We start from the raw sequence: 111,529 nt of genomic DNA, 5'->3' as shown, positions 1-111,529 counted from the left end.
CGCACCTCGGGATGGGAGAGGCGCGATTCGCTCTTGATGAAGTCCAGCACCCCGGCGCCCTTGGGGCAGAGGGAACCGCGACTGACCGGATGATCCGGATCGCCTTCGACGTGGTAGATGTCGCTGACGGTGTTGATGCCGCCATCGCCCCGGCTGTAGAGCAGCATGCCGCAACCCACCGAGCAGTAGGTGCAGGTGTTGCGCGTCACCTTGGCGGCGGCGAGCTTGTAGTAGCGGATGGACGCCAGTGCCGGTTCCGGGGCGAAGCCGAGCAAGGCCATGCTCGAGGTGGCGACCCCCGCCGTACTGAGTTTGAGAAAGTTGCGGCGCGATACCTTGATCGACATTTCGTGGGTAACTCCAGGCACATCACGGTAGGACTTCGTCCTGACCTGGGCGTGGCAGTTCGAGCGAAGCGTCGCCTTTCTTCGTTGAATATTCATTCAAAATCAGTGTTTTAGCGAAGCGGCTGGAAGGCTTCGCAGGGTCTGCGGCAGGCGTTGGCGGCGGCTGCGACCTTTCGTCCGATGGCCGCCCCGGCTGACCGCCGCGCGCCGCTGGAGTAAGGTGGCGGCCTTCATCGCATCTTCGAGAGAGTCTGTCCCATGTCGCTGGAAATCGTCGACCATCCCGCCCTGGAAGTGACCGGTCTGCTGTTCGAGCCTGGCCTGGGCGAAGACATCGCCGCCCTCTGGCGGCGCTTCGCCGACCGCGCCGGGGAAATCACCGGCCGCGAAGGCGACGCCGAATGGTATGGCCTGAGCTGGCGTCAGGCCGGCGCCATGCACTACCTGGCCGCGGTGGCCACGGCACCGGGCGCCCCGCTGCCCACCGGCATGGTGCGCCAGGAACTGCCGGAAGGCCGCTACGCCCGCTACGTGCACCTGGGCACCGCGCCCAGCGTGGCCAAGAGCCTGGGCCGGCTGTTCGCCGAGCTGCTGCCGGCGCGCGGCCTGCAAGCCCGTCCGGGCGCCTGTTTCGAGCACTACACCGAGGCCTTCACCGGGGTGGATGCCCAGGATTCGCAGATCTACATCTACGTGCCGGTGTACTAAGAAGCTATCCACGATCTGCTGCGCGTCGGCCAAACTGCGTTGAAAATGCCTGGAAGGCCAGCCCCGTCGGAATGCTCATTTACCACTCGTAAACTCGGGCCCGAGTCCGATCCGCTTCCGCAGGCCTTTTCGCCTGGTTTGTCTCCAGCCCGCGAGATCGTCAACAGCTTCTGAGAAAGTGGATGCCGCGCGACGGACAGGACGTTCGTCAGCTGCGGCTTGCCTCCCGGCATAACCCTTTCCAAGCTGGGGATATCGCCCGCAACCCCAGGTGCACGATGTCCCTGCCCGAACTCCAGTCCTTCATCGCCCGGCACGAGCGGATCTTCCTGCTCACCGGTGCCGGTTGCAGCACCGATTCCGGCATTCCCGACTACCGCGACCGCGACGGCGCCTGGAAGCGCCCGCAACCGGTCACCCTGCAGGCCTTCGTCGGTGACGAGCTCTTGCGCCGCCGGTACTGGGCACGCAGCCTGATCGGCTGGCCGCGCTTCTGCCAGGCACGGCCCAACGCCACCCACCAGGCCCTGGCGGCCCTGGAGCGGCGCGGCCAGGTGGAGATGCTGCTGACCCAGAACGTCGATCGGCTGCACCAGGCCGCCGGCAGCGAGGCGGTGATCGACCTGCACGGGCGCCTAGACCAGATCCGCTGCCTGGGTTGCGAGCTGCGCCTGCCACGCCAGGAATTCCAGCAGTGGCTGGGCGAACTCAATGGCGACTGGCTGCACTTGGACGCGGCTACCGCGCCGGATGGCGACGCCGATCTGGAAGGCGTGGATTTCATGAGCTTCCGCGTGCCGGACTGCCCGCGCTGCGGCGCCCTGCTCAAGCCGGACGTGGTGTTCTTTGGCGAACACGTGCCCGGTGCACGGGTGGAGCGCGCCTTCGCCCACCTGGGCCGCGCCGATGCGCTGCTGGTGGTGGGCTCGTCGCTGATGGTCTATTCGGGCTTTCGCTTCGCCCAGGCCGCAGCCCGCGCCGGTCTGCCCATCGCCGCCCTGGGCTATGGCCGGACCCGCGCGGACGACCTGCTCTCGCTCAAGGTGGAAGTCTCCTGCGCCCAGGCACTGGCCTTTCTGCTGGAGCATCCCGGGGCAGCGCCGGCGCTTACGCCGGCACTTGCTGACGCCGTGGCGCCCTGCCCAGGTGCATCAGCGGACGCTCGATCCAGCGGTAGCTGAGCATCGACAGCAGGCAGGCGAGCACCAGCACCGGCGGCAGCAGCGCCATGAAGCCGACCGTGCCCAGGACCTCGACCGAACCCAGATCGAGCAGGGTGAAGAGTCCGTAGAGCAGCAGGCCGTGGGTGAGATAGAGGCTGTAGCTGATCTCGCCCAGCACCTTGAGACCGCGACTGCGCAGGAGGCCGAAGAGGTCGTTGCCGGCGGCCATGGCGGCGAAGGGCAACGCCAGCGCCAGCATCTGCTTGAGGTTGTAGTCCGGCTGGGTCATGGCGTAAGCCACCAGCGCCAGCGACAGCACGGCCACCAGGGGCGTGCGCAGCCAGGCCAGCAGCGCCGGCCGATGGACCTTGACGAACACCGGCAGGAAACCCAGCAGGAACAGCAGGCCGAAGCGCGCGCCCAGCACGTGATAGTGATAGCCGGCGGCGACCAGGCCGCCCACCAGCAGCGCCGAGACCAGCAGCGGCAGCCCGAAGCCACGGCGATTGAACAGCGCGGCGATGATCGGCAGGGCCAGATAGAACAGCGCCTCGTAGCGCAGCGTCCAGTGGGCGCCGGCGGTCATCCAGCCGCTCTCCTCCAGGCCGTTGAGACTGAAGCCGGAAAACAGCTCCCAGCTGAGCAGTTCGAGCATGAAGCGCTGGCCGTCGGCGATGACGAAGTGGGTGCGGATCAGGGTGAAGAGCACTACCACGGCCACTACGCAGAGATACAGCGGCATCACCCGCAGCACCCGCGATCTCAGCAGCTCGCCCCAGTCCGGCGTGCGGCGATAGACCTTTCCGAAGAACAGGTAGCCGGTGATCATGAAGAACAGCGAGACCGGTACCACACCCATGTTGTAGAGCAGGTCGCTATCGGGTTCGCGCCACTGGCCCTCGGCCTTGAGGTGATAGGTCAGCACGAAATGCAGGCAGACCACGGCGGTGGCGAGGATGCCGCGCAGGGCATCCAGCGGCGAGGAGCGCGCCAGGGTCTCCTCGGTGAGCAATGGGCTGCGGCGCAGGGCGAAAGCCAGCAGCACCAGGGTGCCCAGGTAGAGGGCGATGGGGAGAGCGACGTCAGTCATATCCGTGACCTTCTTGACAGGAACCGGCAAAGACCCGCCCCCAGACCGCCAAAGCGGTCGCCGGAGCGAGCGAGGGAAAGGCGCGACAGCCGGACACGCTACCGCGCGGTACGCGACCGAGGGCAGAGGGACCGGAAAGAGAGGAGAAAGCGGCGAGCGGAAGGATCCGCTGCCTCAGCAAAGCGCGAGAACGTCCATCAGACAAGTCTTGTTACAGGCGTTCCCTTGGGTCTGACGTTTCGCTGGTCGTCACCTGCTGCTCTGGCATGCAACTTCACGGCTGCATGCCGTTCGTCGGCATCCACGATCAAGAGCAGGCGATCCGATCTCGACGCAGGCCAAAGCTGCCTTTTCAGCTGCACTCGCTGCCGGAAAGGCAGCTTTGGCCACCTGGGTAGCTCTAGCGTCCAGGCTTATCTCAGGGCGCCAACGTCCGCGCCACCACCGGGTAGTGATCCCATACCTCACCGTCCGCCAGGGAGCGCAACAGCTTGACGTACTCGGCATGGGACCAGGCCAGCGGCGTCGCCGAATCGGTGCCCTGCCCCTGGGTGTAGCCGTGGCGCCGGTTGTCGCCCACGCCGTCCCAGACTTGCTCGGGCAGCATCAGGCCGGCGTTGGCGAACAGCTCCAGGCCGCGGACGTAGGTATCGCGAAGACGGGTGAGCGCCGCCGCATCCGGCTTGCCCTGCAGGACCAGGCGCGCCAGCTCGTAATGGCCGCGCTCGCCGGTAAAGATCGGCCAGACCCGGCCACGCAGCCCCGAGTTGGGCGCCGGCTGCTCGGTGGCCGGGAAGTTGATGCCGGAGCTTTCGCTCTCGCCATAGCCGTCGTTGCCGTAACGCCGCCAGCCAGGGAAGGTGCCCTTCACCCCAGGGTACTGGAAGCTGTACTTGACCCGCAGGTTCTCCGGCAGGCCTTCGTCGTCCAGCACCGCCAGGCTCTTCTGCACCAGCGGATCGCCTGCCGGCCGCACGCCATAGCGCACCAGTTCGAGGAAACCGGCGTCCAGCACCTGGTCTTCCGGCAGGCCCGGGCGGCTGTTGTTGTCCACCAGCTTGCCCTTGTCGTTGGGATCGTCGTTCTGGGTGATGCGCAGGTAGTAGTTGCCGGCACCCAGGCTGCCCTGGGTGGTGGCCATGGTCTTTTCCACCTGGCCGGAATAGCGCCGGGCGGTCTCGCGGTAACGGCTGGCATTGGCTTCGTCGCCGGCATGGCGCGCCAGTTCGCTGGCGGTGGCGAGACCGGCGATCACCGCCGCGGTGGTGGACGGCGAATAGCCCCACTGCTCTTCCCAGCGCTCCTGCTGGGTCTGCGGCGGCTTGACCTGCCAGGTGTTCCAGCCCAGGTTGACCTGGCTGTAGCGGGCGAGGAAGTCCGCCGCGGGCCTGAGCATGTCGCGGTACCAGCGGTCGATGTCAGCGTCGCCCAGCAGGCCGCCCTGCCAGAGGCGATAGCCGAGCATGATCGGCATGGCGGTCTGGTCCAATTGCACGCCGACCCACTCGATGGTGCCGTCGACGTGGGTCTTCTGCAGGAACCAGCCGGTGGCGCCCGGTGCCCGCACCTCGTCGCCCTGTTTCTGCTGATGGATGAAGGCCGAGCTGTCGGCCGGCTTGTGCGCGGTGTTGGCGTCCACCTGCACCTGCTTGAGGTAGCTGAAAGCGACCTTGGGCGTCTGCCGATCGCCCAGCGCCAGCAGCGCCATGGCGCACTGGTAGAAGTCCCGCGGCCAGACCGCCTTGTAGCCGGTGGTGCCCTTGGCCGCCGGCACCGTCTCGCCCCAGGGATTGGACAGCGAGGCGATCAGGGCGCCGGCGTGGGTCTTGTCCTCCTGGGCCTTGAGCACCAGGGCGCTGACGTTGACCAGCTTGCCGCCGTCGCCGGCCTGGGCCTGCAGGCGCGGCAGCTGGTCGAGGCTGGCCAGGTAGTCCTGCCAGCCGATGGCGTCGTCCTCGCCGTTGTAGTGGGCCAGCACCTTCCGATAGCCGCGGGCCAGGGTGGCATCCGCCGCCGCCTCGGCCTGGCGCGGATTGGCGCCGAAGCCCACCACCACGTCCAGGGTGGTCTCGGCACCCTTGAGCGGCAGCTTGGCCAGCATGGCGACATTGCCGGCCTGGTCGCCGGTGCTGCCGTAGAGTTGGGTCAGCTTGCCGTTGCGACGCAGGTCGTCGAGGCCGTCGGAGGCGCCGACGAAGCCCACGGTGGGCGTCTGCAGGGGCTGGCTGGCCTTCACCACCAGGGCGTGCTCGCCTTCGCTGGCGTAGAGCACCGCGCCCTTCACCGCCGCACGGTCGTGGCTGCCGCTGTTGGCCAGCGCCGGATCGACATAGAGATAGGGCTGGATGCGCGGGTCCTGGCTGCGAAAGATGACGCGCATGACCAGGGTGTCCTGGTCCGGGTCGGTGAAGACGTGCTTCTCGATCTCGTAGCGGCCCTGGCGGTCGCGATTGACGATCCGGTAGGCCAGGGAGGTGGGCCGGCCGGCGGCATCGGTGGCCAGGTATTCGATGCGGCTGTCGGTGTCGTCGCGCTCCAGGTGGGTGAAGTCGGGGCCGCGGATCACCAGTTGAATCTCGCGCAGCTGCGCCTCGTGGATGAGCCCCTGCATGGTTTCGGTGACCACGCCCTGGGCCAGGGAGAACCACACCCGCGAGACGCGCCCGGTGCTGGCCTGGTCGCTGTAGGCGCCGTCGCGATAGGCCTCGTAGCTGGTGCCGATGCCGGTCTTGCCGGAATAGGACCAGAAGGGCGTGGCACCGGGGGCGCCAGGAGCCTCCAGGGCAGACGCCAAGGGGGTCAGCAGAAAGCTGGCGGAACAGAGCAGCGGACGGACGAAGCGGACGGGCATGGGCGGGCGGGCCTTGTTCTGGTTGTGCCGAAAGGCGCATGACAGAGGGCCTGACGGCCCTCCCCGTCCGTAAGCCTAGTCGGATTTTGGCAGGCTGCCGCCTAGCCTTCGTCCCGCGCCGGTAGCCGGGCCTGCGGCAGGTACCCGGCCAGGGGCGAATCCGGCGCCAGCAGTGAGGTGCGGATGAAGTGCAGGTAGCTGGCGATACGGCGCAGCGGTGAGCGATCGAAGTCACCCGGATTGGGCTCCAGGTGGCGCTGGGCCTGGTGCGCCAGGGCGATGGCCTGGTCCACGGCCGCCAGGGCGCGCGCCAGGTTGGCGGCGTTGGGCTGGCGGAACAATCGCACCAGCGCCCGCCCCAGGGCGCGAATGGCCAGGCGCCAGGCGCGTTCTTCGCGATACCAGGGCAAGGGTGGCAGCGCGGCCTGCTCCAGGCGCAGCTCGATGAGGGCGTGGCCCAGCTCCAGACTGAGAAAGGTCCAGCGCAGCAGCCGGCGCTGCACCGCCGGCTGGCCGACGGTAAGCACCTGCACCTGGTTGAGCAGATCGCGCAGGCCGGAATCGAAGCGGCCACTGAGGCCGGCCAGGGGCGCCCCGATGGCGTGGACCAGTCGCTCGCGCAGGGCATCTTCCAGCCGGCGCCAGACCCAGGGCTGGCTAGGCGGCAGCAGGACGCTGACGGCCACCACCGCCACGCCGCAGGCCACCAGGTAGGCCAGGTAGGTGTTGCAGAAGAGGTCGGCGTCGTAGCGCGGCGGATTGCCCGGCAGCGCCGCCGAGCAGAACCAGACCATCAGCCCGGTGCCATAGCCGGCCAAGCGTGGCCGGGTGATCAACCAGGCGCCGGCGGTGAACACCGGCGCCAGCACCAGCAGCAACAGCGCGAAGCCATCGATCCAGGGCAGCACCTGGAATTGCAGCAGGCCACCGGCCAGGGCCCCGACCAGGGTGCCGCCGGCCAGTTGCAGGCAATAGCGGCGCGGATCGGCCGAGGTGGAGGCCAGCGCCGAGATCAGCGCCGCCGCCAGGGTGCAGGCCGCGCCGCTCGGCCAGGCGGTCTCGATCCAGAACAGTCCCACGCCCAGCACCACCAGGGCGCTGCGCAACCCGGCCATCCAGGCCACCGCCCGACTGGCCAGCGGCGTGAAGGTCTCCCGGGCGGTGGCCGGCAGGTGCGCAGGGGCCTCCAGCGCCAGCTGGGCGCCAAGCAGCAGGTGCAGGTCCTCGGCGAAGCGATAGAGCAGCTCGGCAGCGGTGTCGTAGTCGAGGCGATCGCCTGCGGCGCCGGACGCTGCCTGGCCGAGCTGCTGGCGACCGTTGCGGATCACCGCCATCAGCGTCTCGCGCTCGCCAGCCAGGCGCTCGCTCAGGCGGCGCAGATCGCGTTCCTCCGGCAGGCGGCCCAGCCCAGGTGCCAGGGCGGCCGCGATCAACGCTAGCGCGGGCACCAACGCCTCGCGTACCGCCGGTGGCCGACCGGCCAGACGATCGAGCAGTTGATGGAGCGCATGGAAGCGGGTGTTGAGCAGCATGAGGCGATTGCCCAGGGCCGCCAGGCGCCCGCTGCGCCGCAGCAGATAGGGCTCTTCGAAGACGCTGGCGCTGCGCAGGCTTTCGAAGCCCACGGAGTCGGCGGCGAAGCGGGCGCTGAGCGCGGCGAAGCGTTCGGCGTCGAGGCGACCCAGCAGGCCGTCATGGGCCATGGCGAGGAAGTCGCGCAGGCGCTGCGCCAGGGTACGGCGCAAGACGCCACGGGTGGTCTGCGGCAGGATCGCCACGCTCACCACCCCGGCGCAGCAGATGCCCAGGGCGATCTCCAGCAGGCGCCACACCGCCTGGAGAAAGGCGCCCTGGGGCTGGGCCACCGCCGGCAGCCCCACCAGGCAGGCGGTATAGCCGGCCAGCAGGAAGGCATAGCTGCGAAAGTCGCGATAGCGCGCCGCCCCCCGGGTGCAATAGCCGATCCACAGCACCAGGGCGCCGAGCAGCAGCACCCGCTCCTGGGCGAACAGGCCGATGGCGGCGACGGTGAAGGTGAGCCCGGCGAGACTGCCCAGGATCCGGTAGAAACTCTTGGCCAGCACCTGGCCGCTCTGCGGCTGCAGGACGATGAAGACGGTAACCAGCACGGTGCTCGGTTGCGGCAGCTCCAGGCGATAGGCCAGCCACAGCGCCAGGGCCGCAGCCAGCAGGGCCTTGGCGATGAAGGCCCAGGTCTGGCCATCGGTACGCGCCCATTCGCGACCGGCACGGCGCCAGGCGTTGCGGCTCGGCCAGCGGGTACGGGAGAAGGCAGCGGCGGACCGCGCGAGCGGCGGTGAGGCGAGAGGCATGCTGGGCAACGACGAGAGCGATCGGAAGGGGCGAGACGCAGCGTCTCGGTGGCCATTCTAGAAAGCCCCGCCCGCCTGGATTAAGCCGGGTATGGCAGCAAAGAGCCTTAACCAACGAGCGGGTAATGGCCCACAATGGCCCTTTGTCCGGCCCTGCCCCGTCCATGGATCATCTCTTCAACCTGCGCGCCTTCGCCTGCGTGGCCCAGACCGGCAGCTTCACCGCCGCCGCGCGCCAGCTGGAACTCACCACCGCCTATGTGTCCCGGGCGGTCAGCCAGCTGGAGCAGCACCTGCAGACCCGGCTGCTGCACCGCACCACCCGCCAGTTGCGCCTGACCGAGGCCGGCGAACGCTACCTGGTGCGCTGCCAGCGCATCCTCGCCGACCTCGACGAAGCCGATGCCGAGGCCCGCCACGCCCTGGCCGTGCCGCGCGGCCGGTTGCGCATCCACACCATGACCGGCCTCGGCCAGCACTATCTGATCCAGAGCCTGGCCAGCTACGGCGAGCGCTATCCCGAGGTCGACCTGGACCTGCAACTGACCAACACCTTCACCGACATCCTCAAGGAAGGCTACGACCTGTCGCTGATCCTGGCCGACGGCCTGCCGGACTCGGCCTTCCATTCGGCGCATCTGGGCAGCACCCACAGCGTGCTCTGTGCGGCGCCCGCCTACCTGGAACGCCAGGGCCGGCCGACCACCCCGGCGGAGCTGGCCGGACATCGCTGCCTGCGCCTGGTCAATCGCGCCATGGCGCCGGATCGCTGGTTGCTGGAAGGGCCGGAGGGCATAGCCGAGGTGGCGGTGGATCGACCGCCCTTCCAGGTCAACACCGCCGATGCCCTGGCCGAGGCCGTGGCCAGCGGCCTGGGCATCGGCGCCCTGCCGCTGTACGCCGCGGTCGCCGGCCTCGCCAGCGGTCGCCTGCAACGGGTGCTGCCCGGGCACCGGCTCTATGCCCTGGATATCCATGCGCTCTATCCTTCGCGGCGCTTTCTCGACGCCAAGATCCGCACCCTGGTGGACCATCTGCGTGAGACCCTGCCGGCGCTGCTGGAGCGTGACCGGCAGCGGGTGGAAGGCAGCGCCTAAAATCTTTGCTCGGGCAACATCCGCTCCAGGGTGCCATCGCGGCGGATCGCCACATGCCAGACCACCGCGGCCACGTGCAGGAGCACCAGGCCATAGACGGCGAACTGGCCGGCCACGTGGATGCGATTGGCGAGGATGCCGAGGGCTTCATGCCGGGGAAAACCCGGCAGGGAAAACAGCCCGAACACCGGTACCGGCTGGCCCTGGCCGGCCATCAGGTAACCGGTCACCGGCATCAGTAGCAGCACGGCATAGAGCAGGCCGTGATTGAGACTCGCGAGCAGCCGTAGCAGGCGCCCGTCGCGGGGATGAGCCGGCGGCGCCGGATGTCGCCAGCGCCAGGTCAGGCGGATCAGGAGCAGCAGGAACACCGAGATCCCGGTGGATTCGTGCAGCAGGTACCAGAGGGTCCGCACCGGCCCGGGCGGAAAGTTTTCCGCCACCCAGACGAAGGGCAGCAGCAGGCACAGCAGGGCGACGGTCAGCCAGTGCAGCGCCTGGGCGAAGCCGGTGTAGCGGGCGATGGCCATGGGCGGTGCTCCGTAGCAGAGGTATGCCGATAGTGCCCCAGGCAGAGGGCAAAAATCGCCTTGCCTGAGGATAAGCCGTGACCGTCCGTCAGAGATGGATCAAGGCAGCCAGCGCCAAAACCAGCGCCGGGATCATCACCACGGCGCCCAGCTTGAGGAATTGCCAGAAGCTCACCGAAAGCCCTTCGCGGCGCAGCGCGGCCAGCCACAGCAGGGTCGCCAGGGAGCCGGTGATGGACAGGTTGGGGCCGAGGTCGATGCCGATCAGCACGGCGCCGGCGATCTTTTCCGAGACATGGGCGGTCTGCACCGCCGCCCCGGCCAGCAGACCGGCCGGCAGGTTGTTGACCAGGTTGCTGCCAAAGGCCACCAGCAGCCCGGCGCCCCAGGCGGCGCGCTCCGGCGTCGCCTGGGCGGCGGCCTGCAGCTGATTGGCCAGCGCCTGCAGCACCCCGGTGGTCTCCAGGGCTTCCACCAGCACGAACAGCCCGGCCACCAGCGGCAGGACGCCCCAGGAAATGTGCTTGAGCAACTCCAGGCCGCCGCCACGCTTGCAGGCCACCACCACCAGGAAGGTGGCGAAGCCGGCGAGAAAGGTCGGCAGACCCAGCTCCAGATCCAGTGCCGAAGCGCCGAGCAAGACCAGGATGGTCAGGATCAGACCGCCGCCGGCGATGCGTCCGGTGGTGGGCAGCGCCTCCACCGCGCCCCCTTCGGACAGCCGCTCGGCGCGCAGGACCTTGGCCTGGCTCGCCCAGAGGGTGAGGAAGGTCGCGGCGATGGCCAGGATCGAGGGTACGGTGAACAGCGCCAGCCAGCGGCTCAGCTCGGGCATGTGCTCGGCGAAGACCACCAGGTTGGCCGGGTTGGAGATCGGCAGCACGAAGCTCGCCGCGTTGGCGATGAAGGCGCAGGAGAACAGATAGGGCAGCGGATTCTTCACCTTCGCCGCGCGGGTGGCGTAGTAGACCGCCGGGGTCAGCACCACGGCGCAGGCGTCGTTGGAAAGGAACACCGTGACCAGGATGCCGACGCCATAGACCAGCGCGAACAGCCGCAACGCCGAGCCCTTGGCCGCGCGCACCGCATGGCCGGCGACCCAGTCGAACAACCCTTCCTTACGGGCGATCTCGGCCAGCAGCATCATGCCGATGAGGAACAGATAGACGTCGGTACCCTTGGCGATGCCGTGCCAGACGCCGTCCAGCGGCAACAGGCCGAACAGCGCCAGCAGCGCGGCACCGGCGACGGCGAACAGGGCCTCCGGCAGACCGAAGGGCCGCGAGACCACCCCGAGGGTGGCCAGGGCGGCGATGACCCACGTCAGGACGTGGGGAGTGGTGATGATGGACCCCATGAAAGCGCTGTTCCTTCTAGTCGATTCGCGAGACCGGCCTGGCCGACCTCACCATTTGCGGCCATTGCGATTGGGCCCAGCTGGGTCCCCAGGACACCCCTGGCCCGCCATTCACCCAGCCGGGTGTGATCCGAACCCCAGTCGGCGGGCGCGGCGACGGGACGCAGATGACCGCTCAGCTCGACCTCGTCACGGTCTTCGCCGCCCTGCGCATCCCGGACCCGGACCTGCAACCGGCGGACGCCCTCCGGCACGGGTCGGTCACCCCGATAGCGGCCCTTGCCGAGCGGCTGCAGGGGCCACCAGGGACCGTCGTCGCACTGCCACTCGCAGACCCTGAGCTCGCTCGCGGCCAGCACCAGCACCCGGCACTCCCGGACCTCGGCCACGCCGGCGCCGTTGAGGCGGGCATCACCGGGCGCGGTGATCTGCACCCAGGGCCAGCCGTCGGGCAATTCGCGAAAGCGCCAGCTCACCGCCGGACCGTCCAGGGTGACCAGCGCGAATCCTACACCGCCTTCCTCGATCTGGCCGGTGGATCTGCAGGCGGCATAGAGCACGCCGCCGTCGTGGGCCAGTTCGTTGTAGTGGGTATGACCGATCTCCACCAGGCGCACCGGGCCCTCGTGCAGCAGCCGCGCCACCCGCTCGGCTTCGCCGGGGCCCTGCAGGTCCGCCGGATAGCTGTGCATGAAGACCACGCAGCGCTGCGCCAGCCGGGTCGCCTCGTGCAGCTCCTGCTCCAGCCACTGCAATTGCTCGCGGCCAAGGCGGAAATCCGGCCCGCCGGTGCCCGGTCCGCACATGTCCAGGAACAGGCAACGCACGCCGCCCACCTCTCTGGAATAAGGCAATTGGGGCACCTGCAACTCGGCATAGAAGGGTCCGAGATCACCGCCCTCCATGTCGTGGTCGCCGGTGATCACCGTTACCGGTAGCGGAAAGTCGTCCAGCAGCCGCCTGAGCAACAGATACTGCTCCGCGGTGCCTTTGTCGGCGTTGTCCCCGGGCAGATAGACGAAATCCAGTTCGCTGCGCCCGCGCAGGCGCTGCAGGAGGGTCTGCAGGTCCCGGGCATTGTCCGCTTCGGCGGTGGTCAGGTGCAGATCGCCGATATGGGCGAAGGCGAGGAACTCATCCTGGCGTGCCATTTCAGCCTCCCACCACCGAACCGCTCGAACGCGCCGCGTCCCCGGCGGCGTGCTCGTCGCGGGTCTCGGGCATCAGCAGCAGATAGAGCACGAAGCCCACCGCGGCGATGGCCGCCAGGGTGGTGAAGGCCGCCGCGTAGCCGAAGCGGACGATGATGATCCCGGCGATGGTGGCACTGATGGCCGCGCCCAGCCCCTGGGCGGTGGCGATGGCGCCCTGGCTGACGTTGAAGCGCCCGCTGCCGCGGGTCAGGTCGGCGACGATCACCGGCATCAGGGCGCCATAGATCCCGGCGCCGATGCCATCGAGCAGTTGCACCGCCACCAGGTAGTAGGGATTGTCGGAAAAGGTGTAGAGCACGCCGCGGATCGCCAGCACGGCGAAGGCGAAGAGAAAGATCGGCTTGCGCCCGAAGACGTCGGCCTTGCGCCCCACCAGGATGGCCACCGGCACCATCACGCACTGGGCGGCGACGATGCAGACGGCCACCAGCGAGGTGGCGCTGTCCTTGCCGACGATATGGGTCAGCTGCTGGCCGACCGAGGTCAGCATGGCGGCATTGGCCAGGTGGAAGATGGCGGCCAGCAGCGCCAGCAGTTGCAGCTTGCGATTGGCCAGCAGCGCCTGCCAGGCCGACACCGGCTTGGCATCGCGGGCACCGACTTCGTCACCCAGCCCCTGGGCCAGGTCATCGTCGATCTCGTCCTGGGGCACCCGGACGATGGCGACGATGGAGGCCGCCGCCAGCAGCGCCATCAGCCAGAACACCACGGTGGGACCGAAGAAATAGGCCAGGCCACCCGCCAGCGCCGCCGAGACGGCGTTGCCGGCGTGGTTGAAGCCCTCGTTGCGGCCGATGTGCTTGGTGAAGGCCTTCGGGCCGACGATCCCCAGGGTGATGGCCGCCAGCGCCGGGGCGAAGACGGCCGCCGCGGCGTGGGCCAGCGACTGGGTGGCCGCCACCACGTAGAAGTTGGAGACGAAGGGCAGCAGCACGCTGCAGAGGGTCACCACCAGGGCGGCGACGCCGACCATGAGGCGCTTGTGGCGGGTACGGTCGATCAGGGCGCCGGCGGGGGTCTGGGCGATCAGCCCGGCGATGCCGGCCAGGGTCATGATGAAGCCGGCGGTGGCTTCGTTCCAGCCCTCCCCCGGGCCGCGCACGGCGATCAGGTAGATGGCGAGATAGGGGCCTAAGCCGTCGCGGACGTCGGCCAGGGTGAAGTTCAGGGCATCCAGGGCATGGCGCGCGCGGCGAGAGGGTTCGGCGCTGGCCCCGGGGGTCGGAAGACGGGTTTCGGACATGAGCGGGCATCCGTAGCGAGACATAGGTCGCGGGGCGCAGGCCCCACTGCACCTCTCGCCCCGGCCCGCCAGCAACCCACGGCATGACCCGCTGGGCCCCAGCCAACCACCGCTGCCAGGGGAGATTGCAAAATGTGACCGGAGCGAAGCGGCGCTAGTGCCCTGTGCTCACGAAAGAAATACCTCTGGCGCGGGACTTTCCGCACGTTCTCCATCCTGGCGGCCCGATGTCTCCCAAGTAGCGCCGCCGGTCAGGCCACCCGTCGACTCGGCGCGACGTCGGCCTCGGGCTGGGCCAGGGCCACGGCGCTGCCCTCTTCGCTGCGCGGCCGTAGCATCGACAGCAGGTTGGCCTCGATGGTGGCGCACAGCTTGTCCATGGTGATCTGGTGCTGGCTGTCGGCGAAGGGCGCCTGCAGATCGCTGCCGATGCGCTCCAGCGCCAGCAGCATGAAGCCGACCACGGTGGATACCAGCGGGGTGAACCAGCCGAGGGTCGAGACCAGGCCCAGCGGCATGGCGATGCAGAACAGGAAGCTGAACAGCTGCGGAAAGCAGACATAGGGATAGGGCAAGGGGGTGTTGGCGATGCGCTCCATGCCGCCCTGCCAGTTGGACATGTCCACCAGGGTCTCTTCCAGCCGCGCCAGGCGGATGCTGTCCAGCCGGCCCTGGCGGTATTCGCTGGCGATCAGCTCGGCGGTACCGGCGAGGATGTCGTTGGCGAAGTTGAGGCTGCCTTCGGCCAGCGCCAGTTCGTGGCGGGCCAGATAGGGCGCGGCCGCCGCGGCCGGGTCCTGGCGCTTGAGCTGGGCGCGCAGGGCGTGCAGATAGCCCATGTGCCGACGCAGGAGCACCGCCTTGACCCGGTTCTGCGCCTTGCCCTGGTCGTCGATCAGGGTCAGCACCTGGCGGCCGAAGCTGCGCGAGCTGTTGACCATGGCGCCCCACAGGGTACGGGCCTCCCACCAGCGGGCATAGGCGCTGTTGTTGCGAAAGCTGATCAGCACCACCAGCGCCGAGCACAGCAGGGTCAGGGGCGTGAGCGGCAGGTCGAAGCGCTCGTCGACGAACAGCATGGCGTCCACCGTGACCGCCACGTCCCACAGCAGCAGACCGAACAGCGACCAGCCGACATAGCTGAAGGTGGTGCGCAGGAACTGGATCTTCTTCTGGATGGAACGGAGCTGGATCGGACTGGACATCTGCTACTCCCGGCGACGCGGATTCTCGATTCGCGGTTACCTGGCCGTCCTGTCGTCGCGCCGCGAGCCGCTGAGCCCGTCGCCGTCTCCCCTCCCTGAGAATGCAACCTGTTCACGAGACTAGTCGGCGGTCCTTAAGTCAAACTTAATCCCGAGCGACGGGCGGATCATGGCAAAGTGCCGCGTTAGAGCCTCTGCAACAGGCCGCGGCAGCTCTGGCCGGAGTCTTCATGGCCGCTCGACCGCCGATCGGCCACGTGCGCCTGCGGCCGCTGGAAGGTGCGCAGACCCGATCAGTCCTGCAGTCGGTTGGCGAGTCTGGAGAGATCCTGGGAGACACCCTGCAAGCGCCCGCTGGCGCTCTGGGTCCGCTGCAGATCCTCTTCGTTGTGACGGGCCACGGTGACGATCTCCGCCAGGTTGCGAGCGATGTCCTCGGCCACCGAGGTCTGCTCCTCGGCGGCGGTAGCGATCTGCCGATTCATGTCGCGGATGGCTTCCACCGCCAGGGTGATGCTGCGCAGCCGCTCGCCCGAGGCCACCACCTGATCGCGTCCGGCACTGCTTTCGGCGGTGCCCGCGCGCACCGCCTCGGCGGCTTCGTGAGCCGCGCCCTGCAGCGTCGCGATCAGTTGATGAATCTCGCTGATGGAACTGGAGGTGCGCACCGCCAGGCTGCGTACCTCGTCGGCAACCACGGCGAAGCCACGTCCGGCGTCCCCGGCCCGGGCGGCCTCGATGGCGGCGTTGAGCGCCAGTAGGTTGGTCTGGTCGGCGATGCCGCGGATCACCTCCAGCACGCTGCCGATGCGCTCGCTGTCGTTTTCCAGGCGGGCGATGACAGCGGCGGTGCGGGTGATTTCAGCATGCATCCGCTCGATGGTGGCAATGGTCTGGGTCATGCTCGTCTCGCCTTCCTGGGCCGCGCGATCCGCGTCATTGGCCGCCGTGGCGGCGCTGCCGGAATGGCGGGCCACCTCTTCCGCGGTGGCGCTCATCTCGTGCATGGCGGTCGCCACCTGATCGGTGCGCGAGAACTGGTCACGAATGCCCTCGCCGCTGCGCTGAGCGATGGCGCCCAGTTCCTGGGTGGTGGCGTCCAGCGCCCCCGTACCCTGGCGCAGCTGGCCGGCCAGGTCGGTGAAGAAGTCGCGCAGACGATTGGCGGCGCGGGACAGCCGGCCTACCTCGTCACGGCGCGCTTCGGCCAGCGGCTGACCGAAGCGGCCCTCGCTGAGGCGCACCAGTTGCTCGGTGACCTGGGCCAGCGGCCCGACGATGCGGCGATTGACCAGCCAGGCACTGAGCAGGGCGATCAGGGCGGCGAAGGCGAGCATGGCGCTCACTGCCAGCAGCACGGTGCGCCGCGCCTCGGCGCTCAGGACCGCGGCTTGACCGTTGGCGCGTTCGTGCAGCGCGATGACCAGGCCGGACAGCTGCTCGCTGGTCGCTCGGTCGATGCCCTTGACCGCGGCATCGCCCTGGGCGGCGGCATAGTCCGCTGCCACATAGGCTGCCAATCCACGCCGATAGGCTTCGCCCATCTCCCGATGACTCTGGGCCAGTTGCTGCAGACGCTGGCGCAGTTCGGACTCGTCGGCCCGGCGCTGCAACTGCTCCAATGCCGCCTGGACTCGCGCTTCCTCTTCCTGGAACTGCTTCCAGTAGCGCTCGCGCTCATCGGCGCCGCCGCCGCGCAGGAGTACGTTCTTCCATTCCTGCACCTGCGACTTGAAGGCCAGGTTGGTGGCGTCCACCAGCCGGGCCTCCTCCAATGGTCCATCAAGCAGTCTTTGATAGCCGTCCAGTTGACGGGAAAGCAGCCCGAAACCGGCCAGCGCGAGCGCGAGCAACAGGACCAGACCGCCACCGATGAGCAGCAGCAATTGAGCACGCAGAGAACGAGAAGGATTCATGAAAAAGGACCGAGATGATCGAGCGGGCGGCCACTTCACTACACTTTTATTGCAACAAGGTTTCAGGCAATTTAAAGACTGACTATTACCGCCATACGGTCATCGAGCACCTCCAGAAGGCTGGACCCCACCGCTTTTGGGACACTCACCGCCCTTGTCGCCGGGGGCGCCGTGCCATAATCCGGGCACCTTCGCCGTCCTAGATGCCTGCATGTCCAGAATTGTGAAAGCGAGCCTCGTGCTGCTCGTGCTCTTGGCCCTCTACAGTCTGCTCGGATTCCTGGTCGGACCGCGCCTCGCCCTGCACTACCTCAACCAGACGCTGGCCGAGCGCCTCACGCAGCCGGCCAGCCTGCAGGCCCTGAGCTTCAACCCCTTCACCCTGCAGCTGCACGCCGAAAAGCTGCTGATCGGCCCGGCGGAGCAGCCTGTGGTCGCCGCCGAAGGCTTCTCGGCCGACCTGCAGTGGGACAGCCTCTGGCGCCGCACCCTGCACCTGACCGAGGTGCGCCTCGACCAGCCACAGGTCGATCTGCGCATCGCCAAGGGTGGCCAGGTCAATCTGGCCCGGCTCTGGCGCAGCGAACCCGCCACGCCGGCCACGTCGACGCCAGCCACCACGGAGCCGGGCCAGCCCTTCCCGGTGCACATCGAGCGCATCGCCCTGGTCGGTGGCCGGCTGCATTTCCTCGATGCCCAGGGCGCCCAGCCGGTGGAAGCCACCTTCACGCCCCTGGATGCCACCCTGCAGGATTTCCGCACCCGTAGTGGCGACACCTCGGGCCAGCTGGCGTTGACCGCCACCACCGCCCAGGGCGGCCAACTCACCTGGAAGGGCAGCCTGGATCTCCTGCCGCTGCGCAGCGAAGGCGAGCTGACCCTCGAGGGCGTCAGCCTCGCGCCCTGGTGGCCCTATGTGCGCAACCAGCTGCCGCTGGCGCTGGGCAAGGGACGCCTGGAAGCCAGCACCCACTACCGCCTGGACCTGGCCAAGACCCTGCAGCTGCAGCTCAGCCAGGGTCGCCTGGCGCTGGACGACGTCGCCGTGCAGGCGGTCGGTGCCGAACCCAAGGCCAGCTTCAAGCGCCTGGCCGCCGAGGGCATCGCCCTGGATCTGCAGCAGCGCGAAGTCAGCATCGCCCGCCTGAGCGGCAACGGCCTGGATGCCTGGGGCAATCGCGAGCAGGACGGCAATCTCGACTGGCAGCAGCTGTTCCCTGCCAGCGACGCCCCCAGCAGCAGTGGCCCGGGCTGGCGCGTGCGCCTCGACGACGCCCAGCTCAGCGACAACCAGCTGCACCTGGTGGACCGGGTGCCCCAGGAGCCGGCCAGTCTGTATTTCAGCGGCCTGGACCTCGCCGTGAAAGGCTTCGACACCGCCAGCAGCAAGCCCTTCGGCCTGGAGCTCAAGACCACCCTGGGTGATCGTGGGCGCATCACCGCCAGCGGCCAGCTGGCGCTGACACCGCTGCAGGGCAGCTTCGACGTCGGCATCGACGAACTCAACCTGCGCCAGGCCCAGCCCTATCTCAGCCCCTATGTGCGCCTGGAGATCCGCAGCGGCCAGCTGGCCAGCCGGCTCAAGGTGGCCCTGGCCCCGGGCGAACCCCTGGGCCTCACCGTCAGCGGCGCGGCTCAGGTCACCCAGGTGCACGTGCTCGACACCCTGCACCAGCAGGACTTCATGCGTTGGCAGCGGCTGGACGTGCAGGGCATCGCCTTCGAGCTGGGCAAGCGGCTGGTGATCGACAAGATCGACCTGGAAAAGCCCTATGGCACCCTGGTGATCAACGAGGACCTCAGCAACAACTTCAGCGCCCTGCTGGTGCCCCAGCCGAAAACGGAATCGAAGGACAGCTCGCCACCGCTGCAGGTCCGCATCGGCGGGGTGAGCATCAAGGATGGCAGCGCCGACTTCGCCGACAACAGCTTGAAGCCCGGCTTCGCCACCAACATCCAGTCGCTGGAAGGCGGCATCGGCACCCTGGACACCGCCGCCTCCAAGCCGGCCGACATCCACCTAGCCGGCAAGGTCGATCGCTTCGCCCCGGTGGAAATCAAGGGCCGCCTCGACCCTCTCGATCCCTTGCAGCAGCTGGACGTGACCGCCTATTTCCGCCAGGTCGAACTCACCACCCTGTCGCCCTACACCGGCAAGTTCGCCGGCTACGCGGTGCGCAAGGGGCGCCTCGACCTGGACCTGCAATACCGCATCGACGACGGCCGGCTGCAGGCGCAGAACCACGTGGTGCTCGACCAGCTGGAACTCGGTGAGCGGGTGGACAGCAAGGACGCCGTGGACCTGCCGGTGCGCCTGGCGGTGGCCCTGCTCAAGGACAGCCACGGTCGGATCGACCTGCGCCTGCCGGTGGCGGGCAATCTCGCCGACCCCAACTTCAGCGTCATGCCGGTGGTCTGGCAGACCCTGCGCAATGTGCTCAGCCGCGCCGTCCAGGCGCCCTTCCGCATGCTGGCGGGACTGGTCGGCGGGCACGAGGCGGATCTCAGCGCCATCGACTTCGCCCCCGGCAGTACCAGCCTCTCGGCCCAGGCGCGCGGCGAACTGGACAAGCTGGCCGCGGCCCTGCGCCAGCGGCCGCAACTGACGGTGGAAGTCAAGGGCCATGCCGGCGCCGCCAGCGACGGTCGCGCGCTGGCCGCCAGCCAGCTGGAAAAGGACTTCCAGACCCAGTACTTCAACCTGCTGCAACGTCGTGGCGACAAGGTCCCGGCCGATCCCAGCCAGTTGCAGGTACCCGCCGACATGCGCGCCCCCCTGCTGGAAGGCCTGTACCGCCTGCGACTGCAGGCGCAACCGCCGCAGGAATGGGATAGTCTTGACGATGCCACCCGCACGGCGCGCCTGCGCCAGGCGGTGCTCGAAGCCTGGAGCGGCAACGACGGCCTCCTGCGCAGCCTGGCCCAGCAGCGCGCCGGTGCCATCAAGACCTATCTGGTGGACACGGCGAAACTGGATGCCCAGCGGGTCTATCTGCTGGACGTCAGCACTCAAGCCCAATCCGGTGAATCGCCCACGGCCGCGCAGTTGCAGCTCGGGGTGCTCTGACCGGTCAGGAGACCCCCATGCGTTGCCTGCTCGCCGCCCTCACCCTGCTGGTCGCCACCGGCGCCGCCGCCGATTCCATGAGGTGCGGCAACGCCCTGGTCAGCCGGGGCGATCGCGCCTTCGAAGTGCTGCAGAAATGCGGCGAACCCGCCCACCGCGACCTGGTGGGCTACGAACTGGGCCGCAACGAACGCCGTGAGGCGGTGATCGAGGAATGGGTCTACGGCCCAAGGAACGGCGCCAACTACATCCTCACCTTCGAAGCCAACCGCCTCACTCGCATCGAGCTCCAGCGCCAATGAGCCTGCGCACCCTGGCGTTGCTGCTCCTGCTCGCCACCGGCACCAGCCAGGCCGCGTCGCTGCGTTGCGGCAGCGCCCTGGTCTCCACCGGCTCCACCACCCACGAGGTCCGCGGCAAGTGCGGCGACCCGCTGAGCGTCACGCCCCAGGGCGAACGCCAGGTCACCGATGGCTACGGCTATCGCCAGGTGGAATTCGTCGAGGAATGGGCCTACGGCCCCTGGAACGGCATGCTGTATTTCCTCACCTTCCGCGGCGGCCGCCTGGACCAGGTGGACAGCAAGAGAGCCAACTGAGGCGTTTCGCAGGTTGGCCTGACTGCCGTAGGTCGGGTTGAGCGCCAGCGAAGCCCAACACCGCCCAAGGCCCAACTCCGCTGTTGGGCTTCGCGACGCTCAGCGCCAACCTACGGCGCTTGGCACGGCCATCCCGGGCTTCGACAGGCTGCTGCTGCTCTGGCCCGAACGCCTGTACCGCGATCCCGCCCATGCCTGGCTGCGCGAACGGATCGTCGCCAGCGTCGTGAGCTGAATGCCAGCCTGACCAATCGACTTTCTGCATGGAGGGCATACGGCGGCTTGGCTGTTCGTCCCCTGCCCTGGCCCGGCATCCTTGGTCACCTCGTACGAACGCGGCACGACTGCCCGCAGTCGCATGCTTCGTCATTGTCCCTTCCGGAGCCCCTCCATGGCCAAGCTACGCCTCTTCACCTCGCCGTCCGCCTTTCCCAATCCACAACGGCTGCGGCTGTTCATCCATGAAAAGGGCATCGCCGATCAGTTCGAGGAGGTCATCCTGAAGATGGCGCCGGAAGGCGAGCAACGCCAGTGGCAGCACCTCAAGCGCAATCCCTGGGGCGAGACCCCGACCCTGGAATTCGCCGAAGGCGGTTACCTGGCCGAGAGCGCGGCCATCGCCCGCTATCTGGACAATAGCTATCCCGGTCGCAAGGTGCTGGGCGAGACGCCGCTGGAGCAGGGCCAGGACGCCATGTGGAACGACCGCATCTTCGTCCATGTGCTCTATCGCATCGTGACCATGTTCCATGTGCAGCACGAAGGCCTCGGCCACAAACTGGAGCTGACCCACAATCCGCAATGGGGCGAGCATTGCCGCAAGGAAGCCCTGATGCACGCGGCGCTGGTGGATCGGCATCTGGCCGACGGTCGCGAGTGGCTGCTGGGCGGTGCGGCGCCGACCTTCGCCGACATCACCCTGTGCACCGCCATCGCCTTCTCCAAGTACCCCACCAACCAGACGCCACTGGACGAGCGCTTCGAGCACCTGGCGGCCTTCTGGGCGCGCTGGCAGCAGCGCGACAGCTTCCGGGCAGCCTATGCCGATGGCCACAGCGGACTGGATGAACTGGCGTCCCTGGCGCGCGGCTGACTCCGTGGCAACCGCCCTCCTCCCCGGTCAAGGCCCCGTAGCGTGGAAAACGGCCCAGCCTTTTCCACCGGGCTGATCGCAATCGACCCTGCTCCGATCACCCCTCTCCCCCGGGAGAGGGCCGGGGTGAGGGTCGCATGGCCCTGACCTGCTAGCGCAGCCGTTCGCGCAACACCGCCAGGGCGACCTCCGGCCCGCCGACGACGATGCTGGCCGGCACCGCCAACATCAGGTTGAGCGGCAGGCCGAATTCCTCCAGCGTCCAGCCATCGCGGTCCAGTAGACCCTTTCCCATCCACTCGGGATGCCGCGCGCGAATCCGCTCGGCCAGGCTGCCCTTCTCCGGGACATAGCCCACCACCGGCTTGCCCAGCGCCACCGCATAGCCCACCTCGAAACAGGTGCCGCTGTCGGGCTCGGCGCCGCGAAAGAAGTCCAGACTGGCCAGGACGCCATCGGCCTGCTCGATCAACGCCAGATTCGCCCGATAGATCCAGGCTGCCTGCTCGCGTGGCTCGGTCAGCTCCGAGGGGATGGCGTTGTCCAGTGGAAACAGGCCTACGCAGCCCTGGCTGGCGCAAAGCGCCTTGAGGGCCTCGCCATGGGCGACGGCATCAGGCCGAAACACCTCGGGGCCGGCCAGATAGAGACGGGGTGGCATAGGGAGTCCTCGCTCAAAACGGCCAGTGTAGAGGGCTGGCGAGACCTCGTCTCGGCGGCGAGGACTTCACCCTGTACGCCTGGGTCGGCTAGGCCAGTGCCGACTCCGACAGCGTGAGCGCCTCGCCCAGCAACCGGCACGCGGCCTCGCCCACGCGCCGCACGCCCTCCTCGATCCCCGGGCGCTGGGCCTGGGCATAGTTCAGGCGCAGGCAGTTGCGATACTTGCCCGAGGCGGAAAAGATGCTGCCGCAGGCGATCTGCACGCTCTGGGCGAGGAGTTCGCGATTGAGTCGATGGCTGTCGCAGGCCTCGGGCAACTCCACCCACAGCAGGAAACTGCCCTGGGGTTGGCTGACCCGGGTGCCGGCGGGAAAGTAGCGCTGCACCCAGGCACTCATCAGGTCGCGATTGCGCTGGTACTGGGCGCGCATGCGCCGGACGTGCACGGTGTAATGGCCGGCGGCGATGAATTCGGCGATGGCCAGTTGCGGCTGGGGTGCGGTGCAGCCGGTGCCTATGTACTTGAGGTGCAGGATGCGCTCGGCGTAACGCCCGGGTGCCACCCAGCCAACCCGGAGACCGGGCGCCAGGGTCTTGGAAAAGGAACTGCAGAGCACCACCCGGTCGTCTTCGTCGAAGGCCTTGAGCGCCCGCGCGCGTGGATAGCCATAGAGCAGATCGCCATAGACGTCGTCTTCGATCACCGCCAGGTCGTGCTTGCGCGCCAGGGCCACCAGCTGGCGCTTGTTGGCCTCGGGCATGCAGTAGCCCAGGGGATTGTTGCAACTGGGGGTGAGCTGGATGGCGCGCACCGGCCATTGCTCCAGCGCCAGTTCCAGCGCCGGCAGGCTGATGCCGGTGCGCGGATCGGTGGGGATTTCCAGTGCCTTGAGGCCCTGGCCCTTGAGGGTCTGCATCACCCCGTGAAAGGTCGGCGAGTCCACCGCGACGATGTCGCCTTCCTGGCAGGTGGCGCGCAAGGCCGTGGCCAGGGCCTCGTGGGCCCCGCTGGTGATGACGATGTCATCGGCGGTGAGCACGCAGCCGGCATCCAGCTGCAGCCGCGCCACCTGTTCGCGCAAGGCCGCCACGCCCTGGATGCTGTCGTAGGACAGCCCGGCATTGCCCGGCCGCCGCGCCAGCCGCGCCATGCCGGCCAGCAGGGGGGCCAGGGTCGGCGCCTCGGTATCCGGCAGGCCGCGGCCGAGTTGCACCCGTACCGAATCCGGGGTGGAGGTCATCAGCTCCCGTACCGGTTCCCAGCCAGAGACCTCCACCGGCCAGCGCGCCGGGCGGGTCACCCGTGGCAACGCGATGACGCGTCTCTCCAGGCGGACGAAATAGCCGGACTTGGGCCGTGGCTCCACCAGGCCACGGTCCTCCAGCAGCCGATAGGCCTGCTGCACCGTGGCCAGACTGACCCCGTGCTCCTGGGCCAGGGCGCGCACCGACGGCAGGCGTTCGCCCGGTCGATAGAGACCCTGTTCGATACGGCGGCCGAGGGCGTCGGCCAACAGCTGATAGCGATTCATGCCCGGACTATAGCGGCGTAGACAGGACACGCGCGCCATACAGATGGCCACGCCGTGCACCATACAGCCGAGCGCTGTAAGGCGGCTGTATGGCGGACAACCCACCGGCCTGGATCTGCCCCAGACCGTAGCGGCGGCGGAGCATGGAGACAGCCCAGGAGAGACGCCATGCCCAGAGACCCTAGCCTTCACGACCAGACCCGCGCCAGCGGCTGCTGGCTGCTGTTCCAGCGCCAGCTGACCACCCGCCGCAGCCTGCCGGAGCTTACCGACCGGGAACTGGCCGATATCGGCCTGGATCGCCATACCGCCCTGCGCGAGGCCCGGCGCCCCTGGTGGCGGCTGCTGCTGGAGGCCTGGCGTCAGTCCGGCAGGCGCGACAGCCGCGCCGCCCAGTCCGCCACCGGTGCCGGCGATTCCGGATGCCAGAGTCTGCGCCAGACCACTGCCAGCTGTTCGCGACCGCCGCGCTCGCGCGGCCACAGCGAGGGTTCGGCCACCAGTCGCCAACCGCTGGCCTCCCGCTGAGCCAGGGCGAAGCGGAAACTGTGGTAGCCGGTGGCGCCCAGGCGCAGATCGGTCACCACCAGGTCGTCGCCCAGGCGGTCGTAGCGCAGCCAGTCGTCGGTGAACCAGCGCAGCCGCTGCTCGGCCGACGAGTCGGCGAGGATCGGCGCCAGTTCGCCTCCGCGCGGCAGCGGGATCAAGGCTGGCGGACGGTCGTCGAACAACCCCACCCAGGTCTCCCGGTAGCGCTCGGGGCCGTCATCCACCATGACCCGCCAGAGCAGGCTGGTGAAGGGCAGCGGCGCGCTGAACAGGCGGGCATCCGCCTGCCCCTGGGCCGCCAGCACCTGGCGTACCTGACGCTCGGCGGAATATTTGGCCACCAGGGTCCAGCCCAGGTAGGTCGTGGACAGTAGCAACGCCGCGACGGCCAGCCGAGGGGTTCTGCCCCGGGGGCCAACCGCCAGGCCAGCGAGTACCGCCACCAGCAACGGCAGGGTATAGAGCGGATCGATGATGAAGACGCTGGACCAGGCCACCGGTGTGCTCGGCAGCGGCCAGAACAACTGGGTGCCATAGGTGGTGAAGGCATCCAGCACCGGATGGGTGACGAGCACCAGCCAGAGTGTCAGGAACAGGCGTCCCTGGCTGTAACCGGGATCGCGCCAGCGACCGCAGATCCAGGCCAGCAGCAGGGCCAAGCCGGTCAGCACGAACAGCGAATGGCTGAAGCCACGGTGGTAGGTCATTTCCTTGACCGCATCGCCGTAATCGATGATCACATCGAGATCCGGCAGGGTGGCCAGGGCGGCGCCATAGAGGATGGCGCGCCGACCCTGCCAGCGACCCAGCAGTGCGGTCTGGACGGTGGCGCCGAGCACGGCCTGGGTCAGCGAATCCACCGGTCAGAGCTCCCGGGCGAAGTCGAGCATCAGCCGCGCCAGGGCCTGGGGCGTCTGCAGCGGCATCAGGTGGCCGGCGCCGGGAATGACCTCCAGCCGGCTGTTGGGAAAGGCCGCCAGGGTGGTCCGGCGCTGTTCATCCGGACCCGGCACCTGCTGGTCGTCGGCGCCGCAGACCAGCAGCACCGGATAGTCCAGGGTGTCGATCCGATCGCTCCAGTCCTCGCGACTGCCGTGATCGACCCAAGCACGCCAGGCCGCCAGATTCAGCCGCTGGGCATCGGCGATCACCACCTCGCGGATGGCATCGGGCAGGCGATGCGCGCTGGACTCGTCGACGAAGGCCTCGGCCTCCGCCCGGCTCTTGCCATAGGCGCGCTGGGCAGCGCGATCCGCCTCGCTCATGGGCTGCGGTCCGGGCGGCGAAGGCGCCACCAGGATCAGACCGACCAGATATTCTGGCCGCCGCGCCGCCAGCACCACGGCCACCTTGCCGGTCATCGAATGGCCGACCAGGATGCAACGCTCCAGGCCCAGGGCGCGGATGCTGGCATCCACCTGGTCGGCCATCTCGGCCACGCTGTAGCCCTCGACCTCGGCGGCATCGCCGAAGCCCGGCGTATTGAGCGCCACGCAGCGATGTGCGCCATCCAGGTAGGGTACGGTGGGAAACCAGGTGCGGTGGGAGCCACCGAGAAAGTGCATGAGCACGAAGGTGGGCGAACCGCTGCCCTGCTGGCTGTGGGGAAGCATGGGAGGTCCTCGGTGCGGGGCTGAAGGCGGGTACGTCTCAGATGGAGGGGTAGGCATCGCGCTAAGTTCCGCTTCGCTGCAGGCCTGGCAACCCGGGCCGCGGTGGCCGGTCTCACCCAGGGTCGCCCCCTTTTCCAGGAGTCCAGCATGGCCGATCTGTCGCGCTTTCCCATCACCCACCGCTGGCCCGCCCGGCATCCCGAGCGCCTGCAACTCTATTCGCTGCCCACGCCCAATGGCGTCAAGGTCGCTATCCTGCTGGAAGAACTCGGCCTGCCCTACGAGGTGCATCGCATCGACTTCGGCCAGGACGACCAGCACACCGCGGAATTCCTCTCCCTGAGCCCCAACAACAAGATCCCCGCCCTCCTCGACCCCGACGGCCCCGGTGGCGAACCCCTGGGGCTGTTCGAATCCGGCGCCATCCTGCTCTACCTCGCGGAAAAGACCGGGCAATTGCTGCCCGAGGATCCGGCGCGGCGTTACCAGGCCATCCAGTGGCTGATGTTCCAGATGGGCGGCATCGGCCCGATGTTCGGCCAGCTCGGCTTCTTCACCAAATTCGCCGGCAAGGACATCGAAGACAAGCGCCCCCGCGACCGCTACGCGACCGAGACCCGGCGCCTGCTCGGCGTGCTGGAGGGTCAGCTCAGGGGCCGCGCCTGGATCCTGGGCGAGGACTACAGCCTCGTCGACATCGCCACCTTCCCCTGGATCCGCGCCCTGCTGGAGGTCTACCAGGTGGCCGACCTGATCGGCTTCCAGGACTTCCCCGAGGTCCGTCGCGCCCTCGACGCCTTCCTCGTCCGCCCGGCGGTGCAACGCGGCCTGCAGATCCCGGCAGCGCCCGATGCCGGCTGACGCCGAGCAGCGGCTGCCTCAGAGGGCGCTGGCGAAACGTCCGGCCTTCAGGTGCTCGCAGGCCGCCCCGGTCCTAGCGCAACTGACTGTCCTTGCTCGCCCGCCGGTTGTAGCCGCCGGCGCGCTGGTCCTCGGCGTCCTGCTCGGACTGGCAGCGGATGCACAAATGCACACCTGGGACCGCCTGGCGGCGCGCCTCGGGAATGGCGTCGCCGCACTCCTCACAATGGGTAAGGCTCGCGCCCCGATGCAGACGGCTGCGGGCGCGCTGCACCGCATCGTCCACCGTGCTGTCGATCTGTTCCTGAACCGCGCCGTCTCCGGCCCAACCATTGGCCATGGCTGATCTCCCACTGCGTTTCTCTGATAGCCATTGGAAGCGCCGCGCGCGCAGTTGTTCGCATCCGACCGGCGTCCGCTCGTCGTGGCGGCGCCTGCTGTGGCTGCTGATGCTGGGCGTGGCGCTGACGGGCTGTGCCAACCGCGACCTGCTGCGCCAGGTCACGGCCGGGCTGTGCGTGCCCAATGCCCGGCTCACCGGTCTGGCGACCCCCTGTCGCCAGGTGGTGCCGGATCCCGGCTTCGCCGTGCTGCGCGCGCCGGGTGAGCGACAGCATTTCATCCTGGTACCGCTGCGGCCCCTGCGCGGGCTGGAAAGTCCGGCCCTGTGGCGGCCCGGCCAACCCAACTGGTTCGGCCTGGCCTGGCGCCAGCGCTGGTACCTGAGCGCCTGGGGCCAGGCGCCGGTGGCGGACGAGCGGATCGCCCTGGCCCTCAACGCCCCCAGCGGGCGCAGCCAGGATCAGCTGCATGTGCACCTGGCCTGCCTGCGGCCCGAGGTGCGCGAGCAACTCGGGACGCAGGTGCCCGAGCTGGACGAACACTGGCGCGCGCTGCCAAGGGCGCTGGCGGGCAGTGGTTATCAGGCGCGGCGGCTGAGCGAAGCCCAGCTGCTGGCCGCGGATTTCTTCCAGGCCCTGGCCAGCCAGCCGCCCTACCCGCTGCCGGACCCACGCCTGTCACTGGCGGTGGTGGCGCTGCCGAGCCGGGACGCCAGCCGCCAGTTCCTGCTGCTGGCCGGCCGCGCAGGCAGCCAGCCGGGCGACCAGGGTTCGGCGGAGCGGCTGCTGGCGGCGGACTGCCAGGGAACGACCGGGGCCCCGGCGACTCAATAGCGCCAGCGCGCCAGGAGGCCCCATGCCGCAGGAATTCCAAGACCTCTTCGACTTCATCGATCAGCTGCTCGTCTGGTCCGACTTCTATCTCAAGTCCGGCCTCTTGCTCTGCGGAGTAGGCATGGTGGCCGGGGCGATCGCCTGGAAACGCTGGTGGGGCAAGGCGCTGGCCTTCGGCTGCGCCGGCCTGGGCGCGCTCGCGGCCCTGAGTCTGGATCTGTTGCACCGCCTCTGAAGCGCGGCCCGCAAGATCCTGACTGACCTTGCAACTTTCTTCTGCCGCCACATGGCGGCAAGATGACACTGGCCGTCGCTTTCCGCCGCCAAAGCTTGAACTGCTTCACCGTCTCGAACAGCGGGCGCTACGGGTTGGCGGATAGAGCGCGGCAGCTTGCTAGGGTACTGCCCCACAATAATCCGGCCTGTTCACCACGGCCTTCATCTTTTCAGCTCATGCATACAGACCCGATCATGCCCATGTCCCCATCTCGCCTGCTGTCCCGCCTACCGCATCTCGGCCTCTGCCTGGCCGCCTCCCTCGCTTCCCTGGCCGGCACCGCCGTCGCCCAGGAAGGCACTGCCCGCTGGGTCAGCGACAGCCTGACCACCTATGTCCGCAGTGGACCCACCGATGGCTATCGCATCGTCGGCACCCTCAAGTCCGGGCAGAAGGTCGAGCTGATCAGCACCCAGGGCGACTACAGCCAGGTGCGCGGCGAAGGCGGCAGCACCGTCTGGATTCCCAATGCCGACCTGCAGGCCAAGCCCGGCCAGGCCGAACGCCTGCCGCAGCTGGAACAGCAGGTGGCCGAGTTGAGCGGCCAGCTCAAGACCATCGACGACAGCTGGAAGAATCGCGTCCAGGGCATGCAGGAGACCCTGGATTCGCGCAAGAAGCAGATCGACGAACTGGAGAGCCGCCGCAAGGACCTCGACGCCCAGCTCACCCAGGCCCAGTCCGAATTGCGCAGCACCCAGGCCAAGCTCGGCAACGAGAACAAGCAGGCGCTGATGCAGTACATGGTCTATGGCGGCAGCATCGCCGGCGCCGGCCTGCTGGCCGGCCTGATCCTGCCGTCTATGACGCGGGGTCGCAAGAAGAACGACCGCTGGTTCTGAACGTCGGGGCCGGCCGTCCTCACGGCGGGGTGGAACCCGGGGTCGCGGCGCGTGCCTTAAAAAGGCAGCGCTTCTGCTACCGTGGTCCGACGCCTCCTGCCCAGACGAGCCCCCATGCCTGACACCTCCCGCATTCGCATCCAGCAGGTCGAGACCCTTTCCGCCGACTGGGGCCTGCTGAAGAAGACCACCTTCGACTACCTGCGCCGCGACGGCAGCTGGCAACGCCAGACCCGGGAGACCTACGACCGCGGCAACGGCGCCACCATCCTGCTGTACGACCGCGAGCGGCGCACCGTGCTGCTGATCCGTCAGTTCCGCCTGCCGACCCTGGGCAACGGCCTGGACGACGGTCTGCTGGTGGAGACTCCTGCCGGCCTGCTCGACGCGGCCGCTCCCGAAGCGCGCATCAAGGCCGAGGTCGAGGAAGAGACCGGTTACCGCCTGGACAACGTCCAGCACCTGTTCGACGCCTTCATGAGTCCCGGCTCGGTGACCGAGTTGCTGCATTTCTTCGCCGGTGAGTACCGGGCCGATCAGCGCATCGCCGACGGCGGCGGACTGCCCGAGGAAGGCGAGGACATCGAGCTGCTGGAACTGCCCTTCGACGAGGCGCTGGCCATGGCCCGCGATGGACGGCTGCTGGACGGCAAGACCATCATGCTGCTGCAGTACGCCGCCCTCTACCTGCTGCCGCGCTAACCCATGGAGTTGATCCGCAAGCATATCGAGCGGCAGGTGACGAGCCTCACCGGGCTGGCCCTGGGCGAGGTCGACTACGAGCAGCCGCCGGGCGACCCCGGGCTGTTCGGGCCTGGCAGCGTCCCCTGGCGGGTGCACAGCGACTTCACCTGCATGCTGATCGGCGGCATCGCCGCCCTGCTCATGCAGACCCTGCACCCGCTGGCCCTGGCCGGGGTCTGGGACCATTCGAAGTTTCGCGAAGACATGCTCGGCCGCCTGCGGCGTACCGGCCAGTTCATCGCCGCCACCACCTTTGGCAGCCGCGGCGACGCCGAGCGACTGATCGCCCGGGTCAAGGCCATCCACCGGCATATCCGGGGCCAGGCCGCCGATGGCCGTCCCTACAGCGCCGAAGACCCGGCGCTGCTGACCTGGGTCCATGTGGCCGAGGTCAGTCACTTCCTCGCGGCCTACCTGCGCTATTTCGATCCCCAGCTGCCGGGCGCGGAACAGGATCGCTACTACGCCGAGATCGCCCTGGTCGCCGAGCGCCTGGGCGCGACGGACGTGCCCCGCTCACGGGCGGAGATCGCCGCCTACTACCAGGCGATCCGCGCCCAGCTGATTTGCGATGACCGCAGTCGCGAGGTCTGCCGGGTGCTGCTGCAGGCACCCGCGCCCAGCGCCCTGGCCAAGCCCTTCGGGGCGCTGATGATGCAGGCCGGCATCGACCTGCTACCCGCCTGGGCCAGCGCGGAGCTGGGTTTCCACCAGGGTCCGCTGCAACGGCAGCTGATTCGCACCGGTATCGGCGCCACCGCCCCGGTACTGCGCTGGGCGGTGCGCAACGGCTCTTCCCATCGCGCCAGACGGCGGATGGTGATCGAGAGCTGAGATAGGTTGGGTTGCGACGGCTCCACCGTCGAAGCCCAACGGCAGGAGCTCGAGGTGGCGACAGAGAGTGTCCGCCCCGCCTACAGCATCCTGACCTTGATCGACCGGCCCTTGATCTTGCCCTCGCTCAACCGCTGCAGCGCCTGGCGGGCGATGTCTCTTTCCACGGCGACGAAGGCCTGGTTGTCGAACAGGGTGATCTTGCCGATCTTGGCACCGGGCAGGCCGGCGTCGCCGGTCAGGGCGCCGAGGATGTCGCCGGGGCGCAGCTTGTCCTTCTTGCCGGCCGCCAGGGCCAGGGTGTGCATGGTTGGCACCAGCGGCTCCGGGGTGTCGCGTAGGGCGCCGAGGGGCTGCCAGTCCAGCGGCGAACCCTGCTGCACCTCGATGGCCTGGGCGCGACTGGCCTCGGCCGGCGCCACCAGCGACAGTGCCAGGCCTTGCTCACCCGCGCGACCGCTGCGGCCGATGCGGTGCACGTGCACCGCCGGATCGCGGGACAGCTCCACGTTGATCACGGCCTCCAGGCCGGCCACGTCGATGCCGCGGGCCGCCACGTCGGTGGCCACCAGCACGCAGAGACTGCGGTTGGCGAACATCGCCAGCACCTGGTCGCGCTCGCGCTGTTCCAGATCGCCATGCAGGGCGGCCGCGGAGATGCGCTGGGCATGCAGCGCCTCGACCACTTCCTGGCATTGCTGGCGGGTCTGGCAGAAGGCCACGGCGCTGGCCGGGCGATGGTGCCGGAGCAGGCGCACCACAGCGGCCAGGCGATCCTGGGCGGCGATCTCGTAGAAGCGCTGACGGATCTGGGTCTCGCTGTGCTGACTCTCGACGCTGATGCGCAGCGGTGCGCGCAGATAGTCCTGGGCCAGGCGTTCGATGCCTTCCGGATAGGTCGCCGAGAACAGCAGCGTCTGCCGCCGTGCCGGCGTCTGGCTGAGGATGTCGGCGATGGCCTCGATGAAGCCCATGTCGAGCATGCGATCGGCTTCGTCGAGCACCGCGACATTGAGTCCGTCCAGCACCAGGGTGCCCTTGCGCAAGTGCTCCTGCACCCGGCCCGGCGTACCGACGATGACCTGGGCGCCATGCTCCAGGGAGGCGATCTGCGGCCCCAGCGGCATGCCGCCGCAGAGGGTCAGGATCTTCAGATTGGGCGTGGTGCGTGCCAGGCGACGCAGTTCGCGGGCCACCTGATCCGCCAGTTCGCGGGTCGGACAGAGGACCAGGGCCTGGCAGCCGAAATAGCGCGGATTGAGTCCCGTCAGCAAACCGATGCCAAAGGCTGCCGTCTTGCCCGAACCGGTCTTGGCCTGGGCGATGAGATCCTGGCCCTTGAGGATGATGGGCAGGCTGGCCGCCTGGATGGGCGTCATGCTCAGATAGCCGAGCTCGGCCAGATTGGCCTGCATGGCCTCGGCCAGCGGCAGGGAAGCGAAGGATGAGGGCACGGGAGTCCTGTGAAACGGCTGGTAAAGGTTTACCAGTCTAGCAGAAGGGTACCGGCTCTCCTGCGAATGGACGCTGGAGGAGGGCCTACCTATGCTAAGCGGTACGACAACTCAAGGAAGCTCCACCATGTTCGACCGGCCCGTGCTCTATACCCATCCCATGTCGCGCGGACGCATCGTGCGCTGGCTGCTGGAGGAGCTCGGACAGCCCTATGAAGTACAACGGGTCGACTACGGGCCGGCGATGAAATCCCCGGCCTATCGCGCCATCAACCCCATGGGCAAGGTGCCGGCGCTGCGCCATGGCGCCGCCGTGGTGACCGAGACCGCGGCCATCTGCGCCTATCTCGCCGACGCCTTTCCCGCCGCGGGGCTCGCGCCTCCGCTGAGCCATCCGGCGCGCGGTGCCTACTACCGCTGGCTGTTCTTTGCCGCCGGTCCGCTGGAGGCCGCCGCTACCAACCAGGCCCTGGGCGTGGTCCTGCCCGAGGATCCACGGCAGCGCAGCGCGGTGGGCTATGGCAGTCTCACCGAGGTGCTCGATACCCTCGACGCCGCCCTGGCCCCCGGTGAATACCTGGTGGACGACCGCTTCACCGCCGCCGACGTCTATGTGGGTTCCCATCTCGCCTGGGGCATGGCCTTCGGCACCCTCGAGAAGCGTCCGCACTTCGAGCGCTACGTGGCCGGGCTGGTAAGCCGTCCGGCTGCGGTACGCGCCCGTGAACTCGACGACGCCGAACTCGCCACGCTCAACTGATCCTTTACGACAGCTCCACCGGTCCGCGCGGATGGTGCAACGGGCAGCCGTTGCGCTCGCTGCGAAAGTGCGAAGACATCTCGTAGGCCGGTTGCCGCGACCTCATGATGCCGCCCAGCGGGCGGTGCGCGGCCAGGCCATGCCAGGGGCTGAACACCATGCCGTCGTCCACCTCGCGCGAGCGTGTCGCGTTCCAGGCCGGTTGCGGCCGGACCTCCAGGCGCGCCACCGTGACATAGGGGGTCAGGTCTTCCGGCCAGACCACCGAGGCGTCTTCGATGGGCGTCTGCTCGATGTCCACACCCAGCTGCACGCGGATCTCCCAGACACCGCCATGTTGGGCGAAATGGGCATTGACCGCCTCGCGCAGGCCGTCGGGCTTGCCATTGACCTCCACCGGGGCGTCGGTCAGGGCGGTCAGCTCGGGGGCCACCGGCGCGACGCTGAGCTTGGCGAAATAAGGGCCGTAGAGAAAGGGCACCATGGTGTAGAAGGTTTCGCCGAGCGGATGGGTTTCCGGATGGCCGCCGAGACTCTTGAGCGTCGGACTCTCGCCGCCGAAGGCTTCCACCACCTTCTCGGTGCCGCGCAGCACCGCCGAGGCCACCTTCTTCAGGCCCTCGCCACGGTCGGTGGTCTTGGCCAGTAGCTTCAACGTCTTGAGAAAGGTCTTGGGATCCGGCGCGGTAAAGGCCGGGGCGTTCTGCATGACGAAATCCTGGGTCACCTGACCTTCGCTGCCGGGCAGGCGCTCGCCCGTCACATCGATCAGCTTGAGCGCCAGGCCACGAGGGGTGGAGACGCTGTCGGCCAGGATGTCGCCGGGATTGGTCGAGAATCTCAGCACCGCGGCATAACTGCCCGGCGTGGCGAAGGCGCCCTGGGCATAAGCCGGCGGCAGACCATCCAGCACCGTCACCTGGCCGGTGAGCAGGCCATGACTCTTGGCGTGCACGCTGCGAATGGCATGGCCACCATTGGCATAGGTGGTCTCGGTGATGTCTCTCATGGCCGCGACCATCTCGCGAACGGTTTCGGCTTCGTCATCCGGCACCTGTTCGAAGGTGGGCTGGAACGGCAGCGGGTGGACAGCGTTGGGCGTGGTCATCACGGGACTCCTCGGGCGCCGTCAAGCGGGCGAGACGGTCACCCAATGGACCGCTATCGCGCTAACGACGTTCGGCCACTGGCCACTCGGCCGACACAAGGTCGCTCTCGACAGGCGCTCGGGAACGGCCCCGCCCAGAGGGGTTCGATATCTCTACCACCCACCCAGGAGCCCGCCATGAGCGACGCTGAGCAGAAGACCTACGACAATCCCAGCAATACCCCGCCGCCCGAAGAGCTGCCCTATGCGGACATGGAGCCGGAAGAGTTTCCGGACGACCCGGACGTGGCCGGCGAGACCGAATCGGGCACCCCTGGCTAGGTAACGCCCTGCCCCGCGGACGACAGCCTGAGCGGCGTCCGCGACACTTTGTGACCGGCTGGTTTGACGGGGGCCCGAGGCCCCGCGAAGATGGGCGGGCGTCTGCCGCATCGAGTCCCCCATGCTTTCCACCAAGGTTCCCTTGCTTCTGCGTAGCCTGATCGGCCGGCTGGTGCGTATCGCCATCGCCTCCGGCGTCACCTACCAGACCTTCGATCGCCTGCTGCGCCAGACCTACTTCGAGGTCGCCCAGGATTTCGAGCCGCTGCGCGACAAGCCCAATTCCGACAGTCGCATCTCGGTGCTGACCGGCCTGCCCCGTCGCGAGGTCCGCGCCCTGCGCGAGGCCAGCCCGGAACGCACGCCCTGCACACCCAGCCTGGAATGGCAGGTGCTCAGCGCCTGGACCTCACGGCTGGACCTGCTCGATGCCGAGGGCAATCTGCGTCCCCTGCCCCGCACCCAGCGCCGCGGCGGCGAACAGAGCTTCGACGCCCTGGTCGCCAGCGTCGGCAGCGATGTCCGCGCCCGCACCGTGCTGGATGAATGGCTGCGCAAGGGTTACGCCCGCCTCGACGAGGAAGACCGGGTGGTGCTCACTCCCCGCTCGCTGCTGCGCGGCACCGAGAGCCAGGAAGGCGCAGGGCGGCTGCTGGCCCATTTCACCGGCGACCTGCTGGCCGGCTTCGAGCGCCTCTACCTGCAGGACCGCGCCGCGCCGGACTTCACCTTTCACGTGGTCTACGGCCACAACCTGACCCAGGACTCGACCCTGAGTCTCTATCGCACCGCCTACGACGAATCCATGCAGCTGCTCAACCGCCTCAATCGCCTGGTGGTCGAACACGAAGCCCGCGACGCCGGCAAGGCCGAAGCCACCCAGCGGGTGACCCTGGGCTTCGGCGGCTATCGCGTGGAACAGGACAGGGATGCCGGCCTAGTGCAGGGGCGGGAGGATTAGCGCCAGCAGTCGGTGGCGCTGCCGGAACCCTTGACCCCTTTCACGCCCTGGGCGTTGAGGGTGAGATCGCCACACACCGTGTCGCGAGTCTGGGTACCACTGCGGGTAGCGGTCAGCAGATAGGGACCGTTGCTGGTGTAGTCCGCACTGTTGGCGGCATAGGTGGCGATGCTCAACTGGTAGTAGCCGCTGGTCGAGATCACCGTCTGGCTGCCCGCTGGCGTCCTGTTGTTGACGATGTTCAGATTGGCCACGCTGGTCGGATAGGTATTGTTCTGTGCATAGAAACGCTCCATCCGCGCCGCCGCTTCGTTGAGCAGGGCCTGCCCCTCGCTGCGATTGGAGCGCAGTACGTAGTTCTGATAACTCGGATAGGCGATGGCCGCCAGGATGCCGACGATCGCCACGACGACCATCAGCTCGATCAGGGTGAAGCCTCGTGCTCGCATCGTTACCTCAGGGGTCGGGATTCTGGTTGGAGAAGGTGCGCCAGGTCTGACGAACCGAGGCAGGCCGGAGTTTGACCCCTTCGTTCTGCCCCTGATTGGTAGTCGCTGAGTCGCTCCCGCCATTTTCCGTCGTGATGGTGGTTCCGCCAACGGTGATGAGACCATCGCTGTAAGAAAAGGCGGAAAGTCCGGGAAACAGGCCGGCCAATTTCAGACGGGAATAGTTGATCGTCGTGCCCAGTTGCAGATGATCGGTTCCGCCGCCGGTATAGGGATCCAAGGCATAAAGATAGGTGACAGCGCCCGAATCGCAAGGATCGTCATTGGGCACCAGGGATGCCGCCAAGAGCGTATCTGCCTGGTAGTCAGGATGGGTGATGATCATTTCACCCGTTGATGGCAGATTCAGATACCAACCGTATTTGCCAGTGCCCGTGTTCTCGTCGTACCAATCCACGGCATTGGTGCTCACCGTATTGGCGGTAGTGTTGACCGAGGCATTGGTCGCGCTGGCATAGGTGATCGCCGTATCTCCACCCAGCGTCTGTTGCTGGAGATTCGCGACGGTCAGCCTAGGTGTACTGGTCACCAGGGTACCTGCCGTCTGCCGGTCCCAGATGCCATAGAGACTCATGGCCTTACCGGAAACGGCCGTGGCATCACTGGTTTCCAGGTATTTACCGGTGCCGAACACCAGCAGAACACCGATCCCCGAAGGATGCCGGAGCAGTCGGGGTTCCGCCATGATGGCCTGGGGCTGATCGGCACCGCCGCCGCTATAGCGAGAGGCGCGCGCCCGATAGAGCGGCGCCCCGCCAAAGCCGACCCGGAAGTCACTGACGCCAGCAGTGGCCTTTAGGCTGCTGCCGATCAGGTCGAAACGCCAGAGATTGCCGTGCAGGTCGCCGGCATAGACGTAGTCGGTGATGAGATCGCCATCGACATCCAGCGGAGTCGGCGTGGCCAGGCCGTTGGGGGTGGTCACGCCGTCGTTGGGCTCCGGCGTGAGCGCGGCGACGCGCTTGCCGGTCTTGACGTCCAAGACATAGAGCACCGCCTTGTCATTGGCGCCGTTGTAGCCATTGGCCAGCAGCACTGCCCAATCGCCGGTATGCAACCGGGCGAACACGGGTTTGCTGTAGGTCAGGCCCAACTCGCTGAAATCCGGATCGCTGGCACTGCGCTCCCAGAGTACCTTGGGATCACTGGGATCGGTGATGTCCAGGGCGAACACCGCCCGGCCACCGCCTCTCAGGGTGCCGATCAATACGGTATGCCAGGCATTGTCGAAGTAGACGTCCTGCGTCACCGGCGTGCCATCCACCGAGAACTGGTGAGTACTGCTGGTATAGCTTGGATCGGTGAGCTTGTAGAGAGTGGGGATGACCGCACTGGGAACGAAGGCGAAGGCCTCGTCGCCGTTGTCGTCGAAGGCGTGCAGCATGCCGTCGTTGGCACCAACGTAGATCCGCGTGGCCCGCTTGGCCCACTGTTGCTGGAAGGCACTGTAGCTGCCGGCGGCGCCGAGCGCGTTCATCCTGGCCGCGGGGCTGCTGGGGGTGGTGACCAGCGCCGGCCTGGAATCGATGATATCGCCAAGCAGATGGTTACGGATGCGCAGGGCCGGCATGGCCGTCTGGCTTTCCTTGCTGCGATCGCCACGCAGATAGTTGAGCCGCGCCTCGCCATAGCTATCGCGGGTACCGCTGGCATTGCGATTCAGCGTCGCCTTCTGGTCGTCGCTCAGGTTGCTCCAGATAAACGGCTGACGCACGCCACCTACGCTCATGTACACCTTGCGCGTGGCAAAGCCGCCCGTGCCATAGCTCGCATCCAGGCGACCCTGGGCACTCCAGACCCGAGAGGTGCGGGTCGCGGTGCGCAGGTACTTGCTGAGGTCGCCACTCCAGTCGCTGCTGGAGAAGCTGGGCACATAGCTGTAGTTGGAGCTCTGGGTGCTGTCCAGCGGCGACGAGGCCTGGCCGGCGCTGGTCGACTGGGTCTGGGCAATGCGATTGACCACCTGATTCAGCGAGTCGACCAGGCCATTGGCATCGTCGGCGCTGAAGAAGTCGCCGCGAGAGTTGATCGCCGCGTGCCAGAGGTCATAGACGTTGTTGTCGCTGTCGCTGCTGGCGGCGGGCCAGCTCATGGTCGGGCTGTAGCCGCCGGCGAAGGTGCTGCCGCCCCAGGCCGGACTGGTCAGCGACGAACTCAGACCGAAACCGACGGTATAGGTGACCAGGTGCTGCCAGGTCGCCGGATCGTTCTTGGGATTCCAGTACTGGATGTCGGTGTTGCTGCTGGGATCGCGAACATAGGGCAAGAGCTTGTCCGAGATCCCCGGCTGGGCATCGGTCGCCCAATATTTGAACGCCAGGTCGGCCAGGGTATTGCTCGCGCTGTCGGTAAAGGGCGCCCGCGGTGAGTATTTCATGCCGTCTGGCAAGGTCTGGCCACTGCCATCCACGTTGCCAGCGCCGATGTTGTCCGAATTCCACTTACCATCGGTCATCATGATCTGATAACTCGGTCGGCAGGCGTATTCCGGACTCTGGGTCACCCCGGGATCCTTGGCGTAGGGGCCGTCCTTGCCACCGCTCTGCAGGAAACGCCCAGCGCGATCCAGGGCACTGCGCAGCGGCGTGCCGGTATTGAAGTTGAGATCGCCCAACCACCGGAAGAAATTGGCCCGCGCCTGGCCGTCGAAGCTGCGCAGCTGATTGCTGCCGCGATAGCTGATTCCTTCACAGTCGGTGCCGGAGTTCAGGGTGGTGCAGTTGCTCAGGTCCTGCCAGGTCAGCCTCACCGAGCTGGAAAACTGCGAAAAGGCCAGATTGGCCGACGACTGCATGCTCAGCGCGCGATTGCGATAGAAGGCATACCAGACGGCGAAGTTCTGCCGATCGGCCGCGGAAGTGGGACTCACCAGGGTGTAGCAGTCGTCATTCGAAGTCTGGCAGTTCGGGTTTTCCTTGTTGAATGCGTAGTAATAGGCTGGAACCCCTGCTTCGGTCCTATCGTTCCGCCAGGCATAGAAATCCGCTCTGGGATTTTCGGCCAGGTAGTAGATGGTGCCGGTAGCACCGCCATAGTTGGTCCCAGCGTTGTAGTTCGTATCCTGACCGCGAGCGGTGTCGTATTCCCAGGCCACGCGATAGTCCCGGCTCAGGTCCACCGTACCGGCGGCTGGCCGGAAGCCATTCACGTATACCCGGGTGAAATCGAAGCCGGTGCCGCTGCTGACCGGATAGTCCGCCACCGTCAGGGCACCGTTGCTGAAGGTGACCTTCTTCGGCACGGCATAGCTCACCGCCGGATTGTAGTAGAGCGCATTGAAGGCCGCCGACTTGACCCGCCGCGTGGTGCGCAGGCCATTGGCGCTGTACCCCAGCCAATCGGGGATGAAGCCCCACTTCATGCTGTTGGAGTTGTCCAGCGTGACAATGATGTTGGGATCGACACCGGTGCTGAGGAACAGCGGTTGCTGACTGATATTCAGGTTGCTCGCGCTGGCGCAGCTTGCGGCAAGAAGCGCAGCCAATGGCGCCAGACAGGACGAAAGCTTCATTGCACCTCCAGCTTGACGATGCTTTGCAGGATGACCGGGAAGCGCGCGCCACCGCTGCGCGCGACGGCGGTCACCCGGTAGTAGTAGGAGCCCTTGCCACTGAGGGCTTCGCTGGGGTTTGGACTGGCACTTCCCGCGATGAAGGTCACCACCCAGCGCGGCGCCAGGCGATAGCGGGATTGACCATCGAAGCCGCGGTAACCCACGGAATTCTCCGCAGGTGCATCGCTCAGGGTCTGCAGGGCGGTCTGGGCCCACGTCTGCACCTTGGCCTGGGTGTCCAGATCCTTGCTGTCGCTGAGGATGCACAGATTCTCGACGGTGGGCGCCAGGGCAGTCGCACTGGTCGTGCAGGAGTCGAAGCCACCGCTGGCATTGCCGAAGGCCTGGGTGCCCCGCAGGGTGCTGAGCCGCCGTTCGGCCTCCCGCAGCGCCGATTCGGCGGCGTTGTAGGCGCGTTTCTGTTCGGAGACATTGCCACCCACCCGGTTCTGCAGGGTGGTCTCGCGCATGCTGGTGACGGCCAGCAGGGTGAGCAGCAGGAGCATGACCAGGGCGATCAGCAGCACCGCGCCCCCCTGGTTCCGGGGTGAACGGGACTTCATGGCATCAGATTCCGCAAGGTGACGCTGCCCTGGACGATCTGCAGCACCTGGGTGCTGGCGCCCGCGGGCAGTTCGCGACCGGTCAGGGGCTTCCAGTTGGCGGCCATGGCATTGGCCATGCCCTCCGTGGGTACGGCGCGACTGGAAAACAGCGCGGCATAGCGCACGGCCTGGCTCGACTGCTCTTTCTTGGGCTGCGTGAACCAGACGAAATCCGCCAGGCCGGCGACGATGACCTGGGCCGGCTGGCCCTGGGCGCTGCATTGCAGGGTGCCACGGCCGAGGACGCCATTGGGGTCGGCGACATAGCTGATACGGGTCAGCACCTCGGTGCCATTACCGTTGGTATTTTCGGCGATCAGATTACCCAGGCAGTCGCTGTCCCTCCCCTTCGTCTCGCCCTGGTAGCGCAGGCACAGCCCGGTCTTGTCGTCGGTCAGGGCGATGGCCTGGCCGCTGCTCATCGCCGGACAGCCGTTGGCAGCGGGACGCGCGGCAAAGGCGGCCTCCAGGGTCGTCTGCAGGGCCGGATTGGCTCGGAAGCCCGCACGCGCCAGTTGCTGGTCGAGCAACAGCAGGGCGGTCCGGCCGTTTTCCTCGTTGCTGACCTGGCCTTCCTGGAACAGCGCGTGTCGCTTGTTGTTCAGGTACAGCTGGGTCACCGCCAGGATGAGAAAGCTGCTCAGGGTCAGGGCCACCATCAGCTCGATGATGGACAGGCCACGCTGCGCCCTCATAGCGCACCCCTCAGGGTATAGAAGCACAGCCCCCCACTGCAGCCGGCGCCGTTGCCGGTATTGTCCTGCCAGGCGATGACGATCATCACCATGGAGGCCGTGGGCGACACGCAGGCATCAGGGTCTGCATAGGGCGCGGCGCTGCCCACCTGGGGCGGCTGGCGCGTTGGGCATACCGCGAAATTGGCTTTGAGGATGGCATTGCTGACCGGCAGCAGTGTCCGGACCTGTTGCAGCCAGCAGGCGAGATCCTTGCCGGCGATGGTCTCCCCGCCCTGGCCGCGATCGAGGGTGGCACAGGAGCCATCGGCCGCCTCCAGGGCCTGGGTGGTGAAATCTTCACCGACCGGCTTGGCATAGGGACTATCAGCGAAGAAGCGGCCCTTGTCGTCCAGCGCGGCCCCGGCGTTGCTGCGCATCAGCTCCAGCAGGTCCCCGGCCAGCATGATGGCGTTGTTGCGCTGGATGGCGTCCTGGGATAGCACCAGGCTGCGCGACTGCAGTGCCACCAGTCCCAGCACGCCGATACAGATGATCACCAGGCTCACCAGCACCTCGATCAGGCTGAAGCCCGCCTGGGAAGACTCGCGGCTCAACTGCATCCGCTGCTCGCTGACGTCGGTGTGAAATCGGCCACTTCGGTATGGCCACCCTGGCTGACGGTAAGGACCTTGCCCGGGGTGCTCCTGTCGTTGCTGGCGCAGAGCCGGACGGTGAAGGCGCTCGCCAGGGTGCCGTTGGGCCGGAAGGTCAGGCGCGTGGCGGTCCCCGTGCTGTTGAGGCCGCTGGGCGCCAGCCCGGTGCCTTCGAAGGTCCTCAGGGTTTCCACGGCGCCGGTCACGGTGCTGCTTGCAGTGGTGACCTTGAGCGCCCCGGACCAGTTATTGATCCCGGGAGCCTCGACGCTGACGTTGAGGCCTCGGGTCAAGGCCTCGCTCCGGGCATAGGTGAGCAGATTAGTCAGCTCATTCGTGGCGACGAGGACGCGATTGGATCTCGTCAGGGCGCCGAATCCGGGTGTTGCGATAGAGACCAGGATCGCCACCAGCGCCATGACTATGAGCAATTCGGTAAGAGTGAAGCCCGCAGCCTTCTGCATGCCAGGTCTGCCTTGTGAGTGACGGAATGGTGAGGATGCTGCACTCAAGCAGGCTGAAAATCAGCAATAGCGGGATATTCGGCCATCCTGGCGGGATGACTGGACGGCACGAAGATGAGTGAAACGGGTAATTACCGCATGGCGGATTCCTTTGCAAAACGTAAATAACGCTAGCTATCAATTTGCCATCCAAGCACCTGCTCATAGCCCGCATGCTCTGAAATTGGGGGTCTTGATCGGCTGACGCCCTGGCAAAGGTCAGACTCTTGGATGAAAAGGCCCCAGCGGCTGCTGACCATTGCCTTCCCTACCCTGCCTGCCTCCCGCCGCTCCCGGCGTTGTGTGTGTTCTCTCCTGCCCGGCGCTGTGCCAGGAAGAGCGCCGCTGTATGTCTGATCAAAACCCATTAATTGAACGAACAAATAATAAAATGATATTTAAATTGAAAGAACGAACAATCAAAAACAATTAGAACCACCAACTTCTCATCCAGGCGAGATAACACCAGACATAACTAGCCAAACACCGTGCGATTGTTCTAAAACGGTAATGATCCTATCTGTAGCAGCCGTCACGCCTGGCTTGCAGCCCCTGGACACAAAAGCGAAAAAGCCACGTTCAATCCGCACGACGAAATAGCGAAGCGCCTGTATCCACCCACAGATCGCACTTTCCGCCCTCGGACGCCGCGCTGAATTCACTTCGTAACGCCGCTGCTTTCATCTACCGACAATGACAAGGCCGCTATGCACGACTCGAAGAAAATCGATTATTCGCTGAATACCGCCGACAGCGCCGCACCGCACTCCGCGCTGGACAATGCCGCCATCATTTCCGCCTACCGGCGCTGGGCCAATGTCTATGATCGGGTGTTCGGCGGTGTCTCGGCCCCTGGCCGCAAGCGCGCGGTGGCGGCGGTCAACGCCCTGGCGGGTACCCGGGTGCTGGAGGTAGGGGTAGGGACGGGATTGGCCCTGCCCCACTATGGCGCCGACAAGCGCGTCACCGGGATCGACCTTTCGCCCGACATGCTGGCCAAGGCCCGGGAACGGGTCGCGCGCGACGAGATCACCACGGTGGAAGCGCTGCTCGAGGCCAACGCCGAGGAAACCGGTCTGCCCACCGGCTCCTTCGATATCGCCGTGGCCATGTTCGTGGCCTCCGTGGTGCCCAACCCGCGCAAGCTGATGCAGGAGATGCGCCGGGTGGTGAAGCCGGGGGGGCACCTCCTGCTGGTCAATCACTTCCAGGCCGAGAGCGGCCTGCGCCTGCTGGCGGAAAAGGCCCTGGCGCCGGCCTCGCGCAAGCTCGGCTGGCACCCGGACTTCGCCATGGACTCCATCCTCTCCCGCGAAGACCTGCGCCGCGCCCGTCGCAGCAGCGTGCCGCCCTTCGGGCTGTTCACCCTGGTGCAGCTGACCAACGACTGATGGCTACTCCACCCGATAGCCACGCCCCGCCAGACAGGCCGCCAGCGCCTGGCGGAAGCGCTGGGTGAGGGAGGGATCGCCGACCGCACCGGGTCGTTCGGGATCGAAGCCCGACTCTCCGGCGGCGTAGCGCCGACAGTCGTAGCGATCCGTGGCGTAGCGCTGCGGCGACTGCCCCTGCAAGGGATAGGCGGTGACGTCATAGGCGTCGTAACCCGTTCCTGCAGGCGCTGCCGTCGTGGTCGGCACGGCCGCTACGCTGGGATCGGCGACGGTGACGAAGCCGCCGCCCGGATCGGTGCGGTAGTAGCTGCCCGCGGCGAAGTAGTAGGTGGTGCCGCCCATCCACAGGGTCTCGGCGAAGGCCGGCAGGACGCTGACCCGCACCCCGGTCGGCGGCAGGGTCACCACATAGCGCGGCCCCTGGGGTCGATACCAGTAGCCGTCGGCATAGTAATACTGGCTGTCCCGGTACCAGACGCGGGTGAAGCCGGCCGGCACGCCCGGCACCTCGAAACCCGGTCGCCACTGGGGATTGGCGCCCCAGCCAGGGCGCGGACCGCCCCAGTGGGGATCCCGCTCCGGACGCGGTGGCGGCGGGTAGTTCCGACCCGGCTGGTCGGGCGCCGGCATCATATAGCCGGGACGCGGCAAGGGGACGGGTCGATCCTGCCAGGCCGGCTGATAGCCTGGCCGTGGTGGAGGGGGGTCGTTGCGCTCCCAGCGCTCCAGGGCCGGACCATTGCCGCGCCCAGGACCGTCGCCACGCCCGGGCGGACCACCATTCCAGTCACCCTGGCCACCGCCCTGCCAGCGCCCGGCATTGCCTGGGGGCATGACCGGTGGCGGCTGGGCGCCCGCCGGGGGCGTGACATAGCCGCCGCCGAGGCGATAGTTGTTATCGGCCCAGGCGGGCGCGGCGCTCCACAGGGAAACACCGGAAAGGACAAGCGCACACAGCACGGCAGGCGATTTCATCGCACGGCTCCACGAGGGGATGGCCCAGAGTACCCCAAGGCTTGGACCCTGCCCCAGCCTGGCCGTTAGCCACGCGCCCCTCTGCCATCGAACGGCCCCCGAGGCGAGCCGGGAAACTCGGAGCCCGCAAGGACGGAGCGGACGCCCGTGCCTGCAACCACCCCGGGCTTCGCAGGCTTCCTGGGGTCGACCCCACAAGGCGGCGGGGAAGTTTCTGCCCGTCTGTCATCGCACTTCTAGCGGTCCGCTCGGGTCTATGGCCCCACGCAAGGAGGAAAACACATGTCGAAACACCATCATCACGTTGGCTGGTTCAAGCGCCGCCATGAGGTAAAACCGGACGACCTCACCATCGTCGACAATTCCCTGGTCAAGCGTGCCGTCGGCGCCGCCGCCCTCGGCAATGCCATGGAATGGTTCGACTTCGGCGTCTATGGCTACCAGGCCGTGACCCTGGGCAAGGTTTTCTTTCCCGACGGCGATGCCGCCGCCCAGCTGATCGCCACCTTCGCCACCTTTACCGTGGCCTTCCTGGTCCGCCCGATCGGCGGCATGGTCTTCGGCCCCCTGGGCGACAAGTACGGTCGCCAGAAGGTGCTGGCCCTGACCATGATCATGATGGCCCTGGGCACCTTCAGCATCGGCCTCATCCCCAGCTACCAGAGCATCGGCATCTGGGCGCCTGCGCTGCTGCTGCTGGCGCGTGTGGTCCAAGGCTTCTCCACCGGCGGTGAATACGGGGGTGCGGCGACCTTCATCGCCGAATACGCCACCGACAAGACCCGCGGGCGCATGGGTAGCTGGCTGGAGTTCGGCACCCTCGCCGGCTACATCGCCGGCGCCGGGACGGTCACGGCGCTCACCGCGGCCCTGACCCAGGAACAGCTGCTCGACTGGGGTTGGCGCGTGCCCTTCTTCATCGCCGGCCCGCTCGGCCTGCTCGGCCTCTATATGCGCCTCAAGCTGGAAGAGACCCCGGCATTCAAGGCCCATACCGAAGCCAACGAAGGCAAGGCGGCGGACGGTCCGGCGCACAGCCTGCGCGAGCTGTTCACCCTGCATCGCGTCGCCCTGCTCAAGTGTGTTGGCCTGGTGCTGGTGTTCAACGTCACCGACTACATGCTGCTGACCTACATGCCCAGCTACCTGGCCGTGACCATGGGCTACGCCGAGACCAAGGGGCTGCTGCTGATCCTCATCGTCATGGTGGTGATGATGCCGCTCAACATCCTGGGCGGCTTCTTCAGTGACCGTCTGGGCCGCAAGCCGATGATCATCGGCGCTTGCCTCGCGATCCTGGTCCTGGCGATTCCCTGCCTCAAGCTGATCGGCAGCGGCCACGACTGGCTGATCTTCCTCGGCCTGATGCTGCTGGGCATGGCCCTGGCCTGCTTTACCAGCACCATGCCGTCCACCCTGCCGGCGCTGTTCTACACCCCGATCCGCTACAGCGCCTTGTCCATCGCCTTCAACATCTCGGTGTCGCTGTTCGGTGGGACCACCCCGCTGGTCACCGCCTGGCTGGTGGAAAAGACCGGCGACCCCCTGGTGCCGGCCTACTACATGATGGCCGCGGCCGTGATCGGCATCCTGACCATGCTCACCGTGCGCGAGACCGCCGGCCAACCCCTGCGCGGCTCGCCGCCCTCGGTGGCCAGCGAAGAGGAGGCCAGGGAGTTCCTCGCCAGCGACGCGCCCCTCACCGTGGACAAGCAGCCGCCGGGGCAGGCGTAAGCGGTAACTCCCTTCACCCAACCTCCTCCAGACGCCCCCTCTCCCCCTGGGAGAGGGCCGCCCCTCCTTAAATCCCACCCAAAAGAAAAGGGGAGACCTCGCGGCCTCCCCTTGAATTCGTTGTCCTCTCGCACCGCTCGTGACGGTGGCTGCGATCGACCAGGAATGGTGACCTGGGCGGGCCCGGGCGCGGCGGACGGGATACCGTCGTTGGCGATGCGAAAGACCCTCCTGGGGCGCCTTCGTTGGACAGCTCTACCGGGCTATCGAAGTTGAGTTCAGCTTACGCCCCTGCTGCCGGCAGCGGCTTGCGTTGTACAGCTTCTTTCCTGGCTCTTGCGCAATCCCTGGCCATAAACCTAGGATTAGGCGCAATCGGCTAGCGCAAGGTACACAAAATGGACAAACTCGATCGCTTCGATCTGAAAATCTTGGCAGAACTGCAGCGCGATGCGCGCCTCTCCAACCAGGAATTGGCCGAACGCATCGGCCTGTCGCCCTCGCCCTGCTCGCGACGGGTCAAGCAACTGGAAGACAGTGGCTACATCACCCGCCAGGTCGCCCTGCTGGATCGCAAGAAGCTCGGGCTGACGCTGACCGCCTTCGTACTGATCGGCATGGACAGGCACACCCCCGAGCGTTTCGAGAACTTCCAGGCGATCATCGCCCAGTGCCCCGAGGTGCTGGAGTGCTGCCTAGTCACCGGCATGGATGCGGACTATCAGCTCAAGGTGGTGGTGCCCGACATGGAGCACTACCAGCAGCTGCTGCTGGGCACCCTGACACGCATCGAGGGGGTCTCCAGCGTGCGCTCGAGCTTCGTGCTCAACCAGATCCTGGCCAGCACCGAGCTACCGCTCAACCATCTGCGGCCCTGAGCGCGGTGCGGCCTCGGCAGCCGGGGCGAGAAAGCGCGGCAGCACCAGCATGTGCGGCACGGCGAAGGCGGCCAGCACGGCGAACAGAGCACGGATGCCGGTACGCTCCTGCAGCAGGAACACCAGGCCACCGGCCAGAGTAAACAGCGTAGCGCCCAGCAGGATCGGCCAGGTCAGGCGCAGATAGGCCTCGAAGGTAGGCGCGCCCAGTAATCGCTGACGCACCCCGGTCTGGGGCGCGGCGTGCAGCAGATAGAAGCCCAGGGCGAACCCCACCAAGGGCGGTGCCAGCACCACGGCCAGCAGTGTCACCGTCAACCTGGGGCAACGCTGCTGCCAGGCGGCCAGCAACAGCACTGGCAGCGCGAGCAACCCACCCATGGCGAGGACGCGGGCCAGCCAGTCTGCGAAGGCCAGAGAGGCAGCCGGTCCCATGGCCAGCGCCAGCAGCCGGGCGACGGCCGCCTCATGCAGCACGGCCGGACCACCCACGATGAACAGTCCCAGCGCCAGCGAGGTCAGCCGATTGGGAAACAGCTCGTCTTCATGGGCGAAATGCCAGGCCGAGAGCAGCAGAAACAGCGGCAGCGCCAGCGTCCCCGCCAGTTGCCAGCAGAGCAGGCACGCCAGGGCCGTGGCCAGGTAGCTGCCGAGGAAGGCGAGGCGCCGCGCGGGCGCGACCAGGCGCAGATCGCTGGCGCCATGCAAAAGCCCAAGCCCCAGGCCCACCAGCAGCGCGAAGGCCAGTTGCCCTGCCCCACCCGCCAGGCTGGCCAGCCCGGCGGCCGGCAGCAGCACCCGCCCGCCGCGCCCGGTGGCCGTCATGGTCAGACGCCCGGCCGCGCCAGGGCCGCCTTGAGATTGCGCTCGGAGGTGAAGGCGTAGACCACCTTGGCCAGTACGTCGAGAATCAGGAAGACCCAGACCGTGGCCGCATCACTCACCGCCCAGACACCCTCGGGCCCCACGGCGAAGACCACCGGATAGATCAGCCAGAGCACACTGAGAAAGCCGACGTTCTTGCGATAGGCCGCGCCGAGGGCGGCCTGCTGCCCGGCCAGGGTCGCCAGCGGCTGCCACAGCAGATAGAGCACCCCGGCGAAGGCCGCGCAGGACCAGGCGAAGAACACCCACTTGATCGTCCCATAGGGCGCCAGCGAGGCGACCAGGCCGGTCACGATCATCACCACGTCCAGGGTCACGATGGCCGCCACGAAACCCGCTTGGCCTTCCTGCTCGCGGGCCCCCAGGTAGGCCGAACTCACCACCCCGGCCAGCAGCAGCGGCGTGGTGAAGGTCCAGTCCAGGTAGCGGGCGACATAGGTGATGCTGCCATCCGGCTTGATCAGGTTGCCGACCCCCAGGTACATGGCCAGATAGGCCGTGGCGGCGATGAAGGGCACGGCGGCGTGGACCAGGGTGTGGCCGCGCAGCGGACCGCGGTGCTCACCCTTGGCATAGATGGCCAGGGAGGCGAGCGACATGATGACGAAGCCGAGTAACAGGGGTGTCTGACTCATGGGGTTCTCCAGGGGACATTAGGCGCGCCGCGACGGACCAGGCCCTCTGGAGTAGGGGTTTCTCGGCTATCGCTGCGCTTAGGGTAGAGAAGCGGCCATGTGAGTTGGTTCAAAATGTTTCAGAGCGGTCGATTGGCCGGCGCCTTGACCCGGATCAAGGCGATAGCCGCCGTGCTCAGGCAGGCTGCGCCGTTTCGTGCCTGCCCAGGAATCCGCATGCTGCCGGCCCAGAACGTGATGCTGAGCTATGGACGCTGCTGCGCCAGCCCTGCCTTCTTCGATGATTTCTACCAGCGCTTCCTGGCCAGCTCGCCGCGGGTACGGGAGAAGTTCGCCCACACCGACATGGCCGCGCAGCAGCTGCTGCTGCGCCACGGCATCATGAACCTGGTCCTGGTCGCCCGCGGCATGCCCGCCACCAAGCTGCGCCAGCTCGGCGAAAGCCACTGCCGGGCGCGGCTGGACATCGGCCCCGAACTCTACGAACTCTGGGTCGACTGCCTGCTCGCCACCCTGGCCCAGCACGATCCCGAATTCGCTCCCGCGCTGCGCCAGGAATGGCGGGAGGTGCTGGAGACCGGGATCGCGGTGATGCGCAGCCACTACTGAGCCGGCCTGGGCCCTGCTGGGCTTCGCTGCGCTCAACTGTCGAAGCCCAACGCCCCAAAGCAACGCCCCTGCCCGAACGCCTCCTCTCCCCCAGGGAGAGAGCCGAGGTGAGGGCAAACCAAACCTCTAACAAACGCCCATACCAACACCAAAAGATCCGAATACCGGCCACCTGCCAGCCACCATCGGTCGGCCAACAGCGCCAATCACTCCTGAAAAGCCCTGCCCTGCTTTACCCGCCGCCCCTTGCCTGGCTAACGTATGACGAAAGGATTTTTGTGCGCCAGGTCTCGCTTTACCGCGCCCTGCCGCCTCTCGGAATGGATGACCGATGGCCCGCTTTTTCCCCGCTCGCAGCCAGTGCCAGTTCGATACCCCCGGTGAGCGTCGCTTCGCCGAACGCCTGGAAAAACTGCTCGAAGACGACTACCTCTGCTGGAGCAACGTCCCGGTCGGCCCCAAGGCGCGCTACCCGGATTTCGTCGTACTGCATCCGCGCCGCGGCATCCTGGTGCTGGAGGTCAAGGACTGGAAGCTGGCCACCCTGGAATCCGTCACCCACGGCAAGGTCCGCCTGCATACCCAGGACGGCCTCAAGACCGTCGCCAATCCCCTGCTGCAAGCCCGCTCCTACATCCTCGAAGTCGACCTGCTGCTGAAAAAGGACCCGCTGCTGCGCCAGAGCGCCGGCTCGCCCCATCCGGGCCAGCTGATCATGCCCTGGGGCTGGGGCGTGGTGCTCACCGGCATCACCCGGCGCCAGTTCGAGCAGACCGACCTGGCCGACGTCCTCGATCCCCAGCGCGTGCTCTTCCAGGACGAGATGACCGAGTCCGCCGACCCGGAAGCCTTCCAGCAGCGCCTCTGGGACATGTTCCCCCATGTCTTTCCCTGCGCCCTCACCCTGCCGCAGATCGACCGGGTGCGTTATCACCTCTACCCCGAGGTGCGGGTCAACAGCCAGCCCGGCCAATTCGGCCTGTTCGACGCCGCCGAGGCACCGCTGCCCAGCCTGATCAAGGTCATGGACCTGCAGCAGGAACAGCTGGCCCGCTCCCTGGGCGACGGCCACCGCGTCATCCATGGCGCCGCCGGCAGCGGCAAGACCATGATCCTCGGCTATCGCTGCGCCCACCTGGCCAAGGTCTCGGTCAAACCCATCCTGGTGCTCTGCTACAACAAGTCCCTGGCCGGCCGGCTGCGCCAGGTGATCGAGCAGAAGGGCCTCGGCGAGCGGGTGGTGGTGCAGCACTTCCACGGCTGGTGCGCCGAGATGCTCACCGCCTACCAGGTGGACAAACCGGACCACCGCCTGCCGGTAGCGGCCAAGATGGAGCAGTACGTGCTGCGCACCATCGAGGGCGTCGACCGCGGCCAGATCCCCCGCGGCCAGTACAGCGCCGTCCTGATCGACGAAGGCCACGACTTCGCCCCCGAGTGGTTCCAGCTGGTGGTGCAGATGGTCGACCCCAGCACCCAGTCGCTGCTGGTGCTCTATGACGACGCCCAGGCCATCTACCGCGGCAAGGGCGGCAAGAAGGCGCTGGACTTCAGCTTCGCCAGCGTCGGCATCCAGGCCCAGGGCCGCACCACCATCCTCAAGCTCAACTACCGCAACACGGTGGAAATCCTCGCTGTCGCCCGCGCCTTCGCCACCGAGCTGCTGACCCGCCGCGACGCCAGCGAAGACGGCGTGCCCCTGATCGCCCCGGAAAGCGCCGGTCGCCGCGGCCCCTTCCCCGAACTCATCCAGTGCGGCAGCGACCGCGAGGAATGGGACCTGCTCATCGCCCGCATCCGCGACGAACAGGCAAACGGCCGCCTGCTCAGCGACATGGCCATCCTCTATCGCAGCAGCAGCCAGGCCTACCAGGCCGAATACGAACTCAAGAAGGTCGCCATCCCCTACCGCTCCGGCGCCAGCAACAAGGGCCGCGCCCAACTCTACGACGCCGAAGACAGCCTGAAGATCGTCAGCATGCACTCCAGCAAGGGGTTGGAGTTTGGCCTGGTGCTGATTCCAGGCCTAGGCGAAATGCCCAAGCAGGGCGAGCCGGAGGCGGATGAGGCGCGGTTGTTGTATGTGGCGATGACGCGGGCGATTGATCGGTTGGTGATGACATTTAAAACAGAATCTTCGTTTACAAAGAAATTAAAGACAACCATATACCAATCCCACAAGGAGCAAAAATGAACAAAGTCGAAAAAGTTAAAATTAAAAAGATAGAAATAAAGAATTATAGATCTTGCATAGATACTCAATTCGAGCCAAATTCTGGATTATCATCATTAATAGGACCAAATGGAAGCGGAAAAACAACAATACTAAGCGCCTTTCAGTTATTAAACTCACTATCGACATCAAGATACCAAAACCACAGGAAAAACAGCCCTGACTCATTCTCTTCAGACTGCTTACTAAAAGTAACTTTTGAATGGGAAACGTACAAAATCACTTATGAAGCCAAGGTAAACCTTGTTAACAACGAAAAAAATGAAGACGAAGTATTAAATAGCAGAGAAAGCTGGAGCTTTTATCAAATAACAAAAAGCCGGAAGAAAATCAATCTACCAATATCTATTATATTAGAAAACTACCGCTACAGTGGACACGACATAAGAAAAGAACTAGCTGAATTTCTTGGCAACTTCTATCGATCAGAGCAAGCCGGAAAACTTGCAACGGAAGCTCTACATGATATTGCTCATTTTGCCCAATCAATTAGTTACTATAGCGCATCAATCTTCACCAACCCCTCTAGCTGTCCAATATCCTTTGAGGTTGAAAGCGAGTCTGGTGCGCGCCGTGGAATTTCCATTACGGGGCATAAAAAATTTCTTTACGACCTATATGACGCTTACAAAAAAGACTCTGACGAGTACAACCATTTTATTGAACTGGTTGGACCAGAGGGGCTAAACCTAATTGACGGACTTTCATTCCAAGAAATTCAGACATCGGCTTCAACGTATAAAGTAACCGTTGGCGGACACATTACAACCAAAGAAAAGAAAAACAATTTAATAATTCCAAACTTTAAAATACTTGAAAACTCCCTATCGCCCAGCCAGTTATCTGAGGGAACGTTCCGGACTCTTGGAATACTGTTCTACCTAATAAAAGATCATAGCCCACTGATGCTCATTGAGGAGCCAGAAGTCTGCGTCCACCACGGACTACTATCAAGCATAATTCAACTAATAAAACTATACGCGCAAGAAAAACAAATAATAATATCGACTCACTCTGACCAATTACTGGATCATTTGGAAATTGAGAGCGTATTTAAAGTAGACAGAACCGAAGAAGGCACAAAGATTGAAAATATCAAGAAAAGACTAAGCAATGAAGAACTAAAAGCTCTAAGAGAATACCTCAGAAATGAGGGTGGCCTTGGTGAGTACTGGAAACACGGGGCGCTATAAAATGAGTATAAAAATAGGAATTATCGCCGAAGACCTAAGCGATATCCAGGTCATAACAGAACTCATATCAAAATACATGGAAAAGAATAAATTCTCAGTCAAACACTTTGTTGGCAAAGGTTGTGGAAAGCTAAAAACAAAATGCAGTGCGTGGGTTGACAACCTAAGCATGCAAGGATGTACGCATGTAATAATATTTCATGACCTAGACCGCAATAAAGAAGCGCTTCTAAGAAAAGAAATAGAACAAAGGATACTAAACTGCAACTTTAAAGAAACACATGTAGTTATACCAACAGAAGAGCTAGAAGCCTGGCTTTTATCAGACCCTAGCGCCATCAAGACAATATTTTCCATAAAGGGAGAAATGCGTATATCGAGCGATGTCGAGAGCATTAAATCACCAAAAGAGCATTTGCAAAAACTAATCAAAAAGCACAGCAATAAAACCTATATCAATACAATACACAATAAGAAAATTGCAGAGAAAATTGATATTTCAAAACTAGCAAACTGCCCATCCTATCGAGATTTTGAAAAGTACATCACAGAAAAAGTGGCCCGCTAGTCAAACGAAAACGATAAGGGCATACGGTTATCTATTTCGATAAAAGTAATCCCACAAACGCCTCCGCCTGCGGCGACACCTCATCCCTTCGCCTGAGCAACCACACCGCCGAGGTCGCCTCGGGATCGTCCAGCTCCCGATACACCAGCCCTTCCATCTGGGTGCGCTGGTAGGTGGCGGGCAGTACGGTGACGCCGAGGCCGGCGGCGACCAGGCCGAGGATGATGAGGACTTCGCTGGCCTCCTGGACGATGCGCGGGGTGAAGCCGGCGCGGGCGGCGAGGGTGTGGAGCTGTTGGTAGAGGCCGGTGCCGAAGCTGCGCGGGAAATAGACGAAGGGTTCCTCGGCGAGGGCGGCAAGCGGCAGCGGCGCGGTGCCCTGCTGCGCCAGCGGATGGTCGTGTCTCAGGGCGACCACCAGGGGTTCGCGAAAGAGTTCGACCGAGATCAGGCTCTCGGGCAGTTCGATGGGGCGGATCAGGCCGATCTGCAGGTTGCCGGCGAGCATGGCATCGATCTGTTCGCGGCTGCTCATCTCCTGCAGTTGCAGGCGCACCTCGGGATAGGCGCGGCGATAGGCGAACAGCGTCTTGGGGATGGTGGCGACGAAGGGTGAAGAGGCGCTGAAGCCCACCTGCAACTGCCCGGTCTCGCCACGGCCGGCGCGGCGGACCCGTTCGGCGGCGCGCTCGCTGGCCGCGAGGATCTGCCGGGCTTCGTCGAGGAACAGCCGGCCGGCCTCGGTGAGGGCGACACGTCGGTTGGTGCGTTCCAGCAGGCGGGTGCCCAGTTCGGTCTCCAGGGCCTGGATCTGCTGACTGAGCGGCGGCTGGGAGAGATTCAGACGCTGGGCGGCGCGCCCGAAGTGCAGCTCCTCGGCGACCGCCACGAAGTACCTCAGGTGGCGCAATTCCATGTCGTCTCCATTGAGTCGTAAAACCTATCAATCGAGACGGACAATATATTGGCCATATGAAGGCTATCAACCTAGGGTAGCGAGGTCAGACCTGTAATCCCGACTCGCCATCGAGGTACCCGTGAACACGTCCCGGTCATCCGCTACGCCACCTGCCTCCCCGCTGGACCCCCCCCCTGCCGCCAACGAGGCGCAGCACGTGCCGGACGCCTTCATCGAAAAGGGTACCCCGCAATTCCTGCGCACCGCCCTGGCGCTGTTCTGCGGCGGCTTCGCCACCTTCGCCCTGCTCTATTGCGTGCAGCCGCTGATGCCGATCTTTTCCCAGGCCTTCGGCCTCACCGCCGCGGCCAGCAGTCTGTCGCTGTCCCTGGCTACGGGGCTGATGGCGTGCGGACTGCTGGTGACCGGGCCGATTTCCGATGCCATCGGGCGCAAGTCGGTGATGGTCTATGCGCTGTTCGCCGCGGGCGGCTTCACCCTGCTCAGCGCCCTGATGCCGACCTGGGACGGCATCCTCGTGACCCGCGCCCTGGTCGGCTTGTCGCTGGCCGGGGTGGCTGCAGTTGCCATGACCTACCTGGCCGAAGAGGTGCATCCCGAGCACCTGGGCTATGCCATGGGCCTCTATATCAGTGGCAACGCCCTGGGCGGGATGTCCGGCCGGCTGATCAGCGGGGTGCTGGTGGACTTCGTCTCCTGGCGCATCGCCCTCGGCGCCCTGGGCGTGCTGGCCCTGGTGGCGGCGCTGCTGTTCAAGCGCAGCCTGCCGGCCTCGAAGCGCTTCCAGCCGCGGCCCCTGCGGCCACGCAGCCTGCTCGCCGGCTATGCCCTGCACTTCCGCGATGCCGGCCTGCCCTGGCTGTTCCTGGAGGCCTTCCTGCTGATGGGCGCCTTCGTCACCCTGTTCAACTACATCGCCTATCGCCTGCTGGCCGAGCCCTATCACCTGAGCCAGGCCTGGATCGGCGTGCTGTCGCTGGTCTACCTGGCGGGGATCTACAGCTCGGCCAAGTTCGGCAGCCTGGCCGATCGCTTCGGCCGGCGGCGGGTGTTCGCCGCGGCCATCGTGCTCAAGCTCTGTGGCCTGCTGCTGACCCTGTTCACCCCGCTGTGGCTGGTACTGCCGGGGATGCTGCTGTTCACCTTCGGCTTCTTCGGCGCCCACTCGGTGGCCAGCAGCTGGGTGGGTCGGCGGGCGCGCCAGGCGCGGGGCCAGGCGTCCTCGCTCTATCTGTTCAGCTACTACGCCGGCTCCAGCGTGGCCGGCACCCTGGGCGGTGTCTGCTGGCACCTGGGGGGTTGGACCGGCGTCGGCCTGTTCATCGGCGCCCTGTTGCTCGCGGCCCTGGCCGGGGCCGTCCGCCTGTCCAGGTTGCAGCCGCTGCCAGCGGCGTGACGACAGGTGTAGACCGCTCCCGTCGTGAAGACGACGGCCTTGGCGCGGCCCCTGCAGCCCTGATCGCGATAACCGTCAGCGACGATTTCGCCTTTACGTTCGTCCGCCCCCGCCAAATCGCGGCTTGCACTGCCGCTCGTCGCACGGAGCGGCGTTTCACGCCCTTGCCAGGGGCTCCAACCTCCCCGCCGCGCTAGCCTGTTCCTGGTTCAACGCGGGCGACCACTACCTCTTCGCAACGTTCATGCAAATGTTTGCCTAGGGTAGAAGGCGCTTGGATAATGCGCGCCGAACGCTGCAATACCCTGCTCATCAGGGATAGATGAAACGGCAAGCACGTAGGCTCCGGGGTAGATTCGGCTGTGAACATGCACTTCCAGATTAGCGATTGGCGCGCCTGGGCACCTGGTCTTGGCGACCAGGCCGCCTGGCGGCAGTGGTGCGCCGCGCCCTGGCGTCCGGCGGACGATGGCAGCCAACCCGATGCCAGCTTCCTGCCGGCCATGCAGCGGCGCCGCCTCAGCCGGCTGGCGCGCATGACCTTCCAGGTGGCCTGGCCGCTGGCCGATGCCCATGGCACGCCGCTGCCGCTGATCTTCGCCTCGCGCCACGGCGAGACCCCGCGCACCCTGGCCATCCTCCAGGAGCTGGCCCGCGGCGAGCCGCTCTCCCCGACCCAGTTCAGCCTCTCGGTGCACAACGCCATCATCGGCCAGTGGTCGATCCTGCGTGGCGACCACAGCGAGATGAACGCCCTGGCCACCGGTCGCGACGGCCTCGAACATGCCGTACTGGAAGCCTGCACCCTGCTCGCCGAAGGCGCCAGCGGGGTGCTGGTGGTGATCGCCGAAGAGGCGCCGCCCACCCTCTATGCGCCCCAGATCGACGACGTCCCCTTTCCCTATGCCGTGGGCCTGCTGCTCACGCCTGGCAGCAGCCATGGCCTGAGCGGCGAGCCGGCCCCGGCGGACGCCGGGACGAGCGCCTGGCCGCACGCACTGGAATTGCTGCGCCTGCTGGAAGCGCGCGGCGAGCGGCACCTCGCCTATGCCGGGCGTGCCTGGCACTGGCAGGCGGAGGCCTGCTGATGAGCGGCCGCCTGGACTACGGCTATCGCTTGCTGGCCACGGGTCTCAACTTTGTGGTGTTCGGCTGCGGCGCCCTGGTCTTTCGCTTGCTGATCCTGCCGGTGCTGCTGGTGCTGCCGGGCGATCCTCTGCGCCGCCGCCAGCGCGCGCGGCGCGCCAATGCCCGGCTGTTCCGCTTCTTCGTCGCCTTCATGGTACTGACCCGGGTGATGAACCTGCGCATCCAGGGCCGCGAGCGCCTGGGTCGTCAGGGGCAGCTGATCATCGCCAACCACCCCTCGCTGATCGACGTGGTGGTGCTCATCGGCCTGGTGCCCGACGCCAATTGCGTGGTCAAGCAGGGCCTCTGGCGGAATCCCTACCTCAAGCGGCAGATCCAGGCCGCCGGCTACATCAGCAACAACGGCAGCGCCGAGATGCTCGACGAAGCCGCCGACGCCCTGCGTGAGGGCCAGACGCTGATCATCTTTCCCGAGGGCACCCGCACCACCCCCGGCGAGTCGCCGCGCTTCCATCGCGGTGCCGCGGCCATCGCCCTGCGCGGCGCCCGCTGCATCACCCCGGTGATCATCCGCGTGGTGCCCAGCACCCTGACCAAGGCCACGCCCTGGTACCGCATTCCGTCCCGGCGTTTCGATTTCCAACTGGACGTCGGCGCCGACATAGACCCCTCCACCTTCGCCGGGCGGCCGCTGCCGCTGGCGTCGCGTGAACTCAACGACCAGCTGCACCAGCTCTATCTGAAGGAAACCGGCAACCATGACTGATCTCAACCTCGAGCTCAAAGGCCTGATCATCGAGGCGCTCGGCCTCGAGGACGTCACCGTCGACGACATCGGCGACGACCAGATCCTGTTCGGCGACGGCCTGGGCCTGGATTCGGTGGACGCCCTGGAGCTGGGCCTGGCGATCCAGAAGCGCTACGGCATCCGCATCGACGCCGAAGCCAAGGACACCCGCACCCATTTCGCCAACGTCAACGCCCTCGCGGCCTTCGTCGCCGCCCAGCGTGCCGCCTGAGGAGATCGCCATGCAAAGCCGTGAAGCCATCTTCGAGACCCTGCACAGCGCCCTGGTCGAGCTCTTCGAGCTGGAGCCCGAGCGGGTGACCCTGGAGGCCAACCTCTACGAGGAGCTGGAGATCGACAGCATCGACGCCGTCGACCTGATCGACCACCTACGCCGTCAGACCGGGCACAAGATCGCCGCCGAGCAATTCCGCCAGGTGCGCACCGTGGGTGACGTGGTCGAGGCCGTCCATCGCATCAGCCAGGCGGACGCCTGATCCGCCGCCTATGAGTGCCCTGCCTTCCCGCTCCCCCCTGGGCCTGGTCGCCAGTGCCCTGCTGCTCCTGCTCGGCCTGGCCTATCCCTTCGCCGTCTACTTCGGCCTGCAGCACCTGTCGCCACGGCTGTTCGCCGCCGGCCTCGGTGCCCTCTGGGGCCTGCGCCTGCTGCAACCCGGCCTCAATGGCCTGCAACGCGGCACCGCCCTGGTCGCCCTGGGCTTCTGCCTGCTGCTGGCCCTGAGCGACGCCGCCGTGCTCTTGCGCTGGTATCCGGTGCTGCTGAGCCTCTTCCTGCTGGCGGTATTCGGTCTGAGCCTGCTGCGCGGCCAGCCGCTGATCGAGCGCCTGGCACGGCTGCGCGAGCCCGAGCTGCCACCCCGTGCGGTGCGCTACACCCGGCGGGTGACCCAGGTCTGGTGCCTGTTCTTTCTGTTCAATGCGCTCACCGCCGCTGCCCTGGCGCTCTGGGCGCCCCTGGCCTGGTGGACGCTCTATACCGGCGTCATCGCCTATGGCCTGATGGGCCTGCTGTTCGCCGGTGAATGGCTGGTCCGCCAGCGCGTGCGGAGGCTGCCATGACGTTCACCCCTCTCGCCGCGCTGCTGGGCGCCACGAGCCCGCTGGATGCGGCCCTCAGGCAGCGCGCCCTGCACCTGGCGGCGGCCTTCCAGGCCGCTGGCCTCAAGCGTCTGGCGCTGCACCTGGACGATGCCGAAGACCTGGCCTGCGCCCTGCTCGGCGCCTGGCGCGCCGGGGTCGAGGTCGTCCTGCCGGCCGATGCCCAGCCCGCCACCCGCGCGCGCCTGGCGCCGACGCTCGACGCCTGGCTCGACGATCTTGCCGGCTGGACCGCTGCCGAGCCCCTGACACCCGCCGCGCTCGACCTCCAGGCGCCGCTGCTGACCCTGAGCACCTCGGGCTCCAGCGGCGCGCCCAAGCTGATCGCCAAGCAGCTGTTCCAGCTGGCCAACGAGGTCGCCGCCCTGGAGCGCCTCTGGGGCGCGTCCCTCGGCGAGGCGACCATTCTCGGCAGCGTTTCCACCCAGCACATCTATGGCCTGCTGTTCCGCGTGCTCTGGCCGCTCTGCGCCGGGCGCTCCTTCGCCCGCCAGGCACTGCCCTTCACCGAGGAACTGCAGCGCGATACCGCCGCCTTGCTGCGCGCGGGCCGCCGCGTGGTGTGGATCAGCAGCCCAGCGCTGCTCAAGCGCCTGGGCGAAAACCTCGACGACGCCATCCTCACTCAGGTGGTCCGCGTGTTTTCCTCTGGCGGCGTGCTGCCGGAGGCGGCGGCCACGGCCTGCCAGAGTCGTTTCGGCCAGTACCCTACCGAGGTCTATGGCAGCTCCGAGACCGGCGGCATCGCCTGGCGCCAGGGCCCGCAGTCCTGGCAGGCCTTTACCGACATCGAACTGGGCCAGGACGCTGACGGCGCCCTCTGGCTGACCTCGCCCTATCTGCCCCAGGGCCTGCGCGAGCAGACCATGGACGGCGTACGCCTGCTGGGTGATGGTCGCTTCGAACTGCTCGGGCGCCTGGATCGCATCGTCAAGCTGGAAGAGAAGCGCATCGCCCTGCCGGCCCTGGAAGAACGCCTGCTCGGCCACCCCGCCATCGCCGACGTCCGCCTGGGCGTGGTGCAGCAGGGTCGCGCCCTGCTCGGCGCCCTGGTCGCCCTGAGCGAAAGCGGCCTGCACCAGCTGCGCAATGGCGGTCGCCGCGCCCTGGTGGCCGAGTTGCGCGAACACCTGGTCGGCCACTGCGAGGCCATCGCCCTGCCGCGCCGCTGGCGCCTGCTGCTGGCGCTGCCCTACAGCGCCCAGGGCAAGCTGGCCCAGGCCGAGGTGGAGCGGTTGCTGGCCCAGCCACGGCCGGTGGACATCGAACCGCTGAGCGTCGAGCAGACCGCAGACGGCTGGCGGCTGGAGCTGCAAGTCGCCCCGGACCTGGCGTTCTTTTCCGGCCACTTCCCCTCGGCGCCGGTGGTGCCCGGCGTGGTGCAGGTCGGCTGGGCCCAGCGCCTGGCCCGCCAGCACCTGGATCTGCCAGCGGACTTCGCCGGCATGGAGGTGCTCAAGTTCCAACAGCTGCTGCGCCCCGGCGACCGGGTGACCCTGACCTTCCACTTCGACGCCACCCGCCGCAAGCTGCACTTCGCCTTTCGCCAGGGCACGGCGGCCTGCTCCTCCGGGCGCATCCTGCTCAAGGAGGCACAGCCATGAGCTTTCGTGCCTGCGCGGTGATCCCGGTGTTCGACCATGAGCATGCCCTGCCGCTGGTGGTCCAGGCGCTGCGCCAGCGCGTCCTGCCCTGCGTGCTGGTGGACGACGCCTCCAGCCCCGCCTGCGCCCGGGTGATGGACGAGCTGGCCACGCAACCCGATGTCCACCTGCTGCGGCTGCCGGTCAACCAGGGCAAGGGCGGCGCGGTGATGGCCGGTCTCGCCGAGGCGCAGCGCCTGGGCTTCACTCATGCCCTGCAGGTGGATGCCGACGGCCAGCACGACCTGGCCGACGTGGCCGCCTTTCTCGCCGAGGCCCAGGCCTATCCCGAGGCGCTGATCTGTGGCTACCCGCAATTCGACGACTCGGTGCCCAAGGGCCGGCTCTATGCCCGCTACCTCACCCATGTCTGGGTGTGGATCAACAGCCTGTCCCTGGCGATCCGCGACAGCATGTGCGGCTTTCGCGTCTATCCGCTGGCGCCGACCCTGGCGGTGATCCGCGCCGGCGGCCTGGGCAAGCGCATGGACTTCGATCCGGAGATCCTGGTGCGCCTGGCCTGGCGCGAGCAGCCCATGCGCTGGCGTCCGACCCGGGTGCACTATCCGCTGGATGGCCGTTCGCACTTTCGCCTCTGGCAGGACAACGTGCTGATCTCGCGCATGCACACCCGGCTGTTCTTCGGCATGCTGCTGCGCGCGCCGCGCCTGCTCTGGCGCCGGGTGCGCCCGTGAGCGGCCACTGGGCGCAGCAGCGCGAGCGTGGCAGTCCGGTGCTGATGCGCCTCACCGCCTGGCTGGCACGGCACCTGGGCCGCCGCGCCATCGCCCCGCTGCTGCGGCTGATCGTGCTGTACTTCTTCCTGTTCGGCGCCCGCGCCCGCCGTGGCATCCGCGACTACCAGCAGCGCCTGGCCGGCTGGAGCGGTCGTCCCGACCTGCAGCCCAGCTGGCGCAGCGGCTATGCCCAGTTCATGGCCTTCGCCGAAGCCCTGCTGGACAAGCTCGACGCCTGGAACGGCCGCCTCGGCCTGGATCAGGTGCAACTGCACGACCCGGATCGGGTGCACGGCCGCATGCACGGTCCGCGCGGCGAGATCCTGGTCACCGCCCACCTGGGCAACCTCGAAGTCTGCCGCGCCCTGGCCCAGCTCGGGCGGCGGGTACGCCTCAACGTACTGGTGCACACCCGCCACGCCGAGGCCTTCAATCGTCTGCTGGAGGAAGCCGGCGCCAGCGACCTGCGGCTGATCCAGGTCAGCGAACTGGACCCGGCGGTGATGCTGCAGCTCAGCGAACGCCTGGAGCGCGGCGAATGGCTGGCCATCGCCGGTGACCGGGTACCGCTGCATGGCAGCCGGACCGTCGAGGTGGACTTCCTCGGCGCCCCGGCGCCCTTCCCCCAGGGCCCCTGGCTGCTGGCGCACCTGCTGCGTTGCCCGACCAACCTGCTGTTCTGCCTCCGCCAGGAGGATGGCTACCACCTTTACCTGGAAGACTTCGCCCCGGCCCCGGCCTGGCGCCGCCAGGAGCGTGCCGCCGGCATCCAGGGCCTGGCCCAGGCCTATGCCGAGCGCCTTGCCGCCCATTGCCTCAAGGCGCCGCGGCAGTGGTTCAACTTCTATCCCTTCTGGAGTCGCGATGAACGCTAGTGTTCGCTTTGGTAGCCAGGCCCTCGCCATCGAAGACCTGGTCGCCCTGGCCGAGGGCCGGGCCCAGGCCGAATTGCAGGACGACGCGGCCTTTCGCGACGGCATCGCCCGCGGCGCGCGCTTCGTCGATTCGCTGCTGGCCCGCGAGGGTTCGGTCTACGGCATCACCACCGGCTACGGCGATTCCTGCGTGGTCGCCGTACCCCTGGCCCAGGTCGAGGCGCTGCCGCGCCAGCTCTACACCTTCCACGGCTGCGGCCTGGGTCGCCACCTGGACCCGGCGGCGACCCGCGCGGTGCTGGCGGCGCGGCTGCAGTCGCTGTGCCAGGGCGTCTCCGGGGTGCGGGTCGAGCTGCTCGAACGCCTCGCCGCTTTCTTGCGCGAAGACATCCTGCCGCTGATTCCCGAGGAAGGCTCGGTGGGCGCCAGTGGCGATCTCACCCCGCTGTCCTACGTGGCTGCCGCCCTCTGCGGCGAGCGCCAGGTGCGCTGGCGCGATGAGGTGCGGGAAGCGGCCGATGTCCATGCCGAGCTGGGCTGGACGCCCCTGGTGCTCCGGCCCAAGGAAGCCCTGGCGCTGATGAACGGCACCGCGGTCATGACCGGCCTGGCCTGCCTGGCCTTCGCCCGCGCCGAGTACCTGCTGCGCCTGGCCACGCGCATCACCGCGCTCAACGTGGTGGCCCTGGCCGGCAATCCCGAGCACTTCGACCAGCGCCTGTTCGCCGCCAAGCCGCATCCGGGCCAGGGCCAGGTGGCCGCCTGGCTGCGCGCGGACCTCGCGGCCGAGGGGCCGGCCGCGCCCCTGCACCGCCTGCAGGATCGCTATTCGCTGCGCTGCGCGCCCCATGTGCTGGGGGTCCTGGCCGACAGCCTGCCCTGGCTGCGCCAGTTCATCGAGACCGAACTCAACAGCGCCAACGACAATCCGCTGATCGATGCCGAGGACGAGCGGGTGCTGCACGGCGGTCACTTCTACGGCGGCCACATCGCCTGCGCCATGGACAGCCTCAAGACCCTGGTGGCCAACGTCGCCGACCTGCTCGACCGCCAGCTCGCCCTGCTGGTAGACGCCCGCTACAACCATGGCCTGCCGGGCAATCTCTCCGGCGCGCCCGCCGAACGCGCCATGCTCAACCACGGCTTCAAGGCGGTGCAGATCGGCGCCAGCGCCTGGACCGCCGAGGCGCTCAAGGGCACCCTGCCGGCCAGCGTCTTCTCCCGTTCCACCGAATGCCACAACCAGGACAAGGTCAGCATGGGCACCATCGCCGCCCGCGACGCCCTGCGCGTGCTGGAGCTCACCGAGCAGGTGGCCGCCGCCACCCTGCTGGCCGCCCAGCAGGGCGTCTGGCTCAGGTGCGAGCGGGGCGTGCAACCGCCCGCGCCCCTGGCCGCCATGCACCGCGCGCTGGGCGAGACCTTCCCGCCGCTGATCGAAGACCGTGCCCTGGAAGCCGAATTGCGCCAGACCCTGACCCTGATCCGCGCCCGCCACTGGAGGCTCTATGCGTAAGACCGGTGCCCTGCAGGTGGAGGTGGAGATGCAGATCCCCTTCTTCGACGTCGACATGATGGAAATCGCCTGGCACGGCCATTACGTCAAGTACCTGGAAGTGGCGCGCTGCGCCCTGCTCGACCGCCTGGACCACAACTACCTGCAGATGCGCGACTCCGGCTATGGCTGGCCGGTGATCGACCTGCAGATCCGCTACATCCGCCCCCTGCTGTTCCAGCAACGCGTCCGCGTCCGCGCCGATCTGGTGGAGTGGGAGCATCGCCTCAAGCTCAACTACCTGATCACTGACGCCACCACCGGTGAGCGCCTGACCCGCGCCAGCACCGTGCAAGTCGCCGTGGACCTGGCCAGCCGCGAGATGCAGCTGGCTTCGCCCAGGGTCTTCATCGACGCCGTGGAGAGGGCCCTGGCATGCGCACGCTGATCGCTCTGCTATTCATCCTGGCCGCGCCCCTGGCCCAGGCCTTCGACCTCGACGACCTGGCCGCCCAACTGGCGCGCCCCGCGGCGGTCGAGGGCAGCTTCGTCCAGCAGCGCTACCTGCGCGCCCTGCCGCAACCGCTCACCAGCCGCGGCCACTTCACCCTGGCCCGCGGCCTGGGGTTGCTGTGGCGGCTGGAAAAGCCCCTGGCGCAGACCTATCGCATCACCCCGGGCGCCATCGCCAAGCAGACGCCGACGGGCTGGACGCCCTTGCCCGGCAGCGACCTGGCCGCGCGCCAGAGCGCGCTGTTCCTGGCCGTGCTCGGCGGTGATCGCAGCGGCCTGGAGCGCGACTTCGAGCTGGCCCTGAGCGGCGACGCCAGCCACTGGCAGCTGCGCCTGACCCCGCGCGGCGCCCTGCTCAAGCAGGTGTTCGACGGCATCCTCATCCAGGGCGGCGCCCTGGTCGAACAGGTGGAGATCCGCGAGACCCAGGGCGATCGCAGCCTGCTCAGGCTGGACGGCCAGCCTGGCGACACCCTGAGCGCCGAGCAGCGCGCGGCCTTCCAGTGACCCGGCTGCAGCGCCCCTTTTTGCTGTTGCTCCTGGCCCTGCTGGCGCTCAGCACCTGGCAGTGGCGCCATGGCCCGCCGGTGGCCGCCGATCTGCTGGCGCTGCTGCCCCAGGGCGCTGGCGATGCCCTCACCCTGCAGGCCGAGGCGCGGATGGCCGAGCCGCTCAATCGTGAGGTGCTCCTGTTGGTGGGTCATCCCCAGCGCGAGCGGGTGCCCGCCCTGGCCGAACGCCTGGGCCGGGCCTGGGCCCAGGAGCCGCTGTTCGAAAAGGTACAATGGCAGCTGACGCCGGACCTGCCCGGCCTGCGCCAGCAACTGCTGGCCAGTCGCCTGGCGCTGACCCCGGGGCCGGCGCGTGACCAGCTCCTGCATGATCCAGACAGCTATCTGCAAGCCCGCGCCGTGGCCCTCTTCGATCCCTTCGCCGGCGCCGGCGCCCTGCCCCTGGAGCAAGACTGGTTCGGCCTCGGCCTGCTGGTGCAGCGCCAGCTCACCCCGGCCAGCAAGGTGCAATTCGACGCTGGCAGCGGCCTGCTGCTGACCCAGGGCGACGGCCTGACCTGGGCCCTGGTCCGCGCCCGTACCCGCGCCGATGCCTTCGATTTCGACGCCCCGCCCCAGGTGGAAGTCCTGATCGAGGCCGCCCGCCGTGAGGTGGTCGCCGACGGTGGCCAACTGCTCGCCGCCAGTGGCCTGAGATACGCCGCCGCCGGCCAGGCCACCGCCAGCCGCGAGATGTCGCTGATCGGCGGCCTCGCCACCCTTGGTACCCTGGCCCTGCTGCTGGGGCTGTTCCGCCGCTGGCGGGTGCTGCTCAGCCTCCTGGCCGTGGGCGTGGCCCTCTTGGCTGGCAGTGCCGCCTGCGTGGCGCTGTTCGGTCAGATCAACGCCCTCACCCTGATCCTCGGCGCCAGCCTGACCGGGGTGGCCGCCGACTATCCGCTGCACTACCTGAGCAAGAGCTGGAAGGGCGGCCCCTGGGACGCCACGGCCATCCTGCGCGAGACCCTGCCCGGTTTGTCCCTCAGCCTGGCCACCAACCTGCTCGGCTACCTGGCGCTGGCCTGCACGCCCTTCCCGGCCTTGACCCAGGTCGCGGTGTTTTCCGCTGCCGGCCTGATCGGCGCCTACCTCACCACCGTCTGCCTCTTGCCGGCCGGGTGGCAACGCCTGGACCTGGCGCCGCCCGCCGCGCCCCTGCGGCTGATGCAGCGCCTGCTCGACCTGCGGCTGCGGCTGCTGGCCCGCACCGGCAGCCTGCCGCTGCTCCTGGCGCTGCTGGCCTTCTGCGGCGCGGGCGTCTGGCAACTGCACCTGCAGAACGACCTGCGCCTCTGGCTCGGCCAGGACCCGACCCTGACCCGCGAAGCCCAGACCATCGCCCGCCTTACCGGGCTGCAACCCACCAGCCAGTTCTTCCTGGTGCGCGGGGTGGATGCCGATGAGGTGCTGCGCCGCCAGGCCGCCCTAGGTCAGCGCCTGGATAGCCTGGTCAGTCAGGGCCAGCTGCAGGGCTATCGCGCCCTCAGCGGCCTGGTCGCCCCCGCCGCGGCCCAGGCCGAATTGCGCCAGGCCCTGGCCGGTTGGGGCGAGCGCCTGCAACCCTTGCGGGCGGTAGGCATTCCGGCCGAGGCGCTGGACGCCGAGCTGAGGCAACTGCATCAGCTACCCGACCTGAGTCTCGACCAGGCCCTAGCCGGCCCCCTGGGCGAACCCTGGCGACCGCTCTGGCTGGGCCGCAGGGCCGATGGCGGCGCGGCCGGCCTGGTCAGCCTGCAAGGCCTGGGCAACGCCCAGGTCCTGCAGACGGTGGCCAAGGGTTTGCCCGGCGTGCAGCTGGTGGATCGCCTGGGCGAATTGCGCGGGCTGTTCCTCCATACCCAGCGCCTGGCGGTGGAGCTCAAGCTGCTGGCCTCGGCGGCCATCTTGCTCCTGCTGCTCTGGGCCTTCGGTCGCCGTGCGGCACTGCGTATCGTCTGCCTGCCGCTCTTGGCAGCCCTTGCGGCCCTGGCCTGCCTGGGCTGGCTGGGTCAGCCGCTGACCCTGTTCAGCCTCTTCGCCCTGTTGCTCATCACCGCCATCGGCGTGGACTACGCCATCCTCATGCACGAGGCCATCGGTGGCGCAGCGGTGAGTCTGCTCGGCGGCCTGCTGTCCGGCGTCGGCAGCTGGCTGTCGTTCGGCCTGCTGATGCTTAGCAGTACCCCGGCTATCGCCAACTTCGGCCTGGCCATCAGCCTGGGGCTGGTGTTCAGCTTCCTGCTGGCGCCCTGGGCCTCGCCCCCCGTCTCCCACGAAAAGGACCTTCGTCATGGTTGAACATCATCCCCTGGTCGTCATCGGTGCCGGCCCGGCCGGCGCCGTGGTCGCCGCCCTGCTCAGGCGCCGCGGCCATCCGGTGCTGGTGCTGGAAGCCCAGCACTTTCCGCGCTTTTCCATCGGCGAGAGCCTGCTCTCCCACAGCCTGGACTTCGTCGAGGAAGCCGGGATGCTGCCCGCGGTCGAAGCCGCCGGCTTCCAGACCAAGCTCGGCGCGGCCTTCGCCTGGGGCGAGCGCTACACCGACTTCGACTTTCGCGACACCTACAGTGGCGGGCGCCGCACCTTCCAGGTCCAGCGCGGCCCCTTCGACAAGCTCCTCGCCGACGACGCCGCGCGTCAGGGCGTGGCGATCCGCTACGGCGAGCGGGTGACCGCCGTGACCCTGGGCGAAGGCGGTGAAAGGACCCGCCTCGAGGTACTGGGCGACGACGGCCAGGCCTATGCGCTGACCACCGACTTCCTGCTCGACGCCAGCGGCTACGGGCGGGTGCTGCCCCGCCTGCTGGACCTGGAAGCCCCTTCGGACTTCCCGGTGCGCCGCGCCCTTTTCACCCATGTCGAGGATCGCATCGACGATCCCGGCTTCGACCGCGAACGCATCCTCATCACCACCCACCCGATCTGGCGCGACGTCTGGTTCTGGACCATTCCGTTCAGCGATGGCCGCACCTCGCTCGGGGTGGTGGCCGCCGCCGAGCGCCATGCCGGACGCGCCCCCGATCTCGCCACCTGTCTGCGCGACTGGATCGCCGAGACCCCGAGCCTGGCCCGGGTGCTGCACAATGCGGTCTGGGATACCCCGGTGCGCGAGCTGGCCGGCTATGCGGCTAACGTCAAGCGCCTGCACGGCCCCGGCTTCGCCCTGCTGGGCAACGCCGCCGAGTTTCTCGATCCGGTGTTTTCCTCGGGCGTCACCATCGCCCTGCGTTCGGCCAGCCTGGCCGCGCCGCTGGTGGATCGCCAGCTGCGTGGCGAGGCGGTGGACTGGGAGGGCGAATTCGCCCGACCGCTCAAGGCGGGCGTCGATACGTTCCGTGCCTATGTGGAGGGCTGGTACGATGGCAGCTTCCAGGACGTCATCTATTTCGAACACGCCGATCCCGAGATCAGGCGCATGATCTGCGCCATTCTCGCCGGCTACGCCTGGGATCTTCGCAACCCCTTCGTCAAGGAGCCCAAGCGGCGCCTGCGCCTGCTCGTCGAGCTCTGCCAGCTGAATTCGGCCCATCCTGCATGACCCTGCCCCGTCCCCTCGTCTTCGCGCTGGCCTGCCTGCTGCTGCTCGCCGCCTGCGCCAGCCAGCCGCCGCTGCCCAGCAGTCCGCCCCCGCTGGCGCGCGCCTTGGTCTACCAGGTGGAACGCCAGACCGTGGAGGGCAGCGACGCCCTGCTGCTGGCCATCCAGCCGGAGGGCGCCGCCCTGCGCTTTTCCCTGTTCGATCCCCTGGGCGTGCCCCAGGGGCGCCAGCGGCTGCTCGACGGCGCCTGGCACGCCGACGGCCTCTTACCGCCCAATCCCCGGGCGCGCACCTTCTTCAGCGTGCTGCTGTTCGCCCTGACCCCCGCCGACCAGTTGCCGCGGGCCTATGCCGCGGGCGACTGGCACAGGGCCGCCGACGGCAGCCGCCGCCTCAAGGACTGGCAAGTACGCTATCCCGCTGCCGACCGCCTGGAGCTGGAGGCGCCGGACGGGTCGCGCTATCGCCTGACCCTGCTGCCGGAGTCCGCGCCTTGAGCGCCTACCTGAATGCCCTGGGCCTGCTCTGCGCCCTGGGCCAGGGCAAGGCCGAGGTGGCGCGCGGCCTGTTCGCCGGCGACACCGCCGGCATGCAGCCCACCCCGGGCTGGATTCCCGAGCGCCAGCCACCGGTGGGTACCGTCACCGCCCCGCTGCCGGCCTGGCCAGCGGCCTGGACGCCCTATTTCAGTCGCAACAACCAGCTCCTGCTGGCGGCCCTGACCGAGATCGAGCTCCAGGTGCGCCAGGCCATCGAGCGCCATGGCCCCGCGCGCATCGGCGTGGTGCTGGGCACCAGCACCTCCGGCATCCACGAGGCCAGCCTGGGCATCGCCGTGCACCAGCGCAGCGGCCAGTTGCCCGAGGGCTATCAGTACGCCCAGCAGGAACTGGTGGCGCCGGCGGATTTCCTCGCCCGCTACCTGGGCCTGAGCGGCCCCTGCTATGGTCTCTCCACCGCCTGCACCAGCAGCGCCCGCGCCCTGCTCAGCGCCCGCCGGCTGCTGGTCCAGGGCCATTGCGACGCCGTGCTCTGTGGCGGCGTCGACAGCCTCTGCGGCCTGACCCTGAACGGCTTCGCCGCCCTGGAAGCGGTCAGCGAGTCGCTGTGCAATCCCTTCTCGGTCAATCGTTGTGGCATCAACATCGGCGAGGGGGCGGCGCTGTTTCTGCTGACCCGCGAACCCGGCCCCATCGCGCTGCTCGGCGGCGGCGCCAGTTCCGATGCCCACCATATCTCCGCCCCCGATCCCAGCGGCCGCGGTGCCGTCCAGGCCATGCAGGTGGCCCTGCGTGCCAGCGCCCTGCGGCCAGGCGATATCGGCTATCTCAACCTGCACGGCACCGCCACGCCACACAACGACGCCATGGAAAGCCAGGCCACCCACCAGGTATTCCCGGCCGGGGTGCCCTGCTCCTCGACCAAGCCGCTGACCGGCCATACCCTCGGCGCCGCCGGCGCCCTGGAAGCCGCCTTCGCCTGGCTGACCCTGGACCCGGTCCTCAACCCGGCCGGCCAGTTGCCGCCGCAGCGCTGGGATGGCCAAGCCGATCCGGCCCTGCCACGCCTGGCGCTGACCCACGCCGACAGCCGCCTGGACGGTCGTCGCCACGCCATGAGCAACAGCTTCGCCTTTGGCGGCAGCAACGTCAGCCTCATCCTCGGAGCCACGCCATGATCCCCTGGCCCCTCGCCGCGCTGGTGCCCCACGCCGGCGACATGCTGCTGATCGAGGAGATCCTCGCCTGCGACGACCAGGGCATCGAGACCCGCCTGGTGGTGCGTCCCGGACTCTTCACCGACGCCGACGGCGCCCTGCCGGCCTGGATCGGCGTGGAGCTGATGGCGCAGAGCGTGGCCGCCTTCGCCGGCTGCCAGGCGCGGCGCCGCGGCGAGGCCCCGGCCCTGGGTTTCCTGCTCGGCACCCGCCAGTTCGCCTGCGACGTGGCAGCCTTTCCCGCCGGCGGTGAGTTGCGCATCCAGGCCCAGCCGGCACTGCAGAACGACGATGGCATGGCCATCTTCGACTGCCACCTGCAGGGTCCTGGCTGTCAGGCCAGCGCCCGTTTGAACGTCTATCGTCCGCCCCACGCGGATCTGTATCTAAAGGAGCCCGCGCCATGAGCGTCGCCCCCGCTCCGGTCCTGGTGACCGGTTCCAGCCGCGGCCTGGGCCGCGCCATCGCCCTGCGCCTGGCCGCCGCCGGGCACGACCTGGTGCTGCACTGCCGCAGCCGTCGCGAGGAAGCCGAGGCCGTCCGCGCCGAGGTCGAGGCCCTGGGCCGCACGGCGCGGGTGCTGCAATTCGACGTCGGCGACCGCGCCGCCTGCGCGGCCATCCTCGACGCCGACACCGAAGCCCACGGCGGCTACTACGGGGTGGTCTGCAATGCCGGCCTGACCCGCGACGGCGCCTTCCCGGCGCTGACCGGCGAAGACTGGGACATGGTCCTGCGCACCAATCTCGACGGCTTCTACAACGTGCTGCACCCGGTGGTCATGCCGATGATCCGCCGCCGCGCGCCCGGGCGCATCGTCTGCATCACCTCGGTCTCCGGGCTGATCGGCAATCGCGGCCAGGTCAACTACAGTGCCTCCAAGGCCGGCCTGATCGGCGCCGCCAAGGCCCTGGCGGTGGAGCTAGCTAAGCGCAAGATCACCGTCAATTGCGTGGCTCCGGGGCTGATCGACACCGAGATCCTCGACGAGCACGTGCCGGTGGACAAGATCCTCGAGATGATACCGGCCGGACGCATGGGCACCCCCGAGGAGGTGGCCCACGCCGTGGCCTTCCTGCTCGCCCCCGAGGCCGGCTACATCACCCGCCAGGTGCTGGCGGTCAACGGAGGGCTGTGCTGATGACCGGCCGTCGCGTCGTGATCACCGGGATGGCCGGCGTCACCGCCCTGGGCAGTGACTGGCCGACCATCCGCGACAACTTCCTGGCCGGCCACAGCGGCATCCGCCGCATGGACGCCTGGGATCGCTACACCGAGATGAACACCCGCCTGGGCGGGCCCATCCTCGACTTCCAGGTGCCCGGCCACTGGACGCGCAAGCAGTTGCGCAGCATGGGCCGCGTCTCCCAGCTAGCGGTGGCCGCCGCCGAGCGCGCCCTGGCCGATGCCGGACTGCTCAATGATCCCAGCATCGCCGATGGTCGCATGGGCGTGGCCTGCGGCTCGTCCACCGGCAGCACCGACGACATCAAGGCGCTGGCCAACATGCTGCTCAGCGACGCCGCGGTGGGCCTCAATGCCAATACCTATGTGCGCATGATGCCGCACACGGCGGCCGCCAACCTGAGCCTGTTCTTCGGTCTCAAGGGCCGCCTGATCCCCACCTCCAGCGCCTGCACCAGCGGCAGCCAGGGCATCGGCTACGCCTACGAGGCCATCAAGTTCGGGCGCCTGCCGCTGATGCTGGCGGGCGGCGCCGAAGAACTCTGCCCCAGCGAGGCCATGGTCTTCGACACCCTCTATGCCACCAGCCTGCGCAACGATGCCCCCCACACCTCGCCGCGCCCCTATGACCGCGGCCGCGACGGCCTGGTGATCGGCGAAGGCGCCGGCATCCTGGTGCTGGAAGAGCTGGAACACGCCCTGGCGCGCGGCGCGCACATCCACGCCGAGATCGTCGGCTTCGGCAGCAACGCCGACGGCCAGCACTCCACCCGCCCCGAGCAGGCCACCATGCAGCGCGCCATGGAGCTGGCCCTGGAAGACGCCGGGCTGACGCCGGAGGCCATCGGCTACGTCAACGGCCACGGGACGGCCACCGAACAGGGCGACATCGCCGAGACCCGCGCCACCCAGGCGCTGTTCGGCACCCGCATGCCCATCAGCTCGCAGAAGAGCTACCTGGGCCATACCCTGGGTGCCTGCGGTGCCCTGGAGTCCTGGTTCAGCATCGCCATGATGAACGAAGAGCTGTTCGTGCCCACGCTCAACCTCGATGACCTGGACCCCCAGTGCGGCGAGCTGGACTATCTGCGCGGCGGGCCGCGAGCGCTGCGTACCGAGCATGTGATGAACAACAATTTCGCCTTTGGCGGGGTCAACACCTCGCTGATCTTCCGTCGCTGGTCCTGATGGCCATAGCCCGAGGTACTCCCATGTTGCGTCGCCTGCTGCTCGTCTCCGCTCTGCTGTTCCTGGCGGCCTGCACCCGCGCTCCCCTGGTGACGCCCCAGGAGGTCTTTCCCGCCGATCGGGTGGAGAACGCCGCCGATGTCCGCCGCGCCATCGTCGACACCCTCGAGCGCCGTGGCTGGAGCGTCGGCCAGGAGAGCCCCGGTCTGGTGGTCGCCAGCATCGTGGTGCGCGATCGCCACCAGGCCTGGGTCGACATCCCCTACAGCACCAAGGGCTACCAGATCCGCTACCGCGACAGCGCCGGCCTCGACTACGACGGCGAGCGCATCCATCGCAACTACAACAAGTGGGTCCAGCTGCTCGACGCCGACATCCGCCGACAATTGCAGCTGCCCGCCCCCGCAGCCGACGCGGAGTGACCGCCCGCGGCCTGCGTGACAGCGCAGAACGCCGGTCTCCAGGCTGACGGCGCGGGCGTTCTGGGTTAAACAGTCATCCCCCACCACAAGGAAGTCGCCATGCGTACCCTAGCCCCTACCCTCGCTCTGGTCCTGAGCCTGGCCACCCTGCTGCCCGGCGCCGCCCAGGCCCGCGACACCACCCTGCAACTGCCTTTCGCCGAAGTCGTCCAGGAAGCCCTGGCCGCCAAGCGCCTGGATGGCAGCGTGAAGTTCTACCTGGCCGGCAACCCGGTCCCCGGCAAGGCCACGGTGGTCAACTCCAGCATCACCACCAACCAGAAGACCAACGCCTTCAACAAGACCGACGAGGTCGCCTGCCGCTGGGTGCTGCAATCGGCGCTGATCCGCCTGCAGGGAGCGGCCAAGGCCGCCGGTGCCAATGCGGTCATCGACATCACCAGCTACTACAAGAAGAACGAGTGGAGCGATCCCACCCGCTACGAGTGCCACGCCGGCGCCCTCATGGCCGGTGTCGCCCTCAAGGGCAAGCTGGTCATCCTCAAGTAGGTCGGAACGGCGGCGCGTCCGGGGGAGTCTGTCTAGAAACTCGCCTCGAGGCCGCCGCCATGCCCCTGTTTCGCGTCCACTACCGCAAGGATGGCGAGTCCCGCCAGCTCGACCTCGAGCATCCGCAGGCTGGTCTCGCTCCGCATGAAGCCGCCCTGGCCGTGCTGGAACAGCTGCGCGCCGACGCCGAGAACAGCCTGGCCCTGCCCGCCGCCGATGCGCCAGCCGAAGCCATCCTGCGCCAGGCGGAGGTGCATGGACTGACGGATTTCCGGGTGGAGCCATTGGCCTCGTAAGTTGGCGCGGAGCGCAGCGAAGCCCAACGCCGCCAGACCTCAGCCCAGGAACAACCGGTACGCCGGATTCTCCGTCTCGTCCCAATAGCGATAACCGATGGCATCCAGCGTCGCCAGCAGCTCCGGCCGTTCTGCCTGGCTGGCCTCCAGCCCCGCGAACACCCGGCCATCCGCCGCGCCGTGGTTGCGGTAATGGAACATGCTGATGTTCCAGCGCCCGCCCAGCTTTTCGAGGAAGTCGAACAGCGCCCCGGGTCGCTCGGGGAATTCGAAGCGGAACACCTGCTCCTGGCCGACCCGCGCGGCATGGCCGCCCACGGTGTGGCGGATATGCAGCTTGGCCAGTTCGTTGTCGGTCAGGTCCAGCACCGGGAAACCCTGGTCGCGCAGGCCCTGGATGAGGGCGTCACGCGGATCGCGCTGCGGATGGGTCTGGACGCCGACGAAGATGTGCGCCTCTTCGCCGGTGTGGTAGCGATAGTTGAATTCGGTGATCTGCCGCCGCCCCAGGGCCTCGCAGAAGGCCCGGAAGCTGCCTGGCCGCTCGGGGATGGTCACGGCGATGATGGCTTCGCGCCGCTCGCCCAGTTCGGCGCGCTCGGCCACGTGTCTCAGGCGATCGAAGTTGATGTTGGCACCGGAGTCGATGGCCACCAGCACCTGGCCGCCGGAGCCCGCGCGCTCGGCGTACTTCTTGATCCCGGCCACCCCCAGGGCGCCCGAGGGTTCGGTGATGGAGCGGGTGTCGTCGTAGATGTCCTTGATCGCCGCGCAGATCTCGTCGCTGCTGACCGTGATCACCTCGTCCACGTAGCGCCGGCAGATCTCGAAGGTGTGGTGGCCGATCTGGGCCACGGCCACGCCATCGGCGAACAGCCCCACACGCGGCAAGACCACCCGCTCGCCGGCGGCCATGGCCTGCTGCAGGCAGTTGGAGTCGTCCGGCTCGACGCCGATCACCCTGATCTCGGGCCGCAGGTATTTCACATAGGCGGCGATGCCGGCGATCAGGCCGCCACCCCCGACCGGGACGAAGATGGCATCGAGCCGCCCCGGATGCTGGCGCAGGATCTCCATGGCCACGGTGCCCTGGCCGGCGATGACGTCCGGATCGTCATAGGGCGGCACGAAGGTGTAGCCCTGTTCCTCGACCAGGCGCAAGGCCTCGGCCAGGGCCTCGGGAAAGGCGTCGCCGTGCAGCACCACCTCGCCACCGCGCGATTGCACGCCGATGACCTTGAGCTCGGGGGTGGTGCGCGGCATGACGATGATCGCCCGCACGCCCAGCTCGCGAGCCGCCAGGGACAGGCCCTGGGCGTGGTTGCCGGCGCTGGCGGTGATCACGCCACGGGCCTTCTCGCTGGCCGAGAGGCTGGCCAGCTTGGTGTAGGCGCCGCGGATCTTGAAGGAAAACACCGGCTGCAGGTCTTCGCGCTTGAGCAGCACCTGGCAGCCCAGCCGCTCGGACAGCGCCCGCGCCGGTTGCAGGGGCGTTTCGATCGCCACGTCGTAGACGGGGGCGAGCAGGGTCTTCTTCACGTACTGTTCGAGCATCGGCGGGGCGATCCGGTGGGTGCGGCGGGGGCGAAAAGTCTACTACGGGCACTCCCGGGTGGGTTAGCCAGGCCGTCCGAGCGGCTATAATCGGCGACCCTCCACCCGTTTTCTCTGCGGATACCCCCATGAATCAGGACCAGCTCAAGCAGGCCGTCGCCCAGGCCGCGGTCGACCTCATCCTTCCCCAGCTCTCCCGCGACAGCGTGATCGGCGTGGGCACCGGCTCGACCGCCAACTTCTTCATCGACCTGCTGGCCAAGCACAAGCTGGAATTCGACGGCGCCGTGGCCAGCTCCCAGGCCACCGCCGACCGGCTGAAGAGCCATGGCATCACCGTCTATGACCTCAACGGTGTCAACAACCTGGAATTCTACGTGGACGGCGCCGACGAAGCCGACGGCCACCTCAACCTGATCAAGGGCGGCGGCGCGGCCCTGACCCGCGAGAAGATCGTCGCCGCCGTGGCGCGCACCTTCATCTGCATCGCCGACGCCAGCAAGCGCGTCGAGGTGCTCGGCGAATTCCCGCTGCCGGTCGAGGTCATCCCCATGGCCCGCAGCTATGTGGCCCGCGAGTTGGTCAAGCTGGGCGGCGACCCGGAATACCGCGACGGCGTCATGACCGACAACGGCAACGTCATCCTCGACGTGCACAACCTGCACATCGTCGATCCGCTGGGCCTGGAAGCCCGGATCAACAACATCGTCGGCGTGGTCGCCAACGGCCTCTTCGCCGCCCGTCCCGCGGACGTGCTGCTGCTGGGCACCGCCCAGGGTGTGGAGCGGCTGGAGCGCAGCTGAATCCGTAGCGTGGAAAACCGCGTCAGCGTTTTCCACCGGGAGGCTCGTGCGAGGTCAGTGGATAAGGCTGCGTCGTTATCCACACTACGCGGCCGGTGTCGGGCTTCGACGAGGCAGCCGTCTCAAGCCAACCTACGGGAATCGCCGTAGGTTAGGTCGAGCGCAGCGAAGCCCAACGATCTCCGCACTCAGCGCGCAAAAAAAGCCCCGGTCAGGCGAACCCGACCGGGGCTTTTCATTCCGCCTGGCGGCTTAGAACAGCACGCGGCAACGGATGGTGCCCTTGATGTTCTGCAGCTTTTCCTGGGCCAGGTCGGAGTAGTCGGCGTCGACGTCGATCACCACGTAGCCGACCTTCTCGTCGGTCTGCAGGTACTGACCGGAGATGTTGATGCCGCTCTCGGAGAAGACGCGGTTGATCTCCGACAGCACGCCCGGCACGTTCTGGTGGATGTGCAGCAGGCGGTGCTTGCCCGGGTGCGACGGCAGGGCCACTTCGGGGAAGTTGACCGAGGACACCGAGGTGCCGTTGTCGCTGTACTTGACCAGCTTCTCGGCCACTTCCAGACCGATGTTGGCCTGGGCCTCGGCGGTGGAGCCACCGATGTGCGGGGTCAGGATGACGTTGTCCAGGCCCCGCAGCGGCGAGACGAATTCGTCGTCGTTGGAGCGCGGCTCCACCGGGAAGACGTCGATGGCGGCGCCGATCAGGTGTTCGTCCTTGATGGCGGCGGCCAGGGCGTCGAGGTCGACCACGGTGCCGCGGGCGGCGTTGATCAGGATGCCGCCCTTCTTGATGGCGCGGATCTCGCGCTCACCCATCATCAGCTGGGTGGCGGGGGTTTCCGGCACGTGCAGGGTGACGATGTCGCTCATGCCGAGCAGTTCGGTCAGGGAGCCGACCTGCTGGGCGTTGCCCAGGGGCAGCTTGGTGATGACGTCATAGAAGAACACCTGCATGCCCAGGCCCTCGGCCAGGACCGACAGCTGGGTGCCGATGGAGCCGTAGCCGATGATGCCGAGCTTCTTGCCACGGATCTCGAAGGAGTTGGCCGCGCTCTTGATCCAGCCACCCCGGTGGCAGGAGGCGTTCTTGGCCGGGATGCCGCGCAGCAGCAGGATGGCCTCGGCCAGCACCAGCTCGGCGACCGAGCGGGTGTTGGAATAGGGCGCGTTGAACACGGCGATGCCGCGCTCGCGGGCGGCCTGCAGGTCGACCTGGTTGGTGCCGATGCAGAAGCAGCCGACGGCGACCAGCTTCTTGGCGCAGTCGAACACCTCTTCGGTGAGCTGGGTACGCGAGCGGATGCCGATGAAGTGGGCGTCGGCGATCTTTTCCTTGAGCTGGGCATCCGGCAGGGAGCTGGTGACGTACTCGATGTTGCTGTAACCCGCGGACTTCAGGATATCCACGGCGGACTGGTGGACGCCTTCCAGGAGAAGGAAGCGGATCTTGCTCTTGTCGAGGGAAGTCTTGCTCATCTGCGTTGAATCCAGAGTGTCCAGGGAGAAGGATGCCGGCGCGGCGCAGGCCAGGTCAGCCAGCGGCAAAGGGGTCGCTATCTTAGCATGAGCCACCGGATGCAGGTCCGGTTGCGACCTGAAGCTTTCTCAGGGCGACCATGAGCGCCTTGCGACCAGGACCGCGCCGCGGCCCCCGCTTTTGGTTAAGATCGTGGGCTCAAGATCGCCAGCAGACGTCACTCACCAGGAGCACCAGATGGCCTACCAGCACCAGTACCTCGATGGCACCAAGATCCACTTCCCCCTGGGCAAGGTCGTCTGCATCGGCCGCAACTACGCCGAGCACGCCAAGGAGCTGAACAACCCGGTTCCCACCGAGCCCCTGCTGTTCATCAAGCCGGCCAGCTGCGTGGTGCCGGTGGCCGAGGGTTTCGCCATCCCCACCGACCAGGGTTCGGTGCACTACGAGGCCGAGATCGCCGTGCTGATCGGCAAGCCGCTGTCGAAGAAGCCGTCGGCCGAAGAGGTGCGCGACGCCATCTCCGGCTTCGCCCCCTCCCTGGACCTGACGCTGAGAGAGGTGCAGAGCCGGCTCAAGGAGAAGGGCTATCCCTGGGAGATCGCCAAGAGCTTCGACGGCGCCTGCGTGCTCGCGCCCTTCGTGCCGGGCGATGCCTTCGAGGACCTGGCCGACATCCCGGTGCGCCTGACCATCAATGGCGAAGTGCGCCAGGACGGTAACAGCCGCGACATGCTCAATCCCATCCTGCCGCTGATCCAGACCATCGCCGGGCATTTCTCCCTGCAACCGGGCGACGTCATCCTCACCGGCACGCCCGTGGGTGTCGGACCGCTCAATGTGGGCGATGACCTGGTGCTGGAGCTGCCGGACGTTAGCCGCTTCGAAACGCGCGTGCTATAACCCCCGCCACCCACCGTCGCCTGGCCGGTGCCTGGCGACGGTGTGCCGGCATGGCCACGACGCTCTAGGCTGTGCCTGAAAGGTGCCTATGCTCGGCGACTTTGCAGACAAGCCATAACGAGAAGCCGCCCGAGCCCGCATGTCCAGACTCCCCCGCCTCATCCTGCTGCGCCTCCTCCCCGCCTTCGTCCTGCTGGTGCTGATCGTCCTCACCGTCGTCTGGCACTGGAACGACCGGGCACTGCTCTGGTGGCAGGAATACCGCACGTCGCCGGAAGTGCGCGCCCAGGCGGTCTGGCTGCCGGACTACCAGGCGGTGATCCAGGGCAAGCAACTGCCCGGCCTGGCCGAGGCCGAGACCTCCGACCTCACCTACGATCCCCGCACCCGCTCCCTCTTCGCCGTCACCGGCAGCACGCCCTACCTGGTGCAGCTGAGCCTGACCGGCGACATCCTCAGACGCATCCCGATCCGCAACGTCGCCAACCTCGAAGGGGTGACCGCCCTGCAGGACGGGCGCCTGGCCATCGTCGACGAACGCCAGCGGCGGCTGTCGCTGTTCAAGCTGGCCGACGACACCCAGGAGCTGGACGCCAACACCTTCGAGCACCACGACCTGGGCTTTCCCGACGCCGGCAACAAGGGCTTCGAAGGCATCGCCTGGGATCCACGGCATCAGCGCCTGATCCTCAGCAAGGAACGCGATCCGGCCGCGCTCTTCACCCTGGCCAGCGACGGCCACGGCGTCACCGGCAGCCTCCAGCCCTTTCCGCTGAAACAGCTGGTGATCGACTATTCCGCGGTGGCGGTCGATCCGCGCACCGGTCACCTGCTGGCGCTGTCCGACCAGTCCCACACCCTGGTGGAGCTGACTGCCGAGGGGCAACCGGTCAGCTTCATCAGCCTCAGAAGCGGCCTGCACGGCCTCAAGGCGACCATGGAGCAACCGGAAGGCGTGGCCCTCGACGAAGCCGGCAATCTCTACCTGATTGGTGAACCCAATCTCTTCCACGTGTTTCACAAGGTGTCCGCCGCGGCGCAATGAGCGCCTATTCAGCTTGAATTCAGGGTGGCGCCCTTAGGCTGCGCGGCATTACCGCCTCAGGACCCTGTCGATGCTTCCGCTGTTTTCCCCGCGCACCCTGGGCGCCCTGCTGGGCGGCGCCCTGCTGCTGGCCCTGACCCTGGCGGCCCAGCAGCACCGGCTGTTCGAGCGCCTCTGGTTCAACGTCCAGAGCCAGCTCCAGGCCGAGAGCCGCCAGGCCCGCTCGCTGTGGCTGCCGACCTACCGGGTCACCGTCGAAGCCCGTCCCATCGGCGAGGGCATCACTGACGTCTCGGCGCTGAGCTTCGATCCGGATCGCCGCACCCTGGTCAGCGTCACCAACAAACCGGCACGCTTTCTCGAACTGGACCTGGACGGCCGGCTGCTGCGCCAGGTGGAGCTCAGGGGCTTCAGCGATCCGGAAGCCATCGAGTACATCGCCCCGGGCGTCTACATGATCAGCGAAGAGCGCCGCCAGCGCCTGGTGCGGGTACGGATCGGCGCCGACACCCGGGTGGTGGACGTCGACGACCGCCAGGTCAGTCATCCCTTCAGCCTCAGCGACGTGGCAAGCGACAACCGCGGCAACGAAGGCCTGGCCTACGACGCGGCCCGCGAGCGCTTCTTCGTCGCCAAGGAAAGCGATCCGGTGCGCATCTACGAGATCGACGGCCTGGGCAGCGAAGCCTTCGAGGGCCTGCAGGCGCTATCGCTGCGCACGGACCCGCAGCGTGATCGCCGCCTGTTCGTGCGCGACCTCTCCAGCCTGCAGTTCGACCCCGGCACCGGCCACCTGCTGGCCCTTTCGGACCAGTCGCGCCTGGTATTGGAACTGGACGACGACGGCAAGCCGATCAGTTCGCTGTCGCTGCTGCGCGGCCAGCACGGCCTGAGCCGCAGCGTGCCCCAGGCCGAGGGCGTGGCCATGGACGACCAGGGCCGGCTCTATGTGGTCAGCGAACCGAATCTGTTCTATCGGTTCGAGAAGCCGTGAGGGTGGGGGCTATTGCTGAGCCATAGGCCTGCTCAGACAGCCCCCTCTCCCTTGGGGAGGGTTGGGGTGAGGGCGTGCCTGGCAACCAATCTTCAGGCGGCAAAGGCTGCGCCGTTCCCCACGCTACGCAGCCGGTGTTGGGCTTCGACGATGGAACGGTCTCAACCCAACCTACGGGAATCGCCGTAGGTTGGGTCGAGCGCAGCGAAGCCCAACAGACCGGACCGGTTTCACCCCAACCCAGCCCTCTCCCAGAGGGAGAGGGGCGGTCCAGCACGAGGCGCGGCTCTCATCGCCCTACTCCCCCTGCTCGAACAACTCCTCCAGATAGCGCCGTGCATTGGCCACGTAGACCTGGGCGTTGGCCGCCAGCTGCGCCTGCTGGGCGTCGCTCAGGGTACGCACCACCTTGGCCGGCGAGCCGAGCACCAGGGAGCCGTCGGGAATCACCGCGTTCTCGGTGACCAGGGCGTTGGCCCCCACCAGGCAGTTCCGCCCGATGCGCGCGCCGTTGAGCACCACGGCGTGGATGCCGATCAGGCTGCCGTCGCCGATCTCGCAGCCATGCAGCATGGCCTGGTGTCCGACGGTGACGCCGCGACCCAGGGTCAGCGGCGAGCCGGGATCGGTGTGCAGCACGGCGCCGTCCTGCACATTGCTGTCGGGGCCGATGTGGATCAGCTCGTTGTCGCCACGCAGCACCGCGCCGAACCAGACGCTGGCGCCCTCATCCAGGCGTACCTTGCCGATCACCGCGGCGGTGGGCGCGACCCAGCTGTGCGGATGGGCATCGACGCGGTGTTCTCCCAGGCGGTACTTCATGGCGGTCATCCTCGTGTTGTTAGGGTTGGCGGACACGCCGATTGTTCGCCAAGGCGAGCGGCGGGCGCAATCGGCAGCGACCGGTGTCCCCGACGTTGTTGCAAGTCATTCTCGACAGCGAAAGAATGCCGAGGGAACCTAGGTCCCTCGGGCTGCGACGAATGACCACGGCCACCGCGCTGGGAAAGCAGCCCGGCCTTTGCAAAGCTGGCTGCCGCTGACCGCGTAGCCCCCTGCACCAGCACCGTCAGCCATCCCGGCCCAGGCCGGTTTCCCGAGACCACCGGAATCTGCGAGCGCCCGATGCGTACCACCTGGAAATTCCTGCTGCCCCTCGCCGTCACCGGACTGCTGGCGCTGCTGCCGGCACCCGACGGCCTGCCCGCTCATGCCTGGCTGTACTTCGCCCTCTTCGCCGGCGTGGTGGTGGGGCTGATTCTCGAACCCCTGCCCGGCGCGGTGATCGGCCTGATCGGCGTGGCCCTGGCGGCCCTGCTGGCGCCCTGGGTGCTGTTCAGCCCGGCGCAACTGGCGACCCCGGGCTTTCGCGCGCCCCAGGAGGCGCTGAAATGGGGCCTGGCGGGCTTTTCCAACAACACCGTCTGGCTGATCTTCAGTGCATTCATGTTCGCCCTGGGCTATGAGAAGACCGGGCTCGGGCGACGCATCGCGCTGCTGCTGGTCAAGGCCATGGGCCGGCGGACCCTGACCCTGGGCTATGCGGTGATGCTGGCCGATCTGGCCCTCGCGCCCTTCACCCCGTCCAACACCGCGCGCAGCGGCGGCACCGTCTACCCGGTGATCCGCAACCTGCCGCTGCTCTACGACTCCAAGCCCAACGACCCCAGCGCCCGGCGCATCGGCTCCTACCTGATGTGGGTGGCGATCTCCTCCACCTGCGTCACCAGCACCCTGTTCCTCACTGCCCTCGCACCCAACCTGCTGGCCGCCGCGCTGATCGAGAAGACCGCCCAGGTACATATCAGCTGGGGCCAGTGGTTCATCGCCGCCGCGCCCATGGGCATCCTGCTGCTGGCCCTGCTGCCGCTGCTGGCCTACTGGCTGTATCCGCCGGAGATCAAGCGCAACGACCAGGTGCCGCTGTGGGCGGCCAAGGAACTGGCCGCCCTCGGCCCGCTGACGCGCGACGAGAAGCTGCTGCTGGCCCTGGTGATCGGCGCCCTGGCGCTATGGATCTTCGGCGCCGCCTGGGCCGATCCGGCCCTGGTGGGGATCCTGGTCATCGTGCTGATGCTGCTGCTGAAGGTCATCACCTGGGACGACGCCCTGGGCAACAAGGCCGCCTGGAACACCTTCGCCTGGTTCGCCACCCTGGTGGCCCTGGCCGACGGCCTGACCCGGGTCGGCTTCGTCGCCTGGTTCGGCCAGTGGGTCGCCGGCCACCTGGGCGGCTTCCATGCCGGCACCGCCATGGTGGTGCTGGTCACGGTGTTCTATCTCGCCCACTACCTCTTCGCCAGCTCCACCGCCCACACCACGGCGCTGCTGCCGGTGATGCTGGCCGCCGGCATGGGTATCCCCGGCATCGACCTGCCGGTGTTCGCCCTGCTGCTGGGCACCTCCCTGGGGCTGATGGGCATCATCACCCCCTATGGCACCGGGCCGAGTCCGGTGTACTACGGCAGCGGCTACCTGCCCAGCGCCGACTACTGGCGACTGGGGACGATCTTCGGCGCGCTGTTCCTGCTGGTGCTGCTGGGGATCGGGGTGCCATGGATCATGATGGTGGCGTAAGGGGGCAGGTTGGGCTTTAAGTGCCCAATGCCCAGGCTGTGGTGACCCTGGCGGATCGGCGTAGGTTGGGTTGAGCGATAGCGAAGCCCAACGCTTTGGGCTTGGGACTTTGATCAATGCCTAGGCGGATTACCAAGTGCTTTGATGGTTTTTGTTTCGCCCACCCGGGCGAGTCACTTTTGCCAATCGCGGCTGCGCGCCCCGGACAAAAGTAACCAAAACCGCTGTCCCTACGTTTCGGCACTCCGCTACGCTCCGGGTCCCCTTGCTCCGGCGCCGCTCCGGGGGCGCGGCACGAAGGGACTTCCTGCCCCTCGCGCCTTGCTCGGCGTCCTGCCTCGCATCCCCCTCCGCGACACCTACACTCGGCCTCTCTAACGGGGACGGGGCGCCAGCCTGAGACTGTGGTGATTACAAGCAGAGCCAGAGTGAGTCGTAGCGTGGAAAACCACGCAGCGTTTTCCACGCGACAGTCCTTCAACCACCGAAGCCCAGGCCCCTTGGAGCTCGTTCTTTATCGCGGCCACGCCGGTGCGCCGTAGCGACCGCTCCTACAGAAGCCAGATATCCCGTAGGAGCGGCCGCATCGGCGGACCGGCATGGCCGCGATTTCAGTGGTGTCAGAGCGTGGCGGCGTTTTCCACAAGTGAGCTTGGTCTTGAACAATGGACAAGGCTGCGCCGTTGTCCACGCTACGGGCTCTTCAACCAACACTTTCAGGCTGGCGAATCGCCCCGTTCAGGAGGGCGAACGCCAGTGTCGTGGAGTGGGGCGAGCCGCATGGATGCGGCGAGAGGTCCAGTGGGCCATGGACGGCCCATCTGGACCGACCCCGGAACGGCGCTGGCGTGAGCGGACCTGGAGCGAAGCGGAAGACCGGATGGTCGGGGCAAGCGTTTTTGCTTACTTTTTTCGCGACTGAAAAAAGTGAGTCGCCCGGGTGGGCGAAACAAGAGCCACAAGCAGACCACGATGAACAGCTAGGACACCATTAAGCCAAGGCACTTCGACCGACCTTCGCGATGTTGGGCTTCGCTACGCTCAGCGCCAACCTACGAATACCGATGTTCGAGATGGCTAGGCACCGTTGGGCTTCGCTATCGCTCAACCCAACCTACGCCACACTCCCCCAAAAATTTCCCCTCCCACCCGACCTTTTGCTTAGGGACCTAAGCATCCCTTCGGCGTAGAATCCACATCCTTAGTGTGCTTTCGATAACACCCGCAGAGGTCGTCATGTCCCACCGTATTCGCCATCCCGGTTTCGCCGCCAAGCGCCAGAGCGCCGAGCAGGCCGCGCAGTTCATCCGTCACGGCATGACCGTGGGCATGAGCGGCTTCACCGGGGCCGGTTATCCCAAGGCCGTACCCGGCGCCCTGGCCCAGCGCATCACCGCCAGCCACGGCGCCGGCGAGCCCTTTCGCATCAAGGTGCTGACCGGCGCGTCCACCGCACCTGAGCTGGATGGCGCCCTGGCGCGGGTCGATGGCATCGAGTTGCGGGTGCCCTTCCAGTCCGATCCGGAGTTGCGCAGCCGCATCAACGCCGGTGGCCTGGAGTACATGGACATCCACCTGGGCCAGCTGGCGGAAAAGGTCCGCTATGGCTTCTTCGGCAAGATCGACGTGGCCGTGGTGGAGATCGCCGCCATTCGCGAAGACGGTCTGCTGGTGCCCTCCTCCTCGGTGGGCAACAACAAGACCTGGCTGGACATGGCCGATGCGGTGATCCTCGAGGTCAATCGCTGGCAGCCCGACGCCCTGGACGGCATGCACGACATCTACACCGACGGTGCCTTGCCGCCTCACCGCACGCCGATTCCGCTGGCGCATCCCGGCGACCGCATCGGCTCGCCCTATCTCGAAGTGCCGCTGGACAAGGTGGTGGCCGTGGTGGAGACCGACGCCCCCGACCGCAACAGCCCGTTCAAGGCACCGGACGCCGCCTCCCAGGCCATCGCCGCGCACCTGCTGGACTTTCTCCGCTTCGAGGTCGGCCAGGGGCGCATCCCGGCCAACCTGCTGCCGCTCCAGTCGGGGGTCGGCAACATCGCCAATGCCTTCATGCAGGGCCTGGCCGAAAGCGAATTCGAGGGACTGACCGCCTTCACCGAGGTGATCCAGGACGGCATGCTGGAACTGCTCATCAGCGGCAAGATGGAGCTGGCCTCGGCCACCTCCTTCTCCCTGAGCCCGGCGGGCATCGAGCGCTTCGTCGAGCACGCCGAGTCCCTGCGCCAGCGCATCATCCTGCGCCAGCAGGGGGTCAGCAATCACCCGGAACTGGTGCGGCGGCTGGGCTGCATCGCCCTCAACGGCATGCTCGAAGCCGACCTCTATGGCAACGTCAACTCCACCCACCAGATGGGCACCGGGATGATGAACGGCATCGGCGGCTCCGGCGACTTCGCCCGCAACGCCTATCTGTCGGTGTTCATGGCGCCGAGCACGGCCAAGAACGGGCTGATCTCGACCCTGGTGCCCATGGTCAGTCACGTCGACCACACCGAGCACGATGTCGCGGTGATCGTCACCGACCAGGGCCTGGCCGACCTGCGCATGCTCAGTCCCAAGCAGCGCGCCCGGGCCATCCTCGACCACTGCGTGCACCCGAGTTTCCGTCCGGCGCTGGAGGATTACTTCGCGCGCGCCCTGGCCGGCAGCCACGGCAAGCACACCCCGCACCTGCTGCCCGAGGCCCTGGCCTGGCACGAGCGCTACCTGGTCACCGGCAGCATGCTCGGCCCCGCCGCCCAGGAAGCCCACGACTGAAAGGCAAGGCGCCCGAGGCCTCTCGGGCGCCCTTTCGCCCCGCCATCCCTGCCGTCCGTCGCCCATCTGCAACTAATTGTGACTTTTTGCCAGCGCGCTGTGTAAAAAGCTGCCTTGTCGGATTCCCAGCCGACATTCCGGGTGATAAAAGACGTGAAATCTCCGAGCAATGTCCTTGATCTGCAAGGGGCATTGCCGTTCGCGGTTGTTCTAACCCCGCCCCCTTTTGAGAGCTGCCACCGTGAAGATCTGTCATCAACTTGCCGGCCTGCTGCTGGCTGGCTTGGTCGGGCTGAGTCCGGCCGTCCTGGCCCAGACCCCACCGAAGGTCAAGGCCGCGGCGGCCGCCACCGCCCAGCGCCTGGCCTCGAACCACGCCCTGGTCGTCGACCTCAAGACCAACCAGGTCCTGTTCTCCCAGAATCCCGACCAAGTCGCCCCCATCGCTTCCGTGACCAAGCTGATGACCGCCATGGTGGTGCTCGATGCCCGGCTGCCGCTGGAGCAGACCATCGACATCGACATCAGCGAGAATCCGGCCATGCGCGGCATCTTCTCGCGGGTGCGCCTGGGCAGCCAGCTGACCCGTCGCGACATGCTGCAACTGGCGCTGATGTCCTCGGAAAACCGCGCCGCCACCAGCCTCGCCCACCACTATCCGGGTGGCCAGCGGGCCTTCGTCGCCGCCATGAATGCCAAGGCGCGCGCCCTGGGCATGAGAAACACCCGCTACGCCGAGCCCACCGGCCTGTCGCCGCTGAACGTCTCCACCGCGCGTGACCTGGTCACCCTGCTCAAGGCCACCGAGCACTATCCGCTGCTCGGTCAGCTCAGCACCACCCCGGAAAAGACCCAGGCCTTCCACAACCCCAACTATGTGCTGGGCTTTCGCAACACCAACCACCTGGTCTACAACGCCGACTGGAGCGTGCAGCTGACCAAGACCGGCTACACCGACAAGGCCGGTCACTGCCTGGTGATGCGCACCGTGATGGCCGGTCGCCCGGTGGCCTTCGTGGTGATGGACGCCTTCGGCAAGTTCACCCACATGGCCGACGCCACCCGCGTGCGCCGCTGGCTGGAAACCGGCGCGCTGAGCCCCCTGCCGGGCGCACCCAAGGCCGGTCGCAGCACGGTACTGGCGCGGCAGTGACGCCTACCTGAGCGAGTCCCGAAGCCGCGTTCCGACGCGGCTTTTTCATGCCCGGCGTTTTTCCACGGGTCGGATACGCGCCGCCTCGCCTGGCGGAATCGGCGGCGGACGACAATAGTTATCCCTGGCGCTGGAGACCGCAGTACCGGCTCGCTCACGCCCGTCCGTAGCTGAAGAGGTCGCCCCGATGAAGCCCTCCCTGTCGCGTCGTCAACTCCTGCATTGCGCCTGCTGCCTGCCGGTGGCCGCTGCCCTGGCGCCTCTCGCCCTGCCCGCCCTGGCCGCCCCGACCAAGGCCCATACCACCCTCACCGCCGAGCAGGCCCTGCAACGGCTGATCGACGGCAATCAAGACTTCATGGACGACCAGCCCCTGCATGGGGAAACCAATCGCAATCGTCGTCTGGAGATCGCCAAGGGCCAGACACCCTTCTGCGTCCTGGTGTCCTGCTCGGATTCGCGGGTCTCGCCGGAGCTGCTGTTCGGCCGTGGCCTGGGCGAGCTGTTCATCGTGCGCAACGCCGGCAATACCCTGGACACCACCGCGCTGGGCTCGGTGGAGTACGCCATCAGCCAACTGGGGGTGCCGCTGATCGTGGTGATGGGCCACGAGAAGTGCGGCGCGGTGGAGGCCGCGGTGGCGGTGGTGGAGCAGAACGCCCTCTATCCCGGCGCCATCGGCGCCATGATCGAACCCATCCTGCCGGCGGTGCTCAGCGCCCGCGCTGGCAATCCGCCGGACCTGCTGGAAGCGGCGGTGCGCAGCAACGTACAGCGCACCGTCAGGCGCCTGCGCGCAGCCTCCGAGCCGACCCTGCTGGCACCGCAACAGGACGGTCGGGTCAAGGTGGTGGGCGCCTACTACACCTTGGAGAACGGCCACGTGGACTTCTTCGACGCCTGAGGCGGGCACCCCGGACGTCGGGTGCGGTCTAGGCCTGTAACCCCAATCCGGAACGCCCCATGAGCAAAGACGCGATCGCCCACGAGTACTACGAGACGATCACCGGCCGCTGCTGGCTGGATGACGTGCGTGAATGGCGCCGCTTGCAGGCCGAGGCCCAGGCCGCCGCCGATCGCTACCTGGCCTGCCCGGAGGATCTCGAAGCGCCCGAGCGCCTGCGGCTGGAACAGGCATGGCGCGCCATCAATGAAGAAGCTGGCGCCTTCTGGCAGCGCATGTGGGCGAATCTGGATCGTCAGTGATCGGGCAGAGGCCCTAGCTGGCGGTAGCGAGCAGCGCCCGCAGGCCTTCGGGTACCAGCCGACAGGTGTCGTCGAAGGCATCGAGCGAGCGCCAGGTAGCCATGAAGGCCTCACCATCGCTCTCCTGGCCGGGCAGCTCTGCCTGCGCATAGAGGTGCCGATCGGCAAATTCGGCGGCGTAGACCAGCACCACCTCATGGCCCGGCCGCCCCGCGTAGCTGAACAGCGATTCCAGGGTGCCCAGCAGCCTTACCTCGGCCAGCTCCGCGCCCAGCTCTTCGCGGATCTCGCGCCGCACCGCCGCCTGGCTGGTTTCGCCGAACTCCACGCCACCGCCCAGGGGCCGACAGAAGCGCCGGCCATCGTGCGGGTCCTGCGTCTCACGCACCAGCATGCGCTTGCCCTGACGCAGCACGCAGAGCACCAGGACGCGGATCTGACCACTCATTACACCAGCCCTTCCGCCCTCAACTCGCTCTTGAGATAGGCGTAGTACACCGGCGCCGCCACCAGGCCCGGTAGACCGAAGGCCGCCTCGAACACCAGCATGGCCACCAAGAGTTCCCAGGAACGGGCGCTGATCTGGCCGCCGACGATGCGGGCGTTGAGGAAGTACTCCAGCTTGTGGATGGCGATCAGGTAGCCCAGCGCCGCCACCGCGACCCAGATCGACAGCGACAGGCCGGCGATGAAGATCAGGGTGTTGGACATCAGGTTGCCGATCACCGGCAGCAGGCCAAGGATGAAGGTGAGGATCACCAGGGTCTTGGCCAGCGGCAGATGGACATCGAACAACGGCAACACGCCGAGCAGGAAGATGCCGGTCAGGGTGGTGTTGAGCAGCGAAATCTTGATCTGGGCGAAGACGATGTTGCGAAAGGCCTGGGCCACCAGGCCGAGGCGCACCAGCAGCGCGCCGGACAGCGGGCGCAGGCGCTCGGGATCGGGGGTGGGCTGCAGCGCGACGATGGCGCCGAGGATCATGCCGATCAGCACGATGACAAAGGTCCGCGCCGCATCGCGACCGAACAGCTGCAGTTGCGCCACATGGGCGCGCACCCATTCCACCAGCTCCTGCTTCATGCTGTCGGCGTTGGCCGGCAGGTAGGCGTCCAGCGAGGGCGGCAATTGGGCACGGGCGCGCTCGGTGAGCACCATGAACTTGTCCAGCAGCCGCCCGGGGTTCTGCACCTCCTGGATGATGAAGCTGGTGAACCAGACGAAGAACAGCGTCAGCAGGCTCACCACCAGGGTGCCGAGCAGGGCCACGGCGAGCCAGCGCGCGCCGCCGCCGGGCAGATGGCGCTGCAGGCGCCCGGCCAGGGTGTTGACCAGTTCGTACACCAGCAGGCCGGCTAGCAGGCTGGGCAGGAGCTTGAGCGGGAGAACCAGATAGAGCGCGGTGAAGACGATGATCCAGCTGGCCAAGATGGCCTGGCGTTGCGTGAAGGCGTACATAGATTACCGGCGGCAGAATCCCTGCCCGCAGTCTGACAGTCTGCCGCCTCGCCGCCCAGCCTGGACAGCGAAGAAAGCCTGAGCCTCTGTTACCCGGCGTTACCTGACCGGTCCCCTTTCGACCGATTGCCTCAGCCGACCAGTTCGGCGGCGCAGACCCAGGCGCGGCCCTGGTGCTTGGCCGCATAGAGCTGCGCATCGGCAACGGTGATCAGGGCGGCCGGATCGACGACGGTCGGCGGTAGCGCGGTGGCTACGCCCGACCACCCGGCCGTCACGACCGCGCATGGGCGAGACGCTGACGAGGACGTCGATCAAGTGACCGTCGCGGTGCTGACGACGGGTCTCGAAGTGCGGCACCGGCTCGCCGCGGCCGATGCGCGCGAGCACCGACCACTCCTCGTGCTCCAGCTCGATGGGCACCACCAGATCGAGCTTCGTGGACGAAGCGCTCTTCCTCGTCGACGGGCACCCGGCGGATGAAGCCTATGCCACGGCCCCGCGAAACTCCTGGTTCAGGTCGTGGGTACGACCGTAGTGCTCCAGCAGTTCCCGCGACAGCCCTCGCCGGCCACCACGATGACGTCACGCCCGCCGCTCAGGCTGTACTCATAGACCCGCAGCCGCTCGGTGATCTGCTCGCGCACGTCGGTCGCCGCCGCGTTGAGGGCCGTCTGTACCTGTCGCTCGTTGCGCTCGGTCAGATGGCGCATGGTCAGGCTGGTCAGCAGGACGCCGAACAGAAAGACGCCGAGACTCCAGCGTACGCGAGAGGATTTGTACAGCCTGCTGAACATGAAGCCCCGGGTGGCAAAGGGTGCCACGCCGTAGGTTAGGCGGTGCCAGGAGCGGGAAGCGCGGACGGAGCAGGGCCTCCACCCGACCTGGCGGTAACAGCTAGCCCATCGGCGGGAAAAAAGGCTTTCTTGATACCGCGGATCGGTCGTCGGGCCGAGGCGCAGCGGGCGATACGCGCAAAGCGGCAGGCCAGAGCAAGTTCACGCGCCAATCAGTTTGCTGTTTCTGACGAGTGGTCTAGGCACCATCCGCGTCCGGGGCGGTTTGCTGACCTGCCGGACAGCAAAAAGGAAGAGCCGACCTGACGTCGGCTCTCCCTTTTAGGGACTTGTCGCGGACTAGATGCGGAAGCCGCCCACCAGCCGCTGCAGACGACCGGCCTCGGCTTCCAGGGCAGTGCAGGCTGCCAGGGTGGCCTGGAGGTTGTCGACGCCCTGCTGGTTCAGCAGGTTGATCTCGCTGATGTCCATGTTCAGGGTCTCCACCACCGAGGTCTGCTCCTCGGTCGCGGTGGCCACCGACTGGTTCTGGCCGTCGATCTCGCCGATGCGTTCGGTCACGCTGCCCAGCCGCTCGCCGGCGCTCTTGGCCACCTGCATGCTGTGGGCGCTCTGCCGCTGGCTTTCCTGCATCAGGGCCACGGCGTCGCGCGAGCCGGTCTGCAGCTCCTCGATCATCTGCTGGATCTGCTGCGCCGAACTCTGGGTACGGCTGGCCAGGGAACGTACCTCGTCGGCCACCACGGCGAAACCACGCCCGGCCTCACCGGCGCGCGCCGCCTCGATGGCGGCATTGAGCGCCAGCAGGTTGGTCTGCTCGGAGATGCCGCGAATCACTTCGAGGATCTGGCCGATGTTGGCGGTCTTGCCGTTGAGCGCCTCGATATGCTCGCAACTGGTGCCGATCTTGGCCGACAGCGCCTGCATGGCGTGCAGGGCTTCGTCCAGCACCTCACGGCCCTCCTCGCCCTGGGCACGGGCCGTGCTGGCCTCGCCGGAGGCATGGGCGGCATTGCGGGCGATCTCCTGGGCGGCAGCGCCCAGTTCGTTGATGGCGGCAGCCACGCTGGTGGTGCGCTGGGCCTGAAGATCCGACTGCTGCATGGAGGATTGCGACGACTCCAGCACCCGGCGCGTGCCTTGATTCAGCTCGCCGGTGCTCTGGGCCACGTCGCGGATCGAGGTGTGGATCCGCGCCACGAATTTGTTGAAGGCCTCGGCCAGGGCGCCGAATTCGTCACGGGCCTGCACCGGCAGGCGGCGGGTCAGATCGCCCTCCCCTTCGGCGATGTCGGCCATGGCGCGGGTCAGGTCGTGCAACGGGCGCAGCAGGACGCGGATCAGCAGCCCCAGCAGCAGGATGATGGCGATCACCGCCACCAGGGTGGCGACGATGGCCAGGTTGCGCGCCTGGGTCACCGGGGCATAGGCCTTGGCCTGGTCGATGGACAGGCCCAGGTACCACTTGACCGAGGGCAGGCCTGCGACCGGGGTGAAGCTCACCAGGCGGTCGCTGCCATTCTGGGTGACGACGTGCAGACCGGGCTGCAGGGACGGGGTCTGCTCGGGGAAGACGTCCTTGAGGGTCTTGAGCACCTGCTCGGGGTGGCTGCTGACCAGCACCTTGCCGTCGCCGTCGACCAGGAAGGCTTCGCCGAGGCCGCCGACGTTGAGCGAGGTGATGATCTCCACCAGCGCCGAGAGGTTGAGGTCGCCGGCCACCACGCCCGCGAGTTGGCCATCGCGCTGCAGCGGCGTGGCGATGGTCACGCCCAGCTGTCCGGAGGAGGCGAAGATATAGGGCGGGGTCAACACCGTGGTGCCGGCGGCGGTGGCGGCCGCGTACCAGGGCCGCTTGCGCGGATCGTAGCCGGCCGGCAGGTTGCGCAGCGGACGGGTGGTGTAGGTGCCGTCCACCTCGCCCAGGTAGGTGGAATCGAAGTTGCCGGTGTAGATCTTCTGGTCCAGCAGACCGACCAGGCCTTCGGGCGAGCGATCGCGCGCCAGGGTCTGGGCTTCGCCTTCGATGAGCTTGACCCGCGCATCCAGCCAATAGGCGACGTTGCCGGCGGTGACCCGGCCGGTTTCCGCGAGGTTGGCACTCAGGCTCTGGTCGATGGCCTGGCGTTGCAGATAGGCATTGAAACCGGCGGAAGCGGCCAACGCGGTGGTGATCACCAGCGCCGCGACCAGCAGGATCTTGTGGCTGAATTTCAGGTGTCGCTTCATACAGGTCTGCGTCCGTAGCCAGGGTGGAGCCATGCCGGATTCAGGGCATGGCGATCTCACTCTTTATCGGGCGGCCACGTTACGACTTGAGCGGAGCGGCACCCTCTTTTCGGGTGCCCGCGCTAGATGCGGAAGCCGCCCACCAGCCGCTGCAGGCGACCGGCCTCGGCTTCCAGGGCGGTGCAAGCCGCCAGGGTGGCCTGGAGGTTGTCGACGCCCTGCTGGTTCAGCAGGTTGATCTCGCTGATGTCCATGTTCAGGGTCTCCACCACCGAGGTCTGCTCCTCGGTCGCGGTGGCCACCGACTGGTTCTGGCCGTCGATCTCGCCAATGCGTTCGGTCACGCTGCCCAGCCGCTCGCCGGCGCTCTTGGCCACCTGCATGCTGTGGGCGCTCTGCCGCTGGCTTTCCTGCATCAGGGCCACGGCGTCGCGCGAGCCGGTCTGCAGCTCCTCGATCATCTGCTGGATCTGCTGCGCCGAACTCTGAGTACGGCTGGCCAGGGAACGTACCTCGTCGGCCACCACGGCGAAACCACGCCCGGCCTCACCGGCGCGCGCCGCCTCGATGGCGGCATTGAGCGCCAGCAGGTTGGTCTGCTCGGAGATGCCGCGAATCACTTCGAGGATCTGGCCGATGTTGGCGGTCTTGCCGTTGAGCGCCTCGATATGCTCGCAACTGGTGCCGATCTTGGCCGACAGCGCCTGCATGGCGTGCAGGGCTTCGTCCAGCACCTCACGGCCCTCCTCGCCCTGGGCACGGGCCGTGCTGGCCTCGCCGGAGGCATGGGCGGCATTGCGGGCGATCTCCTGCGCGGCAGCGCCCAGCTCGTTGATCGCCGCGGCCACGCTGGTGGTGCGCTGGGCCTGAAGATCCGACTGCTGCATGGACGACTGCGAGGCTTCCAGCACCTGGCGGGTGCCCTGGTTGAGTTCGCCGGTGCTCTGGGCCACGTCACGGATCGAGGTATGGATCCGCGCCACGAAGTGGTTGAAGGCCTCGGCCAGGGCGCCGAATTCGTCGCGGGACTGCACCGGCAGGCGGCAGGTCAGATCGCCCTCGCCTTCGGCGATGTCGTCCATGGCGCGGGTCAGGTCGTGCAGCGGGCGCAGCAGGACGCGGATCAGCAGCCCCAGCAGCAGGATGATGGCGAGCACCGCCACCAGGGTGGCGACGATGGCCAGGTTGCGCGCCTGGGTCACTGGGGCATAGGCCTTGGCCTGGTCGATGGACAGCGCCAGGTACCACTTGACCGAGGGCAGGCCATTGACCGGGGTGAAGCTCACCAGGCGGTCGCTGCCGTTCTGCAGGACGTGATGGAAGCCCGGGGCCAGGCTCGGCGTCTGCTCGGGGAAGACGTCCTTGAGCGATTTCAGCACCTGATCGGCGTGGCTGCTGACCAGGATCTTGCCATCACCGTCCACCAGGAAGGCTTCGCCCAGGCCGCCGGCGTCCAGCGAGGTGATCATCTTCATCAGGCTGTCCATCACCAGATCGCCGGCCACCACGCCGACCAGCTTGCCGTTCTGCAGGACCGGCGCGGCGATGGTGATGCACAGGAAACTCTGCGGCGGCGCGGTGAGATAGGGCTCGGTGAGGATGGGGCCGCCGGCGCTGACCGCGGCCTTGTACCAGTCGCGCTGGCGGGCATCGTAGCCGGCCTCCATGGGCGTATGGGGTCGGTCGGTGAAGGTGCCGTCGACCTCACCCAGGTAGGTGGAATCGAAGTTGCTCGTGTAGAGCTTCTGTTCGAGCAGGCCCACCGCATTGGCCAGGCTGCTGTCGCGGGACAGGGCCTGCGCCTGGCTGTCGATCAGCTTGACCCGCGCGTCCAGCCAATAGGCGATGTTGCCAGCGGTGATGCGCCCGATCTCGCCCAGCGAGGCTTCGAGACTCTGGGTGATGGCCTGGCGCTGCAGATAGGCGTTGAAGCTGGCGAAGCCAGCCAGGGCCAGGGTCACCACCAGGGCGGCCGCCAGCAGGATCTTGTGGCTGAATTGGAGCGAGCGTTTCATGGTTACCACGCGTAAGGCTGGGGAGTGGGCGGCCACGCTCCTCGCAACTAGTTATTGCGATAGGCATCGAGAGGGCGAACCGACCGGGGGACGATCGAGGCCACACTATTTACGCTCAAATCTGACTTTTTGGCCGGACACAACCGATAAACGTTCTCACATAACCGATGTCTGGCCGGTCCGGTCTAGAGCAGGCTGAATCCCTTCAGCAGGAGCAGGCCGAGATTGGTGGTCAGCATCCCCCCCAGGGTACTGAGCACCACGATGGTCGCCGCTAGCTGGGCATTGCTGCCGGCGGCGCGGGCCATGACGAAACTCGACGCCGCCGTCGGACACCCCAGATAGAGAAAGAGGATGCCCAGCGCCGGCCCCTGGATGCCCAGCGCCAGGGCGCCCAGCACGCCCAGCAGCGGAATCCAGACGATCTTCCACAGGCTGGCACCCAGCGCCAGGCCGCTGCTCTCGCGCAGCGAGGCCAGCGACAGGGTGGCGCCGATGCACATCAGCGCCAGCGGCAGGGTGAGCCCGGCGAAATAGTGCGCCGAGGTGTCCAGCCAGCGCGGCAGGTGCCACTGGAAATAGGCGAAGGGAATCGCCAGCAGGATGCCGATGATCAGCGGGTTGCCGAGAATGCTGCGCAGGAGGGTGCGCCAGTTGGCCTCCAGGTGCGGACTGTAGATCGCCAGCACGATGGCCGAGAGGACGTTGTAGAAGAGGATGACCATGCCGGCCATGATCCCGCCCACCGACAGCCCATAGTCGCCGTACTGGGTCGTCGCCAGGGCCAGGCCGACGATGCCGCAGTTGCCGCGAAAGGCGCCCTGCACATAGACGCCGCGATCGGCATGGGGGCAGCGCCAGATCGCCCAGCCCCAGGCGGCCAGGAAACTCGCCACCGTGGCCAGGGCGAAGTAGCCCAGCAGCAACGGCTGCAGCGCCTCGCCGAGATCGGCCTTGAGGATGCCGAGAAACAGCAGGGTCGGCATGGTGGCGCGAAACACCAGCGCCGAGGCGGTGTTGATGAAGGGGGTATCGATCCAGCCCAGCCGCTTGAGCACGCAGCCCAGCAGCACCAGGGCGAAGACCGGGGCGGTGACGTCGAAGGTCGCCTGGACCAGGGCAAGCACGTCGGACATGGCGGAAGGCATCGCGGGAACGGCTCGCGATGGTAGCAGGCACGACGCGCCACGGGGCCCTTCCTTCCGTCATCGCGAAGTGACATCAGTCAATGCTTAGCTTACTATCTACCCGCCCGATCCAGACGACGCCCCCGATCCAGCCCCCGCTTCGCCTCAACGCGACCGCTCTAGCTTCCTGCCAGGGAAGCCGGCGAAGGGGTGGAACAATAAGACAGACAACAGGTTCAGACGTAGCAGACGACAGATCCGCATGCGGTTCCGATTTGCGATGTCGTCGATCGAGTCGAAGTCTCTTTTCACGATTGCATTGCGAGCGCTGCCATGACTGTCACTTCCAACGCGAGACCGGGAGGCCTGCCTGCCAGGTTACTCGGCATCCTGTTCATCCTCCTGGGCCTCGCCCTCTTGGGGCTGGGCATCAAACTGGCCACCCTCGGGGGCTCCCTGTATTACCTCGGCGGCGGCGTGCTGCTCGCCCTGAGTGGTTATCTGCTGTGCATCCGGCGGGCCAGCGGGGTCTGGGTCTATGCCTTCTTCCTGGTGGTCTCCACCGCCTGGGCCGTACTGGAAGTCCAGTTCGACTGGTGGCAGCTGGTACCGCGCCTGGCGCTCTGGTTCGTCCTCGGCCTGGTCCTGCTGATCCCGGTGTTCCGCCGTCCGCTGGACAGCCGTAGCGGCGGCCTGCCGCTGGCCGGCTCCCTGGTGATCGCGGCGGTCGTCGCCCTGGTCGCCCAGTTCGTCAACTACAACCGTCTGGACGGTGACCTGGGCCGCGACACCGCGGGCACCCAGAGCGCCGCGCCCGCCGTTGCCGATGGCGACTGGCCGTCCTATGGCCGCACCGCCTTCGGTGATCGCTACTCGCCGCTCAAGCAGATCGACGTCAACAACGTGAAGACCCTGGAGCCCGCCTGGACCTTCCGTACCGGCGACATTCCCGGCCCGAACGATCCCCAGGAGACCACCGCGGAAAACACCCCGCTCAAGGTCAACGGCATGCTCTATGTGTGCACGCCGCACAGCCAGGTGATCGCCGTGGACCCCGACAGCGGCAAGGAAATCTGGCGCTTCGATCCCAAGCTGAGCACCCAGCACGCCGACAGCTTCAAGGGCTGGGCGCACATGACCTGCCGCGGCGTGGCCTACCATGACGACGCCACCTACGCCGGCACCACTACCGCGGGCCAGAGCCCGGCCACCGGCAACGCCGTGCCGGTCGACGAGCAGAGCACCCCGGTCGCCAGCAGCTGCCCGCGCCGCCTGTTCCTGCCCACCGCCGACACCCGCCTGATCGCCCTCAACGCCGACACCGGCAAGGTGTGCAGCGACTTCGGCGACAACGGCCAGGTCGACCTCACCGCCAACATGGGCAGCTTCACGCCCGGCGGCTACTACTCCACCTCGCCGCCGGCGGTGACCCGCAACCTGGTGATCATCGGTGGCCACGTCACCGACAACGTCTCCACCGACGAGCCGTCCGGCGTGATCCGTGCCTATGACGTGCACACTGGCAAGCTGGTGTGGAACTGGGACAGCGGCAATCCGGACGCCACCGCGCCCATCGCCGCCGATGGCATCTATACCCGCAACTCGCCCAACATGTGGTCGATGATGGCCGTCGATGAAAAGGTCGGCATGGTCTATCTGCCCATGGGCAACCAGATGCCCGACCAGTGGGGCGGTGACCGTACCCCGGCCTCCGAGAAGTACAGCGCCGGCGTGGTCGCCCTCGACATCGCCACCGGCAAGGTGCGCTGGAACTACCAGTTCACCCACCATGACCTCTGGGACATGGACGTGGGCGGGCAGCCGACCCTGGTGGACATCAAGACCGAAGGCGGCGTGAAACCCGCGCTGATGGCCTCGACCAAGCAGGGCAGCATCTATGTGCTGGACCGCACCAACGGTCAGCCCATCTACCCGATCAAGGAAACCCCGGTGCCCCAGGGCGCGGTGGAAGGCGACCATACCTCGCCGACCCAGCCGGTCTCCTCGATCAACCTGGCCGCGCCGACCCTCAAGGAAAGCGACATGTGGGGCGGTACGCCCTTCGACCAGGCGCTGTGCCGCATCGCCTTCCGCGAGCACCGCTACGAGGGCATCTACACCCCGCCGTCCACGCAAGGGTCGATCGTCTACCCGGGTAACTTCGGCGTGTTCGACTGGGGCGGCATCTCGGTCGATCCGGTGCGCCAGATCGCCTTCCTCAACCCCAGCTACATGGCCTTCACCTCCAAGCTGGTCCCGCGTGAGGAAATCGCCAACCAGCCGGCGCGCAAGAGCGAGACCGAGGGCATCCAGCCCAACAAGGGCGCGCCCTACGGCGTGATCCTGTCGGCCTTCCTGTCGCCCCTGGGCCTGCCTTGCCAGGCACCCGCCTGGGGCTACGTGGCCGGTCTCGACCTGACCACCGGCAAACTGGTCTACAAGCACAAGAACGGCACCGTGCGCGACAACTCGCCGGTTCCGCTGCCCCTGCCCATGGGCGTGCCCAGCCTGGGCGGCACCGTCACCACCGCCGGTGGCGTGGCCTTCCTGAGCGGCACCCTGGACCAGTACCTGCGCGCCTATGACGTGAAGAACGGCAAGGAACTGTGGAAAGGCCGCCTGCCGGCCGGTGGGCAGACCACCCCCATGACCTATACCGGCAAGGACGGTCGCCAGTATGTGCTGGTCTACGCCGGCGGCCATGGCTCGCTGGGCACCAAGCAGGGTGACTACGTGATGGCCTTCGCCCTGCCCGAGAAGAAGTAACGGCGCCTGCGCCTGAGCTCCCCTCTCCTCCGGGAGAGGGGTCGGGACGAGGATGCTTCGAGCATTTTGACATCCTGTTGGAACCCCCCTCGCCCCAAACCGAAATCCCGGCCCAGCCGGGATTTTTTTCGCCTGGGTTTCTCCCTCCACGAAAAGGGCGGCCGCGAGGGCTCTTCTCCTCCCCTTCTGGGAGAGAGCTGGGCTGATAGACCCCAGGCACCCGAGGCCCGGCGGAAAAGACTGCGCCGTTTTCCACGCTACGGCGTCAAGGCCGCGCCCCGAACCGCTCCCTCCTGGGAGAGGGCTGGGGTGAGGGCGGACCCCGCTCCATCCCTTCCCCCTGACTCGGTTAAGCTACCCCCATGCCCACCTCCGCCCCCCTCCACCGCCGCCTGCGCCTGGCCAATGGCCTGGCCGTCGCCCTGTGGCACGATCCCGAGCTGCCCCAGGCGGCCGCCCTGGCACGCATCGGCGCCGGCAGTCACCAGGCGCCGCGGGCCTTTCCGGGGCTGGCGCACTTTCTCGAACACCTGTTCTTTCTCGGCAGCCGACGCTATCCGATGGCGGACGGCCTGATGCCGCTGGTGCAGCGCCTCGGCGGCGAACTCAACGCCAGCACCCGCGAGACCACCACCGACTTCTTCTTCGCCTTGGCCCCCGAGCACCTGGCCGCCGGCCTGGACCGCCTGCTGGACATGCTCGCCGCGCCTCTGCTGGTACCAGACGCCCAGCGCCGCGAGCGCGAGGTACTGCACGCCGAATTCATCGCCTGGGCACGCAGCGCCGATACCCGCCGCGACCTGGCCCTGGCCGCCGGCCTGCCCGCCATGCATCCGGCCGCCGGCTTCCACGCCGGCAACCGCTACAGCCTGCCGCTGCAGCGCCCGACCTTCCAGACTGCTCTGCATGACTTCCAGCAACAGCACTACCGGGCGGAAAATGCCCTGCTGGTGCTGGCCGGGCCGCAACCGCTGGCCGAATTGGCAGAGCTGGCCCGCGAGCACGGCGCCCTGCTGCCACCTGGCGCGGCGCCCAGCTCCGTAACGCCGCAAGCGCTCCCGGCTACAGGCGAACACTGGCAGACCATGACCGCCACGCCGCCCAGCCTGGCCCTGCAATTCGCCCTCGACGACCTGTCGCCCGGCAGCTGGGAAGCGGCGGAGCTGCTGGAAACCCTGCTGCTCGGCGAGCATCCCGGCGGCCTGCCCGCGATCCTGCGCGAGGCGGGCCAGGCCGCACGGCTCAGCCTCGCCTGGCCCTATCGCCAGGCACGCCAGGGCCTGCTCCGACTGGATCTCACGCCCGGCCCTCAGGCCAGTCCCGGCGGCCTGACCAGCACCCTGTTCGCCTGGCTGGACGCCCTGCGCCAGACACCCCTCGCCGCGCTGCAGCAGGGCCACGCCGAACGAGTCCAGCGCCAGTGGGCCACCCTGCCCGCCCTGGCGCTGGTAAGGCGCTTGGGTGAACGCCTCTGGCTGGATCGGCCGGGAGACGCCTGGCCACACCCGGCCCTCTCGCCTGCCGCCCAGGCCGCCTGGCCACGGCTGCTCGCGCAACTGGTTCCGGAGCGCCTCAGCGGTTTCGCCGCCGGCCTGACCGATTCACCGGACAGAGCATCGTCCGTCGCCGCCAGCTTTAGCCTGCCACCGCCCAATCCTTTGCTCGCTGAACCCGTCGTTCCGAGCGCTCCGGCGATGCAATCCTGGCCGATCAGCCAGGCCCTCGCGCCCCAGCAGCGCGAAGGTCTGCTGTTCCTGCGCTGGCAATGGCCGGAACCGGCACCGGTCGCGCCGGACGCCCGGGTGCTGGGCGCGCTCCCCCGGCTGGCCGCCGAAGCAGGCGTCAACCTGCGCTGGAGTCCGCCCGGGGCGCCCTGGGAATTGCGGCTGCAGGGCTGGGCCGCGGCGCTGCCGGCGGTGTTGGAGCAGGCACTTGGCAGCCTGGTGGCAGAGCTGGATAACAGCAGACCGGCACCCGTGGTACCGCCCGAGCCCATGCTGATCCGCCAGTTGCTCAAGGTCCTGCCCGAGCGACTGACCGCGGTCACGCCCCTGGCAGTGAATGGAAAGGGCCCGCGCTGGCAGGCCCTGGCCTGCGGCCTGCCCAGGACGGCGCAGGCGTCCCTGGCCGCCCTCGCGCCGCCGCCCCGGCCCCGGCCCCGGCCCCGGCCCCGGGCAAGGCTGCTGGGCGAACCGCATGGCTGCACCGGTCGCCACTGGCACCCCGAACCCAGCGCCGATGCCCAGCAGGCGCTCCTGCTGTTCTGCCCGCAACCCGATGCGCGACCTGGCACCGAAGCCGCCTGGCGGCTGCTGGCGGCGCGCCTGCAAGGACCGCTGTTCCAGCGCCTGCGCAGCGAGCGGCAACTGGGCTATGCGGTGTTTTCCGCCTATCGCCAGCTGGGCGATCACGGCGGCCTGCTGATCGGCGTGCAGTCGCCCCATGCGCAGGCGGCGGAGCTCCTCGCGGAAATCGAGGGCTGCCTGGCCGCCAGCCTGGCCGCGGTGCAGGCCGAGGCCGTGACACTGGCGCAGAACATTCGCCAGCTGGTGCGCGACTTCAGTCCCGCCACCCCTCAGCGCGCCGCCCTGGCCGAGCGGCTCTGGTGGGGTTTCCAGCGCAGCGGTGCGCTGGATCTTGCGCCCCTGCAGCAAGCCCTGGCCGCCCTGGACGACGGGGCCCTGCAGCAGGCCTGGCAGCAACTCACCGCCGCCGACGCGCCGCGCTTCGCCCTGGCCAATGCCAGCGCGCCATCCGGCTGGATGTCATAGCTTTCAACACTTTCCCGGGAGCGTGGGCCGTTGCCGGCGGTCAATCTGTTGCAGGATCGGTAAGACAGTTATGTCCGCCGGACCGCCAGCGATTCGTCGCGGCAAAAACCCTTAGCTAGGTAACATTTGTTAAACTCAGCGACCGGATCCATCCGGCTTTCGCAGTCAAAAGAGGAGACCTCCCATGTGGACCAAGCCTGCCTACACTGACCTGCGCATCGGCTTCGAAGTCACCATGTACTTCGCCAACCGTTGATGCGCCCCACGCCCCGGTTCGCCGGGGCGTACTTTTTCCAGGTTCAGCCTTTCCCATGCATATCCAGATTCTCGGCTCCGCCGCCGGCGGTGGCTTTCCCCAGTGGAACTGCAATTGCGTCAATTGCGATGGCTTCCGCAAGGGCACCCTCAGGGCCCAGGCCCGCACCCAGTCCTCCATCGCCCTGTCCGACGACGGGGTGAACTGGATCCTGTGCAACGCCTCGCCCGACATCCGCGCCCAACTGGCCGGCTTCGCCCCGCTGCAACCGGCGCGCGCCCTGCGTGACACCGGCATCCGCGCCATCGTCCTGCTGGACAGCCAGATCGACCACACCACCGGCCTGCTCAGCCTGCGCGAAGGCTGCCCCCACGAGGTCTGGTGCACCGAGATGGTCCACCAGGACCTGACCACCGGCTTTCCGCTGTTCAACATGCTCGCGCACTGGAACGGCGGGCTCAGCTGGCAGCCCATCGCCCTGAGCGGCAGCTTCACCATCCCGGCCTGCCCGGATCTGGAATTCACGCCCTTCCCGCTGCGCAGCGCCGCGCCGCCCTATTCGCCCCATCGCCACGATCCGCACCCGGGCGACAACCTGGGCCTGCTGGTCCACGACCGGCGCACCGGCGGCAAGCTGTTCTATGCCCCGGGCCTCGGCCAGCCGGATGCCGCCCTGCTGGAGCTGATGGGCCAGGCCGACTGCCTGCTGGTGGACGGCACCCTCTGGACCGACGACGAGATGCAGCGTCGCGGCGTGGGCACCCGTACCGGCACCGAGATGGGCCACCTGCCGCAGAGTGGTCCCGGCGGCATGCTGGAGGTGCTGGCCGGCTTCGAGCGCCAGCGCAAGGTGCTGATCCACATCAACAACACCAATCCGATCCTGGACGAAGACTCCCCCGAGCGCGCCATCGTCGAGCGCCAGGACGTGGAAGTCGCCTGGGACGGGATGTCCATCGAGTTGTGAACGCCATGCCCAACGCCCTCACCCCCGCCGAATTCGAAGCCGCCCTGCGCGCCAAGGGCGACCTCTACCATATCCACCACCCCTACCACGTGGCCATGTACCAGGGTCGCGCCAGCCGCGAGCAGATCCAGGGTTGGGTGGCCAACCGCTTCTACTACCAGGTCAACATCCCGCTCAAGGACGCCGCCATCCTGGCCAACTGCCCGGATCGCGAGATCCGTCGCGAATGGGTGCAGCGCATCCTCGACCATGACGGCGAGCCCGGCAGCGAAGGCGGCATCGAGGCCTGGCTGCGCCTGGCCGAGGCCACCGGCCTGGACCGCGAGCAGGTGCTCTCCCAGGAACTGGTGCTGCCCGGGGTACGCTTCGCGGTGGACGCCTACGTCAACTTCGCCCGCCGCGCCTCCTGGCAGGAAGCCGCCAGCAGCTCCCTGACCGAGCTGTTCGCGCCGCAGATCCACCAGTCGCGCCTGGACGCCTGGCCGACCCACTATCCCTGGATCGATCCGGCCGGCTACGAATACTTTCGCACCCGCCTGGGCCAGGCCCGCCGCGATGTCGAGCACGGCCTGCAGATCACCCTGCAGCACTACACCACCTGGGACGCCCAGCAGCGCATGCTGGAGATCCTGCAGTTCAAGTTGGACATCCTCTGGACCATGCTCGACGCCATGAGCATGGCCTACGAGCTGCACCGCCCGCCCTATCACAGCGTCACCGCCGAGCGTCGCTGGCACCGAGGAATCGACCTATGAGCTTCGACCGCACCCAGGTGCCGCGCTGGCGCCCCGGCTACCGCTTCCAGTTCGAGCCGGCGCAGGACGCCCATGTGCTGCTCTATCCCGAAGGGATGATCAAGCTCAACGACAGCGCCGCCGCCATCGGCGGGCTGATCGACGGCCAGCGTGACGTGGCCGCCATCATCGCTATCCTCGACGAACGCTTCCCCGGCGTGCCCGAGCTGGACGTCGACGTCGAACAATTCATGGAGGTCGCCCGTGCAGAGCACTGGCTCCTGCTCGGCTAGCACTAGCCTGCCGGGCACGCCTATGCAACTACCCCAGCCCCCAACGGTGGCAGCGCCCAGCGTCGGCCTGCCCCTGTGGCTGCTGGCCGAGGTCACCTATCGCTGTCCGCTGCAGTGCCCCTATTGCTCCAATCCCCTGGACTTCGCCGCCCAGGGTCGCGAGCTGACCACCGCGCAGTGGTTCAAGGTGATGGCCGAGGCACGGGAGATGGGCGCCGCCCAGATCGGCTTCTCCGGGGGCGAACCCCTGGTGCGCCAGGACCTCGCCGAGCTGATCCGCGAGGCGCGCCGGCTGGGCTACTACACCAACCTCATCACCTCCGGCATCGGCCTCACCGAGGCGCGCATCGCCGAATTCAAGGAGGCCGGCCTGGACCATATCCAGATCAGCTTCCAGGCCAGCGACGAACAGGTGAACAACCTGCTGGCCGGCTCGAAGAAGGCCTTCGCCCAGAAGCTGGCCATGGCCAAGGCGGTCAAGGCCCATGGCTACCCGATGGTGCTCAACTTCGTCACCCACCGGCACAACATCGATCGCATCGACCAGATCATCGACCTCTGCCTTGCCCTGGAAGCCGACTTCGTCGAACTCGCCACCTGCCAGTTCTACGGCTGGGCCGAGCGCAATCGCGCTGGCCTGTTGCCGACCAAGGCCCAGCTGGAGCGCGCCGAACGCATCACCAACGAGTACCGCACGCGCCTCAAGGCCGAGAACCATCCCTGCAAGCTGATCTTCGTCACCCCGGACTACTACGAAGAGCGGCCCAAGGCCTGCATGGACGGCTGGGGCAAGCTGTTCCTGACCATCACGCCGGACGGTACCGCCCTGCCCTGCCATGGCGCCCGGCAGATGCCCATCGCCTTCCCCAATGTGAAGGAGCAGGACCTGCGGCACATCTGGTACGACTCCTTCGGCTTCAACCTCTACCGCGGCTACGACTGGATGCCCGAGCCCTGCCGCTCCTGCGACGAGAAGGAAAAGGACTACGGTGGCTGCCGCTGCCAGGCCTTCATGCTCACCGGCGATGCGCGCAACGCCGACCCGGTCTGCGCCAAGTCGCCGCACCACGACCTCATCCTCGCCGCTCGCGCGGAAGCCGAGACCACCACGCTGGGCATCGAAGACCTGCAATTCCGCAACGCGCGCAACTCGCGGTTGATCGCCAAGGCCTAGCGCCTTAGGCGGCGCCAGGCACGCCGAGGTCGCCGGCGGAATCCGGCCCCTCGTGCCAAGGCGCAGGCTAGTCGACGGGACTCACCACCCACGGCTCCGAGGCGTTTGCCTCCCGGCCGGGCAGTGACCATACTGCCCGGCCGGACCTTTTCCCCGCCTCGTCATGCCCTCGATACGCCCGCTGCGCCCCGCCGATATCCCGGCCGTCCTCGCCATCCAGGCGGCCAACTACCCCGCCGACCTGCTCGAAGACCACGCCTTCTACGCCAATCGCCTGGAGCTCGCCCCGGAACACTGCTGGGCGGCCCTGGACGCCGAGGCGCGATTGCAGGGCTATCTGATCGCCTATCCCTGGGACGACGGCCTGCCACCGGTGCTGGGCGCCCGGCTGGAGCAACTGCCGGGCGAGGCCTCGACCTGGTTCCTGCACGACTGCGCCGTGCACCCCGACGTCCAGGGCCAGGGCGTGGCCGGGCGGCTCTATCGCCACGCCAAGGGCCAGGCCCGGCGCGCCCGCCTGCGCCAGGGTCGACTGGTATCGCTGTCCAACGCCATCGGCTACTGGCAACGCCACCACTATCACCCGGTCCCGGCCGACGCCGCGCTCGAGGCCAAGCTGGTCGGCTATGGCGCCGGCGCCTGCCTGATGCAGCGCACTCTCGATACCGCGGACGCCGAGCACCTGTAAAACCTGCAAATCTAAATGCAAGTATTTCGCTTTCGTCTTAACATGGCCTAGCCCAGGAGGGCCTCCGCTGCCCGGCGCTCTGGCGCGGGTATCTTGATCGCCGTTACAAGGAATCCCTGATGAACATCGCTCCAGCGTCTTCGGCCAAGGGCCAGCGCGTCTTTTCCGTCACCCTGCTGGCCACCCTGCTGGCGCTGGGCGGGCAAACCGCCCAGGCGCGCTCCAGCTTCGAAGCCCCCGATCCGGACTACCACGGCGAGATCAAGGCCAGCCCCGTCACCGGCACCGCGATCCTGGCCGGCAGCGAGGTCGCACTGGACGGCCGCGGCTTCACCCCCGGTCAGCAGATCACCCTGTCCCGCGGCGGCGTGGCGCTCAACCCCGATGCCGCCTACGTGGCCGACGCCCAGGGCAACTTCAAGGCGACCCTGCGCATCCCCGAAGACGCCGCCCCCGGCCAGCACCCCATCGTCATCAGCACCGCCCAGCCTTCGGGCGCCGCGGTCTTCCCGCTCAAGGTCTCGCCGGTGGTGCCGCTATCCGGCGCCGACGCCTATAGCCTCACCGCGGTCAAACTGGTCCCCGGCCTCTACCAGGTGGACAGCAGCGCCAAGACCGGCGCCCTCTTCGTCACCTCGGCCGTGGGCCGCCCGCCGGTCAAGGTCTCGCAACTGCTCAAGCTCGACCCCAAGGACCTGGCCATCGAACGCCAGATCACCCCGGCCGCCGCCCCCGGCGCGGACGCCGGTGTCTACGCCGTCTACGGCGTGGGCGTGGACGATCGCAACGGCACCGTCTGGACCACCAACACCCGGCAGAACACCGTGGCGGTCTATCGCCAGAGCGACCTGGGCCTGGTCAAGCAATTCGCGCCCGGCCTCGTGCCCCATGCCCACACCGTGGTGGTCGACGAGACACTCGACCGCGCCTTCGCCTCGGCGGCCATGACCCCGGACATCATCAGCTTCGACGCCAAGACCCCGGCCCTGCGCAAGCGCATCGCCATCGAGTCGGGCGTACGCGGCGAGCAGTTCGCCGTGGTCGGCATGCATCTGGACCCGGCAGTGCACAAGCTCTACGCCGTCAGCCTGAAGACCAACGAAGCCGCGGTGATCGACGCCAAGACCGAGACCGTCGAGAAGGTCTTCCCGATCCAGGGCGCCAAGACCCCCATGGGCGTGGCCCACGATCCCCAGACCGATCGCCTGTTCATCACCGCCCAGGGCAGCGACAACCTGCTGATCGTCGACGCCAAGAGCGGCAAGACCCTGCACAACGTCACCACCGGTGCCGGGGCACTGAACGTGGCCTTCGACCCGGTCAAGCGCCTGGCCTACGTCACCAACCGCGGCGCCGGCACCCTGACCGTGGTCGACCCGGACGGCACCCTCAAGGCCAACCTGGAGCTGGGCACCTACCCCAACCATGCGGTGGTGGACGCCAAGGGCGTGGTCTACGCGGTCAACAAGGCCAAGGGCCAGGATGATGCCGAGGGGGATCGGATTACGCGGGTAGTGGCGAAGTAAGAGGCGCGTAGCCCCTGGCCTGGGCCGGGGCGGCGTTCGGCTTCTGGCTTTCGTAGGTTGGGTTGAGCGTCAGCGAAGCCCAACATCACGGGTCAGCCCTCGATACCTGACTTTACCTGCTGGTGCCCTAGCTGCTTATCAAGGTCTGTTGGAGGTTCTTGTTTCGCCCACCTGGGCGAGTCACTTTTGCCAGTCGCGGCAAAAGTAACCAAAACCGCTTGCCCCGACCATCCGGCCCTCCGCTGCGCTCCGGGTCCGCTCACGCCAGCGCCGTTCCGGGGTCGGCCTACACGGGCCGTCCATGGCCCGTTAGGCCTCTCGCCGCATCCATGCGGCTCGACCCACTCCACGACGCTGGCGTTCGCCCTCCTGAACGAGGCGATTCGCCAGCCTGAAAGTGTTGGTTGAAGAGCTATAACCGTCCGTAGCGTGGACAACGGCGGAGCTTTGTCCACTGATAGCGTCGGTATCCGCCCGTGGAAAACGCTGCGCGGTTTTCCACGCTACAAATCACTGTGAATACCGCAGCCTCAGACTTGCGCCCCGTCCCCGTCAGTGAGGCCGAGTTCCGGTGTCGTGGCGGGGGGTTGCGAGGCAGGACGCCGAGCAAGGCGCGAGGGGCAGGACGCCCCTTCGTGCCGTGCCCCCGCCACGGCGCCGGAGCGAGGGCACCCAGAGCGCAGCGTAGGGCCGAAACGTGGGGACAGCGTTTTTGGTTACTTTTTTGGCGACTGCAAAAAGTATTTCGCCCGGGTGGGCGAAACAAAAACCTCCAAAGCGCTCGATAACCAGCCCTGGCACCCAATAGCACAAGCGTTGGACTTCGCTAACGCTCAACCCAACCTACGTCCTCCCCAAAACCAACAACGCCCACCAAATCCAACCCGGCGGGCGTCATCCAAGGGGCGAAGGGAGAAAACTCACCCCTCCAACGACTCCACCCCCAACTCATCCCACACCGCCTCCGCCAGATGGAAGGTGGCATTGGCCGCCGGGATACCGCAGTAGATGGCGCTCTGCATGATCAGCTCCTTGATCTCCTCCCGCGTCACCCCGTTGCTGCGCGCCGCGCGCAGGTGCAGGCGCAGTTCGCCTTCGCGATTCATGCCGATCAGCATGGCGATGGTGATCAGGCTGCGGGTGTGCCGTGGCAGACCGGGGCGGGTCCAGATGTCGCCCCAGGCGTGGCGGGTGATCATCTCCTGGAATTCTTCGTTGAAGGGGGTCAGCTTTTCCAGGCTGCGATCGACGTGGGCATCGCCCAGCACCGCGCGGCGGACCTGCATGCCGGCTTCGTAACGTTCTCTTTCGTCCAAGATCGACTCCTTCAGGCGCTGAGAAAGGCCAGCACGCGCTGGGTAAAGGCAGTGCCCATCTGCACGTTGGACAGGTGGGCGGCGGGAAACTCGACGTACTCGGCGCCGGGGATGCGTTCCTGCAGGAAGCGTCCGTCCGCGGGGGTGGTCACGGCGTCGTGGCTGCCGGCGACGATCAGTGTCGGCGCGCGGATGGCGTCCAGCACCTCGCGGAAGTCGGCGTCGCGCACCGCCGCGCAATTGGCGGCGTAGCCCTGGGGCGAGGTGCCGGCGAGCATGGCGACGATGCGGTCGACCTTGTCCGGCTCGGCGCTGGCGAAGTCAGGGGTGAACCAGCGACCAATGGAGGCGTCGCGCAGGTCGCGCATGGCCTGCTCGCCACCGGCATCGACGGTCTGGATGCGGGTGTTCCAGACTTCCGGAGTGCCGATCTTGGCCGCGGTGTTGCACAACACCAGGCGGGTGACCCGCTCGGGGGCATTGATGCCCAGCCACTGGCCGATGGAGCCGCCCATGGACAGGCCACAGAAGGCGAATTGGTCGATGCCCAGGGCGTCGGCCAGGGCCAGGACGTCGCGGCCATTCCCGTCCATGCGATAGGGGCCGGGCGTCACCAGAGAGGTGCCATGACCGCGGGTGTCGTAGCGCAGCAGGCGAAAGCGCTCGCTGAAGGCCGCCGCCTGGTCGTCCCACATGCCGAGGTGGGTGCCCAGGGAATTGGACAGGATCAGCACCGGAGCGCCCTCGGGGCCCTCCAGCCGGTAGTTCAGGTCGCCATCGGCGAGACGCACGCGGGTCATCAGGCAGTCCTCTTGTCTTGGGAACGGGAAAGCAGGGTGCGGTGTTCGGCCAGGGCGCGGGTTACCCAGGCGCGGGCCAGGCCCTGGTAATGGGCGGGGTCCAGCAGTCGATCCAGCTCGGCGCTGGAGAGTTCGGCGGTGACCTCGGGTGTATCGCCCAGCACCTGCCGCAGGTGGCGCCCCTCCTGGACGGCGCGCTTGCAGCTCCGCTCCACCAGGTGATGGGCGGCCTCGCGCCCCAGGCGGCCGGCCAGGGCGATGCTGACCGCCTCGGCCAGCACCAGGCCGTGGGTCAATTCCAGATTGGCCTGCATGCGCGCGGCATCGACCTCCAGCCCGGCGACGATGGCCTGGGCCTGCTGCAGGGCACCGGAGACCAGGCAGAACAGCTCCGGCAGGGTTTCCCACTCGGCATGCCAGAGGCCCAGGCTGCGCTCGTGCTCCTGGGGCATGGCGGAAAACAGGGTGCTGACCAAGCCCGGCGCGCGGGTGGCGGCGGCGATCAGCACCGCCGCGCCCACCGGATTGCGTTTGTGCGGCATGGTGGAAGAGCCCCCCTTGCCCGGCGCCGAGGGCTCGAAGACCTCGGCGGCTTCGGTCTGCATCAGCAGTGACAGGTCCCGCCCCAGCTTGCCCAGGCTGCCGGCCACCAGGCCAAGCCAGGCGCCGACCTCGACCAGGCGATCGCGCTGGGTGTGCCAGGGTTGCTCCGGCAGGCTCAGCTCCAGTTCCCGGGCCAGGGCCTCGGCCACCGGCAGGGCGTCAGCGCCCAGGGCGGCCAGGCTGCCCGAGGCGCCGCCGAATTGCAGCACCAGCACCCGTGGCCGCAATTCGGCCAGGCGCTGGCGGTGCCGGGTGATGGCGCCCAGCACTCCGGCCAGCTTCATGCCGAGGGTCACCGGTGTCGCATGTTGCAGCCAGGTGCGGCCGGCCAGCACGGTATCGGCATGGCGCTCGGCCTGGGTGGCCAGGGCCTCGGCCAGTTGCGCCAGGTCGACGTCCAGGAGGTCCAGCGCCTGGCGAACCTGCAAGACCAGACCGCTGTCCATGGCGTCCTGGCTGGTGGCGCCGCGATGCACATGGCGCTCGGCCTCGGGGTCCTGGGCGGCGATCTGCCGGCCCAGGGCCTTGACCAGTGGAATGGCGGAATTGCCGGCGCTGACCACGGCCTGGGCCAGCTCGGCCGCGTCATAGCGCTCGGCACGGCAGGCGGCGGCGATGGGCGCTACCGCCGTCTGGGGGATCACCCCCACCGCCGCCTCGGCGCGCGCCAGGGCCGCCTCGAAGTCCAGCATGCCCTGCAGTCGCCCCTGGTCACAGAACACCGCGCGCATGGCGGCCTGGGTGAAGTAGGCGTCGAACAGCAGGTTGGACATGGGGACTCCTCGAGTGGGGGCGGCTAATAAAACGTAGCGAGCGGTTGTCAGGTGGGTGCGCGCGGGAATCGGACCGGGCTCGCGCACGAGTGCACAAGTGGTACCTGAGGGTTCCGAGCACTGCACGCGCGCCCATGGCGGACGCGCAGCAGGTCTATCAGTTGCTCCTAGTGGTCGTGGTGCAGGTAGGTGGCTTGCCGCGGCAGCCGCAGGCTGACCAGGAAGGCCACCGCCAGCATCACCGAGACGTAGATGTAGAAGACCTCTTCATGCCCCTGGGTCTTGAAGCTCAGGGCGACGAATTCCGCCGAGCCGCCAAAGATGGCATTGGCCACCGCATAGGACAGGCCCACGCCCAGGGCGCGCACTTCCGGCGGGAACATCTCCGCCTTCACCAGCCCGCTGATGGAGGTGTAGAGGCTGATGATGGCCATGGCCAGGCAGATCAGCAGGAAGGCCACGAAGGGACTCTGGACGCTGGCCAGCGCGGTGAGGATCGGCCAGGTGCAGACCGTGCCCAGGCCGCCGAACAGCAGCATGGAGGCGCGGCGGCCGATGCGGTCGGAGAGCATGCCGAACAGCGGCTGCATGAGCATGAACACCAGCAGGGCGCAGGTCATCACGGCGCTGGCGGTCTTGGCGTCCATGCCGCTGGTGTTGACCAGGTACTTCTGCATGTAGGTGGTGAAGGTATAGAAGATCAGCGAGCCGCCGGCGGTGTAGCCGAGCACGGTGAAGAAGGCCGCCTTGTGATGCTTGAACAGGCCGCTCAAGGTGCCGGCTTCCTTGTTGGCGCGGGTCTCGGCGGTGGTGGTCTCTTCCAGCGAGCGACGCAGGAACAGCGAGATCACCGCCGCGGCGGCGCCGACCAGGAAGGGAATCCGCCAGCCCCAGGCGCGCAGGTCGGCGTCGCTGAGCACCTGCTGCAGGATCACCACCACCAGCACCGCCAGCAACTGGCCGCCGATCAGGGTGACGTACTGGAAGGAGGCGAAGAAGCCGCGTTGTCCACGCAGGGCCACCTCGCTCATGTAGGTGGCCGTGGTGCCGTATTCACCGCCCACCGAGATGCCTTGCAACAGGCGCGCGAGCAGCAGCAGGGCCGGTGCCGCGACGCCGATGCTGGCATAGGTGGGCAGGCAGGCGATGGCCAGGGAGCCGGCGCCCATCATCAGGATGGAGATGACCATGGAGGTGCGCCGGCCATACTTGTCGGCGACGCGCCCGAAGATCCAGCCGCCGAGGGGCCGCATCAGGAAGCCCGCGGCGAAGACGCCGGCGGTGCTCAGCAGCTGCACGGTGGGATCGCTCTTCGGGAAGAAGGCGGCGGCGAAGTAGATGGAGCAGAAGGCGTAGACGTAGAAGTCGAACCATTCCACCAGGTTGCCGGACGAGGCGCCGACGATGGCGAAGATGCGCTTCTTGCGCTCCTCGAAGCTGTAATGCGGGTGAGTGCTCATGGAGATCCTTAATTATAGGTATGGATGGACGGAGGACAGCCTACCGCCATCGGACCCGGAGAGACACACGCGGTTACAGGAGGTGTGGGCATGGATAGAGGCTAGGTGTCGAGGAGGTCTGGGTAGTCCGCTGAAGCGACCGCTCCTACAGGTGTCGTAGGAGCGGCCCATGGCCGCG

At 67.3% G+C, this 111,529-nt stretch carries 104 protein-coding genes, 1 other RNA gene and 5 pseudogenes (1 of these 110 only partly in view); 64 read left to right on the top strand and 46 right to left on the bottom strand.

The genetic code is table 11. The annotated features are described in order from the left end of the window. On the bottom strand, positions 1–341 hold the 5' portion of the coding sequence (gene fdnG / locus RCF34_RS16660; protein WP_308709499.1) for a formate dehydrogenase-N subunit alpha. Its footprint begins 2,725 nt before the window's first position; 341 of the gene's 3,066 nt are visible here — the first part of the coding sequence; its start codon is at positions 339–341; its stop codon lies beyond the left edge, outside the window. A 264-nt stretch (positions 342–605) separates the two neighbouring features. On the opposite strand from fdnG, the gene RCF34_RS16655 reads away from it, so the two are divergent. Together RCF34_RS16655 and RCF34_RS16650 are read left to right on the top strand one after the other, a co-directional pair. Then, complete coding sequence (locus RCF34_RS16655) at positions 606–1,055, top strand: GyrI-like domain-containing protein (RefSeq protein WP_308709161.1); 450 nt, start codon at positions 606–608, stop codon at positions 1,053–1,055. Between the two features lie 278 nt (positions 1,056–1,333). Further along, positions 1,334–2,236, top strand: coding sequence for an NAD-dependent protein deacetylase (locus tag RCF34_RS16650; protein WP_308709160.1), 903 nt, complete (start codon positions 1,334–1,336; stop codon positions 2,234–2,236). Here the strand turns inward: RCF34_RS16650 and RCF34_RS16645 are convergent. The 3 genes from RCF34_RS16645 to RCF34_RS16635 form a co-directional block, all read right to left on the bottom strand. Further along, the gene (locus RCF34_RS16645) at positions 2,163–3,308 is read right to left on the bottom strand and encodes an acyltransferase (protein WP_308709159.1); all 1,146 of its coding nucleotides are present in this window, start codon (positions 3,306–3,308) and stop codon (positions 2,163–2,165) included. The two genes, RCF34_RS16650 and RCF34_RS16645, sit on opposite strands and share 74 nt — an antisense overlap. Positions 3,309–3,726: 418 nt before the next feature. Next, positions 3,727–6,159: a glucan 1,4-alpha-glucosidase gene (locus tag RCF34_RS16640; RefSeq protein ID WP_308709158.1), complete on the bottom strand. Its 2,433-nt coding sequence runs from the start codon at positions 6,157–6,159 to the stop codon at positions 3,727–3,729. A 101-nt stretch (positions 6,160–6,260) separates the two neighbouring features. Continuing rightward, positions 6,261–8,492 carry an FUSC family protein gene (locus RCF34_RS16635; protein WP_308709157.1) on the bottom strand — a complete coding sequence of 744 codons (2,232 nt, stop codon included), beginning with the start codon at positions 8,490–8,492 and terminating at the stop codon, positions 6,261–6,263. A gap of 164 nt (positions 8,493–8,656) precedes the next feature. Between RCF34_RS16635 and RCF34_RS16630 the strand changes: the two genes are divergently transcribed. Further along, a complete protein-coding gene (locus tag RCF34_RS16630; protein ID WP_308709156.1) occupies positions 8,657–9,589 on the top strand; it encodes a LysR family transcriptional regulator in 933 nt (310 codons plus the stop codon). On the opposite strand, the gene RCF34_RS16625 is transcribed toward RCF34_RS16630, so the two are convergent. From RCF34_RS16625 to RCF34_RS23140, 7 genes and pseudogenes are all read right to left on the bottom strand, one after another. Further along, a complete protein-coding gene (locus tag RCF34_RS16625) occupies positions 9,586–10,119 on the bottom strand; it encodes a cytochrome b (protein ID WP_308709155.1) in 534 nt (177 codons plus the stop codon). The genes RCF34_RS16630 and RCF34_RS16625 overlap by 4 nt on opposite strands. 88 nt (positions 10,120–10,207) lie before the next feature. Further along, positions 10,208–11,476, bottom strand: a complete 1,269-nt coding sequence (locus RCF34_RS16620; RefSeq protein ID WP_308709154.1) for an arsenic transporter — start codon at positions 11,474–11,476, stop codon at positions 10,208–10,210. Continuing rightward, a complete protein-coding gene (locus RCF34_RS16615; RefSeq protein WP_308709153.1) occupies positions 11,443–12,627 on the bottom strand; it encodes a metallophosphoesterase in 1,185 nt (394 codons plus the stop codon). Before RCF34_RS16615 ends, RCF34_RS16620 begins: the two co-directional genes overlap by 34 nt. Position 12,628: 1 nt before the next feature. After that, a complete protein-coding gene (locus RCF34_RS16610) occupies positions 12,629–13,933 on the bottom strand; it encodes an MFS transporter (RefSeq protein ID WP_308709152.1) in 1,305 nt (434 codons plus the stop codon). A 251-nt stretch (positions 13,934–14,184) separates the two neighbouring features. Continuing rightward, positions 14,185–15,138 carry a bestrophin family ion channel gene (locus tag RCF34_RS16605; protein ID WP_308709151.1) on the bottom strand — a complete coding sequence of 318 codons (954 nt, stop codon included), beginning with the start codon at positions 15,136–15,138 and terminating at the stop codon, positions 14,185–14,187. A gap of 293 nt (positions 15,139–15,431) precedes the next feature. Further along, a complete protein-coding gene (locus RCF34_RS23145) occupies positions 15,432–16,145 on the bottom strand; it encodes a methyl-accepting chemotaxis protein (RefSeq protein ID WP_374941208.1) in 714 nt (237 codons plus the stop codon). Positions 16,146–16,301: 156 nt separating this feature from the next. Beyond that, a pseudogene (locus RCF34_RS23140) lies at positions 16,302–16,475 on the bottom strand (HAMP domain-containing protein); the annotation flags it as partial. A 790-nt stretch (positions 16,476–17,265) separates the two neighbouring features. Here RCF34_RS23140 and RCF34_RS16595 point away from each other — a divergent pair. The 4 genes from RCF34_RS16595 to RCF34_RS16575 all read left to right on the top strand — a co-directional run bounded on the left by RCF34_RS16595 (position 17,266) and on the right by RCF34_RS16575 (position 21,812). Beyond that, entirely contained in the window at positions 17,266–20,121 is a 2,856-nt protein-coding gene (locus RCF34_RS16595) for a DUF748 domain-containing protein (protein WP_308709149.1), read from the top strand. Positions 20,122–20,138: 17 nt separating this feature from the next. Further along, positions 20,139–20,423 carry a DUF2845 domain-containing protein gene (locus RCF34_RS16590; protein WP_308709147.1) on the top strand — a complete coding sequence of 95 codons (285 nt, stop codon included), beginning with the start codon at positions 20,139–20,141 and terminating at the stop codon, positions 20,421–20,423. Then, positions 20,420–20,719 (top strand): DUF2845 domain-containing protein, encoded by a 300-nt coding sequence (locus RCF34_RS16585; RefSeq protein WP_308709146.1) that lies wholly within the window; start codon positions 20,420–20,422, stop codon positions 20,717–20,719. Before RCF34_RS16590 ends, RCF34_RS16585 begins: the two co-directional genes overlap by 4 nt. A gap of 391 nt (positions 20,720–21,110) precedes the next feature. Next, positions 21,111–21,812, top strand: coding sequence for a glutathione S-transferase N-terminal domain-containing protein (locus RCF34_RS16575; protein ID WP_308709145.1), 702 nt, complete (start codon positions 21,111–21,113; stop codon positions 21,810–21,812). 151 nt (positions 21,813–21,963) lie between these two features. Here the strand turns inward: RCF34_RS16575 and RCF34_RS16570 are convergent, their stop codons facing one another. After that, positions 21,964–22,473: a nucleoside 2-deoxyribosyltransferase gene (locus RCF34_RS16570; protein ID WP_308709144.1), complete on the bottom strand. Its 510-nt coding sequence runs from the start codon at positions 22,471–22,473 to the stop codon at positions 21,964–21,966. Between the two features lie 88 nt (positions 22,474–22,561). Then, positions 22,562–24,007, bottom strand: coding sequence for a PLP-dependent aminotransferase family protein (locus RCF34_RS16565; protein ID WP_308709143.1), 1,446 nt, complete (start codon positions 24,005–24,007; stop codon positions 22,562–22,564). Between the two features lie 168 nt (positions 24,008–24,175). On the opposite strand from RCF34_RS16565, the pseudogene RCF34_RS23135 reads away from it, so the two are divergent. Then, a pseudogene (locus tag RCF34_RS23135) lies at positions 24,176–24,283 on the top strand (hypothetical protein); the annotation flags it as partial. Between the two features lie 86 nt (positions 24,284–24,369). Here RCF34_RS23135 and RCF34_RS16560 read toward each other — a convergent pair. Then, a complete protein-coding gene (locus tag RCF34_RS16560; RefSeq protein ID WP_308709142.1) occupies positions 24,370–25,416 on the bottom strand; it encodes a metal-dependent hydrolase in 1,047 nt (348 codons plus the stop codon). Positions 25,417–25,419: 3 nt separating this feature from the next. Then, positions 25,420–26,169, bottom strand: coding sequence for an alpha/beta hydrolase (locus RCF34_RS16555; RefSeq protein ID WP_308709141.1), 750 nt, complete (start codon positions 26,167–26,169; stop codon positions 25,420–25,422). Positions 26,170–26,316: 147 nt separating this feature from the next. On the opposite strand from RCF34_RS16555, the gene RCF34_RS16550 reads away from it, so the two are divergent. After that, on the top strand, positions 26,317–27,030 hold the full coding sequence (locus tag RCF34_RS16550) for a glutathione S-transferase N-terminal domain-containing protein (protein ID WP_308709140.1): 714 nt from the start codon (positions 26,317–26,319) through the stop codon (positions 27,028–27,030). Positions 27,031–27,103: 73 nt separating this feature from the next. Here the strand turns inward: RCF34_RS16550 and RCF34_RS16545 are convergent, their stop codons facing one another. Further along, entirely contained in the window at positions 27,104–27,370 is a 267-nt protein-coding gene (locus tag RCF34_RS16545; RefSeq protein WP_017642690.1) for a DksA/TraR family C4-type zinc finger protein, read from the bottom strand. Here RCF34_RS16545 and RCF34_RS16540 point away from each other — a divergent pair. The 5 genes from RCF34_RS16540 (at position 27,369) to RCF34_RS16520 (ending at position 30,902) form a co-directional block, all read left to right on the top strand. Next, the gene (locus tag RCF34_RS16540; RefSeq protein ID WP_308709139.1) at positions 27,369–28,205 is read left to right on the top strand and encodes a CDP-diacylglycerol diphosphatase; all 837 of its coding nucleotides are present in this window, start codon (positions 27,369–27,371) and stop codon (positions 28,203–28,205) included. The genes RCF34_RS16545 and RCF34_RS16540 overlap by 2 nt on opposite strands. Before the next feature lie 22 nt (positions 28,206–28,227). After that, positions 28,228–28,440, top strand: a complete 213-nt coding sequence (locus tag RCF34_RS16535) for a hypothetical protein (RefSeq protein ID WP_308709138.1) — start codon at positions 28,228–28,230, stop codon at positions 28,438–28,440. 236 nt (positions 28,441–28,676) lie between these two features. Then, positions 28,677–29,324, top strand: coding sequence for a TIGR04211 family SH3 domain-containing protein (locus RCF34_RS16530; protein WP_133863252.1), 648 nt, complete (start codon positions 28,677–28,679; stop codon positions 29,322–29,324). A 114-nt stretch (positions 29,325–29,438) separates the two neighbouring features. Beyond that, complete coding sequence (locus tag RCF34_RS16525) at positions 29,439–30,026, top strand: NUDIX domain-containing protein (RefSeq protein ID WP_308709137.1); 588 nt, start codon at positions 29,439–29,441, stop codon at positions 30,024–30,026. Positions 30,027–30,029: 3 nt separating this feature from the next. Further along, entirely contained in the window at positions 30,030–30,902 is an 873-nt protein-coding gene (locus tag RCF34_RS16520) for an oxygenase MpaB family protein (protein WP_308709136.1), read from the top strand. Between the two features lie 80 nt (positions 30,903–30,982). On the opposite strand, the gene dbpA is transcribed toward RCF34_RS16520, so the two are convergent. Then, complete coding sequence (dbpA, locus tag RCF34_RS16515) at positions 30,983–32,356, bottom strand: ATP-dependent RNA helicase DbpA (RefSeq protein WP_273808968.1); 1,374 nt, start codon at positions 32,354–32,356, stop codon at positions 30,983–30,985. A gap of 127 nt (positions 32,357–32,483) precedes the next feature. Between dbpA and RCF34_RS16510 the strand changes: the two genes are divergently transcribed. Next, the gene (locus RCF34_RS16510) at positions 32,484–33,116 is read left to right on the top strand and encodes a glutathione S-transferase family protein (RefSeq protein WP_308709135.1); all 633 of its coding nucleotides are present in this window, start codon (positions 32,484–32,486) and stop codon (positions 33,114–33,116) included. A gap of 4 nt (positions 33,117–33,120) precedes the next feature. Here the strand turns inward: RCF34_RS16510 and RCF34_RS16505 are convergent, their stop codons facing one another. Continuing rightward, a complete protein-coding gene (locus RCF34_RS16505; protein ID WP_308709134.1) occupies positions 33,121–34,224 on the bottom strand; it encodes a catalase family protein in 1,104 nt (367 codons plus the stop codon). Between the two features lie 177 nt (positions 34,225–34,401). Here RCF34_RS16505 and RCF34_RS16500 point away from each other — a divergent pair, with 177 nt between their 5' ends. Continuing rightward, positions 34,402–34,545: a hypothetical protein gene (locus RCF34_RS16500; RefSeq protein WP_308709133.1), complete on the top strand. Its 144-nt coding sequence runs from the start codon at positions 34,402–34,404 to the stop codon at positions 34,543–34,545. Positions 34,546–34,666: 121 nt separating this feature from the next. Next, on the top strand, positions 34,667–35,506 hold the full coding sequence (locus RCF34_RS16495) for a DUF6502 family protein (protein ID WP_308709132.1): 840 nt from the start codon (positions 34,667–34,669) through the stop codon (positions 35,504–35,506). Here RCF34_RS16495 and RCF34_RS16490 read toward each other — a convergent pair. The 6 genes from RCF34_RS16490 to RCF34_RS16465 are packed head-to-tail and all read right to left on the bottom strand — an operon-like array spanning position 35,503 to position 41,967. Then, the gene (locus tag RCF34_RS16490) at positions 35,503–35,955 is read right to left on the bottom strand and encodes a type IV pilin protein (RefSeq protein ID WP_308709131.1); all 453 of its coding nucleotides are present in this window, start codon (positions 35,953–35,955) and stop codon (positions 35,503–35,505) included. The genes RCF34_RS16495 and RCF34_RS16490 overlap by 4 nt on opposite strands. 7 nt (positions 35,956–35,962) lie before the next feature. Further along, on the bottom strand, positions 35,963–39,526 hold the full coding sequence (locus tag RCF34_RS16485; protein ID WP_308709130.1) for a PilC/PilY family type IV pilus protein: 3,564 nt from the start codon (positions 39,524–39,526) through the stop codon (positions 35,963–35,965). Next, complete coding sequence (locus tag RCF34_RS16480) at positions 39,523–40,131, bottom strand: PilX N-terminal domain-containing pilus assembly protein (RefSeq protein WP_308709129.1); 609 nt, start codon at positions 40,129–40,131, stop codon at positions 39,523–39,525. The genes RCF34_RS16485 and RCF34_RS16480 overlap by 4 nt, the downstream gene beginning before the upstream one ends. Then, positions 40,128–40,868 (bottom strand): prepilin-type N-terminal cleavage/methylation domain-containing protein, encoded by a 741-nt coding sequence (locus RCF34_RS16475; RefSeq protein WP_308709128.1) that lies wholly within the window; start codon positions 40,866–40,868, stop codon positions 40,128–40,130. The genes RCF34_RS16480 and RCF34_RS16475 overlap by 4 nt, the downstream gene beginning before the upstream one ends. Continuing rightward, positions 40,865–41,470 carry a type IV pilus modification protein PilV gene (pilV, locus tag RCF34_RS16470; protein ID WP_308709127.1) on the bottom strand — a complete coding sequence of 202 codons (606 nt, stop codon included), beginning with the start codon at positions 41,468–41,470 and terminating at the stop codon, positions 40,865–40,867. Before pilV ends, RCF34_RS16475 begins: the two co-directional genes overlap by 4 nt. After that, the gene (locus RCF34_RS16465) at positions 41,461–41,967 is read right to left on the bottom strand and encodes a GspH/FimT family pseudopilin (protein WP_308709126.1); all 507 of its coding nucleotides are present in this window, start codon (positions 41,965–41,967) and stop codon (positions 41,461–41,463) included. Before RCF34_RS16465 ends, pilV begins: the two co-directional genes overlap by 10 nt. Positions 41,968–42,713: 746 nt before the next feature. Here RCF34_RS16465 and RCF34_RS16460 point away from each other — a divergent pair. Continuing rightward, positions 42,714–43,397, top strand: coding sequence for a class I SAM-dependent methyltransferase (locus tag RCF34_RS16460; RefSeq protein WP_308709125.1), 684 nt, complete (start codon positions 42,714–42,716; stop codon positions 43,395–43,397). Positions 43,398–43,400: 3 nt separating this feature from the next. Here RCF34_RS16460 and RCF34_RS16455 read toward each other — a convergent pair whose 3' ends face one another. Beyond that, positions 43,401–44,375, bottom strand: a complete 975-nt coding sequence (locus RCF34_RS16455) for a DUF6515 family protein (RefSeq protein ID WP_308709124.1) — start codon at positions 44,373–44,375, stop codon at positions 43,401–43,403. A gap of 282 nt (positions 44,376–44,657) precedes the next feature. Here RCF34_RS16455 and proP point away from each other — a divergent pair, with 282 nt between their 5' ends. Next, a complete protein-coding gene (proP, locus tag RCF34_RS16450) occupies positions 44,658–46,109 on the top strand; it encodes a glycine betaine/L-proline transporter ProP (RefSeq protein WP_308709123.1) in 1,452 nt (483 codons plus the stop codon). Between the two features lie 398 nt (positions 46,110–46,507). Further along, complete coding sequence (locus tag RCF34_RS16445) at positions 46,508–46,987, top strand: Lrp/AsnC family transcriptional regulator (RefSeq protein ID WP_308709122.1); 480 nt, start codon at positions 46,508–46,510, stop codon at positions 46,985–46,987. Here the strand turns inward: RCF34_RS16445 and RCF34_RS16440 are convergent. Both RCF34_RS16440 and RCF34_RS16435 read right to left on the bottom strand, forming a co-directional pair. Next, complete coding sequence (locus tag RCF34_RS16440; RefSeq protein ID WP_308709121.1) at positions 46,961–47,812, bottom strand: Brp/Blh family beta-carotene 15,15'-dioxygenase; 852 nt, start codon at positions 47,810–47,812, stop codon at positions 46,961–46,963. The two genes, RCF34_RS16445 and RCF34_RS16440, sit on opposite strands and share 27 nt — an antisense overlap. A 2-nt stretch (positions 47,813–47,814) precedes the next feature. Further along, on the bottom strand, positions 47,815–48,507 hold the full coding sequence (locus tag RCF34_RS16435; protein ID WP_308709120.1) for a bacteriorhodopsin: 693 nt from the start codon (positions 48,505–48,507) through the stop codon (positions 47,815–47,817). Between the two features lie 216 nt (positions 48,508–48,723). On the opposite strand from RCF34_RS16435, the gene RCF34_RS16430 reads away from it, so the two are divergent. The 4 genes from RCF34_RS16430 to RCF34_RS16415 all read left to right on the top strand — a co-directional run bounded on the left by RCF34_RS16430 (position 48,724) and on the right by RCF34_RS16415 (position 53,110). Further along, a complete protein-coding gene (locus RCF34_RS16430; RefSeq protein ID WP_308709119.1) occupies positions 48,724–49,116 on the top strand; it encodes a globin domain-containing protein in 393 nt (130 codons plus the stop codon). Between the two features lie 331 nt (positions 49,117–49,447). Then, positions 49,448–51,310 (top strand): NERD domain-containing protein/DEAD/DEAH box helicase, encoded by a 1,863-nt coding sequence (locus RCF34_RS16425; RefSeq protein ID WP_308709118.1) that lies wholly within the window; start codon positions 49,448–49,450, stop codon positions 51,308–51,310. Next, complete coding sequence (locus RCF34_RS16420; RefSeq protein WP_308709117.1) at positions 51,307–52,542, top strand: ATP-binding protein; 1,236 nt, start codon at positions 51,307–51,309, stop codon at positions 52,540–52,542. Before RCF34_RS16425 ends, RCF34_RS16420 begins: the two co-directional genes overlap by 4 nt. Position 52,543: 1 nt before the next feature. Further along, positions 52,544–53,110: a DUF4276 family protein gene (locus RCF34_RS16415; RefSeq protein ID WP_308709116.1), complete on the top strand. Its 567-nt coding sequence runs from the start codon at positions 52,544–52,546 to the stop codon at positions 53,108–53,110. A gap of 31 nt (positions 53,111–53,141) precedes the next feature. Here the strand turns inward: RCF34_RS16415 and RCF34_RS16410 are convergent, their stop codons facing one another. Beyond that, on the bottom strand, positions 53,142–54,026 hold the full coding sequence (locus RCF34_RS16410; RefSeq protein WP_308709115.1) for a LysR substrate-binding domain-containing protein: 885 nt from the start codon (positions 54,024–54,026) through the stop codon (positions 53,142–53,144). Between the two features lie 163 nt (positions 54,027–54,189). Between RCF34_RS16410 and RCF34_RS16405 the strand changes: the two genes are divergently transcribed. From RCF34_RS16405 to RCF34_RS16300, 22 genes are all read left to right on the top strand, one after another. After that, positions 54,190–55,425 (top strand): MFS transporter, encoded by a 1,236-nt coding sequence (locus RCF34_RS16405; RefSeq protein ID WP_308709498.1) that lies wholly within the window; start codon positions 54,190–54,192, stop codon positions 55,423–55,425. A gap of 368 nt (positions 55,426–55,793) precedes the next feature. Further along, a complete protein-coding gene (locus RCF34_RS16400; protein ID WP_308709114.1) occupies positions 55,794–56,513 on the top strand; it encodes a beta-ketoacyl synthase chain length factor in 720 nt (239 codons plus the stop codon). Next, positions 56,513–57,280 carry a lysophospholipid acyltransferase family protein gene (locus RCF34_RS16395; protein WP_308709113.1) on the top strand — a complete coding sequence of 256 codons (768 nt, stop codon included), beginning with the start codon at positions 56,513–56,515 and terminating at the stop codon, positions 57,278–57,280. The genes RCF34_RS16400 and RCF34_RS16395 overlap by 1 nt, the downstream gene beginning before the upstream one ends. After that, positions 57,273–57,533, top strand: coding sequence for a phosphopantetheine-binding protein (locus RCF34_RS16390; RefSeq protein ID WP_007161049.1), 261 nt, complete (start codon positions 57,273–57,275; stop codon positions 57,531–57,533). Before RCF34_RS16395 ends, RCF34_RS16390 begins: the two co-directional genes overlap by 8 nt. 10 nt (positions 57,534–57,543) lie before the next feature. Next, positions 57,544–57,798, top strand: a complete 255-nt coding sequence (locus RCF34_RS16385) for an acyl carrier protein (protein WP_308709112.1) — start codon at positions 57,544–57,546, stop codon at positions 57,796–57,798. A gap of 10 nt (positions 57,799–57,808) precedes the next feature. Further along, a complete protein-coding gene (locus tag RCF34_RS16380) occupies positions 57,809–58,381 on the top strand; it encodes a hypothetical protein (RefSeq protein ID WP_208694001.1) in 573 nt (190 codons plus the stop codon). After that, positions 58,378–60,024 carry an AMP-binding protein gene (locus tag RCF34_RS16375; RefSeq protein WP_308709111.1) on the top strand — a complete coding sequence of 549 codons (1,647 nt, stop codon included), beginning with the start codon at positions 58,378–58,380 and terminating at the stop codon, positions 60,022–60,024. The genes RCF34_RS16380 and RCF34_RS16375 overlap by 4 nt, the downstream gene beginning before the upstream one ends. Beyond that, the gene (locus RCF34_RS16370; RefSeq protein WP_308709110.1) at positions 60,021–60,758 is read left to right on the top strand and encodes a glycosyltransferase family 2 protein; all 738 of its coding nucleotides are present in this window, start codon (positions 60,021–60,023) and stop codon (positions 60,756–60,758) included. Before RCF34_RS16375 ends, RCF34_RS16370 begins: the two co-directional genes overlap by 4 nt. A gap of 44 nt (positions 60,759–60,802) precedes the next feature. Then, positions 60,803–61,675, top strand: a complete 873-nt coding sequence (locus RCF34_RS16365; RefSeq protein ID WP_308709497.1) for a glycosyl transferase — start codon at positions 60,803–60,805, stop codon at positions 61,673–61,675. Continuing rightward, a complete protein-coding gene (locus RCF34_RS16360) occupies positions 61,665–63,191 on the top strand; it encodes an aromatic amino acid ammonia-lyase (protein WP_308709109.1) in 1,527 nt (508 codons plus the stop codon). Before RCF34_RS16365 ends, RCF34_RS16360 begins: the two co-directional genes overlap by 11 nt. Further along, a complete protein-coding gene (locus tag RCF34_RS16355; protein ID WP_308709108.1) occupies positions 63,184–63,618 on the top strand; it encodes an acyl-CoA thioesterase in 435 nt (144 codons plus the stop codon). Before RCF34_RS16360 ends, RCF34_RS16355 begins: the two co-directional genes overlap by 8 nt. Continuing rightward, the gene (locus RCF34_RS16350; RefSeq protein ID WP_308709107.1) at positions 63,606–64,190 is read left to right on the top strand and encodes an outer membrane lipoprotein carrier protein LolA; all 585 of its coding nucleotides are present in this window, start codon (positions 63,606–63,608) and stop codon (positions 64,188–64,190) included. The genes RCF34_RS16355 and RCF34_RS16350 overlap by 13 nt, the downstream gene beginning before the upstream one ends. Continuing rightward, on the top strand, positions 64,187–66,511 hold the full coding sequence (locus tag RCF34_RS16345) for a hypothetical protein (protein ID WP_308709106.1): 2,325 nt from the start codon (positions 64,187–64,189) through the stop codon (positions 66,509–66,511). Before RCF34_RS16350 ends, RCF34_RS16345 begins: the two co-directional genes overlap by 4 nt. Continuing rightward, the gene (locus RCF34_RS16340) at positions 66,504–67,751 is read left to right on the top strand and encodes a tryptophan 7-halogenase (RefSeq protein ID WP_308709105.1); all 1,248 of its coding nucleotides are present in this window, start codon (positions 66,504–66,506) and stop codon (positions 67,749–67,751) included. Before RCF34_RS16345 ends, RCF34_RS16340 begins: the two co-directional genes overlap by 8 nt. Continuing rightward, positions 67,748–68,248: a hypothetical protein gene (locus tag RCF34_RS16335; protein WP_308709104.1), complete on the top strand. Its 501-nt coding sequence runs from the start codon at positions 67,748–67,750 to the stop codon at positions 68,246–68,248. Before RCF34_RS16340 ends, RCF34_RS16335 begins: the two co-directional genes overlap by 4 nt. Beyond that, positions 68,245–69,429 (top strand): beta-ketoacyl-[acyl-carrier-protein] synthase family protein, encoded by a 1,185-nt coding sequence (locus RCF34_RS16330; protein WP_308709103.1) that lies wholly within the window; start codon positions 68,245–68,247, stop codon positions 69,427–69,429. The genes RCF34_RS16335 and RCF34_RS16330 overlap by 4 nt, the downstream gene beginning before the upstream one ends. Next, entirely contained in the window at positions 69,426–69,875 is a 450-nt protein-coding gene (locus tag RCF34_RS16325; protein ID WP_308709102.1) for a hotdog family protein, read from the top strand. The genes RCF34_RS16330 and RCF34_RS16325 overlap by 4 nt, the downstream gene beginning before the upstream one ends. Further along, positions 69,872–70,609: a 3-oxoacyl-ACP reductase FabG gene (gene fabG, locus RCF34_RS16320; RefSeq protein WP_308709101.1), complete on the top strand. Its 738-nt coding sequence runs from the start codon at positions 69,872–69,874 to the stop codon at positions 70,607–70,609. Before RCF34_RS16325 ends, fabG begins: the two co-directional genes overlap by 4 nt. Continuing rightward, entirely contained in the window at positions 70,609–71,841 is a 1,233-nt protein-coding gene (locus RCF34_RS16315) for a beta-ketoacyl-ACP synthase (protein ID WP_308709100.1), read from the top strand. Before fabG ends, RCF34_RS16315 begins: the two co-directional genes overlap by 1 nt. Before the next feature lie 23 nt (positions 71,842–71,864). After that, positions 71,865–72,263, top strand: a complete 399-nt coding sequence (locus tag RCF34_RS16310) for a hypothetical protein (RefSeq protein ID WP_184290133.1) — start codon at positions 71,865–71,867, stop codon at positions 72,261–72,263. Positions 72,264–72,362: 99 nt separating this feature from the next. After that, positions 72,363–72,812, top strand: coding sequence for an excinuclease (locus RCF34_RS16305; RefSeq protein ID WP_308709099.1), 450 nt, complete (start codon positions 72,363–72,365; stop codon positions 72,810–72,812). 59 nt (positions 72,813–72,871) lie between these two features. Beyond that, positions 72,872–73,108 carry a hypothetical protein gene (locus RCF34_RS16300; RefSeq protein WP_308709098.1) on the top strand — a complete coding sequence of 79 codons (237 nt, stop codon included), beginning with the start codon at positions 72,872–72,874 and terminating at the stop codon, positions 73,106–73,108. A gap of 39 nt (positions 73,109–73,147) precedes the next feature. Here RCF34_RS16300 and ilvA read toward each other — a convergent pair whose 3' ends face one another. Continuing rightward, a complete protein-coding gene (gene ilvA, locus RCF34_RS16295) occupies positions 73,148–74,674 on the bottom strand; it encodes a threonine ammonia-lyase, biosynthetic (protein WP_308709496.1) in 1,527 nt (508 codons plus the stop codon). Between the two features lie 116 nt (positions 74,675–74,790). Here ilvA and rpiA point away from each other — a divergent pair, with 116 nt between their 5' ends. Beyond that, positions 74,791–75,465 (top strand): ribose-5-phosphate isomerase RpiA, encoded by a 675-nt coding sequence (gene rpiA / locus RCF34_RS16290; protein WP_308709097.1) that lies wholly within the window; start codon positions 74,791–74,793, stop codon positions 75,463–75,465. Positions 75,466–75,717: 252 nt separating this feature from the next. Here rpiA and serA read toward each other — a convergent pair whose 3' ends face one another. After that, positions 75,718–76,947, bottom strand: coding sequence for a phosphoglycerate dehydrogenase (gene serA / locus RCF34_RS16285; protein ID WP_308709096.1), 1,230 nt, complete (start codon positions 76,945–76,947; stop codon positions 75,718–75,720). A 238-nt stretch (positions 76,948–77,185) separates the two neighbouring features. On the opposite strand from serA, the gene RCF34_RS16280 reads away from it, so the two are divergent. From RCF34_RS16280 to RCF34_RS16270, 3 genes are all read left to right on the top strand, one after another. Beyond that, on the top strand, positions 77,186–77,851 hold the full coding sequence (locus tag RCF34_RS16280; protein WP_183633848.1) for a fumarylacetoacetate hydrolase family protein: 666 nt from the start codon (positions 77,186–77,188) through the stop codon (positions 77,849–77,851). Positions 77,852–77,990: 139 nt separating this feature from the next. After that, positions 77,991–78,896, top strand: a complete 906-nt coding sequence (locus tag RCF34_RS16275; protein ID WP_308709095.1) for an SdiA-regulated domain-containing protein — start codon at positions 77,991–77,993, stop codon at positions 78,894–78,896. 70 nt (positions 78,897–78,966) lie between these two features. After that, entirely contained in the window at positions 78,967–79,890 is a 924-nt protein-coding gene (locus RCF34_RS16270; protein ID WP_308709094.1) for an SdiA-regulated domain-containing protein, read from the top strand. 297 nt (positions 79,891–80,187) lie between these two features. Here the strand turns inward: RCF34_RS16270 and RCF34_RS16265 are convergent, their stop codons facing one another. Then, the gene (locus RCF34_RS16265) at positions 80,188–80,712 is read right to left on the bottom strand and encodes a gamma carbonic anhydrase family protein (RefSeq protein ID WP_017639990.1); all 525 of its coding nucleotides are present in this window, start codon (positions 80,710–80,712) and stop codon (positions 80,188–80,190) included. 303 nt (positions 80,713–81,015) lie between these two features. Here RCF34_RS16265 and RCF34_RS16260 point away from each other — a divergent pair, with 303 nt between their 5' ends. The 5 genes from RCF34_RS16260 (at position 81,016) to RCF34_RS16240 (ending at position 87,598) form a co-directional block, all read left to right on the top strand. Further along, positions 81,016–82,467 carry an anion permease gene (locus RCF34_RS16260; RefSeq protein ID WP_308709093.1) on the top strand — a complete coding sequence of 484 codons (1,452 nt, stop codon included), beginning with the start codon at positions 81,016–81,018 and terminating at the stop codon, positions 82,465–82,467. A 1,236-nt stretch (positions 82,468–83,703) separates the two neighbouring features. After that, positions 83,704–85,239, top strand: coding sequence for an acetyl-CoA hydrolase/transferase family protein (locus tag RCF34_RS16255; protein WP_308709092.1), 1,536 nt, complete (start codon positions 83,704–83,706; stop codon positions 85,237–85,239). A 241-nt stretch (positions 85,240–85,480) separates the two neighbouring features. After that, complete coding sequence (pbpG, locus tag RCF34_RS16250; RefSeq protein ID WP_037006760.1) at positions 85,481–86,392, top strand: D-alanyl-D-alanine endopeptidase; 912 nt, start codon at positions 85,481–85,483, stop codon at positions 86,390–86,392. Between the two features lie 187 nt (positions 86,393–86,579). Continuing rightward, a complete protein-coding gene (locus RCF34_RS16245; protein WP_308709091.1) occupies positions 86,580–87,296 on the top strand; it encodes a carbonic anhydrase in 717 nt (238 codons plus the stop codon). Between the two features lie 59 nt (positions 87,297–87,355). Beyond that, positions 87,356–87,598 (top strand): hypothetical protein, encoded by a 243-nt coding sequence (locus RCF34_RS16240; protein ID WP_308709090.1) that lies wholly within the window; start codon positions 87,356–87,358, stop codon positions 87,596–87,598. A gap of 13 nt (positions 87,599–87,611) precedes the next feature. On the opposite strand, the gene RCF34_RS16235 is transcribed toward RCF34_RS16240, so the two are convergent. The 10 genes and pseudogenes from RCF34_RS16235 to RCF34_RS16200 form a co-directional block, all read right to left on the bottom strand. Beyond that, positions 87,612–88,046: an NUDIX domain-containing protein gene (locus RCF34_RS16235; RefSeq protein ID WP_308709089.1), complete on the bottom strand. Its 435-nt coding sequence runs from the start codon at positions 88,044–88,046 to the stop codon at positions 87,612–87,614. Beyond that, positions 88,046–89,056 (bottom strand): AI-2E family transporter, encoded by a 1,011-nt coding sequence (locus RCF34_RS16230; RefSeq protein ID WP_231355805.1) that lies wholly within the window; start codon positions 89,054–89,056, stop codon positions 88,046–88,048. Before RCF34_RS16230 ends, RCF34_RS16235 begins: the two co-directional genes overlap by 1 nt. A gap of 131 nt (positions 89,057–89,187) precedes the next feature. Beyond that, a complete protein-coding gene (locus RCF34_RS16225) occupies positions 89,188–89,334 on the bottom strand; it encodes a GGDEF domain-containing protein (protein ID WP_308709505.1) in 147 nt (48 codons plus the stop codon). Between the two features lie 43 nt (positions 89,335–89,377). Beyond that, positions 89,378–89,446, bottom strand: a pseudogene (locus RCF34_RS16220) (hypothetical protein); the annotation flags it as partial. Between the two features lie 125 nt (positions 89,447–89,571). After that, complete coding sequence (locus tag RCF34_RS16215) at positions 89,572–89,853, bottom strand: hypothetical protein (protein WP_308709088.1); 282 nt, start codon at positions 89,851–89,853, stop codon at positions 89,572–89,574. A 339-nt stretch (positions 89,854–90,192) separates the two neighbouring features. Further along, complete coding sequence (locus RCF34_RS23130) at positions 90,193–90,957, bottom strand: methyl-accepting chemotaxis protein (protein WP_374941207.1); 765 nt, start codon at positions 90,955–90,957, stop codon at positions 90,193–90,195. 93 nt (positions 90,958–91,050) lie between these two features. Beyond that, positions 91,051–92,082, bottom strand: a pseudogene (locus RCF34_RS23125) (cache domain-containing protein); the annotation flags it as partial. A gap of 122 nt (positions 92,083–92,204) precedes the next feature. Beyond that, positions 92,205–92,969, bottom strand: a complete 765-nt coding sequence (locus tag RCF34_RS23120) for a methyl-accepting chemotaxis protein (protein WP_374941207.1) — start codon at positions 92,967–92,969, stop codon at positions 92,205–92,207. 93 nt (positions 92,970–93,062) lie between these two features. Next, a pseudogene (locus RCF34_RS23115) lies at positions 93,063–94,097 on the bottom strand (cache domain-containing protein); the annotation flags it as partial. Between the two features lie 185 nt (positions 94,098–94,282). Beyond that, on the bottom strand, positions 94,283–95,224 hold the full coding sequence (locus RCF34_RS16200) for an AEC family transporter (protein WP_374941206.1): 942 nt from the start codon (positions 95,222–95,224) through the stop codon (positions 94,283–94,285). A gap of 333 nt (positions 95,225–95,557) precedes the next feature. Here RCF34_RS16200 and RCF34_RS16195 point away from each other — a divergent pair, with 333 nt between their 5' ends. From RCF34_RS16195 to RCF34_RS16155, 9 genes are all read left to right on the top strand, one after another. Further along, positions 95,558–97,990 carry a glucose/quinate/shikimate family membrane-bound PQQ-dependent dehydrogenase gene (locus tag RCF34_RS16195; RefSeq protein WP_308709084.1) on the top strand — a complete coding sequence of 811 codons (2,433 nt, stop codon included), beginning with the start codon at positions 95,558–95,560 and terminating at the stop codon, positions 97,988–97,990. Positions 97,991–98,352: 362 nt separating this feature from the next. After that, positions 98,353–100,761 (top strand): pyrroloquinoline quinone biosynthesis protein PqqF, encoded by a 2,409-nt coding sequence (gene pqqF, locus RCF34_RS16190; protein ID WP_308709083.1) that lies wholly within the window; start codon positions 98,353–98,355, stop codon positions 100,759–100,761. Between the two features lie 184 nt (positions 100,762–100,945). Beyond that, complete coding sequence (pqqA, locus tag RCF34_RS16185) at positions 100,946–101,017, top strand: pyrroloquinoline quinone precursor peptide PqqA (RefSeq protein WP_003243383.1); 72 nt, start codon at positions 100,946–100,948, stop codon at positions 101,015–101,017. A 55-nt stretch (positions 101,018–101,072) separates the two neighbouring features. Further along, positions 101,073–101,984 (top strand): pyrroloquinoline quinone biosynthesis protein PqqB, encoded by a 912-nt coding sequence (pqqB, locus tag RCF34_RS16180; protein WP_308709082.1) that lies wholly within the window; start codon positions 101,073–101,075, stop codon positions 101,982–101,984. A gap of 5 nt (positions 101,985–101,989) precedes the next feature. Next, a complete protein-coding gene (pqqC, locus tag RCF34_RS16175; RefSeq protein ID WP_308709081.1) occupies positions 101,990–102,739 on the top strand; it encodes a pyrroloquinoline-quinone synthase PqqC in 750 nt (249 codons plus the stop codon). Then, positions 102,736–103,011, top strand: coding sequence for a pyrroloquinoline quinone biosynthesis peptide chaperone PqqD (gene pqqD, locus RCF34_RS16170; RefSeq protein ID WP_308709080.1), 276 nt, complete (start codon positions 102,736–102,738; stop codon positions 103,009–103,011). The genes pqqC and pqqD overlap by 4 nt, the downstream gene beginning before the upstream one ends. A gap of 22 nt (positions 103,012–103,033) precedes the next feature. Continuing rightward, entirely contained in the window at positions 103,034–104,185 is a 1,152-nt protein-coding gene (pqqE, locus tag RCF34_RS16165) for a pyrroloquinoline quinone biosynthesis protein PqqE (protein ID WP_308709079.1), read from the top strand. Positions 104,186–104,348: 163 nt separating this feature from the next. Continuing rightward, positions 104,349–104,873: a GNAT family N-acetyltransferase gene (locus RCF34_RS16160; RefSeq protein WP_308709078.1), complete on the top strand. Its 525-nt coding sequence runs from the start codon at positions 104,349–104,351 to the stop codon at positions 104,871–104,873. Between the two features lie 119 nt (positions 104,874–104,992). Beyond that, positions 104,993–106,399, top strand: coding sequence for an ATP-binding protein (locus RCF34_RS16155; RefSeq protein WP_308709077.1), 1,407 nt, complete (start codon positions 104,993–104,995; stop codon positions 106,397–106,399). Positions 106,400–107,319: 920 nt separating this feature from the next. Here RCF34_RS16155 and pcaC read toward each other — a convergent pair. The 5 genes from pcaC to RCF34_RS16130 all read right to left on the bottom strand — a co-directional run bounded on the left by pcaC (position 107,320) and on the right by RCF34_RS16130 (position 111,351). Then, complete coding sequence (gene pcaC, locus RCF34_RS16150) at positions 107,320–107,715, bottom strand: 4-carboxymuconolactone decarboxylase (RefSeq protein WP_017642968.1); 396 nt, start codon at positions 107,713–107,715, stop codon at positions 107,320–107,322. 11 nt (positions 107,716–107,726) lie between these two features. Beyond that, positions 107,727–108,515 (bottom strand): 3-oxoadipate enol-lactonase, encoded by a 789-nt coding sequence (gene pcaD / locus RCF34_RS16145; RefSeq protein ID WP_308709076.1) that lies wholly within the window; start codon positions 108,513–108,515, stop codon positions 107,727–107,729. Continuing rightward, positions 108,515–109,891, bottom strand: coding sequence for a 3-carboxy-cis,cis-muconate cycloisomerase (locus tag RCF34_RS16140; RefSeq protein ID WP_308709075.1), 1,377 nt, complete (start codon positions 109,889–109,891; stop codon positions 108,515–108,517). The genes pcaD and RCF34_RS16140 overlap by 1 nt, the downstream gene beginning before the upstream one ends. 21 nt (positions 109,892–109,912) lie before the next feature. After that, a non-coding RNA gene (locus tag RCF34_RS16135) (sX9 sRNA) lies at positions 109,913–109,997 on the bottom strand. Positions 109,998–110,058: 61 nt separating this feature from the next. Next, positions 110,059–111,351 carry an MFS family transporter gene (locus tag RCF34_RS16130; protein ID WP_017642965.1) on the bottom strand — a complete coding sequence of 431 codons (1,293 nt, stop codon included), beginning with the start codon at positions 111,349–111,351 and terminating at the stop codon, positions 110,059–110,061. Positions 111,352–111,529: the final 178 nt, after the last annotated feature.

This window comes from Pseudomonas sp. 102515 (assembly GCF_031085165.1).
Lineage (GTDB): Bacteria > Pseudomonadota > Gammaproteobacteria > Pseudomonadales > Pseudomonadaceae > Chryseomonas.
This window is presented reverse-complemented; position numbering and strand designations above follow the sequence as displayed.

Excerpts from the sequence above, each read along its gene's own strand:
- RCF34_RS16655 (WP_308709161.1), top strand. The coding sequence starts at position 606 with ATGTCGCTGGAAATCGTCGACCATCCCGCCCTGGAAGTGACCGGTCTG.
- RCF34_RS16650 (WP_308709160.1), top strand. The coding sequence starts at position 1,334 with ATGTCCCTGCCCGAACTCCAGTCCTTCATCGCCCGGCACGAGCGGATC.
- RCF34_RS16645 (WP_308709159.1), bottom strand. The coding sequence starts at position 3,308 with ATGACTGACGTCGCTCTCCCCATCGCCCTCTACCTGGGCACCCTGGTG.
- RCF34_RS16640 (WP_308709158.1), bottom strand. The coding sequence starts at position 6,159 with ATGCCCGTCCGCTTCGTCCGTCCGCTGCTCTGTTCCGCCAGCTTTCTG.
- RCF34_RS16635 (WP_308709157.1), bottom strand. The coding sequence starts at position 8,492 with ATGCCTCTCGCCTCACCGCCGCTCGCGCGGTCCGCCGCTGCCTTCTCC.
- RCF34_RS16630 (WP_308709156.1), top strand. The coding sequence starts at position 8,657 with ATGGATCATCTCTTCAACCTGCGCGCCTTCGCCTGCGTGGCCCAGACC.
- RCF34_RS16625 (WP_308709155.1), bottom strand. The coding sequence starts at position 10,119 with ATGGCCATCGCCCGCTACACCGGCTTCGCCCAGGCGCTGCACTGGCTG.
- RCF34_RS16620 (WP_308709154.1), bottom strand. The coding sequence starts at position 11,476 with ATGGGGTCCATCATCACCACTCCCCACGTCCTGACGTGGGTCATCGCC.
- RCF34_RS16615 (WP_308709153.1), bottom strand. The coding sequence starts at position 12,627 with ATGGCACGCCAGGATGAGTTCCTCGCCTTCGCCCATATCGGCGATCTG.
- RCF34_RS16610 (WP_308709152.1), bottom strand. The coding sequence starts at position 13,933 with ATGTCCGAAACCCGTCTTCCGACCCCCGGGGCCAGCGCCGAACCCTCT.
- RCF34_RS16605 (WP_308709151.1), bottom strand. The coding sequence starts at position 15,138 with ATGTCCAGTCCGATCCAGCTCCGTTCCATCCAGAAGAAGATCCAGTTC.
- RCF34_RS23145 (WP_374941208.1), bottom strand. The coding sequence starts at position 16,145 with ATGCACGAGATGAGCGCCACCGCGGAAGAGGTGGCCCGCCATTCCGGC.
- RCF34_RS16595 (WP_308709149.1), top strand. The coding sequence starts at position 17,266 with ATGTCCAGAATTGTGAAAGCGAGCCTCGTGCTGCTCGTGCTCTTGGCC.
- RCF34_RS16590 (WP_308709147.1), top strand. The coding sequence starts at position 20,139 with ATGCGTTGCCTGCTCGCCGCCCTCACCCTGCTGGTCGCCACCGGCGCC.
- RCF34_RS16585 (WP_308709146.1), top strand. The coding sequence starts at position 20,420 with ATGAGCCTGCGCACCCTGGCGTTGCTGCTCCTGCTCGCCACCGGCACC.
- RCF34_RS16575 (WP_308709145.1), top strand. The coding sequence starts at position 21,111 with ATGGCCAAGCTACGCCTCTTCACCTCGCCGTCCGCCTTTCCCAATCCA.
- RCF34_RS16570 (WP_308709144.1), bottom strand. The coding sequence starts at position 22,473 with ATGCCACCCCGTCTCTATCTGGCCGGCCCCGAGGTGTTTCGGCCTGAT.
- RCF34_RS16565 (WP_308709143.1), bottom strand. The coding sequence starts at position 24,007 with ATGAATCGCTATCAGCTGTTGGCCGACGCCCTCGGCCGCCGTATCGAA.
- RCF34_RS16555 (WP_308709141.1), bottom strand. The coding sequence starts at position 26,169 with ATGCTTCCCCACAGCCAGCAGGGCAGCGGTTCGCCCACCTTCGTGCTC.
- RCF34_RS16550 (WP_308709140.1), top strand. The coding sequence starts at position 26,317 with ATGGCCGATCTGTCGCGCTTTCCCATCACCCACCGCTGGCCCGCCCGG.
- RCF34_RS16540 (WP_308709139.1), top strand. The coding sequence starts at position 27,369 with ATGGCTGATCTCCCACTGCGTTTCTCTGATAGCCATTGGAAGCGCCGC.
- RCF34_RS16545 (WP_017642690.1), bottom strand. The coding sequence starts at position 27,370 with ATGGCCAATGGTTGGGCCGGAGACGGCGCGGTTCAGGAACAGATCGAC.
- RCF34_RS16535 (WP_308709138.1), top strand. The coding sequence starts at position 28,228 with ATGCCGCAGGAATTCCAAGACCTCTTCGACTTCATCGATCAGCTGCTC.
- RCF34_RS16530 (WP_133863252.1), top strand. The coding sequence starts at position 28,677 with ATGCCCATGTCCCCATCTCGCCTGCTGTCCCGCCTACCGCATCTCGGC.
- RCF34_RS16525 (WP_308709137.1), top strand. The coding sequence starts at position 29,439 with ATGCCTGACACCTCCCGCATTCGCATCCAGCAGGTCGAGACCCTTTCC.
- RCF34_RS16520 (WP_308709136.1), top strand. The coding sequence starts at position 30,030 with ATGGAGTTGATCCGCAAGCATATCGAGCGGCAGGTGACGAGCCTCACC.
- RCF34_RS16510 (WP_308709135.1), top strand. The coding sequence starts at position 32,484 with ATGTTCGACCGGCCCGTGCTCTATACCCATCCCATGTCGCGCGGACGC.
- RCF34_RS16505 (WP_308709134.1), bottom strand. The coding sequence starts at position 34,224 with ATGACCACGCCCAACGCTGTCCACCCGCTGCCGTTCCAGCCCACCTTC.
- RCF34_RS16500 (WP_308709133.1), top strand. The coding sequence starts at position 34,402 with ATGAGCGACGCTGAGCAGAAGACCTACGACAATCCCAGCAATACCCCG.
- RCF34_RS16495 (WP_308709132.1), top strand. The coding sequence starts at position 34,667 with ATGCTTTCCACCAAGGTTCCCTTGCTTCTGCGTAGCCTGATCGGCCGG.
- RCF34_RS16490 (WP_308709131.1), bottom strand. The coding sequence starts at position 35,955 with ATGCGAGCACGAGGCTTCACCCTGATCGAGCTGATGGTCGTCGTGGCG.
- RCF34_RS16485 (WP_308709130.1), bottom strand. The coding sequence starts at position 39,526 with ATGAAGCTTTCGTCCTGTCTGGCGCCATTGGCTGCGCTTCTTGCCGCA.
- RCF34_RS16480 (WP_308709129.1), bottom strand. The coding sequence starts at position 40,131 with ATGAAGTCCCGTTCACCCCGGAACCAGGGGGGCGCGGTGCTGCTGATC.
- RCF34_RS16475 (WP_308709128.1), bottom strand. The coding sequence starts at position 40,868 with ATGAGGGCGCAGCGTGGCCTGTCCATCATCGAGCTGATGGTGGCCCTG.
- pilV (WP_308709127.1), bottom strand. The coding sequence starts at position 41,470 with ATGCAGTTGAGCCGCGAGTCTTCCCAGGCGGGCTTCAGCCTGATCGAG.
- RCF34_RS16465 (WP_308709126.1), bottom strand. The coding sequence starts at position 41,967 with ATGCAGAAGGCTGCGGGCTTCACTCTTACCGAATTGCTCATAGTCATG.
- RCF34_RS16460 (WP_308709125.1), top strand. The coding sequence starts at position 42,714 with ATGCACGACTCGAAGAAAATCGATTATTCGCTGAATACCGCCGACAGC.
- RCF34_RS16455 (WP_308709124.1), bottom strand. The coding sequence starts at position 44,375 with ATGAAATCGCCTGCCGTGCTGTGTGCGCTTGTCCTTTCCGGTGTTTCC.
- proP (WP_308709123.1), top strand. The coding sequence starts at position 44,658 with ATGTCGAAACACCATCATCACGTTGGCTGGTTCAAGCGCCGCCATGAG.
- RCF34_RS16445 (WP_308709122.1), top strand. The coding sequence starts at position 46,508 with ATGGACAAACTCGATCGCTTCGATCTGAAAATCTTGGCAGAACTGCAG.
- RCF34_RS16440 (WP_308709121.1), bottom strand. The coding sequence starts at position 47,812 with ATGACGGCCACCGGGCGCGGCGGGCGGGTGCTGCTGCCGGCCGCCGGG.
- RCF34_RS16435 (WP_308709120.1), bottom strand. The coding sequence starts at position 48,507 with ATGAGTCAGACACCCCTGTTACTCGGCTTCGTCATCATGTCGCTCGCC.
- RCF34_RS16430 (WP_308709119.1), top strand. The coding sequence starts at position 48,724 with ATGCTGCCGGCCCAGAACGTGATGCTGAGCTATGGACGCTGCTGCGCC.
- RCF34_RS16425 (WP_308709118.1), top strand. The coding sequence starts at position 49,448 with ATGGCCCGCTTTTTCCCCGCTCGCAGCCAGTGCCAGTTCGATACCCCC.
- RCF34_RS16420 (WP_308709117.1), top strand. The coding sequence starts at position 51,307 with ATGAACAAAGTCGAAAAAGTTAAAATTAAAAAGATAGAAATAAAGAAT.
- RCF34_RS16415 (WP_308709116.1), top strand. The coding sequence starts at position 52,544 with ATGAGTATAAAAATAGGAATTATCGCCGAAGACCTAAGCGATATCCAG.
- RCF34_RS16410 (WP_308709115.1), bottom strand. The coding sequence starts at position 54,026 with ATGGAATTGCGCCACCTGAGGTACTTCGTGGCGGTCGCCGAGGAGCTG.
- RCF34_RS16400 (WP_308709114.1), top strand. The coding sequence starts at position 55,794 with ATGCACTTCCAGATTAGCGATTGGCGCGCCTGGGCACCTGGTCTTGGC.
- RCF34_RS16395 (WP_308709113.1), top strand. The coding sequence starts at position 56,513 with ATGAGCGGCCGCCTGGACTACGGCTATCGCTTGCTGGCCACGGGTCTC.
- RCF34_RS16390 (WP_007161049.1), top strand. The coding sequence starts at position 57,273 with ATGACTGATCTCAACCTCGAGCTCAAAGGCCTGATCATCGAGGCGCTC.
- RCF34_RS16385 (WP_308709112.1), top strand. The coding sequence starts at position 57,544 with ATGCAAAGCCGTGAAGCCATCTTCGAGACCCTGCACAGCGCCCTGGTC.
- RCF34_RS16380 (WP_208694001.1), top strand. The coding sequence starts at position 57,809 with ATGAGTGCCCTGCCTTCCCGCTCCCCCCTGGGCCTGGTCGCCAGTGCC.
- RCF34_RS16375 (WP_308709111.1), top strand. The coding sequence starts at position 58,378 with ATGACGTTCACCCCTCTCGCCGCGCTGCTGGGCGCCACGAGCCCGCTG.
- RCF34_RS16370 (WP_308709110.1), top strand. The coding sequence starts at position 60,021 with ATGAGCTTTCGTGCCTGCGCGGTGATCCCGGTGTTCGACCATGAGCAT.
- RCF34_RS16365 (WP_308709497.1), top strand. The coding sequence starts at position 60,803 with ATGCGCCTCACCGCCTGGCTGGCACGGCACCTGGGCCGCCGCGCCATC.
- RCF34_RS16360 (WP_308709109.1), top strand. The coding sequence starts at position 61,665 with ATGAACGCTAGTGTTCGCTTTGGTAGCCAGGCCCTCGCCATCGAAGAC.
- RCF34_RS16355 (WP_308709108.1), top strand. The coding sequence starts at position 63,184 with ATGCGTAAGACCGGTGCCCTGCAGGTGGAGGTGGAGATGCAGATCCCC.
- RCF34_RS16350 (WP_308709107.1), top strand. The coding sequence starts at position 63,606 with ATGCGCACGCTGATCGCTCTGCTATTCATCCTGGCCGCGCCCCTGGCC.
- RCF34_RS16340 (WP_308709105.1), top strand. The coding sequence starts at position 66,504 with ATGGTTGAACATCATCCCCTGGTCGTCATCGGTGCCGGCCCGGCCGGC.
- RCF34_RS16335 (WP_308709104.1), top strand. The coding sequence starts at position 67,748 with ATGACCCTGCCCCGTCCCCTCGTCTTCGCGCTGGCCTGCCTGCTGCTG.
- RCF34_RS16325 (WP_308709102.1), top strand. The coding sequence starts at position 69,426 with ATGATCCCCTGGCCCCTCGCCGCGCTGGTGCCCCACGCCGGCGACATG.
- fabG (WP_308709101.1), top strand. The coding sequence starts at position 69,872 with ATGAGCGTCGCCCCCGCTCCGGTCCTGGTGACCGGTTCCAGCCGCGGC.
- RCF34_RS16315 (WP_308709100.1), top strand. The coding sequence starts at position 70,609 with ATGACCGGCCGTCGCGTCGTGATCACCGGGATGGCCGGCGTCACCGCC.
- RCF34_RS16310 (WP_184290133.1), top strand. The coding sequence starts at position 71,865 with ATGTTGCGTCGCCTGCTGCTCGTCTCCGCTCTGCTGTTCCTGGCGGCC.
- RCF34_RS16305 (WP_308709099.1), top strand. The coding sequence starts at position 72,363 with ATGCGTACCCTAGCCCCTACCCTCGCTCTGGTCCTGAGCCTGGCCACC.
- RCF34_RS16300 (WP_308709098.1), top strand. The coding sequence starts at position 72,872 with ATGCCCCTGTTTCGCGTCCACTACCGCAAGGATGGCGAGTCCCGCCAG.
- rpiA (WP_308709097.1), top strand. The coding sequence starts at position 74,791 with ATGAATCAGGACCAGCTCAAGCAGGCCGTCGCCCAGGCCGCGGTCGAC.
- serA (WP_308709096.1), bottom strand. The coding sequence starts at position 76,947 with ATGAGCAAGACTTCCCTCGACAAGAGCAAGATCCGCTTCCTTCTCCTG.
- RCF34_RS16280 (WP_183633848.1), top strand. The coding sequence starts at position 77,186 with ATGGCCTACCAGCACCAGTACCTCGATGGCACCAAGATCCACTTCCCC.
- RCF34_RS16275 (WP_308709095.1), top strand. The coding sequence starts at position 77,991 with ATGTCCAGACTCCCCCGCCTCATCCTGCTGCGCCTCCTCCCCGCCTTC.
- RCF34_RS16270 (WP_308709094.1), top strand. The coding sequence starts at position 78,967 with ATGCTTCCGCTGTTTTCCCCGCGCACCCTGGGCGCCCTGCTGGGCGGC.
- RCF34_RS16265 (WP_017639990.1), bottom strand. The coding sequence starts at position 80,712 with ATGAAGTACCGCCTGGGAGAACACCGCGTCGATGCCCATCCGCACAGC.
- RCF34_RS16260 (WP_308709093.1), top strand. The coding sequence starts at position 81,016 with ATGCGTACCACCTGGAAATTCCTGCTGCCCCTCGCCGTCACCGGACTG.
- RCF34_RS16255 (WP_308709092.1), top strand. The coding sequence starts at position 83,704 with ATGTCCCACCGTATTCGCCATCCCGGTTTCGCCGCCAAGCGCCAGAGC.
- RCF34_RS16245 (WP_308709091.1), top strand. The coding sequence starts at position 86,580 with ATGAAGCCCTCCCTGTCGCGTCGTCAACTCCTGCATTGCGCCTGCTGC.
- RCF34_RS16240 (WP_308709090.1), top strand. The coding sequence starts at position 87,356 with ATGAGCAAAGACGCGATCGCCCACGAGTACTACGAGACGATCACCGGC.
- RCF34_RS16235 (WP_308709089.1), bottom strand. The coding sequence starts at position 88,046 with ATGAGTGGTCAGATCCGCGTCCTGGTGCTCTGCGTGCTGCGTCAGGGC.
- RCF34_RS16230 (WP_231355805.1), bottom strand. The coding sequence starts at position 89,056 with ATGTACGCCTTCACGCAACGCCAGGCCATCTTGGCCAGCTGGATCATC.
- RCF34_RS16215 (WP_308709088.1), bottom strand. The coding sequence starts at position 89,853 with ATGTTCAGCAGGCTGTACAAATCCTCTCGCGTACGCTGGAGTCTCGGC.
- RCF34_RS23130 (WP_374941207.1), bottom strand. The coding sequence starts at position 90,957 with ATGCAGCAGTCGGATCTTCAGGCCCAGCGCACCACCAGCGTGGCTGCC.
- RCF34_RS23120 (WP_374941207.1), bottom strand. The coding sequence starts at position 92,969 with ATGCAGCAGTCGGATCTTCAGGCCCAGCGCACCACCAGCGTGGCCGCG.
- RCF34_RS16195 (WP_308709084.1), top strand. The coding sequence starts at position 95,558 with ATGACTGTCACTTCCAACGCGAGACCGGGAGGCCTGCCTGCCAGGTTA.
- pqqF (WP_308709083.1), top strand. The coding sequence starts at position 98,353 with ATGCCCACCTCCGCCCCCCTCCACCGCCGCCTGCGCCTGGCCAATGGC.
- pqqB (WP_308709082.1), top strand. The coding sequence starts at position 101,073 with ATGCATATCCAGATTCTCGGCTCCGCCGCCGGCGGTGGCTTTCCCCAG.
- pqqC (WP_308709081.1), top strand. The coding sequence starts at position 101,990 with ATGCCCAACGCCCTCACCCCCGCCGAATTCGAAGCCGCCCTGCGCGCC.
- pqqD (WP_308709080.1), top strand. The coding sequence starts at position 102,736 with ATGAGCTTCGACCGCACCCAGGTGCCGCGCTGGCGCCCCGGCTACCGC.
- pqqE (WP_308709079.1), top strand. The coding sequence starts at position 103,034 with ATGCAACTACCCCAGCCCCCAACGGTGGCAGCGCCCAGCGTCGGCCTG.
- RCF34_RS16160 (WP_308709078.1), top strand. The coding sequence starts at position 104,349 with ATGCCCTCGATACGCCCGCTGCGCCCCGCCGATATCCCGGCCGTCCTC.
- RCF34_RS16155 (WP_308709077.1), top strand. The coding sequence starts at position 104,993 with ATGAACATCGCTCCAGCGTCTTCGGCCAAGGGCCAGCGCGTCTTTTCC.
- pcaD (WP_308709076.1), bottom strand. The coding sequence starts at position 108,515 with ATGACCCGCGTGCGTCTCGCCGATGGCGACCTGAACTACCGGCTGGAG.
- RCF34_RS16140 (WP_308709075.1), bottom strand. The coding sequence starts at position 109,891 with ATGTCCAACCTGCTGTTCGACGCCTACTTCACCCAGGCCGCCATGCGC.
- RCF34_RS16130 (WP_017642965.1), bottom strand. The coding sequence starts at position 111,351 with ATGAGCACTCACCCGCATTACAGCTTCGAGGAGCGCAAGAAGCGCATC.